At 47.3% G+C, this 104,362-nt stretch carries 102 protein-coding genes, 1 pseudogene and 2 other annotated features; of the genes and pseudogenes, 26 read left to right on the forward strand and 77 right to left on the reverse strand.

Annotation, left to right across the window (positions count from 1 at the left end; translation table 11 throughout):
- Positions 1 to 717 (forward strand): IS256 family transposase (locus H583_RS0110755; RefSeq protein WP_028560475.1); only part of this gene is annotated, 717 nt, incomplete at its 5' end.
- Between the two features lie 111 nt (positions 718 to 828).
- Here H583_RS0110755 and H583_RS32565 read toward each other — a convergent pair.
- From H583_RS32565 to H583_RS0110770, 3 genes are all read right to left on the reverse strand, one after another.
- On the reverse strand, positions 829 to 1,239 hold the full coding sequence (locus H583_RS32565) for an SDR family NAD(P)-dependent oxidoreductase (RefSeq protein ID WP_036709225.1): 411 nt from the start codon (positions 1,237 to 1,239) through the stop codon (positions 829 to 831).
- A 14-nt stretch (positions 1,240 to 1,253) separates the two neighbouring features.
- Positions 1,254 to 4,628: a discoidin domain-containing protein gene (locus H583_RS0110765; protein ID WP_028560476.1), complete on the reverse strand. Its 3,375-nt coding sequence runs from the start codon at positions 4,626 to 4,628 to the stop codon at positions 1,254 to 1,256.
- A gap of 563 nt (positions 4,629 to 5,191) precedes the next feature.
- Positions 5,192 to 5,539 (reverse strand): ArsR/SmtB family transcription factor, encoded by a 348-nt coding sequence (locus H583_RS0110770; protein WP_028560477.1) that lies wholly within the window; start codon positions 5,537 to 5,539, stop codon positions 5,192 to 5,194.
- A 118-nt stretch (positions 5,540 to 5,657) separates the two neighbouring features.
- Here H583_RS0110770 and H583_RS0110775 point away from each other — a divergent pair, with 118 nt between their 5' ends.
- From H583_RS0110775 to H583_RS0110785, 3 genes are all read left to right on the forward strand, one after another.
- Positions 5,658 to 7,034 carry an MFS transporter gene (locus H583_RS0110775; RefSeq protein WP_051236302.1) on the forward strand — a complete coding sequence of 459 codons (1,377 nt, stop codon included), beginning with the start codon at positions 5,658 to 5,660 and terminating at the stop codon, positions 7,032 to 7,034.
- A gap of 200 nt (positions 7,035 to 7,234) precedes the next feature.
- Complete coding sequence (locus tag H583_RS38125) at positions 7,235 to 7,339, forward strand: cytochrome bd oxidase small subunit CydS (RefSeq protein ID WP_425414512.1); 105 nt, start codon at positions 7,235 to 7,237, stop codon at positions 7,337 to 7,339.
- 139 nt (positions 7,340 to 7,478) lie between these two features.
- On the forward strand, positions 7,479 to 8,576 hold the full coding sequence (locus H583_RS0110785) for an AI-2E family transporter (RefSeq protein WP_028560479.1): 1,098 nt from the start codon (positions 7,479 to 7,481) through the stop codon (positions 8,574 to 8,576).
- On the opposite strand, the gene H583_RS32570 is transcribed toward H583_RS0110785, so the two are convergent.
- Entirely contained in the window at positions 8,573 to 9,061 is a 489-nt protein-coding gene (locus tag H583_RS32570; protein WP_051236304.1) for a hypothetical protein, read from the reverse strand. The two genes, H583_RS0110785 and H583_RS32570, sit on opposite strands and share 4 nt — an antisense overlap.
- Before the next feature lie 197 nt (positions 9,062 to 9,258).
- Between H583_RS32570 and H583_RS0110800 the strand changes: the two genes are divergently transcribed.
- The gene (locus tag H583_RS0110800; protein WP_028560480.1) at positions 9,259 to 10,470 is read left to right on the forward strand and encodes a GNAT family N-acetyltransferase; all 1,212 of its coding nucleotides are present in this window, start codon (positions 9,259 to 9,261) and stop codon (positions 10,468 to 10,470) included.
- 111 nt (positions 10,471 to 10,581) lie between these two features.
- Here the strand turns inward: H583_RS0110800 and H583_RS0110805 are convergent, their stop codons facing one another.
- The 5 genes from H583_RS0110805 to H583_RS0110825 form a co-directional block, all read right to left on the reverse strand.
- Positions 10,582 to 11,781 (reverse strand): MFS transporter, encoded by a 1,200-nt coding sequence (locus H583_RS0110805; protein ID WP_028560481.1) that lies wholly within the window; start codon positions 11,779 to 11,781, stop codon positions 10,582 to 10,584.
- A 65-nt stretch (positions 11,782 to 11,846) separates the two neighbouring features.
- A complete protein-coding gene (locus H583_RS0110810; protein WP_036709229.1) occupies positions 11,847 to 12,446 on the reverse strand; it encodes a TetR/AcrR family transcriptional regulator in 600 nt (199 codons plus the stop codon).
- Between the two features lie 104 nt (positions 12,447 to 12,550).
- Complete coding sequence (locus H583_RS0110815; protein ID WP_028560483.1) at positions 12,551 to 13,315, reverse strand: (S)-benzoin forming benzil reductase; 765 nt, start codon at positions 13,313 to 13,315, stop codon at positions 12,551 to 12,553.
- 70 nt (positions 13,316 to 13,385) lie between these two features.
- A complete protein-coding gene (locus H583_RS0110820) occupies positions 13,386 to 14,003 on the reverse strand; it encodes an NUDIX hydrolase (RefSeq protein ID WP_028560484.1) in 618 nt (205 codons plus the stop codon).
- 262 nt (positions 14,004 to 14,265) lie between these two features.
- The gene (locus H583_RS0110825; protein WP_028560485.1) at positions 14,266 to 16,632 is read right to left on the reverse strand and encodes an outer membrane protein assembly factor BamB family protein; all 2,367 of its coding nucleotides are present in this window, start codon (positions 16,630 to 16,632) and stop codon (positions 14,266 to 14,268) included.
- A gap of 238 nt (positions 16,633 to 16,870) precedes the next feature.
- On the opposite strand from H583_RS0110825, the gene pdxR reads away from it, so the two are divergent.
- A complete protein-coding gene (gene pdxR / locus H583_RS0110830) occupies positions 16,871 to 18,307 on the forward strand; it encodes a MocR-like pyridoxine biosynthesis transcription factor PdxR (RefSeq protein ID WP_028560486.1) in 1,437 nt (478 codons plus the stop codon).
- 105 nt (positions 18,308 to 18,412) lie between these two features.
- On the opposite strand, the gene H583_RS0110835 is transcribed toward pdxR, so the two are convergent.
- From H583_RS0110835 to H583_RS0110845, 3 genes are all read right to left on the reverse strand, one after another.
- The gene (locus H583_RS0110835) at positions 18,413 to 19,315 is read right to left on the reverse strand and encodes a MetQ/NlpA family ABC transporter substrate-binding protein (RefSeq protein WP_028560487.1); all 903 of its coding nucleotides are present in this window, start codon (positions 19,313 to 19,315) and stop codon (positions 18,413 to 18,415) included.
- Positions 19,316 to 19,459: 144 nt separating this feature from the next.
- A complete protein-coding gene (locus H583_RS0110840; RefSeq protein ID WP_028560488.1) occupies positions 19,460 to 20,128 on the reverse strand; it encodes a methionine ABC transporter permease in 669 nt (222 codons plus the stop codon).
- Positions 20,125 to 20,910: a methionine ABC transporter ATP-binding protein gene (locus H583_RS0110845; RefSeq protein ID WP_028560489.1), complete on the reverse strand. Its 786-nt coding sequence runs from the start codon at positions 20,908 to 20,910 to the stop codon at positions 20,125 to 20,127. Before H583_RS0110845 ends, H583_RS0110840 begins: the two co-directional genes overlap by 4 nt.
- A 426-nt stretch (positions 20,911 to 21,336) precedes the next feature.
- Between H583_RS0110845 and H583_RS0110850 the strand changes: the two genes are divergently transcribed.
- The gene (locus H583_RS0110850) at positions 21,337 to 22,701 is read left to right on the forward strand and encodes an LLM class flavin-dependent oxidoreductase (protein ID WP_028560490.1); all 1,365 of its coding nucleotides are present in this window, start codon (positions 21,337 to 21,339) and stop codon (positions 22,699 to 22,701) included.
- Between the two features lie 135 nt (positions 22,702 to 22,836).
- On the opposite strand, the gene H583_RS0110855 is transcribed toward H583_RS0110850, so the two are convergent.
- From H583_RS0110855 to H583_RS0110895, 9 genes are all read right to left on the reverse strand, one after another.
- On the reverse strand, positions 22,837 to 23,820 hold the full coding sequence (locus H583_RS0110855) for an ABC transporter ATP-binding protein (protein WP_028560491.1): 984 nt from the start codon (positions 23,818 to 23,820) through the stop codon (positions 22,837 to 22,839).
- Positions 23,774 to 25,090, reverse strand: a complete 1,317-nt coding sequence (locus H583_RS32575) for an ABC transporter ATP-binding protein (protein ID WP_245585896.1) — start codon at positions 25,088 to 25,090, stop codon at positions 23,774 to 23,776. The genes H583_RS0110855 and H583_RS32575 overlap by 47 nt, the downstream gene beginning before the upstream one ends.
- 16 nt (positions 25,091 to 25,106) lie before the next feature.
- Positions 25,107 to 25,916 (reverse strand): ABC transporter permease, encoded by an 810-nt coding sequence (locus H583_RS0110865; RefSeq protein ID WP_028560492.1) that lies wholly within the window; start codon positions 25,914 to 25,916, stop codon positions 25,107 to 25,109.
- Positions 25,917 to 25,988: 72 nt separating this feature from the next.
- Positions 25,989 to 26,921: an ABC transporter permease gene (locus tag H583_RS0110870; protein ID WP_028560493.1), complete on the reverse strand. Its 933-nt coding sequence runs from the start codon at positions 26,919 to 26,921 to the stop codon at positions 25,989 to 25,991.
- Between the two features lie 40 nt (positions 26,922 to 26,961).
- Positions 26,962 to 28,572 (reverse strand): ABC transporter substrate-binding protein, encoded by a 1,611-nt coding sequence (locus H583_RS0110875; RefSeq protein ID WP_028560494.1) that lies wholly within the window; start codon positions 28,570 to 28,572, stop codon positions 26,962 to 26,964.
- Positions 28,569 to 29,282, reverse strand: a complete 714-nt coding sequence (locus H583_RS0110880; RefSeq protein WP_036709233.1) for an HAD family hydrolase — start codon at positions 29,280 to 29,282, stop codon at positions 28,569 to 28,571. The genes H583_RS0110875 and H583_RS0110880 overlap by 4 nt, the downstream gene beginning before the upstream one ends.
- Positions 29,279 to 31,036 (reverse strand): CocE/NonD family hydrolase, encoded by a 1,758-nt coding sequence (locus H583_RS32580; RefSeq protein WP_051236305.1) that lies wholly within the window; start codon positions 31,034 to 31,036, stop codon positions 29,279 to 29,281. The genes H583_RS0110880 and H583_RS32580 overlap by 4 nt, the downstream gene beginning before the upstream one ends.
- A gap of 528 nt (positions 31,037 to 31,564) precedes the next feature.
- Positions 31,565 to 32,707 (reverse strand): collagen-like domain-containing protein, encoded by a 1,143-nt coding sequence (locus tag H583_RS0110890; protein ID WP_342663521.1) that lies wholly within the window; start codon positions 32,705 to 32,707, stop codon positions 31,565 to 31,567.
- 430 nt (positions 32,708 to 33,137) lie between these two features.
- Complete coding sequence (locus tag H583_RS0110895) at positions 33,138 to 35,333, reverse strand: discoidin domain-containing protein (RefSeq protein WP_028560497.1); 2,196 nt, start codon at positions 35,331 to 35,333, stop codon at positions 33,138 to 33,140.
- Positions 35,334 to 35,911: 578 nt separating this feature from the next.
- Here H583_RS0110895 and H583_RS0110905 point away from each other — a divergent pair.
- The 3 genes from H583_RS0110905 (at position 35,912) to H583_RS0110915 (ending at position 38,147) form a co-directional block, all read left to right on the forward strand.
- Positions 35,912 to 36,295, forward strand: coding sequence for a PadR family transcriptional regulator (locus tag H583_RS0110905; protein WP_028560499.1), 384 nt, complete (start codon positions 35,912 to 35,914; stop codon positions 36,293 to 36,295).
- Positions 36,296 to 36,445: 150 nt separating this feature from the next.
- Positions 36,446 to 36,868: a DUF4259 domain-containing protein gene (locus tag H583_RS0110910; protein ID WP_028560500.1), complete on the forward strand. Its 423-nt coding sequence runs from the start codon at positions 36,446 to 36,448 to the stop codon at positions 36,866 to 36,868.
- Between the two features lie 307 nt (positions 36,869 to 37,175).
- Positions 37,176 to 38,147, forward strand: coding sequence for an aldo/keto reductase (locus H583_RS0110915; protein WP_028560501.1), 972 nt, complete (start codon positions 37,176 to 37,178; stop codon positions 38,145 to 38,147).
- Positions 38,148 to 38,263: 116 nt separating this feature from the next.
- Here the strand turns inward: H583_RS0110915 and H583_RS0110920 are convergent, their stop codons facing one another.
- Positions 38,264 to 39,373, reverse strand: a complete 1,110-nt coding sequence (locus H583_RS0110920; RefSeq protein WP_028560502.1) for an NADH:flavin oxidoreductase — start codon at positions 39,371 to 39,373, stop codon at positions 38,264 to 38,266.
- A gap of 380 nt (positions 39,374 to 39,753) precedes the next feature.
- On the opposite strand from H583_RS0110920, the gene H583_RS0110925 reads away from it, so the two are divergent.
- Entirely contained in the window at positions 39,754 to 40,338 is a 585-nt protein-coding gene (locus H583_RS0110925) for a TetR/AcrR family transcriptional regulator (protein WP_028560503.1), read from the forward strand.
- A 99-nt stretch (positions 40,339 to 40,437) separates the two neighbouring features.
- Here the strand turns inward: H583_RS0110925 and H583_RS0110930 are convergent, their stop codons facing one another.
- The 11 genes from H583_RS0110930 to H583_RS0110980 form a co-directional block, all read right to left on the reverse strand.
- The gene (locus tag H583_RS0110930; protein WP_028560504.1) at positions 40,438 to 42,156 is read right to left on the reverse strand and encodes an ABC transporter ATP-binding protein; all 1,719 of its coding nucleotides are present in this window, start codon (positions 42,154 to 42,156) and stop codon (positions 40,438 to 40,440) included.
- Positions 42,157 to 42,404: 248 nt separating this feature from the next.
- On the reverse strand, positions 42,405 to 42,740 hold the full coding sequence (locus tag H583_RS0110935) for an antibiotic biosynthesis monooxygenase (RefSeq protein ID WP_028560505.1): 336 nt from the start codon (positions 42,738 to 42,740) through the stop codon (positions 42,405 to 42,407).
- Positions 42,741 to 42,881: 141 nt separating this feature from the next.
- Positions 42,882 to 44,456, reverse strand: a complete 1,575-nt coding sequence (locus H583_RS0110940; protein ID WP_028560506.1) for an AraC family transcriptional regulator — start codon at positions 44,454 to 44,456, stop codon at positions 42,882 to 42,884.
- A 278-nt stretch (positions 44,457 to 44,734) separates the two neighbouring features.
- Positions 44,735 to 45,943, reverse strand: a complete 1,209-nt coding sequence (locus H583_RS32585; protein WP_036709240.1) for an MFS transporter — start codon at positions 45,941 to 45,943, stop codon at positions 44,735 to 44,737.
- Positions 45,944 to 45,986: 43 nt separating this feature from the next.
- On the reverse strand, positions 45,987 to 47,546 hold the full coding sequence (locus H583_RS0110950) for a response regulator transcription factor (protein WP_028560507.1): 1,560 nt from the start codon (positions 47,544 to 47,546) through the stop codon (positions 45,987 to 45,989).
- A complete protein-coding gene (locus H583_RS32590) occupies positions 47,543 to 49,336 on the reverse strand; it encodes a sensor histidine kinase (protein ID WP_051236307.1) in 1,794 nt (597 codons plus the stop codon). Before H583_RS32590 ends, H583_RS0110950 begins: the two co-directional genes overlap by 4 nt.
- A 115-nt stretch (positions 49,337 to 49,451) precedes the next feature.
- Positions 49,452 to 50,279 (reverse strand): carbohydrate ABC transporter permease, encoded by an 828-nt coding sequence (locus tag H583_RS0110960; RefSeq protein WP_028560508.1) that lies wholly within the window; start codon positions 50,277 to 50,279, stop codon positions 49,452 to 49,454.
- 17 nt (positions 50,280 to 50,296) lie between these two features.
- Positions 50,297 to 51,169: a carbohydrate ABC transporter permease gene (locus H583_RS0110965; RefSeq protein ID WP_036709243.1), complete on the reverse strand. Its 873-nt coding sequence runs from the start codon at positions 51,167 to 51,169 to the stop codon at positions 50,297 to 50,299.
- Positions 51,170 to 51,253: 84 nt separating this feature from the next.
- A complete protein-coding gene (locus tag H583_RS0110970; protein WP_028560510.1) occupies positions 51,254 to 52,381 on the reverse strand; it encodes a Gfo/Idh/MocA family protein in 1,128 nt (375 codons plus the stop codon).
- Positions 52,368 to 53,204, reverse strand: a complete 837-nt coding sequence (locus H583_RS0110975) for a sugar phosphate isomerase/epimerase family protein (protein WP_028560511.1) — start codon at positions 53,202 to 53,204, stop codon at positions 52,368 to 52,370. Before H583_RS0110975 ends, H583_RS0110970 begins: the two co-directional genes overlap by 14 nt.
- A gap of 74 nt (positions 53,205 to 53,278) precedes the next feature.
- Positions 53,279 to 54,592 (reverse strand): extracellular solute-binding protein, encoded by a 1,314-nt coding sequence (locus H583_RS0110980; RefSeq protein WP_028560512.1) that lies wholly within the window; start codon positions 54,590 to 54,592, stop codon positions 53,279 to 53,281.
- Between the two features lie 519 nt (positions 54,593 to 55,111).
- Here H583_RS0110980 and H583_RS0110985 point away from each other — a divergent pair.
- Positions 55,112 to 55,480, forward strand: coding sequence for a DUF423 domain-containing protein (locus tag H583_RS0110985; RefSeq protein ID WP_028560513.1), 369 nt, complete (start codon positions 55,112 to 55,114; stop codon positions 55,478 to 55,480).
- Between the two features lie 75 nt (positions 55,481 to 55,555).
- On the opposite strand, the gene H583_RS0110990 is transcribed toward H583_RS0110985, so the two are convergent.
- From H583_RS0110990 to H583_RS0111025, 7 genes are all read right to left on the reverse strand, one after another.
- Positions 55,556 to 56,083 (reverse strand): hypothetical protein, encoded by a 528-nt coding sequence (locus H583_RS0110990; protein ID WP_036709245.1) that lies wholly within the window; start codon positions 56,081 to 56,083, stop codon positions 55,556 to 55,558.
- 420 nt (positions 56,084 to 56,503) lie between these two features.
- The gene (locus H583_RS0111000; RefSeq protein ID WP_028560515.1) at positions 56,504 to 56,923 is read right to left on the reverse strand and encodes a GNAT family N-acetyltransferase; all 420 of its coding nucleotides are present in this window, start codon (positions 56,921 to 56,923) and stop codon (positions 56,504 to 56,506) included.
- Between the two features lie 27 nt (positions 56,924 to 56,950).
- On the reverse strand, positions 56,951 to 57,400 hold the full coding sequence (locus tag H583_RS0111005; RefSeq protein WP_028560516.1) for a GNAT family N-acetyltransferase: 450 nt from the start codon (positions 57,398 to 57,400) through the stop codon (positions 56,951 to 56,953).
- A gap of 216 nt (positions 57,401 to 57,616) precedes the next feature.
- Positions 57,617 to 58,015 (reverse strand): DUF3024 domain-containing protein, encoded by a 399-nt coding sequence (locus H583_RS0111010; RefSeq protein ID WP_036709248.1) that lies wholly within the window; start codon positions 58,013 to 58,015, stop codon positions 57,617 to 57,619.
- A 39-nt stretch (positions 58,016 to 58,054) separates the two neighbouring features.
- Complete coding sequence (rpsN, locus tag H583_RS0111015) at positions 58,055 to 58,324, reverse strand: 30S ribosomal protein S14 (RefSeq protein WP_028560518.1); 270 nt, start codon at positions 58,322 to 58,324, stop codon at positions 58,055 to 58,057.
- A gap of 104 nt (positions 58,325 to 58,428) precedes the next feature.
- Positions 58,429 to 59,628 (reverse strand): GTP-binding protein, encoded by a 1,200-nt coding sequence (locus tag H583_RS0111020; protein ID WP_028560519.1) that lies wholly within the window; start codon positions 59,626 to 59,628, stop codon positions 58,429 to 58,431.
- A gap of 156 nt (positions 59,629 to 59,784) precedes the next feature.
- The gene (locus H583_RS0111025; RefSeq protein WP_028560520.1) at positions 59,785 to 60,036 is read right to left on the reverse strand and encodes a hypothetical protein; all 252 of its coding nucleotides are present in this window, start codon (positions 60,034 to 60,036) and stop codon (positions 59,785 to 59,787) included.
- Positions 60,037 to 60,237: 201 nt separating this feature from the next.
- Here H583_RS0111025 and H583_RS0111030 point away from each other — a divergent pair, with 201 nt between their 5' ends.
- A complete protein-coding gene (locus tag H583_RS0111030; RefSeq protein WP_028560521.1) occupies positions 60,238 to 60,465 on the forward strand; it encodes a helix-turn-helix domain-containing protein in 228 nt (75 codons plus the stop codon).
- Between the two features lie 300 nt (positions 60,466 to 60,765).
- Here H583_RS0111030 and H583_RS0111035 read toward each other — a convergent pair whose 3' ends face one another.
- Together H583_RS0111035 and H583_RS0111040 are read right to left on the reverse strand one after the other, a co-directional pair.
- Entirely contained in the window at positions 60,766 to 61,587 is an 822-nt protein-coding gene (locus H583_RS0111035; RefSeq protein WP_028560522.1) for a hypothetical protein, read from the reverse strand.
- A gap of 424 nt (positions 61,588 to 62,011) precedes the next feature.
- Positions 62,012 to 63,598 (reverse strand): RNA-directed DNA polymerase, encoded by a 1,587-nt coding sequence (locus H583_RS0111040; RefSeq protein ID WP_028560523.1) that lies wholly within the window; start codon positions 63,596 to 63,598, stop codon positions 62,012 to 62,014.
- A 298-nt stretch (positions 63,599 to 63,896) separates the two neighbouring features.
- On the opposite strand from H583_RS0111040, the pseudogene H583_RS37570 reads away from it, so the two are divergent.
- Positions 63,897 to 64,298, forward strand: a pseudogene (locus H583_RS37570) (MarR family winged helix-turn-helix transcriptional regulator).
- Between the two features lie 140 nt (positions 64,299 to 64,438).
- On the opposite strand, the gene H583_RS0111050 reads toward H583_RS37570, so the two are convergent.
- From H583_RS0111050 to H583_RS0111095, 9 genes are all read right to left on the reverse strand, one after another.
- Complete coding sequence (locus H583_RS0111050) at positions 64,439 to 64,627, reverse strand: DUF4177 domain-containing protein (protein ID WP_028560524.1); 189 nt, start codon at positions 64,625 to 64,627, stop codon at positions 64,439 to 64,441.
- Positions 64,628 to 64,643: 16 nt separating this feature from the next.
- Positions 64,644 to 65,294 carry an ATP-binding cassette domain-containing protein gene (locus H583_RS0111055; RefSeq protein ID WP_028560525.1) on the reverse strand — a complete coding sequence of 217 codons (651 nt, stop codon included), beginning with the start codon at positions 65,292 to 65,294 and terminating at the stop codon, positions 64,644 to 64,646.
- Complete coding sequence (locus tag H583_RS0111060; protein ID WP_028560526.1) at positions 65,291 to 66,052, reverse strand: hypothetical protein; 762 nt, start codon at positions 66,050 to 66,052, stop codon at positions 65,291 to 65,293. The genes H583_RS0111055 and H583_RS0111060 overlap by 4 nt, the downstream gene beginning before the upstream one ends.
- A 543-nt stretch (positions 66,053 to 66,595) precedes the next feature.
- Entirely contained in the window at positions 66,596 to 67,114 is a 519-nt protein-coding gene (locus tag H583_RS0111070) for a stage II sporulation protein M (protein ID WP_028560528.1), read from the reverse strand.
- 1 nt (position 67,115) lies between these two features.
- A complete protein-coding gene (locus H583_RS0111075) occupies positions 67,116 to 67,793 on the reverse strand; it encodes an ATP-binding cassette domain-containing protein (RefSeq protein WP_028560529.1) in 678 nt (225 codons plus the stop codon).
- A 9-nt stretch (positions 67,794 to 67,802) separates the two neighbouring features.
- Complete coding sequence (locus tag H583_RS36600; RefSeq protein WP_154665861.1) at positions 67,803 to 68,648, reverse strand: hypothetical protein; 846 nt, start codon at positions 68,646 to 68,648, stop codon at positions 67,803 to 67,805.
- Positions 68,649 to 69,232: 584 nt separating this feature from the next.
- Entirely contained in the window at positions 69,233 to 69,508 is a 276-nt protein-coding gene (locus H583_RS0111085; RefSeq protein WP_028560531.1) for a hypothetical protein, read from the reverse strand.
- 25 nt (positions 69,509 to 69,533) lie between these two features.
- Positions 69,534 to 69,812 carry a hypothetical protein gene (locus H583_RS0111090; protein ID WP_028560532.1) on the reverse strand — a complete coding sequence of 93 codons (279 nt, stop codon included), beginning with the start codon at positions 69,810 to 69,812 and terminating at the stop codon, positions 69,534 to 69,536.
- Positions 69,813 to 70,102: 290 nt separating this feature from the next.
- Positions 70,103 to 70,327 carry an SDR family NAD(P)-dependent oxidoreductase gene (locus H583_RS0111095; RefSeq protein ID WP_028560533.1) on the reverse strand — a complete coding sequence of 75 codons (225 nt, stop codon included), beginning with the start codon at positions 70,325 to 70,327 and terminating at the stop codon, positions 70,103 to 70,105.
- Positions 70,328 to 70,363: 36 nt separating this feature from the next.
- Here H583_RS0111095 and H583_RS0111100 point away from each other — a divergent pair, with 36 nt between their 5' ends.
- Positions 70,364 to 70,825 carry a MarR family winged helix-turn-helix transcriptional regulator gene (locus tag H583_RS0111100; protein ID WP_028560534.1) on the forward strand — a complete coding sequence of 154 codons (462 nt, stop codon included), beginning with the start codon at positions 70,364 to 70,366 and terminating at the stop codon, positions 70,823 to 70,825.
- A 286-nt stretch (positions 70,826 to 71,111) separates the two neighbouring features.
- Positions 71,112 to 71,579 (forward strand): DinB family protein, encoded by a 468-nt coding sequence (locus H583_RS0111105; RefSeq protein ID WP_028560535.1) that lies wholly within the window; start codon positions 71,112 to 71,114, stop codon positions 71,577 to 71,579.
- Between the two features lie 411 nt (positions 71,580 to 71,990).
- Here H583_RS0111105 and H583_RS0111110 read toward each other — a convergent pair whose 3' ends face one another.
- Positions 71,991 to 72,281 (reverse strand): hypothetical protein, encoded by a 291-nt coding sequence (locus H583_RS0111110; protein ID WP_028560536.1) that lies wholly within the window; start codon positions 72,279 to 72,281, stop codon positions 71,991 to 71,993.
- Between the two features lie 201 nt (positions 72,282 to 72,482).
- Between H583_RS0111110 and H583_RS0111115 the strand changes: the two genes are divergently transcribed.
- The 4 genes from H583_RS0111115 to H583_RS37175 all read left to right on the forward strand — a co-directional run bounded on the left by H583_RS0111115 (position 72,483) and on the right by H583_RS37175 (position 74,540).
- Positions 72,483 to 72,773, forward strand: coding sequence for a hypothetical protein (locus H583_RS0111115; protein ID WP_245585897.1), 291 nt, complete (start codon positions 72,483 to 72,485; stop codon positions 72,771 to 72,773).
- The gene (locus H583_RS0111120; RefSeq protein WP_028560538.1) at positions 72,770 to 73,159 is read left to right on the forward strand and encodes a pepsin/retropepsin-like aspartic protease family protein; all 390 of its coding nucleotides are present in this window, start codon (positions 72,770 to 72,772) and stop codon (positions 73,157 to 73,159) included. Before H583_RS0111115 ends, H583_RS0111120 begins: the two co-directional genes overlap by 4 nt.
- Positions 73,160 to 73,479: 320 nt before the next feature.
- Complete coding sequence (locus H583_RS32595) at positions 73,480 to 73,689, forward strand: hypothetical protein (protein WP_211228331.1); 210 nt, start codon at positions 73,480 to 73,482, stop codon at positions 73,687 to 73,689.
- A gap of 683 nt (positions 73,690 to 74,372) precedes the next feature.
- Positions 74,373 to 74,540 (forward strand): hypothetical protein, encoded by a 168-nt coding sequence (locus H583_RS37175; protein ID WP_169456483.1) that lies wholly within the window; start codon positions 74,373 to 74,375, stop codon positions 74,538 to 74,540.
- A gap of 78 nt (positions 74,541 to 74,618) precedes the next feature.
- On the opposite strand, the gene H583_RS36605 is transcribed toward H583_RS37175, so the two are convergent.
- A complete protein-coding gene (locus H583_RS36605; protein WP_054709648.1) occupies positions 74,619 to 74,798 on the reverse strand; it encodes a hypothetical protein in 180 nt (59 codons plus the stop codon).
- A gap of 486 nt (positions 74,799 to 75,284) precedes the next feature.
- Here H583_RS36605 and H583_RS0111140 point away from each other — a divergent pair, with 486 nt between their 5' ends.
- Positions 75,285 to 76,304 carry a matrixin family metalloprotease gene (locus H583_RS0111140; RefSeq protein ID WP_028560539.1) on the forward strand — a complete coding sequence of 340 codons (1,020 nt, stop codon included), beginning with the start codon at positions 75,285 to 75,287 and terminating at the stop codon, positions 76,302 to 76,304.
- Positions 76,305 to 76,413: 109 nt separating this feature from the next.
- Positions 76,414 to 76,794 carry a hypothetical protein gene (locus tag H583_RS32600; RefSeq protein ID WP_036709252.1) on the forward strand — a complete coding sequence of 127 codons (381 nt, stop codon included), beginning with the start codon at positions 76,414 to 76,416 and terminating at the stop codon, positions 76,792 to 76,794.
- Between the two features lie 48 nt (positions 76,795 to 76,842).
- Here the strand turns inward: H583_RS32600 and H583_RS32605 are convergent, their stop codons facing one another.
- The 12 genes from H583_RS32605 to H583_RS0111210 form a co-directional block, all read right to left on the reverse strand.
- On the reverse strand, positions 76,843 to 78,132 hold the full coding sequence (locus H583_RS32605) for an MFS transporter (protein ID WP_425414514.1): 1,290 nt from the start codon (positions 78,130 to 78,132) through the stop codon (positions 76,843 to 76,845).
- Positions 78,133 to 78,142: 10 nt separating this feature from the next.
- Positions 78,143 to 78,778, reverse strand: coding sequence for a ThuA domain-containing protein (locus H583_RS0111155; protein ID WP_028560540.1), 636 nt, complete (start codon positions 78,776 to 78,778; stop codon positions 78,143 to 78,145).
- 54 nt (positions 78,779 to 78,832) lie between these two features.
- Positions 78,833 to 79,555, reverse strand: coding sequence for an SDR family NAD(P)-dependent oxidoreductase (locus tag H583_RS0111160; protein ID WP_028560541.1), 723 nt, complete (start codon positions 79,553 to 79,555; stop codon positions 78,833 to 78,835).
- Between the two features lie 31 nt (positions 79,556 to 79,586).
- On the reverse strand, positions 79,587 to 80,474 hold the full coding sequence (locus H583_RS0111165) for a carbohydrate ABC transporter permease (RefSeq protein WP_028560542.1): 888 nt from the start codon (positions 80,472 to 80,474) through the stop codon (positions 79,587 to 79,589).
- A 14-nt stretch (positions 80,475 to 80,488) separates the two neighbouring features.
- Positions 80,489 to 81,379, reverse strand: coding sequence for an ABC transporter permease (locus tag H583_RS0111170; RefSeq protein ID WP_028560543.1), 891 nt, complete (start codon positions 81,377 to 81,379; stop codon positions 80,489 to 80,491).
- A 37-nt stretch (positions 81,380 to 81,416) separates the two neighbouring features.
- Positions 81,417 to 83,075, reverse strand: coding sequence for an extracellular solute-binding protein (locus tag H583_RS0111175; RefSeq protein WP_028560544.1), 1,659 nt, complete (start codon positions 83,073 to 83,075; stop codon positions 81,417 to 81,419).
- A 210-nt stretch (positions 83,076 to 83,285) separates the two neighbouring features.
- Complete coding sequence (locus H583_RS0111180; RefSeq protein WP_028560545.1) at positions 83,286 to 84,059, reverse strand: response regulator transcription factor; 774 nt, start codon at positions 84,057 to 84,059, stop codon at positions 83,286 to 83,288.
- Positions 84,056 to 85,810, reverse strand: a complete 1,755-nt coding sequence (locus tag H583_RS0111185; RefSeq protein WP_051236309.1) for a sensor histidine kinase — start codon at positions 85,808 to 85,810, stop codon at positions 84,056 to 84,058. Before H583_RS0111185 ends, H583_RS0111180 begins: the two co-directional genes overlap by 4 nt.
- A gap of 282 nt (positions 85,811 to 86,092) precedes the next feature.
- A complete protein-coding gene (asd, locus tag H583_RS0111195) occupies positions 86,093 to 87,181 on the reverse strand; it encodes an aspartate-semialdehyde dehydrogenase (protein WP_028560547.1) in 1,089 nt (362 codons plus the stop codon).
- A gap of 101 nt (positions 87,182 to 87,282) precedes the next feature.
- Positions 87,283 to 87,548: a binding site (T-box leader), on the reverse strand.
- A gap of 137 nt (positions 87,549 to 87,685) precedes the next feature.
- On the reverse strand, positions 87,686 to 88,519 hold the full coding sequence (locus H583_RS0111200; RefSeq protein WP_028560548.1) for a polysaccharide deacetylase family protein: 834 nt from the start codon (positions 88,517 to 88,519) through the stop codon (positions 87,686 to 87,688).
- 254 nt (positions 88,520 to 88,773) lie between these two features.
- The gene (locus H583_RS0111205) at positions 88,774 to 89,370 is read right to left on the reverse strand and encodes a YdeI/OmpD-associated family protein (protein ID WP_028560549.1); all 597 of its coding nucleotides are present in this window, start codon (positions 89,368 to 89,370) and stop codon (positions 88,774 to 88,776) included.
- 407 nt (positions 89,371 to 89,777) lie between these two features.
- Positions 89,778 to 90,566: a methyltransferase domain-containing protein gene (locus H583_RS0111210; RefSeq protein WP_028560550.1), complete on the reverse strand. Its 789-nt coding sequence runs from the start codon at positions 90,564 to 90,566 to the stop codon at positions 89,778 to 89,780.
- Here H583_RS0111210 and H583_RS32610 point away from each other — a divergent pair.
- On the forward strand, positions 90,494 to 91,078 hold the full coding sequence (locus tag H583_RS32610; protein ID WP_245585899.1) for a class I SAM-dependent methyltransferase: 585 nt from the start codon (positions 90,494 to 90,496) through the stop codon (positions 91,076 to 91,078). The genes H583_RS0111210 and H583_RS32610 overlap by 73 nt on opposite strands.
- Before the next feature lie 81 nt (positions 91,079 to 91,159).
- Here the strand turns inward: H583_RS32610 and H583_RS0111220 are convergent, their stop codons facing one another.
- The 7 genes from H583_RS0111220 to H583_RS0111250 form a co-directional block, all read right to left on the reverse strand.
- A complete protein-coding gene (locus H583_RS0111220; RefSeq protein WP_028560551.1) occupies positions 91,160 to 91,966 on the reverse strand; it encodes a class I SAM-dependent methyltransferase in 807 nt (268 codons plus the stop codon).
- A gap of 59 nt (positions 91,967 to 92,025) precedes the next feature.
- Positions 92,026 to 92,259: a binding site (T-box leader), on the reverse strand.
- A gap of 135 nt (positions 92,260 to 92,394) precedes the next feature.
- The gene (locus H583_RS0111225; RefSeq protein ID WP_028560552.1) at positions 92,395 to 93,213 is read right to left on the reverse strand and encodes a TIM barrel protein; all 819 of its coding nucleotides are present in this window, start codon (positions 93,211 to 93,213) and stop codon (positions 92,395 to 92,397) included.
- Between the two features lie 193 nt (positions 93,214 to 93,406).
- On the reverse strand, positions 93,407 to 94,510 hold the full coding sequence (locus H583_RS35280; protein ID WP_051236314.1) for a copper amine oxidase N-terminal domain-containing protein: 1,104 nt from the start codon (positions 94,508 to 94,510) through the stop codon (positions 93,407 to 93,409).
- Positions 94,511 to 94,757: 247 nt separating this feature from the next.
- Positions 94,758 to 95,717 carry a phosphotriesterase family protein gene (locus H583_RS0111235; protein ID WP_028560553.1) on the reverse strand — a complete coding sequence of 320 codons (960 nt, stop codon included), beginning with the start codon at positions 95,715 to 95,717 and terminating at the stop codon, positions 94,758 to 94,760.
- A 140-nt stretch (positions 95,718 to 95,857) separates the two neighbouring features.
- A complete protein-coding gene (locus H583_RS0111240) occupies positions 95,858 to 96,394 on the reverse strand; it encodes a GNAT family N-acetyltransferase (protein ID WP_028560554.1) in 537 nt (178 codons plus the stop codon).
- 99 nt (positions 96,395 to 96,493) lie between these two features.
- Positions 96,494 to 97,327: an AAA family ATPase gene (locus H583_RS0111245; protein ID WP_028560555.1), complete on the reverse strand. Its 834-nt coding sequence runs from the start codon at positions 97,325 to 97,327 to the stop codon at positions 96,494 to 96,496.
- A gap of 141 nt (positions 97,328 to 97,468) precedes the next feature.
- On the reverse strand, positions 97,469 to 98,365 hold the full coding sequence (locus H583_RS0111250; RefSeq protein ID WP_028560556.1) for a TIM barrel protein: 897 nt from the start codon (positions 98,363 to 98,365) through the stop codon (positions 97,469 to 97,471).
- A 288-nt stretch (positions 98,366 to 98,653) separates the two neighbouring features.
- On the opposite strand from H583_RS0111250, the gene H583_RS0111255 reads away from it, so the two are divergent.
- Together H583_RS0111255 and H583_RS0111260 are read left to right on the forward strand one after the other, a co-directional pair.
- On the forward strand, positions 98,654 to 99,607 hold the full coding sequence (locus tag H583_RS0111255; protein WP_028560557.1) for a LysR family transcriptional regulator: 954 nt from the start codon (positions 98,654 to 98,656) through the stop codon (positions 99,605 to 99,607).
- Between the two features lie 289 nt (positions 99,608 to 99,896).
- Positions 99,897 to 100,481 carry a GNAT family N-acetyltransferase gene (locus H583_RS0111260; RefSeq protein WP_028560558.1) on the forward strand — a complete coding sequence of 195 codons (585 nt, stop codon included), beginning with the start codon at positions 99,897 to 99,899 and terminating at the stop codon, positions 100,479 to 100,481.
- A gap of 100 nt (positions 100,482 to 100,581) precedes the next feature.
- Here the strand turns inward: H583_RS0111260 and H583_RS0111265 are convergent, their stop codons facing one another.
- The 5 genes from H583_RS0111265 to H583_RS0111285 all read right to left on the reverse strand — a co-directional run bounded on the left by H583_RS0111265 (position 100,582) and on the right by H583_RS0111285 (position 103,929).
- Positions 100,582 to 101,220 carry a GNAT family N-acetyltransferase gene (locus H583_RS0111265; RefSeq protein WP_245585900.1) on the reverse strand — a complete coding sequence of 213 codons (639 nt, stop codon included), beginning with the start codon at positions 101,218 to 101,220 and terminating at the stop codon, positions 100,582 to 100,584.
- 152 nt (positions 101,221 to 101,372) lie between these two features.
- Positions 101,373 to 101,978: a YkoP family protein gene (locus tag H583_RS0111270; protein WP_028560560.1), complete on the reverse strand. Its 606-nt coding sequence runs from the start codon at positions 101,976 to 101,978 to the stop codon at positions 101,373 to 101,375.
- Between the two features lie 67 nt (positions 101,979 to 102,045).
- Positions 102,046 to 102,729 (reverse strand): hypothetical protein, encoded by a 684-nt coding sequence (locus tag H583_RS0111275; RefSeq protein WP_028560561.1) that lies wholly within the window; start codon positions 102,727 to 102,729, stop codon positions 102,046 to 102,048.
- Positions 102,726 to 103,580 (reverse strand): ATP-binding cassette domain-containing protein, encoded by an 855-nt coding sequence (locus tag H583_RS0111280; RefSeq protein ID WP_028560562.1) that lies wholly within the window; start codon positions 103,578 to 103,580, stop codon positions 102,726 to 102,728. Before H583_RS0111280 ends, H583_RS0111275 begins: the two co-directional genes overlap by 4 nt.
- Positions 103,573 to 103,929 (reverse strand): GntR family transcriptional regulator, encoded by a 357-nt coding sequence (locus H583_RS0111285; RefSeq protein ID WP_028560563.1) that lies wholly within the window; start codon positions 103,927 to 103,929, stop codon positions 103,573 to 103,575. Before H583_RS0111285 ends, H583_RS0111280 begins: the two co-directional genes overlap by 8 nt.
- Before the next feature lie 177 nt (positions 103,930 to 104,106).
- Between H583_RS0111285 and H583_RS0111290 the strand changes: the two genes are divergently transcribed.
- Positions 104,107 to 104,362: helix-turn-helix domain-containing protein (locus H583_RS0111290; protein WP_028560564.1), on the forward strand; the 256-nt coding region annotated here is incomplete at its 3' end.

Below are 104,362 nucleotides of genomic sequence, written 5' to 3' on the forward strand. Positions count from 1 at the left end.
GACGCGATTCACTTCAAGGTGAAGCAGGATGGCGCCATCGTGAACAAGGCCGCTTACATGGTCATTGGTATCGACCTGGATGGTAACAAAGATGTCTTGGGGATGTGGATCGGTGAAAATGAATCGGCGAAGTTTTGGCTGAGTGTTCTGAATGACCTCAAAAACCGTGGCGTCCAAGACATTCTGATTACGTGTGTGGACAACCTGACGGGCTTCTCCCAGGCCATCACCGCTTGCTATCCGAAGACGGAGATTCAAAAGTGCATCATCCACCAAATCCGCAATTCGACGCGTTATGTATCCTACAAAGACCTGAAGAAAGTGACCGCAGACCTCAAGCCCATCTACAAAGCCGCTACGGAAGACATGGCGCGGGTGGAGTTAGATCGATTCGAAGAAACATGGGGAGCAAAGTACCCGCTTATTATCCGGTCATGGCGCACCAACTGGGATGAACTGGCGACCTTTTTCAAGTATCCGCCGGAAATCCGCAAGCTGATTTACACGACAAACATGATCGAGAGCTACCATCGCCAGCTCCGCAAAGTCACCAAAGGAAAAAGCATCTTCCCCACAGATGAAGCGCTGCTGAAGATGCTGTACTTAGTCACCATGGACGTCACCCGCAAATGGACAGGCCGTGTTCAAAACTGGGGACAGATGCTGTTGCAACTCTCAGTCTTCTTTCCTGAGCGCATCGGACAACACCTACCGTGAGAGCCGTTCTCCCCCTTCGGGGAGATTCTCTTTTCATGAGTTTACACATAATTCTTGACAGACCCGGACAGGATCAGTCAGCATTCAACTCATTGTCAAAAAACATTAATATTAGCTCTCAAATTTTACTCCTGTCATTCGTTCACTCAACGCCCAGAGACGCTCAGCTAGCTCAGGATCAATTGCCCAGTTGACCACGCCGTTCATGACCTGGCTCGTTTCCCCGTCTATACTTTCCGGCGGAATCGCTCTGGCGATATCCGCATCCATGCAGAAAACACCGCCTTTGCCTTCAAGCTGGGGACTTGTTGCGCACCATACACTTGTTGCCGCCCCCTGCTCGACCGTTTTGAGATCCTTGTTTGCGGCCTGCTTCTCCTCATCTGTCATAAATCTCACCAGATCCGTCATAATTCTGCCGGGATGCACGGAGAAGGCACGAATGCCATGGGCATAGCCGCGCTTGTCCAATCCGACGGCAAACAGTGCATTGGAAAAAACAGGAGATGCTCCGAAGAACATCTCCTGCCAGGTCCCTAGTTAATCGTTAAATTAAATCCGGATTGAATATAATTCCCGTTCGGATGCGCAATATTGCTGGTCGTCAAGTTGTTGAACGTCGCAGATCCGTTGCCTGTGTACGTGTAGATGGCTGCACCAGGATGTGGTGACGAGAATCTGGAGGTCGTAATGCCGTCCAGTCCGGTACCGTTAATGTTAATATTGTTGAATACGATATTCTGGAATCCGCCGCCGTAGCCGAACTGGATCGCACTGCGTTGGGTGTTCAGAATATCAATGTTTGTAAAGGTAACATTGCGGATCGAATCCCCGGATGCTTCCAGGTCGATTGCGCCGCGCTCACCGTTGTAGAGGTCTTTACTTGTACCACTGTTGATTATCGTTGTGTCGGAGAACAGGATTCCGGTATTGTTTTGGAAATGGTATCCCGGGAATACGGTATTCATGCGGAAGCCGGAGCCGCCTACCGTATCTATAATCAGGTTGTGTGTCGCTTTATGGCCGCTGCCACCGAAGAAAGCGATAGCCGCTGCACGCCAGTTGTTCTCGATTGTATTGTAGGAGAACGTGTTATTCACACCGGCACGCGCACCATTAACGTTACTCGTCCATACCGCAAGGCCGTCATCACCATTGTTGCGGATGCTGCTGTTACGGACGGTAGAATTGCTGGTTCCTTGAGCAAAGTTCACGCCATCAGCGAGGTTATTGCGAATCCGGCTGTTCTCGATGATCAGCCCGTCAGCATAGATTGCTGGCGTATGGGCATAATCTCCAACCCAGAATCCGCACTCAAAATGTTCGACCCATACATTATGAACTCTCGAATCCTTGCCGAAGTTATCCATGAAGGCTTTGTATACAGCCTGCTCGCCATAGCGTGAGCGCAGCATCGAGTTCATATAAATGTTGCTGAAGTCCAGCTTGCCGGTAATGCGGAAGGATATACCGCCGGACTCACGGTTCGGATTCGTGAACTGGATGTTTGTATGCCAGATTCCCGCGCCAAGCACGGTCAGGTTGTTGATTTTATTTTGGACGGTGCCTACCTTCCACATATTGCCAAGATGGAACGTCCCCGCCGGGATATACAGGGTTTTGTTCTGTGCAACTGCAGCATTGACAGCAGCCTCAAATGCGGCAAGATCATCCTGGCCGTCATTGGCCACAGCGCCGAAGTCGGTTACAGACACCGAATTGGCCGGACGGGCAATCGGATCTGGAACCGGCTCAATTTCAATAAAGTCAACGCCATACTCCAGATTGTCTCCATTCGTTTTCTGGATACGGATCGTGTCGCCAGGCTTCAGCGGCGTATCCAGCTTCCAGTGTACTTCATCAAAGCGGAACAGCGGACGGCCGGAGCCTGGTGTGTCCTGCGGATGGTCACTGGAGAAATACTGCCAGTTGTAATAAGAAGTCAAAGGCACGGTTTTGGCCTTCGTGCCGTTCACATAGACGTCCAGTGAACCGTTCAATCCCATGCCATCAGCAGAATCCGGCATTGTGAATCTCATGGTCACCCCTGCTCCGCCTTCACCCTGTCTGACTGTCCACTGGAGATAGGAGCCATTGCTCGGAAGCGCAATATACTGCTGTCCGGAAGCTTCCGATGCGGTCAGAGCCTGATCGAATGTCGGAGCTGTTTTCAAGGTTGCGCCACCGCCGCGTGTAGAATCCTCTGTGTCATATCTGGTATACGGCATGCTTGCACCGCGGGCAGAATAAACAGGAAGATTTGTCGTGGTGATATTATTGTCGCGTTTGGCAGGTATTTCATTGGCATCAGGCGCCACAGTAGTTGTCACTGTAAAGCTGCCGTTTAGTGCCGTCCATGATCCAAGGCTTACATTTGCTGAAGCTCCCGGAGCGAGTGTGCCGTTGTAAGCTCCATTCAACGTCTGAAGCGTCGTACCCGCAGCATTTTTAATCGCGAGCGTAATTCCATGAGCACCGCCTGCTGTAGCAATAGTGCCCTGGTTTTTCAAATTAACTGTAAAGTTGACGGTATTGCCTGCTACCGGAGTGCTCGGTGTCCAAGAGACAGTGCCTACCAGATCAGAGCTCGCTACTGGAGCAACCACGAGCGGTGCAGAATGGGTATAGCTGTTGTTCGCCTTGTTCTGTTCAATAATTGTACCGTTCTCATCTACCTTGGCGCTAACCGTATAGGACGCTGCGCTCTTGGAGCCGGCATTTACCGATACAGTCGCCGAAGCCCCTGCTGCCAGCGCACCTACAGGTGCTGTGCCTGCCAGCGAGTTGTCCAGGTAGAAGTTCACGGATGTTGCCGGAGAAGCGGCACTGCCAATGTTTTGTACGGTGGCATTCAGTGTAATGCTGCTGCTCTCAATTGGTGAAGCCGGGGACCAGGACATATTGGTAATTGTCAGGTCCGGATTTGGCGCTGCCGTGCCAAATACCTGGAACTCGGCAATTTGCCCCGATGGAGCCCCTGTGTTGGATGTAATGTTCAATTGAAGGCGTTTAACCGTTGCTGTTACCGGAATCGTAACCGAATTACCGGTAGCCGGATTAAACGTATAAGGCTGTGCGGATATCAGATTGCTGAAGGTTGTCGTGTTCTGGTTATGGCCGAGCACTTGAATCGTTTGTGTGCGCGTGCTCCAGACGGAGGCCGGGTTAAGTTTCAGTACGATTGATGTGATGTTATGATCAGCACCCAAGTCCAGTGTCAGATTACTTGGAAAACCGTTGCCTTCCCAATAAGTATTGGTGTTGTTGTCATTCGCATTAGCAGCAACAAAGTTTTGTGTGCTGGAGGAAGCTGTAATCGCCTTGCCGATTGCAATATTATCTCCAGTCGGCTGATTTGGCTGGTTCGGTTGATTTGGATGTCCAGGGTTCGTGCCGTCTGTGCCGTAAATTTCGACTTCAGACAGCTGTGCGGCTGGCCAACCTGTGTTCGCAGTTACATTCAAGCGTACATAGCGGGTTTCTGTAGCGGGAAAGTTGATCGTAACCGAATTGTCTGCTACAGAAGGATTGAATGCATACTCCGTAGAACCGACAATATCTGTAAATGTTGAGTCGTTGATGCTTCCTTGAACAGACAAAGTTTGTGTGCGGCTCCCCCAGCCGGCAGGCAGCTTAAGCACGATCTGGTCAATGCTTGCTGTTGCACCCAGATCGACCTGAATCCATTGCGGAAATGCATTATTGCTGCTTTCCCAATAGGTGCCCTGATTGCCGTCATTAATGTTGACCGCACCATAATTTGACGATTGGCTGCTTGCAGTTACCGTTTTGCCAAGTGCCAGATTCGCTCCCCCGGCTGCAAGAATTGTAGTGGGCGGTCCAAATGACATGAAGAAGCTGGATAAGACCATGGTTACAATTAGCGACCATGCGACAGATTTTTTACGCATTATATTCCTCCTCTGGTATACTGTAAGCCCATTCAAACTGTCAGTTTCCAAACATGCTTTCTAATCCATGATAACGATTACATTAAATATCGTCTGAAAATCAATTTGTTAATATTTCTTCTAATCACCCTTCCTTTTGCAAATGAAATGAACGAACTGTCCTCCTTTTATTTGACATACCCTTATTATAGAGAATGTGCTGCCCAGGCTATAAGTTGTGATTCTACGAAGAATGTATGCGTTTCCAAGTAATTGGGGCAAATGACCATCCGGTTCATTATATTCTGCAAACGTTGAATTTTATCGTTTGCCATGAAAAATCCCCGTTTCGCCGCTGCCGTTCCAAGTCAGGAAACGATAAACAAGGGCGAAACAGGGTTTCCAAAAATGTTTATGCCATATATAAAATCCTTGAGGCACAAGGAAATTAAATTCATGAATGAATTATAGAAATAAAGTTGTACATCCAGACTGCATTTCTCTTCCACCCGTGGGGTGAAAACAACGGCATGCGGAAATAATAAAACCGTTCTGAATATTTGATACAACAAAATGGACGCGAATTAGGATTGTTGGCCATTGCTCAAAAGATTTTGTTTCTCTTCTGAAACATTATAAGCCTTCAAAATTGCAGCAAGCAAGCCTGGGAAACGGTCATTCAGATCATCTGCTCTTAATGATACAAATCGTTGTGTGCCCTGAACACGAACTCTTACAACGCCGGACTCCCTCAAAGTGCGAACATGATGGGATACCGTGGATTTCACAACAGGAAGCCCAAAATCTCCGCATGTCCGTTCTTCTCCGGTGCTTAGTTTTGATACAATAAGCAGTCTGACAGGGTCGCTCAAAGCATACAGCACAGTTGACAAATTAAGCTCTGCGCGATCGGGATGATATAGGAATTTCACAGTTAACCTCCTCCTTTGTTCTGTTCAAAAAGCTTATGATTGCATGATAACATAATCGGTGCTATAATTCTATCGTTCGATTATAATCGAATTATAGAACTTGAATGGAGTGAGAATAGTGGCAAATCAGACAAAACCTATTTCAATCCCGGATGGGAAGCAAGGCGGCATTAATGAAGGGATTGTCATTTTGCTGCTCGGCATTACAATTGTGCTCGTCATTATGAATACGACGATGTTTAACCTGGCTTTGCCTGCTATCGCAGAGGAATTTGTTTTAACTGCCTCTTTAACTTCGTGGATCGTAACCGGGTATTCCATTGTATTCGCGATTTCATCCATTACGTATAGCCGGTTGGCGGATTTCGTTCCTATCCGCAGACTTTTCGTTATCGGGTTATTATTTCTTAGCCTGGCTGCCATCCTTGGTATATTCAGCAATAGCTTTGTTATGCTGCTGATTGTTCGTATTTTACAGGCAATTGGTGCCGGATCGGTCCTGTCACTGTCGCTTGTACTGTTGTCACGCTATGTACCGCTTGAGCGCCGGGGTAAAGCAATGGCGACGATAATGTCTTCCGTTTCTCTGGGACTTGGACTAGGACCTGTCATTGGCGGAGCGGTTGTCGAATATCTGGGATGGAAAATTCTGTTTGTTGTCACCGCGGTCACCTTGATATTAGTGCCCATGTATATTTTATTGCTTCCGAAAGAAAAGCCGCAGAAAGGCTCCTTTGATGTATTGGGTGCCTTGCTCATCAGTGCTGGCACCACGGGGCTTCTGTTGTTCCTGACAAATCGTTCATGGATCGTGCTCATCGCCGGGCTGATTGCACTTGCCCTGTTTGTTGTAAGAATTCGTACAGCCAAGGATCCGTTCGTACTTCCCGCTTTATTCGCGAACCGTTCTTATCTAATTTTGGGCGCTATCGGTGTTGCAGCTTATTTATGCAGCTTCTCTACGCTGTTTCTGATGCCACAGATTCTTCTGAAACAATATGGTCTGAGCGCTATTCAGGCCGGACTCGTTATTTTTCCAGGCTCACTGCTGGCAATTATCGTATCGCGCAAAGTCGGAAGCTTCATTGATGCCCGCGGCAACAGTGCTATTATTCGCTTTATTCCGTTGCTGCTGCTGTCTTCTGTTATCCTGTTCGCCTTATTTGAAGGAACATCCTATTTCTCAATCATGTTCATCTACATGCTGATGAGTATTAGCTTCACAACGTTGTCAAGCAGCATTTCCAATGAAATGTCCAGAATATTGCCTTCATCACAGGTTGGATCGGGGATGGGGTTGTACCAGCTGCTGCAATTTTTCAGCGGTGCTTTCGGCGTAGCCATTACGGCCACTGCCATGGTCATGCAGAAGGATCTCCCGCTTCACAGTGCATACAGTAATATATATTGGGGATTGACACTAATCGGCCTGATAGCAATCCTGTGCTCTGTGGCCTATCTTCGAAATGCATTACGCAAACCTCAAGTTTCATAATTTGATGTTCGACAAAAAGCTCAAGAAGTCCTTTTTAGAGGCTTCTTGAGCTTTTTGCGTTATTTGCCCGACAGAAAAAGAAAGTGACGCTCAGGGCAAAAAATCGCCAGGCGGCATATATGAAGCCATAATGGACAAAATAAGGGGATAGCAGATGGCTTATCTGCATAGAAATGTCTGATGACAGGAAGGAGAAACATATGGCTTTGTTTATCTTTCTGGCCGCCCCGATTACAGTTGTCGTTGTCTCCATTCTTCTGCTGTATTTATGGGGAACGATTGGCCATACCAATCCAGAAGATTAAATCGGCCTCCCTGCTCCAGACGGCTTGAAATGGACTGAACCTCCTGCGAAGCGCATACAATGGGATGCGTTTAAGAAACGGGCGCAGCGGGTATAAATCCTCCATATGCGTCCCGTTATTCGCAATTGGAGGGGTTCAAATGAAAATCGGACGATTTTATCAGCTATGCATCAGTATAATTCTGGTGCTGTTGATTGTCTATTTACTGTCTAAGGTTCAATTTTTATTTCAGCCCTTCGTGCTGGGCTTTCAAATTATGGCCCTGCCCTTTCTCGTTTCAGTCTTTTTCTACTATACATTGCGGCCCGCTGCTCATTGGTTGCAAAAATTGAAAATCAGCAAGCCTTTCGCCATTCTGATTTTGTACGGGATAATTGCCGGATTGTTCACTCTGTTCTTCCTCCTTGTCTGGCCCACACTTCGGGGTCAGCTCAACGGATTCATCAACAGTCTGCCGCAATTGGCTGCTGACTTTCAAAAGCAATTCTCCAGGCTGCAGCAGCATGAGCTGCTTCAGGGTCTGAACTTGAATGATCCCAACTTGACAACCAAGCTTTCGGAATATATTGCCCAGGGCATTGATGCGGCTTCAACCTATGTATCCGGCGCGGTATCCTTTGTAACTACAATTGTGATCGTTATCGGAACGGTTCCCATTATGCTGTATTATATGCTCAAGCAGGATAAGGACATTTACCGGAAAACACTGCAGATCACTCCGGGGCCTTACAGGCGCGACCTGCGGGGAACGCTGCTCGAAATCGACCGGATTTTGAGCGAATTTATTTTAGGACGCTTCATTTTGTGTCTTCTGTTGGGTGGAATGATTTATCTCGGCTTCGTAATTATCAATCTGCCGTATTCCCTGCTGTTGGCGCTATTTGCGGCTTCAATGAATTTGATTCCGTACATTGGCCAGGTTCTCGGACTTATTCCGGCACTGATTGTTGCCTTTATTGATGCCCCTTCGATGGTCATCTGGGTCATTGTGATTCATTTTGCAGCGCAGCAGATTGAAGGAAATTTGCTATCCCCCCATATTTATGGGAGAAAGCTGAATATTCATCCTGTAACGACGATTTCACTTATATTGGTTGGAGGGTCAATCGGAGGCATAATCGGGATTATGACGGCCATCCCCTTTTATCTGATTGCGAAGGTAATAGCCGTTAAGCTGTACCGCTTCTACAGGAAGCGTAAAAAAGGAGAATCAGCGGATTCGAATTTTTCACTCTAGATTAGTCTTCTTTCAAGACAATAGCACGCATAACGTTCCCGATTGAATTCTCCGAAAACTTCGCGGGTCAGTTCTCCAAATGAAAGCCGCCGGACTTTTGGTTTGTGCAAGCCTTCTCCGAACAGAATCATCCATAGTTCCACTTCTGCGTTGCCCGGAATATGGCGATCCAGATACTCGAGAAGGTTGTCCTGCCATTTCTCCTGAATGTTTCCCTCCAGCCTGTACACAAATGGCTTAGTAATGTAATACTCTAGATTATATGGAGGATTCGTGCAAGCAGATATATAAAGGCCGCCCATATCCGCTTCCCCTTCAGCGTATAACACGGTGGACTCCTGGTCCCATTCCTCCCAAGGCTTGAGCGGGTGCGGCACAGGTACCGGATTCATTTGCAAAATATCCTTTACTTTTAATGTGGTAACTCCGGTATAGTTTGCCTCCGGCAATTCGTAATCCGCTGCAAGAAATGTGTAATAGCTCATAGGCAGCTCCCTTCCTGGTCTATGGAATCATCCTACAGGAGTTCCAAAATGAAATCAATATCCGAATTTCAAATTTATGGATCAGGTTTGACCCTTTGCTTGAATATCACGTATACTGGAGCTAAGGCTGAAAAGGAAGGATTTTCAATGAACGGCCTAAACATAAAATATTTTTTATAAATTTAGGAGAGATAGTTATGAGTCGCGAGAAAAGACTCAAAATGAAGAAGCTCGAACCCAAACATTTGATCGAATTTAACCAACTGCTGCGTTACGTATTTCAGGTCACCAATCATGATTTGCAGGAAGTCGGCTGGGAAGCACGGGAGATTGCCCTTGCGAAGCTGCCGGTTTTGGAGCAGGCGGATGTTATAGGCTGGTTTGACCGCGACAAGCTGGTCTCCCAGCTGGCGGTTTATCCGTTTCAGGTCCGGATTTTTAACCAGACGTATGATATGGGCGGACTGACCGGGGTCGGAACATACCCGGAATATGCCAATATGGGACTAATGGACAAGCTGATGCGTCAGGCTCTGGCGGATATGAGACAGCGCAAGCAGTCTATTTCCTATCTGTTCCCCTACTCTGTCCCATACTACCGGCGCAAAGGATGGGAGATCATCTCAGATAAAATGACCTTCGAGGTCGATGATTTCCAGCTGCCGAAAATTAAAACGGTGCTTGGCGAAGTCGAGCGAGTAGATATTAATCACAAAGATATCCGCGTTGTCTACGAGCGGTTTGCCTATGCAAGCCATGGAGCCATGATCCGCAATGAATTGGCTTGGGGCGAATATTGGCGCTGGGATGTCGAAGACCTGACAGCAGCGATTTATTACAACAGCGACAGAGAGCCGAAGGGTTACTTGCTGTACTGGATATCAAACGAGGTCTTTCATATCAAGGAAATGGTATTTGTCGATGAGGAAGCGCGAAGCGGTCTGTGGAATTTTATCAGCGCGCATTTCTCCATGGTATCGAAGGTAATCGGCAATACCTATACACATGAACCGCTCGCCTTTTTGCTGGAGGATGCCGATATTAAGGAGACAATCTCGCCTTACTTTATGGCGCGGATCGTAGATGTCGAGCAGTTTATTTCCCAGTATCCGTTCAAGCCGCATACAGAGCCGCGTGTATGGACGTTTACACTGGATGACCCGTTATTGGAGTGGAATCAGGGCATCTTTACTGTTCATATTTCCCCGGAAGGCAAAGCGGAGCTTACCCGCGGCGGGGACCGGGATTCAACCCGGCTCGATATCCGGACCTTGACCACAATGCTGTTCAGCTACAAGCGGCCGGACTATCTCCACCGGATCGGGCGTCTTGTATGCAGCCTGGAAACCTTAGAGCAGCTTGAAGACATGATTGATCAGCAGACGCCTTATTTCTCGGATTATTTCTGATTAAAGTTTGAGAACTGAACCTTTATATAATTAAAGCCCCTGGCTTCTCAATTGCTATTGAGAAGCCAGGGGCTTTCTTAAGTATGGCTATACATTATCAGATTTTGCAATTCAGACAGAAATGCGCGGAGCTTTACGAAATTTAATACGCATCCCCGGCAGCACACTGGCAAGCATAACTAGCGCAGAGCAACTATATACGACAAGCAGTGAAGTACCTGCCATAAGGACACCGGATAATGACGACCCGATAAGAATCATTGCCATGAACATGGGCATGATGGTTCCATTCACTCGTCCGATCAGATGCTCATCAATTCGTGTCACGAGATAGGTAGAGATGATGATGTTCACGAAAGCCATGCTGATGGAACCGAGGAAGCTAAAGATTAACGTCAGCCAAAGCCATCCGGACAGCACTTCTCCCAATGTCATTGCTGCAAGCACGCCAATCCCCATGATCAGGCCAAGGTTAGGTTTTATTTTGCTGCTGAATGCGGCAGCCAGCAAACCGCCAATTAGCAAGCCGAGTCCGGATACCCCGGAGAGGAACTGCAGAGATGCAGCTTCGAGGCCGAGACGTTCCGTGATGATGAAGATTTGAAGCGGATTAATAAGCCCTGTAGATAATCCCAGGCATATAAATAAAGCTGCTACCATTTTCAGTGATTTGGAGTTAAATATATAAGTCCAGCCTTCCTTAATATCTGCCAGCAGAGAGGTGCCGGTTTCCCGGGATACTTTATCCTTAGGCAGGAAAGCAAGCAGCACTGCAGAACTGGTGAAAAGAACAAGCAATGAATAGAGGGAAGCCTGTATTCCCAGGAAGGTATAAATAAATGTCCCGGCAATTGGACCGAGAATGAAAAACAGCGACTGGGAGCTTTGCGTAATCGCAACTGCTGATTGCACATGCTCTTCATCCACATTTCGCTTGACAATTTTGATTGATGAAGGCTGCGAAAATTGGCTTACAATCGAGGATACGAACGTCGCGGCATATAAGACCTCCCAATACCCTGAAGCGAGGACAGCAATAATACCTACAATCGACAAGGTACTCAAGATATCTCCGGTAATCATGGTCCGTTTCGGGTTCCAGCGGTCAGCCAGCGCCCCGCCGATGAAGGAGAAGACAAAGATCGGTACATACTCCAGAACCGTAATCAGAGATATTGCTACTGGGTTGCCGCCGGTCTTTTCCATAATAAAATAAAGAATCGCCATATTGCGAATCCATATCGCCAGGTTTTGAAGCAGATCAGACCCTGTAACAATAAGAAATGCCCGATTGGTTAATAAACTTCTCATGTATACCCCCTATTAAACCGACTGTACGGTCTACTAATGATCAAAAGAAAAACTGATATGATTAATCAGTTCTTTTCGTATGTATTTTGGATGCCGCTTAAAATCGTTGCAATTCCTGCCCTGTAGAGCCTCCGGATTTCGGTGAATTCCAGTTCATAGTAAAGTGTGCTCAACCCATTCAACAAACTGTTAATGATATACATCAAATCATCAGGATTCTGCTTCTTCAGCTCCCGCTGCTCCATGCCCTGAATAATAATATTTTTGCAGGTGGTATACGGAATTCGTATAATCGCCAGCATCTCTTCCATCATCTCAGCGCTGATAGACTGCCCGGAGACGAATTCATTAATGGCGTTATGCAGCGGGTTCTCCATGTCATCCACATAATGATCTGCCAGTCCGTACAGCTTTTCAATTGAGGTTGTATACTGTTCTTCTTTGGCATGCCAAGATGCGATCCACTCTTCATAACTAAGCTTGATTAAATACATGAAGAGTTCCTCTTTGCTCTTGAAATGGTAGTAAATACTGCCCTTGCTTCGGTTATTAACGGTGCAAATTTCCTCCATCGAGGTAGCCGCGTAACCCTTCTGGGCAAATAATTCCTTCGTGTTCCAGGCAATATCTTTCTTAATCTGTGCGACATCCTTCCTGCGCTTCACCTCGATTGAAAATCCCTCCCGCTAAAAAACTGACCGTTCAGTCTAATGGTATCATGAACCATGAACAACGTCAACGGCTCAAATCCTCAAGCAACTTACGATATTCAAAACTTTCCCTGTTGTACCTTCGAGTAGTCATAAAGATCGACGACAGCGCCATGTTCGAAGTCACTTTTGAATAAGCAGGCTATGATTTGTTGTGCTGTTTCCTCTGGTGTTGTCAGCATGCCAGCATCTTTTACCTGCTCAAATAATCCGGCTGACGGAAATAGGGATGGATCTTGGCTTCTCGCTTCCTGTTGCAAATTAGTATCAATCATCCCGGGCCAAATAGAGACAATACCTGTGGGAGCATCGGAGTGATTTTGTTCCAGAGCCGCGCATTTCGAGAAAACATCCAACCCTGCTTTTGCAGTTGAATACAAGCTCATACCGGGATGAAGATTTTTGGCAGAACCTGACGATATATTCAGAATTCTCTTATCGAGCCGGTAATGGTTCGTCTTCTTGATAAAGAACGACGTCAGCAGAATTGGCGCAAGTAAATTTACATTCATATTTCGGGTTATTTCACTAACCATTGCTGTATCAATGAATGCAACAGGAGCTATCACAGAAGCATTATTAATGAGGTAAATTCCCTCGGCATTCGATACATCAATTGCACTGAAAATTCTCTCCATTAAATGCTCGATCTCATCTATTTGATTTAAATCAAATTCATAGTAGTTGATGTTATGGCTTTTATTGATCAGCTTTTCATTTCTTTCTCGTGAGATGCAGAACAAATAATGATCCGGAGCAATCAGTTGCTCGGCAATAGATTCTCCAATCCCTCTTGAAGTACCCGTAATAATAAAATATTTCATTGCTGCACCCCCTTCAGCTTTATTAACAACAACCCGTTAACTGAAATGTTATACATTCAAACGTTCACTCTTAATCCAAAATGACGCTCTTCTGCGGATCCCTTAAAAACTCAAACATCGTCTTTATTTGCTCCGGAGTATTTCGTTCCAGGGACAGACTGGGCAGGCGTTCCTCATCGAAAAATCCGACGGCGCTCGTCTCCAGGCCGCTTGTGGCCTCACCACCAATAATTTCACAAGCAATAAACAGCTTATAGACATGGTACGGCTCAGGCGGGTGTTGATGAAACTTCTTGTCCATAACGGCCAGCAGCCTGATCGCAGCGGTATCAAATCCGGACTCTTCCCTGATTTCCTTGACCGCAATTTCTGAGGGCGACAGGCCGATATCCGCCCATCCTCCAGGAAGCGCCCAAGCGCCATCTATCTTCTCCTGAACGAGCAGAATTTTATTGTCCCGGAACACAACGCCCCGAATATCCACCTTTGGCGTAGCATAACCCGTTTCATTGGCAAAAGCCAATTCAATTGGACTTCTCTCTTGCCTTGTATGATGGGCCAAAATATCAACACTGATCCGCCTAAGCTCCTCATAGCGTTCAACATCATAAGGGTCCTTCGTATACGTCAGCCCGATTTGTGCAATTGCCTGAATTTGCTTTGCCCACTCCAGCCATTGATAGGTCATGTACCTTCCCCCATTCTGATTTCTTCCAACAACGAAACACGCTATTATCAAGATGTGAGCCTTCTTCTCTCTCTGCTGCTTTATTATCCACTATATACCATATTATAGGGGATCGGATATATTTTGTATAACGAATTATATTCATTGTTATAATCGAATTGTTAGATGATAGAGGAGAGATTTTGCATGATCTAAAGAAAAGGGACAAGAGAGCAGATGCCCTCTCCTGTCCCTTTTAATAACCTTATTAAGCTAAACGCACCTAAAGCCTTAGCTTGCTTTTCTCCATTTTAATGTACGAGCCGTTGGCAGAACCCATATATAAATAGCGGTCATCTTCATGTATCAGGGCATTACGGGTATAGGGGTCCATCATCTCGGGGTAACTAAACAGGATGTCGCTGAGACGATACCTGATTTCCCCCTGTTTCTTGTCGATGTTGAGCACATCCAGCCCACAGGTGAGCAGCAGGATGCCGTCCTTTATAAAAAATTGCCCCGGCCAATTGAGGCCATCCTCGGAGTAACGCTTGCCGTCAGGCAAGATGCGACTATCCCCGCTCTTGATTTTCCACTTGATCTGTCCATCCGATTTGCGCAGTGCCACAGGCAGGTTATTATTCAAGACAGCATATACAGTGTCCTTGTCAATCGCCCCTCCCCGGGCAGAGCCTTTAATTTCCCATAACGTTTTGCCTGCTATCGCATCATATAAGGCTGTTACGATTTGCTTGGCATCCCAGTAGTTCTTGGCATCCTGAGGTTTCCCGATTAACCAATACCGTTCATTAATTGCCTCCACATAATTGCCTTCCTGCATCGCATAGCGGCTAATAATTTTCCCGCTCCTAAGATCGATGTAGAGCTGCTCTTGGCCTACGGACAGCCACTTTTTCTGTGAAGGTTGGGAAAATGGATTGTCAGGCGGGGGAACAAATGTAGAAGAACCCTGATCGGCGGAAAACTCTTTCCCGCTCAGCTTCCAAGCCAACTTGCCTGTTCCCGGTTCAAGTGCTTGGAGGGCAGCCCCCTGATGAATGAGAATATAGCTGTCATTTGCACCTTTATACAGTATCCGGATAGGCATATCAAAAGTCTTGCTCCATTTGAGTTTGCCGCTTACAGCATCCCACGCCGTCAGCTTCCCGCCCTTCTGCTCGTGAAACTCCGAATAAATCACGATTGCACCGGCCGCACCGGAGAGCCAGTTGAAACCCTCATACTCTTTCTGCTTCAAGTGCTTTTGCCAGACTGTTTTCCCGTCGGATACCCGCACCCGCCGCAAATGCGATTCCCATTCCTTCGTCTCTTGGTTGGCTTTTTGGTAAAGTACCGTTATATGCCGGCCATTGCGATCCAGCACCGTGCTGGCGCCTGAATAGCCCAAATCAATCTGCCACAGCTTCCGGCCTGAAGTTCGGTTCACCGCATACAGGCTGGAATCATAATGCATCCCGCTAAATCCCCCGTCATCCCCCATTAAAATCAGGGCCTGATCTGTAACCGCATGCAAATAGTTATAGGCGAGCGTGCTATTAACACGCCATGCAGGCTTTATGGTTTTTGAACTGACTAGCGGAATCGCCCTGAACGCAAAACCTGGCTTGGAAAGTGTCCAATTAAAATGCTCTACTACCTTGGACAACGTGATTACGAGTTGTCCATCCTCCCGTTCATACCGCCAGTTCTCTCCAAGTTTCATTGGAAGGCCGGTCATATTCAAGTTGCCTGACGTTTCAATCAGGTCCGCTTCTCCCAATAGGAGTCGAATTTGCTCTCTTTTAATACCTGGCCGCAATATGACCTCTGTTATATCTTTTAGGGTCCCGGTTGGGATGGCAGTAGCCTGGCGGAAGATTCCGCCTTGGACTGCGGATTTGGATAGGATATCAGATTTATGGATCCATAGCAGTGATGGCCGGTTCGGAGCAACAAAATCCAAATTTTCGTAAGGAATATAGTCATCAGGCGGAGGAATGATTATGCCGTACCAGTCCTTCCATTCCAATACGCTAAGGATATCGTCTGCTGCTGTATGCGGAACTTTCAGCCACTCCTTTGCTTTCCACTTGAGCAAGCTGCCCGGGTACAAATGAAGCTGTGCCTCATCTGCCAGTCTCAAGCGGAGTGCGCTGCGTAGCTTGACCTCAGCTTGAGACTGCTCATCCGCATACCAGGAAGGCACCCAGACCTCACCATAACTGCTTTCAAGCTTCAACCATTCTCCTTGCTTCTCTTTCGTCGGATATGAAAGCTGATCATCCCAATAACTCCATATTTGCGTGCTCTTTGCTGTCTGCTCCTTCAAAGGTTCTGCGAACATAGGAGCGATTGCCCCTAGGGTAACCGTCTCCTCCATCGTTTCATTATTGGAAGCGTCTTGCCTGTTGCTTGCTCCTTCAATCGAATGAGCTACCCCCGTATAAATGACCTTTGGGGGCGAGGCCGTTGTGCCTGCGATCTGCATGACGTCCAGCGGTTGGGCATTCGGCAGGTTATCTGTTGAAGATTGATTCGCCCCGGACTCTCCCGTACATCCGGCAATAGCAAGCGCAGCAGACAACAACAGCAGGATTGCCTTGGAGCCCATGCGAGGCTTCACACGGGACTGAATACGAAAATGATTCATCGGACTCTCCTTTTTTATCCCTTGATTTGGAAATTCAATTACTTAGAAGACGTATGAAACAAAAGAAATGTTGTATGTTTTTGTAAAAAAATCTTTTTTTGCTTCAAGCTTTCAATTTCCCATTGACTTTCTTCTTCCATGTTCAATATTTTGATAGACTTTTTGAACGATTCACGTATTCTGTAGCCTTCAGGCAGTGTATGATGAAGAAAGTATCGTCTTTGAGGAGGTGAGATTAATCTGGAAGCCGGATCGTACAAGTGAAATTCCGATATACAAGCAAATTGCCGACGAGATCGAGCGGAGAATCTCATATGGAGAGTACCCTCCAGGCAGCCAGCTCCCTTCGGAGCGCAAATTTGCCGAGCAGCTCGGTGTGAACCGCAGCACGATTATTCTCGCCTATTCGGAACTTCGTTCGCTTGGCATCATTGAGAGCCATACCGGAAGCGGAACACGCGTAAGCAAAGATAAATGGGAAGCAACACCAAGGCATACGCCAAACTGGAAGCGCTATGCCGAGGGCGGCAGTTTTCTTCCCAACCTGCCTTTCCTGCGCCGAATCAGGGAGGCCTTGCAGCAGCAGCCATCACTAATCGATTTTGCCAGCGGTGAGCTCGGACCTGATCTGGCACCCGTAGCCGAAATCAATGCCCTGATACGCAAGCTGCCCGACTTGTCTTACTTGGGGTACAATGATCCTCAGGGATACTTTCCGCTCAGGCAGGCGCTGCTCTCCTATTTGGAGCACTATCGGCACATTCATTCTACAGAGTCATCTGTTCTGATTACTTCCGGCTCGCAGCAGTCGCTGTATCTGATTACACAATGTCTGCTGTCCCCCGGTGATGCGGTTGCAATTGAAGATCCTTCCTATTGCTACTCGCTGCCCATGTTCCAGTCTGCCGGGCTGCGCCTGTTCCGCCTGCCTTCCGATGAGAGAGGCGTGCGTCCTGAGGATATTCGCGCACTCTACAAGAAGCATCGGATTAAAATGCTGTTTCTTAATCCCACTTACCAGAATCCGACAGGAGCCGTGCTCGATCAGGAACGCAGAGTGCAGTTGCTGGATGTCGCAAGCGAGCTTGGGCTGCCTATCGTCGAGGATGATCCGTTCAGCCTGACCGCCTATGATGTCCGTCCTCCATTGCCGCTCAAGGCCATGGATACGGTAGGCTCTGTCCTGTATATCGGCTCCTTGTCCAAGATCGCAGCCTCGGGACTGCGCGTCGGCTGGATGGTTGCGCCGCGCGCCATTGCCGAGCGGCTGGCCGATGCCAGGGCACAGATGGACTTTGGCCTCAGCATTGTCCCGCAGCAAGTGGCGCTGCAGTTTCTGGGATCGGATGATTTTGCGCCTCACCTGGAGCGGCTGCGCATGAAACTGCTTTACAAGCGTGACCTTCTGGTCGAGACACTCCAACGGGAACTTGCTGACGAAGTGACATTCACTGTTCCGGAGGGCGGACTTCACCTGTGGTGCAAAATCAGGCCCAAGGTCAGTGATGCCCGGCTGTTTGAGGAAGCGATCCGCCGTGGTGTTGCCTTCTCTCCAGGAAGTGTTTACGGCTCGGATTCAGGGTACATGCGCTTGACTTACGCCAGACCGAGAACGGAAGAGATTGTACCGGGTATTAAACTGTTCGCAGAGGCATTGCGGAGTGTAATGGAGTGAATGGGCAGCAAAGTGTAAAAAGAACCGGCTGATCTGTCTGCAAACAGATTCAGCCGGTTCTTTAGCTATCCAATATGGATGCTTCCTGTCGATGTAAAATTAAAATTAGAATGCTGCTGCAACCGCCACACCATATTTTTCCTCAATAAACTTTTTCACTTCAGGCGATGTCAGTGCTTCATCCAGCTTCTTGATTTCCTCGCGGTTCTCATCGCCGGTGCGCACGACAATCACGTTTGCATACGGGGAGTTGGCATTTTCACGGAATACTGCCGATTTCGGGTCTATACCAGCCTCCAGAATCAGGTTCGTATTAATAACGGCCCCCTCCAGATCCTGCAGCGCCCGCGGAAGTGTGGCAGAGTCGGCCTCTACAAACTTCAGATTTTTCGGATTTTCTACAATATCCTTTGGCGTAGCTTCATAGGTCGTCAGACCATCCTTGAGCTTGATCAGTCCTTGCTCCTGAAGCAGCACCAGCGCACGATATTCGTTGGAAGGGTTGTTCGGAATACCGATTTGCGCCCCATCCTTCAATTCATCCACCGATTTGATCTTGTCAGAATAAAAGCCGATCGGCTCAACATGGACCTTCGTCGTCACGGTAAAATCATAACCCTGTTCGGTCTTCACGGAATCCAAGTACGGAACATGCTGAAAGTAGTTCGCATCAATCTGCTTTTCCTTGAGCGCCGGATTCAGCTGGCCTTCATCATCAAAGACGACGACATCGAGATTGACGCCCTGCTCCAGCAGTTTCGGCTTGATAAAGTTCAAAATTTCCGCATGCGGTACGGCAGCAGCTCCAATTTTGAGCGTCGTCTCCTTGACCGGCTCTTCCGTTTTGGCGGATGAATCATTTTTTGCACCGGAATTTGCTTCGCCTTGCGCCGGTTTGCTGTTGGTCGCGCTGCCTGTATTGGAACCCGAACCGGAACCGCAAGCAGTCAAAGCAAGCGTGAACACCAGAATAATTGCAGCCAACATATATGTTTTTTTGATTTTCATTGTAAATCCCTGCTTTCCTAAAATGAATTTTGTTTTGCCATAAAGAAAATAGCACCCACATGGTAAGTCCGCTCGAACGGGCTAGTTTAACCATGCACATCTTATTAGAGCGCTGCACTGCTTGGAATATTCGTTTTAACTAAGCTAATCCAGCTTGTATCGCTTGCGTTCAATTCGCTTGGCCGTATAATCCCCGGTCCACTGAATCGTCTGCACAAGCAGAATAATAATGATGACAGTAGCGAATAAAATATCCTCCCGGAAGCGCTGATAACCGAAGCGGATAGCCAGACTTCCCAGTCCTCCTGCACCGATTGCCCCGGCGACAGCTGTAAACTCCGTAATCGCGATGACGGCAATCGTCAGACCGCGAACGAGCGCTGGCAGTGCTTCAGGAATGAGCACCCGGAAAATGATGGTGAAAGGCGAAGCGCCAATCGCTTTGGCCGCCTCAATTTTGCCTGTATCAACTTCCTTGAGCGAGTTCTCAATAATTCGCGCCAGGAAAGGAGCCGCCCCGATGGATAGCGAGACGATCGCAGCCGTCGGTCCCAGTGAAGTGCCTACAATTAGCCTGGATAACGGAAGCAGCAGCACAATCAGAATGATAAACGGCAGTGAACGTACAGTATTAATGAAAGTTCCGGTGATTTTGTTCACGATGGGAGCCGGCAAAATGCCGCCCTTTTCCGTCACGACGACAATAATGCCAAAGGCAAGACCCAGCAATATCGCAAAGATTGAGGACCAGACCACCATATAGAGCGTCTGCCCCAGCCCCTCCAGCAGCAAATCGTACAGATCATCCTTCATATGCCCGCACCCAGCCCTTCCACAGCGTACCTCCTGCTCTGGTACCGGTTCACAATGTTGACAAAGCGCTGAGCCGTCTCGCTCTCCGGATTGAAGAACAGCTTATCGACCGTCCCCGTCTCGACGATACGTCCCTTTTCGATGACCGCCATCTGATTGCAAATATGCTGCAATACATCCAGCTCATGTGTGATCAGCAGGATCGTCAACCCGAGCTGGCGGTTGATGTCCTTGAGCAGCTCCAGAATGGAGAAAGTCGTCTCGGGGTCAAGCGCTGATGTTGCTTCATCGCTCAGCAGCACATCCGGGTCATTGGCAAGCGCCCGGGCGATGCCGACCCGCTGCTTTTGCCCGCCGCTAAGCTGTGACGGGTAGCTGTTCTCCTTGTCGGAGAGCTGAACCAGATTCAGAATTTCCCTCACCCGGTTGCTAATCTGCACCTTGTCATGTCCAGCGACTTCCAGGGGGAATGCGACATTCTGATAAACCGTTTTCGCATCCAGCAGATTGAACTGCTGAAAAATCATTCCGATCTTCTGCCTCGCCTTGCGCAATGCTTTGCCTTTCAGGGCGGTAATGTCTTCCCCTCCAATGAGAATGCGCCCGCCATCAGGCTCCTCAAGGCGGTTCAGACAGCGGATCAGCGTGGACTTGCCGGCGCCACTGAATCCGATAATGCCGAAGATATCCCCCTTGCGAACGTCTAATTGAATGTCATCCAGAACCTTGATCCGGCCCTGGACCGTGTTATAGCTCTTGCTAAGTCCCTCTACGGCAATCAATCCTTCAGCCTCCCTCCCGTTTTGACGTGTGTTTTTTCGGAAATATAAGAATGGACAGCATTCCCTTGACGGGTATTCTTATATTTCTGCGCGAAACGATGCTGCGTTTGTCAAAAGACGGCTTCAGCCGTTTACGCTTGTTTGTGACACCCTTTGCTTCATCATACAAATACAAAAAGGAGATCCCGACTATATAAACAGTCAGCATCTCCGGTTTGCCGGTCGATAGCTACAATTAATTTAACTATTCCTATTGATTTAGTATGACTTATTTTCATAGTATAGGAGCATGAGGCCCAAACGTCAATAGGTTTAAAATAAAATTCCATATCAAGTTTAAATTGACGGACGGTCTATAAAGTGCTAAATTTATATCCAATCATTCTTATTGTATTTATTGGATATTGAAATTGGAGGTTAATTACGATGGCCCACCCACGACAAATCAAGCTGTCTGCTTACCTGGTCGGAACCGGCATGCATACGGCCTCCTGGAGGTTGCCCGGGGCACATGCAAGCTCCAGCATCGATATCGATTACTATAAGAAGCTGGCGCAGACGGCCGAGCGCGGCTGCTTTGACATCGCATTCCTTGCGGACAGCCTGGCCATAAATGAAGTATCCCACTCCATTATATTGAACCGCTTTGAGCCAATTACCCTGATTGCCGCTCTTGCTGGCGCAACCTCCAGAATCGGATTGGTTGCCACCGCGTCTACTTCCTACATTGAGCCTTTTAATCTGGCGCGCCTGCTGATGTCGGTCGATCATATCAGCAAGGGACGTGCAGGCTGGAACATCGTCACAACGAGGGATTTGTCCGGCAATACGGCCCGTAATTTCGGGGCAGAGCAGCATCTGGAGCACAGCTTCCGGTATAAACGGGCGGAGGAATTTTTGCAGGTCGTCCAGGGGTTATGGGACTCCTGGGAGGACGATGCCTTTATTCGAGATAAGGCGGCAGGCAAGTTTTTTGATCCGTCCAAGCTTCACAGGCTCCACCATCAGGGGGAATTTTTCTCCGTCGAGGGGCCGCTTAATATTGCCCGCTCCCCACAAGGCCATCCTGTGCTTGTTCAGGCGGGAACATCGGATGCCGGACAGAGCTTTTCAGTACGGTTTGCCGAGGTCATTTTCTCCATTAAGCACAAGTTTGAGGACGCGCAGCAGTTTTACCGCTCTTATAAGAATCAATTGTCACAGCATGGACGCGATCCGGAGAAGGTATTTATTATGCAAGGCATCTCCCCGATTATCGGGAAAACGGAGGAAGAAGCCGATCATAAGCGCCGGCAGCTTGAAGCGCTAATTACGAACGAAGCCGGACTCCAGTTCTTGTCCGATTATTTCACTCCCCTGGATTTTACCGGCTTTACTTTGAATTCCAGAGCCCATGAGCTTGGTCTGCACACGATTGAGCTGTCCAAATCCGATTTTAGAAAGCACCGCCCCGTCATCGCCCGGGACAATCCGACGCTGTGCGAGGTCTATTCCATGCTGACAGGCGCTTTCAGCCGCAATGAGCTGGTCGGGACTCCGGAGAAAATCGCGGACACACTGGAGCACTGGTTCCGGGAGGAAGCCGCTGACGGATTTATGCTGATGGCGCCTTCACTGCCTGACGGGCTGGAAGACTTCGTCGATCTGGTTGTCCCGATTCTTCAGAAACGAGGGCTTGTCCGTACCGAATATGAGGGGCATACGCTCCGTGACCATTTCGGTCTGTCCGCTCCTGCGAGCCGGTACGCAAATACTGCCTATGAAGACGCCGCAATCAGCAAGCCTAATTAGACAGAACAGCTCTTAACAGCACAGATGCGGACTCAACAGCACTTTAAAAACTGCTTCAGCTCAGCTCCCTGGGTCCATCCGTCCCCGGGAGAGGCGAAGCAGTTTTTTATCTTGATTCATATGGCTTTTCCAGGCCTATTCTTGCAGATGGCAGCTTACCCGCCTTCCGGGACGAATCAGCTTTAATGTTGGTTCCTCCTGGCGGCAGCGCTCCATCACAAACGGGCAGCGCGTATGAAAGGAACAGCCGGAAGGCGTATTCGAAGCACTGGGGATCTCCCCTTGCAGCTTGATTCGCCCGCGGCTCTGTCCCCGCTGCTCCGCAGGAATAGCCGAAATTAGCGCCTTCGTGTACGGATGCAGCGGCGACTCGTACAGATCGAGCACATCTGCAAGCTCTACGATTTTGCCCAGATACATGACCGCTACCCGGTCACTCATGTAATGGACAACATTCAGGTCGTGGGAAATGAACAGATAGGTAAGGGAAAAGCGCTGTTGCAAATCCTTGAGCAAATTCAATATTTGCGATTGTACAGATACATCAAGTGCGGATACGGGCTCATCCAAAACAAGAAATTCCGGCTGCAGCATAAGCGCTCTGGCAATGCCAATCCGCTGGCGCTGCCCCCCGCTCAGTTCGTGGATATACCGGGGTGCATAAGATTCATTAAGCCCGATTTGCTCCAGCATGTCCCGTACGTGCGCCTTTCGCTCGCTGCGGGTTCCGATTCGGTGAATACGCAGCGGCTCCTCCAGAAGGCCAGCTATCGTATGCTTCGGATTCATTGAGGTGTACGGGTCCTGGAAGACATACTGAATTTGCTTGCGAAGCTGCTTGTCGCGATCAGAACGCAGCCGGAGCAGGTCTTCGCCTTTATAAAATATCCGCCCGCCTGTCGGCTCCAGCAGTCTTGCTGCAAGCTGTCCGGCGGTTGATTTGCCGCAGCCGCTTTCACCGACCAGTCCGAGTGTTTCTCCTTGGCGGATATGAAGCGAAATGCCATCAACCGCTTTTAAACTCTGCTTGCTTCCCCATACGCCGCCGAGCGGGTAATGCATCTGCAACTGGTCAATTTCGACCAATGGCCGTACTTGTCGCTGGAGCTGAAACACCATTACTTATCCTCCCTTCCTGTTCGGCGGCAAAGCACCTTACTGCATGCTGTCCGCCAAGTCCGATCAGCGCAGGCTGATGCTTGAGGCAGATATCCGATGCCAGATGGCACCGGGAATAGAAACGGCAGCCTTCACCCCGCTCATGAAGCGCAGGCACCACACCCGGAATCGCATACAGCCGTTCATGCTTTTTAGCCGGTGACGGGATTGACTTGAGCAAGCCTTCCGTGTACGGGTGCTTCGGGGAATCAAACAGCTCATCGACTGTTCCCTGCTCGACGATTTGCCCGGCATACATGACGGCAATCCGGTCGCAGAGTTCTGCAATGACGCCAAGGTCATGGGAGACAAGCAGGATAGAGGTCTGATCCTCATCGCGAATTTGCCGCAGCAGATCCAGAATATCAGCCTGAATCGTCACATCGAGCGCCGTGGTCGGCTCATCGGCAATGAGCAGCTTGGGTCCGCAGCTCAACGCAATGGCAATCATGACACGCTGACGCATGCCACCGGAGAGCTGATGCGGGTAAGCCTTCAGCAGTGCTTCCGGCCTTGGCAGTTCTACCCGTTGCAGCAGCCGGATGGCCTCCCTATTAGCCTGCTGCTTTTCGAATCTAAGGTGCCGGCGCAGCATTTCTGTCAATTGCTGTCCTATCGTAAGAGACGGATTGAGCGAGGTAAGCGGGTCCTGAAAAATCATCGCCAGTTCCTTGCCCCGCAGCCTGCGGACCTGTTCGGCTGTAAATTGATGCATCGGCCTGGACTGATACCAGATTTCTCCGTCCTGAATGTGCATGCCGTCTGCGAGCAGACCCATAATGGACAGGGAAAGCACGCTTTTGCCGCAGCCGGATTCCCCTACGATCCCGATAATTTCTCCTTGCTTGACCGTGAGGTCAATGCTGTCAATAACCGTTAGAGGTTTCTTCGCCTGAAGCTGTACCTCCAGACCACGGATGTCGAGCAGCAGTTCTTCGGCAGCAGATGCAGGCTGTGCAAACTGATCCACGTAATTGAGATCACTGAATGCCTGCTCCTGTTGGATATGTGGCGCGCCCCACAATTCATTCGGCTTAACAATCGTGTCTTGCCGATTCCCGCCCACCGTTTGCTTCAGCAGCCTTTGTACAGTCGAATCATACAGTTCTTGTTCATTTTCCTCCTTGGCAAAAGGCAGCTGTTTATTCCTTTCATACTCCATCCAGGTTTGCTTGTTGGCTTCGGGCTTTTGCATGGTCTGCCGCCTTCTCTTCCTCAAAAATTTCAGCATCCTGGGCATCTCCTCCTTAGGCTCGCCGGTCCCGCAGGTCGCGGATGCCGTCTCCAAGCAAATTAAAGCCGAGCACTGTCAACGTAATGAATATTCCCGGAGCAAGTGCGAACCAGGGTGCTTTGCTGATATAGCTTTGCGATTCATTCAGCATCCGGCCCCAGCTTGGATCAGGCGGCTGCACCCCCAGCCCGAGATAGCTTAATGCCGCTTCGATGAGAATTGCAGTCGAGAAACTGAGGGATGCGGCTACAATGACAGGTGAGATGACATGTGGCACAATGTGGCGGAAAATAAGCGTTCCGTGCCCTGCTCCGAGTCCGCGCGCTGCCCTGACAAACTCAGCCTGCTTGAACTGGAGAAATCCGCTGCGGATGACGCGGGCAAAATTCGGAATTGACAAAATACCGATGGCAATCATCGTCTGGAACAGGCTAGGCTCGAAGACTGTGACCAGGATCAGCGCAAGCAGGATGCCGGGAAAGGCCAGCAGCGCATCCACCATGCGCATAAGCACCTCATCAGCCCAGCGCCCAATGTACCCGGCTGACGCGCCAATGATGAAACCGCCGGTCAGGCCGATCGCTACCGATACGAAGCCGACTGCAAATGCCGTCCGTGATGCCTCCATCACCCTGCTGAAAATATCCCTGCCGAAGTTATCCGTCCCGAACCAATGTCCGCCTCCCGGCGACTGCAACCGGCCTTGAATGTTCATTTCATTCACATCATGGGGAATATAGATAAAGCTGATGATCATCATCGAAAGCAGGATGGCGACAAGCACTATGCCAATCCATAACGTCGTTTTCGCTTTTCTCTTCATCGGGACATGTGCCCCCTATTTGTAAGGTAGATTGAATTGGATAGCAAGCAGCAATTTCACCTGCCAAGCCGTTTAGCGGATCTTCGGATTCAGCCACCGGTATGACAGATCGACGATAAAATTCACCGTGATCACAATAAGGGCAATAAGCAGCACCATGCCCTGAACAAGCGGAAAATCCCGGCTTCCAATTGCCGTTATGAGCAGCCGCCCCATCCCTGGCAGGGTGAACACCTGCTCGATGACGAGACTTCCGGCAAGTATTTCACCGAAGTTAACCCCGACGACTGTTATAACGGGAATCAGCGCATTTTTGAGCACATGACGGTAGTAGACCGAACTGTTCTTCAGTCCTTTGCTGCGGGCTGTGCGCACATAATCCTCGCCGATCTGCTCAAGCATCGTCGTACGCAAGTAACGCACGACGATGGCAATTTGCGGGATAGCCAGCGCGATTGCCGGAAGCGTCAGTGATTTGAGAGACAGCCATATATTTTCTGACCACGGTACATAGGTACTGACTGAGAACCATTTCAGAAGAAGTCCGAAGATCAGAATAAGCATAATTCCCGACCAGAAGGAAGGGATCGCAAGCCCAAGCTGGGTGCCGATGGAAATGATCAGGTCCACAGCCTTCCCTCTCGCTCTTGCTGCGGCAATGCCAAGCGGAACTGCAACAATAATTGTAAGGAGCAGCGACATAATTGCCAGAGAAAAGGTTACGGGCAGCCGGCTGGCAATAAGACCAAGCACCGGTTCAGAAAAGCGCAGTGACTGTCCGAAATCAAATTGAATGACACCTGAAATCCAGCTAAAAAACTGTTGATGCAGCGGACCGCCAATCCCCAGCTTCTGTTCCAGCTCCGCCACCTGCTCCGGCGATGCCTCCATCCCGAGGATCGCATGCGCCGGATTGCCGGGAATAATCCGAAAGGCCAGGAAGGTCAGCACGATGACAAAAAATAATGTAAGAACAAGAGTCAGCATTCGCCGTGTTACAAACAAGCGGCCTTCATCCCCTTCCCGAGCTTACGAATGAATGGACTTACTTCGTCCAATAAACAATCGATAAATCCTGCACATACAGCGGATATTGCTTATAACCTCCGAGCTTCGGCTTGAGGGCTACGTTCAAGTAAGGATCCATAATGTAGACGGCAGCCGCTTCCTTGGCCAGTGTGGTTTGCGCCTGCTTAAACAGCTCCGTACGCTTGGCGGCATCTACCTCCGTTACGGTAGCCTTCAATGCTTTGTCGAATTCGGGGCTGTTGTAATTAAAGAGGTTGTTCGGCGAATCGGACAAATACTTGTTCAAAATATCATAAGGATTCAGCTTGCCATCAAATCCGATAATCGTCGCTTCATAATCCCGGCCTTTATAGATGCGTTCCAGCCATACCGCCCATTCCACGGGCTCAATTGTCACCTTGATGCCAACTTTGGAGAGCTGCTGTGCGATGACCTCGGCAGTGGACACATGAAACGCATAGTTGGACGGAACCGACAGTTTGATGGAAATATCGTCCGCATGTCCCGCCTCAGCAAGCAATGTTTTCGCTTTTTCAACATCATACGCGTGCAAATCCTCCAGCCCTTCCTGGAAATATTGCTGCATAATCGGGCTCAGGTTAGATCCGATCTTAATGCCACGGCCAATCGCAACGCCCTGAATCAGTTCATCCTTGTTTATCGCATGATTAATCGCCTGCCTGACCCGAATGTCATCGAACGGCTTTTTGGCGATATTGTACACCAGCACCTGAACCAGATTTTGCGGTCCGCTGACCGCCTGGAAGCTGTCGCCAAGCTCCTCCAGCTTTTCCGTTCCGATTCTCGGGTAGATATCTGCTTCTCCGGTTTTCAGCGTCAGGAATGCTGCCTCCTGATCCGGGATAATCCGGAACTCCACTTTATCAAGCGCAGGTATTCCGCTGACATAGTAGTTTTCATTTTTTTCGACAACCAGCCGCTGCCCAGGCAAATATTCCTTAAACTTGAATGGCCCCGTACCGATCGGCTTCGTATTGCTGTCGGCGTAATTCTTTGGAATAACAGCAGCCGTCAGTGCGGTCAGGAAAGAGGAATTATTTTCCTTGAGCTTGATCACAACGGTTGATTCGTCTGGCGCCTCAATACCGGCAACACTGGCAAAGGCATTATTGAGCGGTTTGCCTGTGTCCGTACCGGCCAGCTTGTCATAGGAATATTTCACATCCTCTGCTTTGACCGGATTGCCGTTATGGAATTTGACGCCAGAACGAAGTTTGAATGAATAAACAAGGCCATCTGGTGTGATTTCATAGGATTCAGCAATGGCAGGATACAGCTCCCCTTTTTCATTCGGCTTCAACAGCCCTTCAAATACGTTGAACATAATTTCCGTTGTCCCGGCTGCTACAGCCAGATGCGGATCGAGATAATCCGGGTCTTGGGGAACGATAACAACCGCATTGCCGCCTTCAATCCTCCCTCCCTCGGCTGGTGTATCATCCTTCTTGTCGGCTTCACCCGGTGCTGTCGGCGGATTGGCGGATGGCGTCACCCCATTATTGCCTTTATTGTCCCCGGCGCAGGCTGCCAGAACTGCAAGAACAAGCAGAGCGATAGTTAATTGGAGCAAATAACGGGGGGTTTTAGAATGATGGATTGGTTTCACAGACTTTTCCTCCTATAGGTTGTTGTGATAAGCGATGGAATCTCTTCAATGGAATGAACAATTGGCTCATGCTGCAGCTCTTCAATGCCCAGCCGCCCAAAACGGTTGATGAGCACGGAATCGAGACCGGCCTTCGAGCTTCCCGCAACGTCGTCGTAGTAATTGTCCCCGACATAGACACTTTCCGCTGGAGATATGCCTGCCTGACGCAGGGAATAATCGAAAATTTTGCGCGAAGGCTTCTCTGCGCCCACCTCGGATGAGATGACAATATGGTCAAAATAATCCGTCAGCCCGTTATCGTCCAGTACCTGGCGGGCCGTGTTATCCCAATTGCTGATTAGCCCGATGCCGATGGAATGGCGCTTCAGCTCCTGAAGCACCTGAACGGTGAATGGGAAGGCGCACCAGTTCTGCCCCTGCTCACGTCCAATGGCCGTTAGCCGCTGATGCTGCTTATGCAGATCAAATTGAACGCCAAGCTGGTAATTCAGCACTCCTAGATACCAGGGAAAAAAGGTCGCTTGCGCTTTGCCCAGCACACCGGGATACTGGCGCATAAACAGCTTATCTGTCAGATGATAGGCCCGCTCGATTTGTCCGATATCCCGCTGGATGCCCTGCTCTTGCAAATATTGATAGAATCCTTGTTCTCTGGGCAAGTAAACCAGGGTATAGCCCAAGTCAAACCAGGCGTACGATTTATTCATGCTTCCTCCAAATACGATGTAGTTGCAGATGAAATGACGGGCAGCAGAATGTGAGACGGGTAACGTTCATGATGATATATGGTCTGCGTCGCTGTTCTGAAATCTGCCTCGGTCACCTCCCCGGGTGGTTTAATGCAGTTCGGGTTGCGGTCAAATGTCGGGAATAAGGAGCTGGTCACGTCCAGACGGATCGCATGGCCTTTCTTGAAAAGAACAGCCGTTGAGCCAAGCGAAATCTCATATCGAATCACCTTCCAAGGCTCTACCGCCTCCTGCTTCTCCAGCGAGTTCCGGTAGGATGCACGTATAATGCCTTCCGCAAGATTGTAAGCTGCACCATTCGGATGAACATCGACAAGCTTGGCGACAAAATCCGTATCTTCTGCGGATGTAGACGCATAGAGCACAACCTTGATGTCCCCTGCGACAAGCGTATCCTCTGTCAGGGGCTCCGTCGTATACACGAGCACATCGTTGCGGATCTCAATCGGCAGCTGGTTTCGCGGACCCATAGGGGTCAAATCCGGTACGGCGCCTGACCGGCCTCCAAGAGCCGCAACCGGAATAGACGGATGGTAGACATAAACATCGGGATGTTCCTGCAATGGAGGTTGCGGCGATAAACTGCCGTCTCCATTAATGGAGTTGGCACGCTCCTTGCTGTGCAGATAATACGGGACCTGCACCGGGCCGGCAGGCGGCCATTGCTGAGACTGCTCCCAGCGGTTCGCACCCATCAGAAAATACTGCACAGGAGTAACCTCATCCCAGCGGTCCTCCTCGCCTTTTAGCCAGCGGCCGAACCATTGGAGTTGCAGCTGATCAACCCGGTTGGCAGCCTCCGTTCCAAAATCGAGTTCACCTACATACCGCGACCATGGCATATGGAACCAGGGCTCTATGAGCAAATATTGATGCTCCCTCGCCTCACTGCCAGATGCGATGGAACGCAGGCTGTTAAAATTCTCAATCGAGCCGTCGAGAAAAATATCGTACCAGCCTGCCAGGTGCAGGGCAGGAACATCAACCTGGTCATACTGCTCCTTGATAGAGCGCTGACGCCAGTATTCATCCCGTGCCGGATGCTCCAGCCATTCCTTGTAATAGGGAGCAAGCTCCCCGATCACGCCGGGGGTTTCTGCCAGCGGAAGATGCTTATAGAGCGAGGGTGCTGCTGCATACCGGGCGGAAATCTCTGCGGCCCAGTCGCCTCTGCCTTGCCTCAGCGCGCTGTCCTGGCTGACGAACAGTACCCAGGACAGCGTGCATGCGAGCGCAAATGCCCCGCTGCGGTATACCTTGCCCTCATAGGCATCCGATCCGGTCATGCCGGGCACAATGCACTTCAGCGCTGGCGGGCGCGTTGCTGCGGTCAGCAGTTGGGCAGCCCCCACATAAGAGAAGCCGTACATTCCCACGCGCGGAAGCGCATAGGGCAATGCCGCTGCCCATTCGACCGTGTCATAGCCGTCCTCGGCTTCGTGGTCATAGGGCTGGAATTCCCCTTCGGATGACCATCTGCCCCGTGTATCCTGCACGACCACCACATAACCATGGCGTGCATACCAGGATGGATGGGCATAATTCATCGTCTGTGCATCTTCTTTGTTATAAGGTGTGCGCATTAACAGCACGGGATATCGCTCTGTCGTGTCCGGGCGGTAAATATCTGCAGACAGCGTGATGCCGTCCCGCATTGCGACAGGAACATTGCGTTCAATAAGAATTTGATCGATTCTGCTCTGACTTGCCATAGCTGATCTTTTTCCCCCTTAAATGCGGCTTGCAGAAGTGAATACGACTGTCATGTCATGGAAGATTTGACCCTGGCAGCAGCTTCTTCGCTTGAAATATAAGCATTTATTTCATGTGGTACACAGGTTGCATATGCTTATAAATCAAAAAAGGAGACGCACTGTATACACAGCACATCTCCGGTTAGCCGGTCAATATGACTATTCCAATTAAATTAGTTGGTTTTATGGAGAAATATTACCATTTGTTCTCATAAGGCGTCAACTCTTTTTTTACAGGCTAAGAATTTCGTTCACAATGTTCCCTTGAATATAGTTCATGGCAAGGTCCTATACATACAAGAAACAGAATAATTCATTGCTCCGGTCGACCTTATATAGCGGCTATTGTGTTAGATGAAAATAAAGCCTGATTTTAACCTTTCCGTCTGGCGCGTCCGGCGGCCGCGTCGAAAGCGCCTGATCCCTTGCTCATTTCAGGATTCCGGTCCTGTTCGCCTGTCGGCGGTGATTGCTACTTCTTTCCCTCTATGCAATCTTCGTAATAACAAGGTGTGCGGAAACTGGCCTTGTTCCTCCGGCTAATGGAGTGATCGTGAGTGCCGCGGCATTGCCAGCTGGATTTCGAACTGTAAGTACTGAATTAATGACCGTTGTTTGCACAAGAGCCATTCCTACTATTTGAGAAGTACCTGTTGCACGCCCAACCACCGTATAAGCCAGATCAGCGCTATTGAGTGTCAAAATGAGTTGACCCGGTTCGTTTACACTTACCTGAAACAAAACCTGATAAGTGCCAATTGTAGACAAGTTAAATGAGCTCGCATTTACACGGGTAATTACAGTCCCGCTGATTGGACCATCTTGTGGAAAACTTACGTCCGTGTTGGGAGCAACAGTTGCTGCGTTATTAGGAGGCATCAAGGCAAAAAAATCTGCAAAGCCTAATACTCCACCTGCCGGCCCTGCGGGTCCCGCTGAACCCGTTGCTCCTGCTGGCCCTGCCGGCCCTGCGGGTCCCGCTGAACCCGTTGTTCCTGCCGGTCCTGCTGGTCCTGCTGATCCTGCTGGTCCTGCTGGTCCTGCTGGTCCTGCTGGTCCTGCTGGTCCTGCTGGTCCTGCCAGCCCAGCTGCGCCAATTGCTCCTGCAATTCCTGCTAGACCGGCTGGTCCAAGTGCGCCTGCAAGTCCTTGGGGTCCAATCTCTCCAATCGCTCCTGCAAGTCCAGCAAGTCCTTGGGGCCCAAGTGCTCCTGCAAGTCCTTCAGGTCCAAGTGCGCCAATTGCTCCTACAAGCCCTGCAAGTCCCTGAGGCCCAAGTGCTCCTGCAAGTCCTTGGGGTCCAAGTGCGCCAATTGCTCCTACAAGACCTGCAATTCCTTGAGGCCCAAGTGCGCCTACAAGTCCTTGGGGTCCAAGTGCGCCAATTGCTCCTACAAGACCTGCAAGTCCCTGAGGTCCAAGTGCGCCTGCAAGTCCTTGGGGTCCAGCTTCTGCAATTGCTCCCGCAAGTTCTTGAAGTAATTGCTGTCTTTTAGGCGGAGGACACGGTGCCCCAACTATTTTTTTAATAACCCGACGACGTTTCTTTTTTTTTCCTTTTGGAGGGCACACAATTACGATTTTTTTCTTACATCGTTTTTTTCTTTCCACACAACTCAACAACGACACCTCCCTATACAGATGGTTAAGTATACGTGAGTCGCATATTTTAGGCATGGACTAATAGCCGGCTATTAGGTAGACTAAAAACCATTTTCCAAAAATTGGGTTAATGGCAGGGTAGTGTTATATTTCAAACCCCAACACTCTTTCAGTTGTGATTACCTCATTTAAAATCAAGACAACACAACTTTCACTGCGTCAAGCAAAATCATATTTTAGGTCTTTTTTGTACTCCAGTTACCAACATCCGGGAAGTGCTGGACAAGTAAAATTAGCTTTTTCAAACGATTTAAGACATCTTACCTCTACAAATAAAGAATGTTAACCACTCATACAAACAGCCCGGGTCCGGTGAAATACCGGCTCCGGACTGCTGCTCATAAGTTGCAGCTGATGTTCAAGTTCAGTTTGTCAGTGACAACGTCTCAGGCATGCTCTATTGATAGACTTTTAATTCACGGACAGACCACCAGTTGGAGGCAGAGCCTGTTTGCACCACCTTAATATACCTTGCATTTTGCCCGCCAAAACTTGCCGTAATAACAGGTTCGCTGCCAGTGCCTGATGCTATCGATGATCCCCAGTTGGCTCCGTCATTCGATACATAGATTTCATAGCCGCGTGCGTAATCATCATTGCTCCCGGTTGAATCCATCACTAACCTGTTGAAGCTGCGAACCGCCTTCATATCAATTGTCAACGACTGGCCCGGCACCATCGCCGTTCCTGTGCTCCATCGGGTTGCCATATTGCCGTCCAACAGGTTGGCAGGCACATCTCCGCTCGACGGATCGGAGGATGCGCTCCATCCCGTCCGGTCCAGCTCTAATGGAGTCCCTCCATTTCCGGCACCTGTGAATTCTGTGACTGTCTGCCTCATCGCCTCCGCAGGAGAATTGGCATATACCCTTCCCCCCTGGTTATTGATGACATGAGTGATTTCGCTTCCGGCTGTTCCTGCCAACCAAATGCTGGTCGCATGATGAATGTTCACACCCTGTACATTGGGAACCTCAATGCCGCTGTGCAACTTGATGGCCGCATCCCGGAAAAAGGAATATACGCCAAGCCCCCATGCCTCATGGCTGGTAACCGTATCTGCTACCTTATAGGAAGCAAAGCCGTTCACCGTTCCACCGGAGCTCATCCAAGACGATTGATTCGGTACATCGTAAGGAATCTCGGACTGATAAAAGTAAGTGCGTCCCCGCTCTCCGTTCCACAAGGTCTGATACTCGTTATGGTGTTCGTTAAATAAACCATAGATGGTCACATCGTTGCCGTTCACAACCAGACCATTTTTGGAGACGTTCGTATTCCAACCTGCCCCTGCCCCATGATCTGCACGCCACAGCCAGAAATGATCGCCGATGACATGATTGCTGTTAATACGGAGTGCGACATCATTCCGGCCAACTGTAGCGCCCCCTGTCCGGATCGTAATATCGTGCAGGGAGATCGGATTTCCGGCATGATTGGCACTGCTGCCTGACGGCCCTACTTCCAGCAATACTTCCGAATTGACAGGACCTGCATCAATCATGATGCCGGCCACCTTTACACCGTCTACATCTGCAACCGTCATAGCAGCTTGCCCGGTCACAGGTACTAAAGTAGGAAATCCGATGCCCAGAACGACCGTATTCGGGTTGGTGATGCGGATCGTATCATTCAGCGCATAAATTCCCGGCGTGAACAACAGATGCTTGCCCTGAGCCAGTGCCGCATTTATGCTTGCAGCCGTCGAAGTATCTGAACGGGCAATATAGAATTGATCAATTGAAATCGACTGCCCTGGTGTTGCGCCGTTTGCCCAACTGATTCCTTTCGTATTGGCTTGCAGAGACGGCACGAACACTTCATATTGTCCGGAAGCGCTTACAAGCAAATACGGCTTCTCCCGGATGATTGGAGTTTGCTCAACCACTGTATAAGGCGGATCAGGGAATTGTCCCGAAGGCGCATTATGGGTGCCGACAAAGACCATATTCCATACGCCATTTGTCCAGTTCGCCCACTGGCTGTTGCGTGAGAAGAACTGCTGCTGAGAAGCCGGTACAACAGCTTTGTCTACGACAGAGTCAGCCAGGAAACCGCCGCTCGCCCATCCGGCATTCCAGTTGTTATCAAAATCAAACAAATGAAGATCGCCTTTGATGTGCAACCGGCGAAGCGGAGCGGCCTGTGATACAGCAATTTGCGTCGTACCGCTGGCAGGGTTAATCGTAAGATTCTCAATTGACCGCCAGAAATTGCGCGTGGCATTGCCATTATCCCAATCCGCGTTGACATTCAAACCGCCGTTAATGTTCACATCCCCCGGGTTTTGCCCGATGCCTGCTGCATGGGTATAAAATCCAACGTTAAAATTGACATTATAGGTCCCCGGCTTAAACAGAAACGCATACCTGGAACTGCTGAATTCATTGGATTCTTGCTCCGCGAATACGGAGGCGGTAACCGACTGGATCTCCGTTACCGGCGTGGACGGATCGAAGACATAGACATTCGGGCCGAAAATAGTAGCATTGGCGCTGCTTGCAGGGCCTGCCTCTACCTTGGCCGGTTGCAGCGGACCCAGACTTGCGGCAACTGCCAGAACAATCATCGACATGACCATCTTCTTCAACATACAATTATCCCTCCTTAATCAGATCAGCAGGGTCTCCCATTAAATGTTTGTGTCAAGTGAAGCTGTTCCAAATTCCGCTCCCGGCTCCATACAAAACATTCTTTATGAAAGCGCATTCTTTTTTCTTGTATCACCTCCCTTTCTGATTATATGGAGATTGGCCTTTATCGGTTTTTGGGAAATTCATATGTGTATGAATGCATTGCAGGGGATATATGGCGTGTATATAGTGAAGGAATAAATTAGGCGGGTATACACTAACTATAGCGAATATGTTAATCGTTTACAATCAAAATATGTCTCTGGACCGGGATTTATTTCAGGGGCATCAGGTGTGGGATTTGGAAATTTAAGGATCTGCCCTCTCTCCTTTTAAAAGCGAAGTTGATGGTGAACAAAGTACCGGAGAATGTGACTCATTCAGATATAGAATCAAGGGAGCACAACTATTTTACATCATTAAATGCGTGCAAACACGTATGATTATATCACGCAAATTGACCATTTTATGCTATAATGAACTTCAGATGATGTGTTTTACGTGAAATTAGAACATGCGTTGGAAGGAGCTGCGGCAAATGAGAGATACGGAAGCACATATTGAGAAGGAAAACTCGCTTGGCCATGTAGTCAAGGTTCAGCATGTCATTGATTTTATTGTCCTGGCCGAACTGCAAAATGGCCGTCGGTACGGAAAGCAGCTGGACCGTGTTATCACGCTGGCGCTCCAGGGTGTTGGCGTCAACGACTCCTATCTCGCACAGCGGTTGAAGAAGCTCGCAGAGAAAGGCCATGCTACAAGCCAGTGGGACGATGACAACCGTTACAACCGGTATTATGAAATTACGGATTCCGGCCTCGAATACTTCAGGCAGCTTCAGCGTGATCTGCCCGAGCGTGTCGCCCTGGCGCTCAAGGTGTACAAGCTGTTTGAGAATACGATGAAGAAGCATCAGGTGTAGCTCGCAGTCTCTTTGACGACAAGCGCCGGTGCCGCATTTCGCCAGTAAGCCCATCATGACGGAAGATTAAGAACCACTCATAATCCCATCATATCCCTGTTAATCTATGCTAAAATGGTAGAATCACAACAAGGAAGGTGAGAACTTACAATGGGATCATGGGGAAAAACAGCACTCGAAAGTGATGAAGGGCTTGATATTCTTGATGTATTAATTGAATATCCGGCGGACCGGCAAACTGTCCACTTAAAGGATCTGTTCTATCATTACCGGGGGCTCGGATTTCTCTCTGAGGACCCGGAAGAAGAGGATTTCCTTTATGATCAGACGGCCATCGCCCTGGCTGAAATTGTATGTGCCTATATCGAAAACGGCAAGACAAAATATGAGAAATTAAGCGGCCTGAAGGAGATTGTCTGGGACACGGAAAACCTCCTTGAGTTAAGACAGCTGGTTCAGCAGGTTCGGGATAACAAAGGCGGGGACCGGGAGCTCTATGAATTGTGGGATGAAGATCCGGAGTGGCTTGCACATCTGGATCATGTAATTCGCACTTTGTCGCAGCGGCTATAGATAACTTTGAATTATACAAAGAACGCAGCCCTCAGCGGCTGCGTTTTTCCATTTTTTCAGCTTGAATACGACAATGACACCTTGCGGGTCTATACCAGTGTAAATCCAAATAAGGATTGTTCCTGTTCAAGCTGCCGCCTCATTTCATTTAAATAGGCCAGTTGTTGAGCGGTCATATGATTATGATCCGCATACCTGTCCTTATCCTATTTGGCAACCGGCTGTCTGGCCTCATCCGTCCAATGTATAGTACACTTTTGGAAGTGAATGTTTTGCAATATAAAATCAACAAAAGGAGTCGATTAGTATGGAATATCGTCAGCTTGGCACATGTGGGATGAAAGTTTCCGTTTTGGGGCTTGGAACAAACGCCTTCGGGAAAAGAGCAGACGAGGAGATCTCCATCCGAATTATTCATCAGGCGATGGACAGCGGCATTAATTTTATCGATACCGCCAATATTTATGCAGGCTCAGAGTCGGAGCGAATCATCGGCGAAGCGTTAAGTGGCCGTCGGCAGAGCGCTGTCCTGACAACCAAGGCAGGGTTAATCAATGGACAAGGGCCGAATGACCGCGGTTCTTCGCGCTTTCACCTGCAGCAGGAGCTGGAAAACAGCCTGCGCCGCTTGAAAACTGATTACGTCGATCTGTATCAAATTCATACCTTTGACCCGTATACTCCGTTGGAGGAAACCTTGCGTACACTCGATGATATGGTAAGCGCAGGCAAGGTACGGTATATCGGCGCTTCCAACTATGCGGCCTGGGAGCTGATGAAGGCTCTTGGCATTAGCGATCACAAAGGATTTATCCGCTACACCTCGACCCAAAACAGCTACTCTCTGGCTGATCGCACGATTGAACAAGAGCTTGTTCCATTGTGTCTGGATCAGGGGCTTGGCATCATACCATACTTCCCGCTGGCTGGCGGCATCTTGAGCGGAAAGTACAGTCATGGGGACATCCCGGCTGCCTCCAGAGCAAGCACAGATCCAAGCTTCAACCGTTTCCTTGAAGAACCGGCGATTCAGCTTGGACAACAAGTGAGCAGACTGGCTGAGGAATACGGTACAACACCTAGCGCACTTTCGCTTGCCTGGCTGATGGACCGCCCTGCTGTCTCGACGGTTATTGTCGGCGCTACCCGTCCGGATCAGCTGGAGGATAATCTAAAAAGCACAGGACTGGTGCTGAAACAGGAGCAGAAGGATAAATTAGACGCGGTCAGCGAGCCGTTCCGCTATGGCAAGCCGTTCGCGGTATATCGTTTGCCTTAAGCAAACGTTGCACAAAACAAAACCGGCTGCTTCCGTCATACAGGACGAAGTACAGCCGGTTTTGTTTTGCTCACAGAGTATGCCCTACTGTCATACAGCACATCTCTTCATCATTATTAATAAAGCGTTGCTGCGACCTCCCTGGAAAAAGGAACCGCCTCCCCTTCCCGTCCGGTGCGGATTTTCTCCGCCCATTCCGGATCAGCCAGCAATGCACGTCCTACAGCTACAAGGTCAATTTCATTGCTGTCCAGCTTCTCTGCCAAGGTCTCCAGTTTGGAATCCTCGCTATACGCTCCCGTCATATCCACATTAAGACCAACGGACCCTACAGTAATTACCGGCTTGCCTGTCAGCTTTTTCACCCAGCCTGCAAAGCTTAATGGCGATCCTTCAAACTCCGGCTCCCAAAACCGGCGGGATGAGCAGTGGAAAATATCGACACCGGCCTTGACCAGCGGCGCCAGGAATTGCTCCAGCTCCTCTGGTGTTGTGGCAAGCTTGGCTGTGTACGCATCCAGCTTGAACTGGGAAATACGCAGACTAATTGGAAAATCAGGTCCGACAGCCTTGCGAACGGCCTCAATGACTTCAACTGCAAATTGTGTCCGCGCTGCGAGATCACCGCCATAACGGTCCGTCCGCTGGTTGGTCACCTCCCAGAAAAACTGGTCAATCAGATAGCCGTGAGCCCCGTGCAGCTCCACTCCGTCGAATCCGACCCGCTTGGCATCGGCTGCTGCCTCGGCAAAGGCCTGCACAACCGCTGCAATATCCGCTTCCGTCATCGCTTCACCTGTCTTCGTTCCGGTTTCATCCAGCCCGGAAGGCCCGATTGAAGCCACCTCCGGATTCGGCACAGACTCACCCGGCTTCCTCGACGTTCCGAAATGCCAGATTTGAGGGATAATCTTCCCTCCCGCTTCATGGACCTCCTTTACCACTTGCGCCCAGCCATTCAAGGCTGCTTCACCATGAATCGTCGGAATACTTGTCATTCCTGATGCCGCAGGGTGGTTAATGGTGGTGCCTTCCGTAATAATTAATCCGGTGCCGTTTGCAGCGCGGCGGCGGTAATAGGCTGCAACATCCGGCCCCGGTACGCCCTCCGGAGAGAAGCTTCTGGTCATTGGAGCCATGACAATCCGGTTCCCGGTGCTGAGCTTATCGCTTGCAAATGGCTGAAATAGTGATGCTACGGCTTGAACAGTTTGTGTCGTTTTCATAAGTATGCCTCCTTGTATTATGATGCTTTGCACCCCCATATCAAGGGTAAGCAAAATGTAAGATCTAAATCTGGAACCGTTTCGTTTTAGCCTCTGCGATCAATTGTCACAGCATCATGTATCTATTCAAGAATATCCATTCTTAAACTGGAACGACGAGACCGCCTTGAACTTTCTAGCAAGACTATACCCCATTCAAGAACGTTCAGTCAAGTATTTTTTTTCATTTCCGGTGACCTGAAATCCATACCTGTTTTATTCCCTCGTTCCGGGCGGATTATTCCAGCCTAACAGCTTGACAGGCAACAATAACTTTTATAGAATTATTGCTTACTGATCGTTCTTAAACCGAATTGTGAAAAAGGATGTGAAAGACGCATATGGCCAGACCAAGAGAATTTGATCAGGAGGTTGCGCTGCAAAAAGCGGCTGAACTGTTCTGGGAAAAAGGATACGAACGCACCTCAATTGCCAACCTGGTCGAACAAACGAATGTTCACAGGGGCAGCTTATACGATACATTCGGGGATAAAAATCAATTGTTTTTGGCTTGTCTGGACTGGTTCCGTCTGAATAAATATGATTCTGTATTTGGGATATTGGCTGCCCCCGGCAACCCAAAGGAAATATTAAAGCTCTTTTTCGAGCGGACTATTGACTGGGCCATGGAAGACAATAACGGGCAAAGAGGATGCTTTATGGCCAACACAGCGATGGATCTCGGTGCTTCCGATCCCAATGTGGCGAGCCGTATTGAAGCCTTTAATCTGGATGTAGAGAAGAGCTTCTATCATTTGCTGGAGCGGGCACAGAACGAAGGACAAATCAATAGCAGCCTCACGCTGCGCGAGCTGGCGAGATTTCTTGCCGGCACCAGACTTGGACTCTATGCGATAGCCAAAACGACCACTAACCGCAAGGCGCTTGAGGACATTTGCAAAGTAGCCCTGTCATTTCTGGACTAATTCAAGCTATATGCCGAACTGCTGTTTTCAGCTAAAAAAGCTGCCCCGGAACGATTCCGGGACAGCTTTTGCTTTAGCTTGGCATTTTACTGTAAAGGCTCAGCTATATTGATATTGCGCATGATGTAACCGGCTGTATATGCCGCCGGAAGCAATAAGTTCCTGATGACTGCCTTGCTCTGCAATGCCGTTCTCATTAACAACGATAATACGGTCCGCATTTTTAATTGTCGCCAGACGGTGGGCAATAACGAGCGTTGTTCTGCCCTTTGCCAGCTCGGACAACGATTGCTGAATCATCGCTTCTGTCTCCGTATCAAGGGCCGAGGTAGCCTCGTCCAGAATCAGAATCGGCGGGTTCTTCAGGAACATGCGCGCGATCGCCATGCGCTGCTTCTGTCCACCCGAGAGCTTGACGCCGCGCTCACCGATAATCGTATTCATCCCTTCCGGAAGCTGGTTGATCATGTCCACCAGCGAGGCACGCCGTGCAGCCTCCCAGATCTGCTCGTCCGTAGCTTTTAGATCGCCATAAGCGATGTTTTCCCTGATTGTACCAGCGAACAGGAATACATCCTGCTGCACAATTCCGATATTTCTGCGCAAAGAATGCAGTTGCAAGTTGCGAATATCCTTGCCATCTACGGTAATACTGCCTTCATTCACATCATAGAACCGCGGAAGCAGGCTGCAGATCGTTGTTTTCCCCGCTCCTGACGGCCCCACAAAGGCAACTGTCTCACCCGCACGAATGGATAAGTTGATGCCTTTCAATATGTCCCTGCCTGCCTCGTAACCGAATGTTACATTATCAAAGCGGATGTCGCCTTTAAGCGTTTTGGCTTCAACCGCATCCTTGGCATCTGCAATATCCGGCTCGGTATCCAGCAGCTCAATATACCGTTTGAAGCCTGCGATTCCTTTTGGATAGCTCTCAATAACCGCATTTATTTTTTCAATCGGACGGAAGAAGACATTGGACAGCAGCAGGAATGCCAAGAAATCCCCAAGCTCAAGCTTGCCGTTAATAAAGAACCATGCTCCGCAGATCATAACGAATACGGTAATGAACCGCATGAGCATATAGTTGATCGACAAGCTTCTCGCCATCGTCTTGTAGGCCATCAGTTTGGTTTCCCGGAAATTCTGATTATCTTTGGCAAACAGCTTTTTCTCATGCTCTTCGTTAGCAAAAGATTGAACGACGCGGATACCCCCAACATTTTCTTCAATACGGGCATTGAAGCTGCCCACATTGCCGAACAGACGGCGGTAGGTTTCCGTCATTTTGCCTCCGAACACAATGATCAGCCAGGCCATAATTGGAATGATAACGAAGGTCAGCAGCGCCAGCTCCAAATTGATGTAAGCCATTACGGAGAACGAACCGACAAGCGTCATCACCGCAATGAACACGTCCTCCGGCCCGTGGTGCGCCACCTCTCCGATCTCATTAAGGTCATTCGTTACCCGGCCGACGAGATGCCCGGTCTTGTTGTTATCAAAGAACCGGAACGACAGCTTCTGGAGGTGGTCAAACACTTTCCTCCTCATATCCGTCTCAATATTGATCCCCAGCATATGTCCCCAATACGTGACGACATAGTTCAGCAGGGTATTGAGTGCATATACGGCAAGCAGCCCGATGCCTGCAATCACAATCACCCGCCAGTTGCCGCTTGGCAGCAAATCATCAATAAATCCTCTCACAGCAAGCGGAAAAGCGAGCTCGAGCAATCCTGCGATAACTGCACAGGTAAAATCGAGCACAAATAATCCTTTATAAGGACGGTAATACGAAAAAAATCTACGAAGCATGCCTTACTGGTCTCCTCTCTCTCTTGTGCCAGATGATTCGTCATGTTCCCCCGTTTGCTCTCCCGGACGTCCGCAAACTTACTTACACGCAAGAAGGCAGGACAATGTCCTGCCTTCACTCTCCCTCCGGGCAGCAAACGCATACGATTCTGTGTACAAATGTATATGATTAATTGTCCGGTGTCAACGCTCCGGCTAGCAAAACAAGGAAGGAGTTTTCATTTTTTCGAAAGCTCTTTTTATCTTGTTTAAGTCTGCTGCCCCTGGAATTGCCCATTCCTGACAGCCTTCACGTCATACATGTGAACGACCGTGTCCAGAATGTAATCAGGCGGAGTCTGGCCCCTGCTGTCGCGATGGCCTTGAAGATGCTCCGGGCTCTTCTCCCAGTTTTTCCACGCCTCCTCGGATTCCCAGCGAATGATAACCATCACTTCCTCTGTCTCCTTGCTTCGCTTGTTCACCATGACGCTGACATCAATCAGCCCGTCGCGCTTGTCCAGCACTCCCGGCTCACTGAATCTTGCGACCACCTGATCGGCATGGCCCTTGGTCACTGTTATTGTACGGGTTTGTACCAGCATGGCAATCCCTCCTGTATGAATTAACTGCTTGTCCCGATCATGATAATGATTCTTATTCGCAAACACACTTTCCATTTTACAACAAAAAGGAGAAAACGGAATGGATATTTCGTCTTCTCCATGGACTTTTCTATTTCCGGATTACCGGTTCTGTTTGCCTGAGTATAAGTATTTGACGATCTGGTCGATTAGCCTCTCGTGCATGATCGAGTTATACAGGAACGGCTCATCCAGATGAATCAGAATGCTTCTCCGCTTCCCTTCGCCGCCCTCCAGACCGTGCTTCCACTGCTGCTGCAGCTGCCTGCAAAAGGTTTCACCTGCCGGAAATTCGATCAGGAACAGTGCATTCTCACTGCCGAGTGCCATCACCTTCTGAAGCTCCGAAACGTCCATATGAATAAGATCATTAACTTCCCCTGGCACTTTTATATGAAACTCGTCATAGATCAAATCCGTAAACTTTCGAATTTGCCTTCCATAAATGCGATAATTATATTCCCCCGGTCCCATCTCTCTAATCCCGACAATCAGATATGGAATATCCGGCCACAGCTGCTCCACCTGCTGCCGGGCATTGTCTGTTTTGCGCCGGAAATCTGTCAGCCAGCGATCCGCCACGCTTTCCAGATCAAGCAGGCGGGCAAATTCCAGCAGCCGCTGCTGCCAGGAATATTCATACCAGTCATAGACAACGACAGGCGCGATGGCATTCAAATCCTGAATCAGGTCCTCCGGAAGGGGACCAGTCAAAATATAATCCGGCCGTGTGCGGCTGATTTCCTCCAAATAACGTTTCCTGTTATCCAGATCCAGGTCCCAGTCCCGCCCAAATACGACGCGCGGGGTGATGCCAAGCACAGCCAGATCACCGACAAATACGGAACATAGCACAGCCAGCGATACTTGCGCCCGTGAAGCAAATTCCGTTGGGGCCAGCCCCATATGCTTCTTGAACAGCCTGCTAAAATAGTATTCATCATGATAACCGACGGAATGTGCCGCTTCGGCCACGCTTACTCCCGGATCGGCCAGCAGCCCAAGCGAGGCATTCAGCCGGGCATTGATCAGATACTTGAGCGGGCTCAAGCCTGTAATTTTGCGAAAAGCTTTATAAAACCGGCTGGAGCCGGCTCCCGAGCTTTTCGCCAGTTCCTCCATGCCAAGCGCCGATTCATAATTGTCCAGAATGTCCTGCCTTGTCTCCTCCACGAGCCCGGCAATTTCCGCCTCCTCCATGCCCGCTCTTGGTTTTGGCTTCGTACAGGCGGCAGCGATCGCATACAGCCTCGATTGCACCAGATAATAGTCTGTTGCCGGGCTGCCGGGATGACAAGCAACAAACTCGGAAATCCAGTTTTTCATTTGCGGCATGCGGAAGCTGCTCAGGACAGGCTCGCCTTCCTCACACTGTCCTCCGCTTGACTGGAACGATATGAGGACCAGCTCCGCATTCAATGCAGAACCAGAATACACCGCAACAGCGTAACCGGCCGGAATAAAAAACACTTCTCCCGCAGCGATATGAAGTATCCTGCCCCCTCTGCGCTTGCCCTGCTGACAGCTTTTAAGGATAGAAGCATGAAGTCCGCTTTTCATGCAAATTCCGAAGCGCTCATATGGACTCGCTTCAAGTGTCTGTTCTTCACCCCCGCCTATGATCCATTCGCTGGATTCCATATAGTGCAGCTGTGAATGAATGGATACGGCTTGCAATTCAATCTCCCCCGTTACAAAAATTATGGCCTGTATATCGACTCTCATTTATCTGATAATAAAGATTCTCAATATCAATCAAGCGTTAACTGTTGACGCTGCCTTGAGCATGCAGCACCTTTTCGCGCAACAGAATCAGGCAAGTTTCTTTCCTTCAACTTCTATCGTCTTGATCAGAAGTACAAAAAAAGAGCCGGCCCAATCGAGCAGCCAACTCTATTATACTTAATTCTGGCAGGTTTGGTTGAACAATTGTCCAAATCCTAGAATGCCAGCTGTTACCGCATGCTCTCTCCGCTGTCAATACCGATTCCTGCCGCACGGCGCATCAGCACATACAGCAGGAGAAATCCGGCCACGCTGAGCAGGGAAAGGACAGAACCAAGCCTGTACATCGTAACGGCTCCGAGATTCTGAAATACCCAGCCGCCTGCAATCCCTGCAATAATGCCGGCCACCCCGCCCCAGCTTAATGCATACAAGGCCTGCCCTGATGCCCTGAATTGCTGGGGCACCAGCACGGATGTCAATTGGGTTCCGATATAGTAAAAACCGCCGAATGTAACGCTGTTCATGACTTGAATGCCAATGACCTCATAGGGGGAAGTAGCAGCCGACATCAGGAGCCATCGTACCGAATAGAGCAGGCTGACCAGTGCAAGGCCCATAATCATGGCTTTCTTGCCTTTGGGCATGTAACGGTCGAACAGGAGGAACACTGGGATTTCAAAGATTGAGGTTAAAAAAGCCGATAATCCGATCAACCCTTCCGTGCCGCCAAGCTCAGACATGTAGAGTGGCATGAAGGTTGAATTCATCCCGTTCGGAATCGAGATCAGTACGCCAATAAGAAGAAACACAATAAACCATTTATTTTTAAAAATACTGGCATAGCTGCCCTGTTCGGCAGCCGATTTCGGACTGATATTCCTGCGGGGAAGCCATAAGGCCACGACGATGGCCGCCAGCATAATGAGACTGTACACGATCCAGAGACGCTGAATGCCAATCATGCCGATAACCGGACCGGCACTGACTGCCATCAGCGCCCAGCCCAGAGAGCCCCAGAGCCGGAATTCGCCGAAACGCCTTCCTGTGCCCTCAATCGTATCCAGAATGAGGCTGTTGCTTTGGGAAAAAAGCGGGCTTTCAAAAAAGAAATAGGCCAGCATAATCATAACCAGAACCGGATAGGAAAAGCCGATGAATGCCGCCTGCATCAAAATGAGATTGCCGAACAACAGGACTAACAGGACACGCTTGGTGTTATGCCAGCGGTCGCTGATATAGCCCCAGAACGGATTCGCAAGCACCGATATAAACGGCCCTCCGGCAAGCAAAACCCCGATCTGGAAGGAGGAGACGCCAACGGAATGCAAATAGAGCGGAAAAAATGACATGTAAATCGCAATGGCGCCGTAAATAAAGAAATTAAAGCTCTTGATTACAGCAAACGATTGCGGTTGCGCGGACGAAGCCTGCTTCATGTTACCCTCCCTTATAATCGAGGCCTGCAAGCAGATATACCAGCTACCTCCCGGCAAGCTGGCGGTACTGCGTAGGTGTAATGCCTGAATAGGATTTAAAAATGGAGCAGAAATATTTGTAGTCGTTGTACCCTACCTTCTCCGCAATTTCAAATACGCGGTCATGTGTCCTGCTCAGCATTGCTTTGGCATGGTCAATCCGCACTTCGTTCAAATACTCGGCAAAGCCCTTGCCAAAATATTGATTGAACAGGATGCTGAAATAATTCGGTGTAATTTTGAGCCATGCCGCCACCTCAGACGCCTTCAAATCCTCTGTATAATGAGATTCGATATAATTTTTGATCCGGTTAACGGTCCAGTGATGCTTACCGCCAACATGCGGCTGGATGATTGCCAGCAAAGCTTGCAATTCACGGCGGATGGAGGCCAAAAGCGCAGGATAGGAACTACAGCCGTAGATATCAACACTGTGGAACAAGTCCTGTATTTCATCCGGCGCATCGAATCCGCCGGCACTCAGCCTGTGCTGGATGAGAATGTTCAGCTCCTTGAGCGCCTGGACCATATCCGCAGGCAGGTAGCGGCCTTCCCTGAATTGCTGCATAAGCCTGTTCAGCACATCCTCAAGCTCATCTGCGCTTCCCCCAACCAGCAGATTGGCCAGCTGCTTCTCGATCCCCTCAGGAGCCAGTATGCCGCGATTCCTGGACGGCATCACCTTTTCTGTAAAGATCAGTACCGTCCGCTTCTCCAGGAAGATGCTCTGCTGGACAGCCTGAATCGCCTGCTCACTATGGATGTAAGCCTCCGAAATTGATATAAACGCCTGAGATACGCCAAAATGAAGGGGTACCCCTTCCAGTTCCGGTGCATTTTCCAATGTCAGATACAGATCGCTATCCGGGAAATCACAGGACGCGACGCATACGGCAATCAGCAGATTCGGATGGGGAAACTGTGTAAACACCTCCACCCCTTGCCGGGATATCGCATGCTGAACCTTGTGCTCCCATCGAATGCGCAGCCTCTCCAACTCCTCTTGCCCTGCTTCGCCGGCCCACAGTGCATAATCCTCAAGTTGGCTGGCGATAACGCGCATGCTGCGGATGTTTGCCGCGAGCGGCGGCGGTTCCAGCCCTGAGGACAATCCGCCGCTCTGCAACAGCCGATTGAGCCAGCTCTGCCAAAGTTCCCGCTCCTGCTCTTCCCTCTGCCTGGATTCCTGCCGCAGCTCATGGCCAATATCCGATACCATTCCAACCAGTTCGTCTACATTGACCGGCTTGAGCAGATAATCCTTCACCCCGAGCCGGATGGCCTGGCGCGCGTAGTCAAAATCATCGTAGCCGCTCAGAATCATAATCCGGACATGCGGATATTGTTCCCGGACATGCTTCGACAATGACAGCCCATCCATTCCATCCATATGAATATCAGTCAGGATGAGATCGACTGCATGGGTATTCAATAGCTCCAGTGCCTCCATGCCATCATAGGCCTCTCCCGCCACCTCGACCCCGATCTCTTCCCATGGAATGGTCTCCCGCAACCCTCTGCATATAATCGGCTCATCATCTACAATCAGCATCTTGATGGTCATATAGCCTCCTGTCTGTTCCTGGTAACAGGAACTCTTAGCCGCACACAAGCGCCATCCTTATTATATTCAGCGGGAAATTCCACCCCGTAGCCGCTGCCGAAGGAAAGGGTTATCAGTTCATTAATATTAAATATGGCATGGCCGACAAGTGCTTCATCACTGCTCTGCTTGTTGATTACAGCCTGAATAGCCCGAAGCTTTTCCTCTGAGAAGCCGGTTCCGGTATCCCTGACATCGATGATCAGCTCATCGGCGTCACTGCGGTAGCATCTGACCCGGATTTCCCCCTTTTGCCGCGGATGAAGACCGTGCTTGATGCTGTTTTCCACCAGAGGCTGGATCAGCCGCCGCGGCAGCACGGAATCCTTGAGGGATACATCGACAAACAGTGAGAAGGTCAAATTGCTGCCCAACCGCTTCGTTTGCAAGTTCAGATAGGACCGGACAAATTCCAGTTCATCCTCCAGCGTTGTCGTCTGCTTATCCCGGTTCATGCTCATCCGCAGGAAACCGGACAGCGATTCAATGAGCCGGCTCGTCTCCGGCGCTTTCTCCAGACGTGCCGTCCAGCGGATAATATCCAGTGTATTGTACAGGAAATGCGGGTCCATCTGGCTCTGCAAAAACCTCAGCTCCGATTCCTTCTGCCGGATCTCCAGCTTGTATTTCTTGTCGATCAGCTCCTTGATCGTCTGGACCATCCGGTTGAACTGGCGGCCCAACTCGCCGATTTCATCCCGGGACCGCACCGTAACATGGGCCGAGAAATTGCCGGTGCTAAGCCTGCTCGTTTGCTTCTTGAGCTCCAGCATCGGACGGATAATGGCAAGCTCGAAGCCGATCAGCGCAAGCAGGCCGAACAGGCAGACGAGCCAGAACAACACCTGCAAGGATACCTTCAGCGCATTCGTCTTCGCAACAATTGTCTCTTCCTTCACCAAAGAGACGACATTCCATCCCGTAGCCCGCATCCGCTTGCTGAATACGACATACTCGCTGCCGCCAATATCCATCTCCTTGATTTCTCCAGGGTTGCGCTGCACGACCCCAAGCAGCCCGTCATTGGGATAAGGCTTGCCGACCAGCTCATTGTCACTGTGGAGCAGCACAGTCCCATCCGGCCGAAGGATGAAGATCGAGCCCTTCTCCTCCGGTACGGCTGCCGTCAGCAGCGACGAAATTTCCGCTTCATTCAACCGGATAATGACCATCCCCACCGACTTTGTCAAATCGTAATACGAGTTGATGACGCGGAACAGGGAGATGACCCGCTTTGGTCCGGTCCATGCGCTGACAAGCGGATAGGCGTTCGACCATACAATCGCACCCTTGCTTGCTTTGGCATGCTCGATCCACTCCTGCTCCGGCCCCTCCACCGGCTCCCCAAGCTGCAGCGTATTGCCGTTGTTGCCCTGGAGTGTAATGGATTTGATATAGTTCCTGGACATGAGCTGGAACCCGACGAACCCTTCAATCGAGACACGGTCGGCATTCAGCTGATCCAAAGTCTCCGCAGTCTCCGGTGTCTGCATAAAGCTGCGGAAATCCTCCTGATAGATCATATAATCCGTAATATCATCCACAGTCTTGATCTTCTCGTACAGATTCATTTCAATGGTGTTCAGGTTCTTCTCTGTCGAATCGATAAACTGCTGCCGCAATATAATTTCGTACCTGTCCAGAAATGCATAGCCGACAAGCACGGAAGGCAGCGTGACTAACAGTACGAAGATCGCCACCGACTTCTTTCGCAAGCTGATGCCCGTCAGACTAAACCATTTCCGTCTCATCGCTGCCACGCCCTCTCCAAGGACGGTCTTTAAGGAGCCAGGCTCCCGTTTCTAACTTCCGCCCCTGCTTCTCTATAATAAATGAAGGACGATAGGAGAAGCCACTAAATTTTGGTTACCCTTTCACCGCGCCTGCCGTCATCCCCTGAACCAGCTGTTTTTCCAACAGCAGGTAAAAGGCGATTAGCGGCAGCAGCGCCATTGTGAGTGCAGCCATCTGCATCGTCTGGAACTTCGTCTCCGTTCCCGCAAAATTGGCAAGTCCAAGAGGCAATGTCTTCAACCCCGTCTTGCTGATCAGTACGAGCGCGAACAGGAATTCATTCCAGTTGTAAATGAAGTTGATAATAACAACCGTAGCGATGGCCGGCCTTGTCATCGGCAGAATGATCGACCAGAAGATATGGTAGACTCCGGCTCCATCAATAATGGCTGACTCCTCAATATCCTTCGGGAACGACTTCATGAAGCCAACGAGGATAAAGATCGTAATCGACAGGTGAAAAGCCGTATACGGCAGCACCAGCGACAGATGTGTGTTGAGCAGACTAAGGTTTTTCATCAGAATAAAGATGGGAACCAGTGTCGCATGAATGGGAATCGTCATCCCGACAATGAACAGCCCGTATACCCACGTCGACCATCTGTAATTAAACCTCGCGATAAAATAAGAGGCCAGCGCGCCGAGCAGCACAGTCAGAAGGATAGCTCCCGCCGTGACAATCAGGCTGTTCCAGAAGTAGGTCCCGAGATGGGCGACCTCCCACGCTTTGGCGAAGTTGCTGAAATCCCACTGCCAGGGCAGCCCCATCGGATTGACGGAGAATTCCTCCTCTGATTTGAATGCGCTGGTCACCATCCACAGGATAGGCAGAATGTTCGCCACACACAGCACGGCAAGAAACAGATGAATAACAGATAATTTCATACGCGTTTGTTTCATAGCTCCTCCTTCACCCTTTAGCGGTTGCGCTGCGTAATCAGCTTGGCCGCGTAGATCGCAATCAGGCTGAACAACAGAATCAGCATGGAGACCGCGCTTCCGTATCCGAAATTCATATTTTGGAACGCATTATTATACATATAGATCGTCATAACTTCCGTATTGTGGGCCGGGCCTCCGGCGGTCATGACATAAATCAGGTCAAATACACGGAAGCTGTTGCTGATCGCAAAGATGAGCGTGACCCAGATGGTATCCTTGAGCATAGGCAGCGTCACATACCAGAAGTGCTTCCAGCCGCTTGCACCGTCCATGAGAGCCGCCTCTCTCATCTCCTGCGGAATATTTTGCAGGGCGGCCAGGAAAATGACCATGAAAAAGCCGTAGTTCTGCCAAATATACGTAATGCTGACCGACAGCATCCCGAGCTTTGGACTGCCGAGCCAGTCCTGCTGCCAGCTCTCCAGCCCGATAAGGCCAAGCAGCCCGTTCAGCATTCCCGATTCGATCTTGAACACCATGCCCCAAATAATCGAGACAATAACGGCAGAGATGACTACAGGTAAAAACAGCATCGACCTGTACACCTTGATTCCTTTCAAAGAACGGTTGAGCAGCAGAGCGAAAAACAAGCCGATCGGCAGCTGTCCGAATATTCCGGTCGCCAGCATAAACAGATTGTTGCCTACCCCCTTCCAGAACACACCATCGGTCAGGGTTGAAATATAGTTGTGCAGTCCCACATGGCGCATAGGAGACAGTCCGTCCCAGCTAAAAAACGAATAATATAGCGACATGCCGATCGGCACCAGCGCAATTCCCGTATAAATCAGGAGAGCCGGCAGCATTCCGAAAAATACGGTCCATCCTGTTCGCTTCAATCCATGCATGTGCATCCCTCCTTTCCACATTTCATACTGCCTGTTAACAGCTTATAATTGTTTATTGCTATCGCATCCCAGGGCTTGCCGGGGTCAAAGGCTCACAGCAAGCGACCTGGAGCTGGCAGCAATCTCCTCGGCAGTCACCTCACAGCCGCGTTCATCTGATACATACATGCCTTCACTAATGAGCAGCGTAGCCAGCGCGATGTCCGCTGTCGGGAGCAGGGAAACCCTCCCCTGGAGCGCGGCGATCCAATGCTGCTGGGAAGAATCATAGGCGTCTTCATCGGCTCTGAGCCGGTGCCAGCGCGTATCCATCCGGTTCAGGTCCACCCTGCTGTCCACATCCATATCCGCAACTGTCGTATGGAAACTGAATTCCCCCGTCTGCTCGCCTGAATGATAGGAAGGCAGGCGAATCCCGCCCCTGGAGCCAATAATGCTGCTCCCTTCTATGCCGCCGAGATGGACTGCCCACGCTTCGAAGATATCAAGCGTGGCGCCGCTCTTGAACGTAACGAATCCAAGCGCCAGCTCCTCCACATCAAAGCCGCTATCCGCCCGGCGCTGCGGGTCCATGTCCATCTGCTGTACAAGCCTGCCGGTTATCCGGCCGACTTCCGTCTCACTCATCAGATAGAGCATCTGGGCAATATGGTAGACGCCCATATCCAGCAAGGCGCCACCGCCTGCACTGGCCTTGCGGGTAAAATGAACGGTGCCGAAGCCGTCCACATACGGACGTCCCCTTCTTCTAAAGCCATTGGAGCGGCCATGAAAAATATGGCCGAGCTGCCCGTCATCAATTAACGACTTGGCGGCTTTCGTCTCCTTCTTATATAAGCTGTTCAACTGAATATGGAGCATTTTACCGCTCGCCCTCGCGGCCTCCACCATCGACAATCCGTCATAATAGCTGCCCGCAATCGGCTTTTCGCAATAGACATGCTTGCCTGCTTCAAGCGCCGCAATCGTAAGCGGGGCGTGAAAGTTGTTGTGCAGACAAACATCAACGGCATCAATGTCATCTCTTTCCAGCAAGGCTTTGTAATCGGTATACACATGGGGGATTCCATACTGGTCTGCGACCGCCTGCGCTTCCTGTTCATTGAGATCACAGACGGCAACAACGTCCGCGCCCGGAATCTCCGCGTAATTTTTCACATGCGTCTTTCCGATAATGCCAACACCGATAACACCGATTCTAATTTGCTGCATGCTGCTGCCCTCCAATACCGCGCTCCCGCCCGGCTGCATTCGTTCTGACCAACAATCGCTTCACAGATGCCAATGCCCATTCCAGCTCAATAAAGGGATGTTCGGGAGCATTGTATTCTACCGCCCAAGCCCCTGCATAACCGCTGTCCAGAAGATGGTTGATGATTGGAGGCGTTTCTTCTGCGACAATCGACCTGGCATCCAGATGAACATGATTCACCCAGGGGGCGAGGAGCCGTTCTCCCGGCTCCGTCCCCTCCTGCCAGCGGCCAATATGCAGCAGAATGCCATAGCCGGGATGACCGACTGCCTCTGCGAGCTGCTTCATCCACCCGGCATGAAGCGAAATGCCTGTGTGATTCTCCGGCCCGACGGTATAACCGTAATCTGCAGCCCGCTGGGCATATTCCTGATAGCGTTTGACGGTATATTCAAATTGCGCCTCTGTCGGCTGAACCGGCCCCCGGCTCGTATCGATGCGAACTGTACGCGCTCCAAGCAGCTCTGCCGCACGCAAGTAATCCATTGCATTGCGGTGGAGCTTCTCCCGCACGTCAGCATCTTCATCCCATAAGTGGGCCCGATCCACCGCAAAATTGGCAAGCGTAAGCCCCTTCTCCTCCATCGAATTCCGGATTCGCATGAGCAGCGCCGTGTCTGCAACCGGATAGAACGGGTCACTGCGGTCCGTCATGAACCCGTTCCACAAATCCACCGATTGCAGCCTGTAGCGATGTGCCGCCGTTTCCAAATATCCGAAAATATCCATTTTCCCTGCACTTAACAGCTGGTAAAAAGAAAATCCTCCGAGTGAAAGCTTCATGCGCCTGCCTCCATGCATTTGAATTGTAGGGTAGTCCGTTCCGCGATAGCACGCAGGGTATATGTTTTCGCTTCCTATCTTCTGTTCTTATCCATCGTATCCTGCAGTTCCTTTGCAACCTGCTCCGGCGTTTTCTGCTTGGTCAGGATGGCTTGAATGCCATTTTCCATTGCATCTTTGAGTGCGGGTTGCATGACGCTGTCAAATACAACCGCCGATCCGTTCTTGGTCAGCTCAAGCATTTCTTTCAGGTACGGGGTCGTATCCGCAGGTGTCTCAACCAAGGCCGGCACGACGATTCCCTTGCTCATCAGTGTCGTATACAGCTCAGGCGCATAGAAAAATTTCAGAAACTTCATGGCCGCTTCTTTTTTCGCATCACTAAGTCCCTTGCTCAAACCGATTCCATATTGAATGACGCCTGCGCTTTTCGTCGGATCGCCTTTGCCGCCTTCTACAGCCGGGAAGAGCGCAATGCCGATATTTTCTGCTGCGGCCTTGTCCGTATTGCCTGCCCGGAATTTCGTATCAATCGTCGAGCTCGTTATTGTAATCGCAGCTTTCTTCTGCAGGAAGTAATCCTGCTGCTGGACCTCATCCATCGTATTAATATCCGCATTGAAGGCCTCCAGATTGACCAGCTCAGATACGGTGTTCAAGGCGTTCACATAATCAGGATCGGTAAATTTCGCCTCTCCCTGAATGACTTTTTGCAGGAAATCGCTGCCCGCAAAGCGGTCGCCTACTGCTGAAATGAAGGACGACTGCATCGGCCACCGGTTTTTGTTCCCCATGACAATTGGCGTAATTCCGGCCGCTTTCAGCTTCTTGGCCATTTCAAGAAACTCGGAATAGGTGGCAGGGAATTCCTTGTACCCTACGCTCTCAAGCAGGTCTTTATGGTAGTAGATGATATCGACAAAAGTCATTTTGGTCGGAATCGCGTACTGCTTGCCGTTCACATTGAAGCCAGCCAGCGCCTGCGGAGGCAATATCCCCTTCCATTCATCCATAATCTCATCAATCGGCATCAGCACATCGGCTGCAATATAAGGCTCCATCTCTACAGCCGGGAACAGGATAAACATATCCGGCATGCTGTTGCCCGCAGCTTCCGTACGGAGCTTCGTCCGGTATTGGGCGGACGGGATATCCTGCGCTTCAATATTGATGTCAGGATTCTGCTCCTCGAATTGCTTGATCCGTTCCTTATAATACAAATTGTCCGCATTAGGGCTGGACCAGTTGTATTCCATCGTCAGCGTCACAGTCTCTTTCTTTTCATTGCCCTGACGATTGCCCTCCCCGCCCGTTGCCCCTCCACATCCAGACAGCAGCAAGGCAGCAGAAGCTGCAATTAGTACGGTTTTAAAAATAGAGCTTTTCACAAGATCAGACCCCTTTCGAATGTTAGTAATAGTGACGCAATATTTCATGAATTTATTATAACTCCCGTTGTATACGCTTAACTATCCCATAGAAATACAATAAGGTTTAAATTTTTAATCTCAGTCTTATTTTTTTGATACTTTTAAGATTTTGTGTAAGTTTATATAACATATAAGAAAGCGCATTCAATTTATTTTGTTATTTTGGGCTCTGATGTCAGTTTTAATTTCAAGTCCCTGGGGTGCGTCCATGAAGAACAATAGAATTTTCCGTTAAAGCTGTCCGGGATGGCAGATTAGATACCGCAGTATACTGTCCGAAGCGTATTTTTAGCGGCAAAATGCATAAAAGAATCTATTAGAAGGCCATAACTCCGGGAGCGGTGACTTCGGACAAATGGCGTAAGTTCAACACACTGTCATGATTCGGTCATGAATGGGGTTGGATTGGAGTCTTCAGAGGGTTTACAATACATTCAGGCAACCTGAAACCATATATATCAAGGGGAGGTTATTCCGATGAAAACTTTGCTGCTGCTTGGCAGCCTGAATCTGGCTGTTGTCATCATGCTGGGAGCATTCGGCGCCCATGCGCTCAAGAAAAAACTGACAGCTGACATGCTGGATATCTATCAGACAGGGGTTCTCTATCATCTCATCCATGGCCTGGGACTGCTGCTGCTGGGAGTGCTGGCTGGAGGCGTATTGCAAAGCGGGCTTGTTCTGACAGCAGGCTGGCTGCTGTTTGCGGGAATTTTGCTGTTCAGCGGCAGCCTGTATGTGCTTGCGCTTACCGGGGTCAAACGGCTGGGAGCCATTACGCCGCTAGGCGGCTTATGCTTTATCGCCGGCTGGATCATCGTGGCCGTTGCTGTCATTCAGGGGTAATACATCATTATCAGGTCTAAAATGAAAGGAAAAGGGGGAAGTAAGGCTGCCCCTTTTCCTTTTTATCTTGCAGCATTATTCAGCTTGCAGAAGCTTCAACAGCCGACTTACAGACTCTGCATGCTCCGGCTGATTGTCCCGGATTGCCGCCAATAAGGGCCTGGCCTGCCGGAGCCAGAGATAGCTGTAATAGTAGTAACTGAAGAAAGAAGCCTGATCATAGCCTTGCGGCTCCTCTTCCTCCCATGCCGCCTCATCCTCTTCATCACTCTCCGGCCATAAATAGGACTCGCTCAGCAGCTGTGCAGGATCATCAACCTGGTCTCCCGCATCCAGCGGCTTTCCCTCCAACGCACTGGCAACTGCCAGATACAGCCCGATTTCATCCGGCTCCACATTTTTGGCGCCGCGCTGCCTGAGCTGCTCCAGCAGCACATGGATGACCCAAGGGGTTGCTTGCCATAATGTGCTTTGATGCTCAATCAAATTTGCAAGTTCGCGGTAGTTGCGCCTCTCCAGCAGCCCGGGTATTTCGCCTCCTCTGGCATATGAAGCAGTCAGACGCTGCCATGGAATATGTTCAACGGAAATGTTCACTGCCATTCACTCGCTTTCCATGCTTGTTGTTATCTCCTCATTCTAGCGAATGGGAACGGTCAGCAACAATGGTCCTATCGTCCCGGACAGAAAATGTACACCATAAAAACACCGACAAGCAGCGCTTATCGGTGTTTAGGAAGAAAGTTTCAAGAAGCCTTATTTTGCCTGTACTTGGGCTCTCAGCGTGTCATTAAGAATGACAATCTTCCCGAAGCCGCTTCCTTTTTTTATATCTTTTTTACCGAATCCGATTGGTGGAATCATAGGTACACCCCCTTTTAATGTGACTCTTTGTAGCTACTGTATAAATTATAAAGAATAGAGATGTCAAAAAATAGTGCTTAAATCACAAAAACACACCCAAAACATAAATTTTTTTCAATATGGCTTTGAAAAGTAGTGCTTCCTGTCTACCTGGCCTGTTTACTCATATTCCATGACCCAATACTTTTCACCGTTCTTCTCTTCTTCAATAACCTTCTTCCATCCGTTACGCTCGTAGAAAGCCAACGCTCTGATGTTCTCAGAGACACATTTCAGTCTTAACGGCGTATTCATCTCCAGGGCAGCAGCGGCGAGCAGCCTCGTTCCGGCTCCTTTGCCAAAGTGATCCGGGTGGACAAATAACAGATGAATAAAATTTTCCGGCACATATAAAGAAACAAATCCAAGGATATGCCCTGCCTGCTCGGCTACAAGAATATGTTCTTCCTCTGTGTCCCGGTCAAAATCCTGCAAGGCCATTTCGTCCGGATTCGCCCAGTGGAACTGCTGCCTGCGCGATTCCAGATAAATTTGCCGCAATACGGAATAATCCTGATTGGTTGCTGTTCGAATATTCAATGTCCTGCACTCACCTTTGACCCGAGTTTATAAGTTCAGCTTCATGCCCTCATGGCTCGATACAAATCCGAGACGATGATAAAACCGGTGGGCATCGACGCGCTGTTTATCCGTTGTCAGCTGCACCAGGCTGCATCGCTCAGCCCTGGAAACCGCAATTGCTTCTTGAATTAGAGCCTCGCCTATTTTTTTGCCCCGGTGCTGCTGATCGACACGGACGCCCTCAATTTGCGACCGCTTCATGCCAAGTCTCGATAATCCGGGAATAATCGTTAACTGGAGGCAGCCGATCACCGCTTCGTCTTCAACCGCCACAATAATCTGGTTTCCGCCTTGGGCTTCCATATCAGCGAATGCCTCATAATACTCCACCGGCAATGGATCTTCATAACGTTCACGCTTTGCCCCCAGCTCATCATCAGCAAGCATCCGGACGATAGCCGGCAAATCTTCTAGGGTCGCTTTTCTGAAAATCATGGCAAATGCACTCCTTATGTAAATGAATGATGACAGCAGCTCGACATGTCTTTGGGAAATTTGATTCTGTTTGATTATACCATTTTTTCGGTCAGGGATGGCCTCTGCTTGGGTACCCTGTCGTATAGAGCAAAGTACAAAGCAAAGTACAAACATTAAAAAACCGATCCCCAAAATGAAGGAACCGGCCCTTTTGTTACTCTGATGCAGAAATATTTATTTCCAGAACAGACCTGTGTTGTCCTGTTCCACCAGCTCAAGCTGACGTTCAAAATCTTCTGCAGGATCGATACAATCAACCCGCTTCCATTTATCCTCTTCATCCCGCGCATAGACGCTCCATTTATACCGGGCAAGCTCAAAGCGGACAATTCCGGTTCTCTCCCATGTATACCTGTGGCCGGAAGGCCGCTCTTCGTAAAGAGTCAGAAGGTTCTCCTTCCATTCATACACCAACCGCACCAGGTCTCTTACATGACGAGGCACTTTGGTCGCAATGTAGCCGTCCATGACCGCTTCAATTCTGCACTTCGTGAACAGGTCCAGCCCGGCAGTCCCATCAGGCGGCTTCACCTCCGGTTCTCTCTTTCCATCTAATAAAAGATTTTGATCCATCGTCTGACATCCCCCAACCAAGCCCTTCATGTAAGCCGCTTACCAACTGGATTTGGTCACACCCGGAATTTGTCCTTTGTAAGCCAGCTCTCTAAATACAATACGGGAAACCCGGAATTTGCGCAAATAGCCATGCGGCCTGCCTGTCAACTCACAGCGGTTATGAAGCCGGGTCGCCGAAGAATCACGGGGCAGCTTGCTTAATGCTTCGTAGTTCCCCTGCTCCTTAAGCTGCTTTCTTAGCTCTGCATACTTCGCGACGAGAGCTTGTCTTTTTCGTTCCTTGATGACCTTCGATTTCTTTGCCATAATAACCGTCCTTTTATTGTAATTTTTACTATTTATAACAGATGCAAATTGTTTTGTCTTGTCCGGCTCCAAATGATTGGCATGCCTGCTGCATTCATAGTTGATTAAAATTTGGGCAGCGGATCGGCCAATTCCCGCCAATTGCCTGCCACCATTTCAGTGTCAGTCAGCAGCGTCTCATCCAATGTACGGATGATTTCCTCACGGTCCATCTGAACACCGATGAATACAAGCTTGTTTACCCGGTCGCCCCACTGTTCATCCCAATCCGCAGGTTTTGGAACATCATTTCCGAAATAAGCGAACCGCTCCTCTTCCGACAATGCGGATACCCAAAGTCCCGCAGGGGACAGTTGCAAGGATATCCCGGCCTGGCTGAAAGACAATGCCATATTGTTGCGGGTTGCCAGCCACACAATGCCCTTGGAGCGGACAACAGACTCCGGCCACTTGCCCATCCATTTCCGCAGGCGTTCCGGGTGGAACGGCCTTTTCCTCAAATATACAAATGAAGATATGCCGTATTCTTCGGTTTCCGGTGTATGATGCTCCTTCTCCAGCTCCCGAATCCAGCCCGCCGAGCGGCTGGCGGCTTCAAAATCGAACAGGCAGGTGTTCAAAATTTCCTGCGGATTTACAACCCCATTTGAAGTACGGATCAGTTTCGCTCTCGGCTGAAGCCCTCTTAAAGCCGTTTCCAGCTTCTCAAGCTCGCTGTCGCTCACCATATCGCATTTGTTCATAATGAGCACATCGCAGAACTCCACCTGATCAATCAGCAAGTCGACAACGCCGCGATTATCCCCTTCCCCTGCTTCCTGGCCACGATCCATGAGACTTTCCCGTGTGTGATAATCTTTCCAGAAGGACCCCGCATCCACAACCGTTACCATGCAATCCAGCCGGGTCAGCTTCGACAGGTCGATATTCTGTTCTTCATCCACGTAAGTGAAGGTCTGGGCCACGGGAAGCGGCTCGCCTACACCTGTGGATTCAATCAATATGTAGTCAAATCGCTTCTCCAGCGCCAGCCGCTCGACCTCCTTCAGCAGATCATCCCGTAATGTGCAGCAGATGCAGCCGTTGGACATTTCCACCAGCTTTTCCTCTGTGCGGCTTAGCCCGCCTCCGCCCTTCACCAGCTCTGCGTCAATGTTGACCTCGCTGAGGTCGTTGACAATGACCGCCACCCGGAGACCTTCACGATTGTTCAGCACATGGTTGAGAATTGTCGTTTTCCCCGCTCCCAGATAGCCGCTCAACACGGTGACCGGAATTTTATTTTCCATTGTCTGTGTGCTCATGTTTTCAACACCTCATTTAATTGTAATTATTACTATTAATAAAATATACAGAGGTTTTGCCGGACTGTCAACAGGGGGTGGTGTGAGGCATGTCAGGTAGCATTGCTTTTATGTATGAATTGTTGAATTGATATGGTTACCTTTTATTATGGTCAGTTAAGTGGGCTTCTTCATTACATAAGCTAAATAGGCTTTTTCCAGCTTCAAATGAAGCAGCTGTACACGAATGGAATCTTCTAAATGATGGACACTGAGCAGAATATCTTGTACAGTTAATTTGTCACATCGGCTGCCGCTACGATAAATGTAATCAAATATGGCGCTCTGGCATTGTTCTATCGTTTCCAACTGCTTGTAGTAGTTGTCTTCCTGTTCAATATAAAGGTTGTACGTGTCCATTTGTTTCATGATTCACCGCCTGATTGAATAATGGGAGCATAACAATTACATTTTATTTCCTTGAGTTGTTCACAATATTACTCTTAAGAGTATATAAACATTATATTACTTTTAAGAGTAATTATCAATGATAATATTTTTAGCTTATGCTATAGTAATTTCAGATGCATAGAGCCCTAACGTAAGTATTTATTTATGGAGGAATTAATTTTGAAAATCAAAATCCGTTTGAAAGAAATTCTGGAGGAAAAGGGAATAAGCCAGCGCCAGCTTTCCCTTAAAATGAATATGCGCCCTGCAACAATAAACCATCTCTGTTCGGATTCTGTAGATAGAGTATATATTCGTACATTGGAGCAGATTTGCGATGCTTTAGATATTACAGTGGATCAGCTGTTGGTATCTGTAGAGTCTGAAGAAGCTGCAACGGAAAAGTAGGATTAGGATAATGGGGTATTTCACTTTTAAATAAGAACTTTTTTATCAGAAATTCATAAAAGCATGAAAAAAGCTTATTCCCATGACTATCAATTTGGAATAAGCTTTAATATTTTCAATATAGATCAAGCAGCCGCGGGTACTGACAGTCACTGGAAATATTTATAATTTCCCGTCGATTACAATGCAATATCTTTTCTGAGAACTCTCGTTCCTCCTGCAACGCAAAATGGTTGATGGTTCTTGGGAAATTGATAGAATGAAGTAATTTGGTAATATGCAGCGATTTCCAACTTGCTATCATTGAGAAAAATACTCTATTAATGTTTTAATCATTTGTCCAACACTTCCATTGTTCATATATGAATCGACTATTGTTACTGTAGCAGATGATGTTGAAATTACACCATTGAATACATTAGCGAGTTTTGATTTAAGACTATTAGGTATACAACTATCCTGTTTTGTATTTAAATGATTTATTAACTCATTCATAACTTCAACAATAGCTTCAGATTGTGAATCCAATATATTAGGGATGATATCCCTTACATCTTTTTTTGTTACAGTTTCAAACCTTCCTGCATTCAAAGCTATTGTTAAATCAAATGCATCATAGTAACTAGTTTTTCGATGTGCACTAAAATCACCATCATATCTTTCAAAATCAACAGCCATACTAAATAATGACCTTTCAGTTGTATGAACCAAGATTGATGCCTCTTTGGTAGCTGTGTTAACGTAAAAGTCAAAAATCCCAGGATTTTTATGAGAGAACCCGTCCATATAAACGTTAGGCTTTGGCCCAAACTTTATCAACTTAGGCATATAACCCACAGGACCTGTCACGCATATAAGAAAGCCTTCTGGCACTCCATAATCATCAATAAATCTAATTTTATTTTCTGAAATTCTATAACAACTTGTCTCGCGTCCTTTTGGCTTTTCTTGAATTGTTACATTCTCGTCAGAAATGATTATGGGAAACATTGGATTATTCAACTTTGTCGATGGATTTTTCATTGTTTCGTATGTCCAATTGATATATTGTCCATTTGCAAAATAAACTTTAAAATCTGCGCGTTCATTTACTTTTTGCACCAACACAAAATTATGATACATTCGGCACCCCATGTATGTTTTTTTAATTCTATCGTATAGCACCAGATTTATGTACTTTGTTTACTCTTCCTAAATTGAAATCTCTCTATTTCGCTTATTATAGATTGGATACAATTCCTGAATTCAATGTTTTCCCTTGCTTATCAGCATATATTTAACTGTCCAATTGAGCCAATTTATACTGTAATCAAAAGCTTCGTATATCACGTAAAAATCAGGTTCATATTTCTTTTTCTACGTATAACCCTCGGTCATCTGATTCGTGTATCTAAGCTGATAATCAAATTTATGGAAAAAAAGCAACAAAAGAGAATTGTAGAAACAAGGAAAACTCTTGCTACAAAATAGTTACGTGCATTTCTCAAGAACCAAAATTGGTTCGTGTAATATGGTTTTAGGTGAAGTACAATGCTTCGCAGGCATTTTAGAAAGAGTTTTTCTGCGCCCATTTCTCAACTACTTGATCTAATATATCTCTTTGAGTTAGACTTCTTGAATTATAGTATGGATTTCGTTCATCCCTTGGTAAGCAACTAATTGCTACTAAAAATGCTCTCTTAACCCAAGGATCAGAAATAATACTAAATTTGTTTTCTCTAAAATATCTATAATTTTTTGATCTGCCTAAATTCAAAATCAGCTCTCTCACTGTGAAATTATCATCATACTTCTTTATTAACTCTGAAAAATATTGTTTATTGTTCCATTCATCATTATTAGAAAATAGATGCAATAGCCATGATCTATTAAATTCTAACTCACTCATAAAACTACTCTGAAGTAAGCTTATCACTTTACTTCCTATTTCGTGCTTTTGTTCTTCACTATAAGATCTAACTAGTTCAAGATGATTAATAATAGTTTTAATAATAGGGAATAACTTCCTCATATTTTCTTCTGTCAATACTAATTCTGCTACTTCAGTATTATCAAAGCGCGCTAAATTGCCGATTAAAAATTTAGCAAAGCCTATATCAAACTCATCTTTACTGAGTTCCTCTTCTAATAATTCGAATATATTTAACTCATGGAGTTTTTCTAATTCTTCTTCTTCTAAAGAGGTAAGATCGATCTCTTCGTAGAAATCTCTACTAAATCCCAGCTTATCTAATAATTCATAAAACTCTTCAATTATTCTATCTTTTTCTCTATCCTTATATAAATAGAGGTGCTTAGAAATAAAGCTTTCTTTCGTCAAAATTTTAGTTTTTTGTTCATTTAATTTTAAGTTTAAGATATCATACAGTTTTTGTGCCAAAAATGCTAAAGATTTATAGGCCTCATTTTCAGATTTACAGAAAAGTCGATAATCATCCACATATCTAATAAACACAATATCATTATCAATAAGTATCTGATCAATCTCATTCAGTATAAGCTCAGCTATCGGGCGGCTAAACTGAGGACCAATTGGAAGCCCTTTATGAGTTTGGCTGATATGCATAGCCTTAATTATATTAATTAAAGTTTCAGCATGAGCGTTCTTTCCACTTGATCTTACACATTCGCGTAAATGAGTCTCAATATTATGTAGATATATACTTGGATAAAAGTCCGTAATATCTGTCATCACCACATAAGAATATTCTTCTGATTCCAACAAATCTCTTGTCTTATCCTCAAATTTCTTCCAATTATATTCCGAATCAAACAGGGCTCCCTCACTTTCAGGATTTAACCTGAATGAAAAAACAACATCATTCGCAGCCGGTATTCTTTTGTTCTCGATTTCTTTGTATATTTCATAAATCAATGCACTATACACAATTGAATCTAATGGGTCTAATTGAGTACATATTCTAAAGCCGACACTGCTCTTCGGCGTAATAGTAGTTCTATATGGCCTAACTCCATTAGAGTAAACATCAATTGTTAATAGATAGCTTCTCACATCATCCCAATTTTCATTAATTGCTTCAAATTCAAAAGGTTTTGGAAAAACATAGGAATCGCTATATTTATTAATATGATTCAAAGACCAATTGAGGGACTCTTCTTTTAGTTTCAGCATTTTGAAATTTGACCTCCTAATTATTTATGGTAATTCACCTAACGTAATATTCACAAAACTCGTAAATCTAAGAAATACTATTGATTAATGAACCATTACGTATAAATACCCTTTTTCAAGCATGCTTTTATTATACTATTAAATGGAAGAATATGACGATCACTAATCTTATACTTTTAAACAAAAAACTCCCGCCAAAACATCAGCAGAAGCTCTTTTGAAAAATTGATTTTCGCGAACATTCCATCAATGACAGTTAAGTGTCGGTCAACAACTAGCTCTACCCAATACAAGGAAGGTGCAGCTTAATGCTCTTATCAGCGCTGTACATGCATTTAACGTCAAGGCCGCGGCGGGGTTTGATTCATCCTTGCAGCCCGCCTCCTTCCATACTTTCCGCCGGCTCTACTCTTACGGTCCGACAAGCGCTGCGGCTCTAGTCGAATCAACTGCTATGGATCGCAGCGCCGAAGCAGCCTTGTCAAACAATTGGAGTCCCTTGAATATGTCAAAAGAGATGCATCTCCTGATGATAGCCGCTCCATTCTCCTCTCGCTTACCGAGTTTAAGCAGCAAAAGGTCATTTACGCTCTCCAAGAAAAAGAGCACATTTTTTGAACGGATCTCAAGTTTTAGTGATACTCAGCTTCGTGATTTTACTCTGACTCTCAGACAATTAAACGGGTTTCCAATTCTTTAGGAGCTGTGTAGCATAAAAAAACGGGGTATCCAGTGGTCAGTTTTCACTGACTTTCTGGACAACCCCGTTATGAAACCCTTCATACATTGTAAATAGGCTTGTCTATCTTCCGCGGCGCGACCCCGGAAAAACCGCAGACATCATTTTTTGGGCCGCTCAAAGATTAAATCGTAATAGGAGCCTACGCCGTTAATTGCCATTCCTGGTGCCAGCAACTGTACAAACCTCCATCCCTCTCTTGCATGTTCCTCAATGACATCCTGATAATTTACTTTTGGTTTACTCGAAATTCTGGTGAATTCAATTTTCACAAATTTATACTCATACAATTTAATCTCATCCTCTTCATGTATTAAGTTCTGTAACTTTGCGTTCAGATAATTCCACTTTCTCTAACGAACCATTTCTAATATAAAATAATTGATCAAAAGTTTCTATTAGTTCATCCTTATCATGAGTGGCAATTAAAATGATTAGTCCGTGTTTACTTGATAAGCTTAATAACAATGACTTGAATACATGTATGCTATCGTCATCCAGTCCATTGGTCGGTTCATCTAATAATAGAAACTTGCCGGCCATCATTATTGCAATAATTAATGATATTTTTTGTTTCGTACCTAAAGAATAAGTTTTTACTTTCTTATCAATGAAATTTTGAAGTTGAAACTCTTCTATTAAAAAATCCAGGTCGTAATTTGATTTTGGCAAATCAGATGTGAACAACCGAATATTTTTTTTCCCGGAAAGAAAGGGATACAACTTGGGGCTTTCGATATGTATTCCAATTGGGGAATAATCATCAGGAAATAATTTCATAGTCTGATTATTTTCATCGGGTTCTAACCCGCTTAATAATTTTAACAGAGTTGTCTTTCCTGTTCCATTCTTCCCAAGAACGCCATAGATTTTCCCCGGATTCAAATCGAAATTCAAGTTATCGAAAAGTACATGATTATTCATTTTTTTACTTAAGCTTCTTATTTCGATAGTCAAATTAGTTTCCCCCTTTTCCTATCGAAAATAAAATAAGACAACATCAAAATTATAGCCATATATATAACGTACATGGATAAAGTGAACAGCAATGAATAGCCGCGGTCAACGCCAGTGGACGGCAGGTTGAAAAAATAAGAGATATCAAGATGATTAAGAATAATAAATCGCGATATAAAGAGATCTTTCAGCAGGCTATATAAGCCCACTTTTGCGATTTCAACAATGAATAGAATGGAAAGAACAAACACATAGTTATTAACCAATATAGCAAAAAGGACTGCCAGGTTAACATAAAAAACGGCAGTATAGGTCTTCATTATTAGTAAAGAGAAAGCATTAGCAATCATTTCTGAATCTCCACCGTAAATAAATAGAGAGACAACACTTATAGACAAAACTAAAAATAAATTACTCGTCAATACGAACGCATATGCTGCAATCAGTTTGTTTAACAGAACTTTCACTGTAGAAATATTTTTCACAAAAGAATAGATCAAAACCCCATTTTTTTTATCATTTATAATTGAAGATGACGAACAATAAATATAATATATCAGTGATAAAAAAGAGATCGTATCCATGGCGAAGTTCTGAAAGATCAAGACTTCAGAGTTTACTGACAAAGCATCTTTGACAGCATTAATGTTGTCTCCTGACAATATAAGATATTGCAAGGAACATCCCAAAATCAAAAGACAAGTCAAAATAATAACCGGTTTGTGACGATAAAAATAAAGAAAAAATTCTTTGCTCATTTATTTCTCCTATAAAGTTTTTTTGAAATTTTCGTTATTTAAAATTGATTAGTAATACCAACAAATTAATAAGCGTTAGAAATACCCATAGAAGTAGAGACTTTTTCAATTCAATGTATCCGTTTCTCACAACAATAATAATGTAAATCAAATTAACTATGATTGCGGATATCACCTTAAAATATATATTAGTCGCCATGCTATAGAGAACCAAACTATCCATATAATTTACAGCAATAATCGTTAATGAGACAGGCAGGTACCCAATAATTAAATAGTAAAAACTTGTGAAGACAGAAGGATATTTTTCGCTTTTAAATAACAAGAGAAGAAACCGGTAGATGAATCCTTGAAATAACAGAAAAAACACTGAAAAAAACATAATGACAACATTTAAAAAAACAAGCATGATCTCTTCTGATTTGAATATGTTATTCTCACTAATGAAATTCCCTTCGAGCTTTACCAGTTCCCGACTTACAAACTGAACAGACAACAAATACCACAGCGTAAATAAAATCAAGAAAATTTTTTGTTGACCTTTTAATTTAACCACTTTGATCCTCCTAATAAGTGAAACGCGTTATATTCAATAATTGCCGCTACCAAATAGATTACGATTAGCCCCCCCGTGAATTTAAATACATAGCGTAAGGCCTCCAGGTTAAATTGTTTTTTTAATAAGTCTTTATAAAAGATAAACATCCTTTTGGAAGCTATAATGCAAATTACCCATGCAAACATTTCTAATGGAGTATGAAAAATAAGTGTTAAAAATGTTTTATATGAACCAAATAATTGAACTGCAAAAAAAATATTAAGCCCAAGAAAAAATCCATTAAATAAGATTATGGGATACGAAACGAAACTGGTAAGAAAAACTAATGCGAGACCTATCATTAAATTATTCAGGAATATATCTATTGTTGTAATATTCCCCTTGTCGATGGTCAGTTCAATATCTAAAAGGGAGCCGAATAAAATCCCCATAATGAGAGATATAAGCAGAAAAATAGAAATCCTGTAGATCTCTGCTCTTTTTATATTATATGTCAAATTCATCTCAATACTCCTGTTCCAACTCCAAATATTTGAATAAATCTTGCTTATACAAATCAACAGCTTTATTTGGTATCTCGATTAAATTAGCCTTATTCTGCATTACTATGCATTTAGCCGTATAAGTCTCCAGATCTATGAAGTTATGCGTAGTAATAATGATCGTAAACCCGTATTCATTATCTGCCAGTATTTTTTTAAAATATTTTTCTGACTTATAATCCAAACCATTAAAGGGCTCATCAAAGATGAGAACATCGGCTCTGGAAAGAAAGCCTGTCAGAATGATCAATTTTTGTTTTTGTCCCAATGATAAACCTTTCAGCTTAGTACTCAAAAAACTTTTAACCATCAGTGGTTCAAAGTATTCAAGAAGTGCTTGAATTTCCTGTTTCGTTTTTTTGTTATAATCAGCAATCAATTGAATAAATTCCTCTGCTGTCAATTCATCGAATACTAAGTATTCAAGGTCAAGGTAAATGACCTTTTTCTCTTTCAATAGTTTCTCAACAGATTCATTTTTGCTCTGCAACATGCTGGCCAAAAGTTGTACAGTGGTGGTCTTACCAACCCCGTTTGGTCCTACAATTGCGGTTACTTTTCCTTCAGGAATTGAAAATGAAAGATGCTCCAAAATAGCAGTTTCCTCAATGTTATAACTCAAATCCTTTATTTTAAGCATGATCATACCTCACTTAAATAAATCTTTGAAGAAGCTTTGTTTCCAGATACGAGCTATTAAAAATACACAAGCAAGCAACAAAAGCAAAGAAACAAATATAGATATCCCTATTGAAGCTGAAACCGGTTGATTGCTTTTGATCGTAAAACTAATCAGTGCAACTGGAATAAACGCGATTAATAAAACAGTAGACAGACCTTTTTTCGTATGAATGAATAAATTCGGCAGTTCATTTTTTTTGACTACCTTTCTTGTTATATAAACCACTAGTTCATCTACTTTAATATCCAATATGTATAGAGCTAATAAAATTCCTGTAAAAACAGGATCTCCGGCAATTAAAAAGTAAGTAAGATGAATCAGTAATACTGGCAATAGAATTAAATAATTATTCATTTGTATATTTTTAATGATATTTTCTTGCAGAGGTGTCTCGGCAGATTTAAGATAAAAAAGAAAATAACCATAAGTCTCCAAGGTCAATAAATTTATAAATGCCATTTTGGTCAGCAAAGTTATTAATAAAAATGACATTAAAACTAACGGATACTGAATGGAACCCACTAATTCGAACATTTCACTTAACAACAAAATCAATGTAAGTAAAACTACTGCAAATATATAAATTTTCGCGTAACGGCGGGAATGAGTTTTTTTGAGAATGTAATTCGTTTGATTTACATTTTTAAATAAGTATGTTAAACATAACAACGTTAAAACGGTTAAGACTGCCATACTACAAAAAGTAATGATATGTCTGAGTGTAAGTTCGAGATCAATGTTGATGATTTTCAATATTTCTTGTAAAACAAAAATAAATAAAATGATTGAAACGGAGTATAGAATTACGCTCATCAAACCTTCTGTAAATTTGAATAACTGCATTTTTGCATACAAAAAAATGAAAATCATGCTGCAGCTTATAACAAATAAAATCAAAAAAGTGACGGGCTTAAGCAACTGCAGACAAATGAGCTGAATGAGGATTAAAGTAAAAAAATGTTTGAAGGTACTGCACAGTATAAAAAATATTGAGGGAAGGAAACCATATATCATTTGAATTTTCTTCGGAAATGAGAACTTTCCTATATTGCGTAATAGTATTAGTTCCAAAAACACCTTCAACATAATAATCTCTAAGCTGTACTTAGAAGTCATATTATTAACTATATCTACCTGTTTAAAATTTACACTTAAAAGAAGGATAATTATTCCTGCTTGAAGAAGGACATACATATAGATCACATATTTGCTAATGTTCTTGAACTCAGGGAATATTTTTTCTGTTTTTTCATGGATTCGGGTTTGATAAACTCTAAATGCGTTTAATAGTATTAGCCCGTAAATGTTTACTTTCATTTTTCACCTCAGTTTATGAAAGAAGGGGAGCTTGGGAGTGCTGGAACACTGCCCAAGCTCCATTAATAGCTAAGTAAAGATTACCATTGAATGAATTGCTTAAGCGTATGTTTTTTCACTGCTTGCCAAATGACTTGGGCAACAACCGCTCCCAGACCAAAACTGGCTATAATTGCCGCTGCTGTTGCTCCCCAACTAACCCACTGAAGGGCAAAATAGATATTCGTTGCCAATCCTTCACTAATGCCGATTGTAACAGCAGCATATTGAAAATTCATAAGAAAAATTGCAGACAGTAAAACGCTGAATGAAACTAGCAGAACTGCTTTTGAATCTTTTCTTAGAATTCCTTTCACGTTATAGCGCTCCCCTTCCACTGGCTTAGTATTGGATAAATTCCTTCAATGCATGTTTCTTAACATAGGACCAAATTGACTGTGCTACGATAGCTCCAAGTCCAAAACTGGCTACAATTGCCGCTGCTGTTGCTCCCCAAGCTACTACATTTAATGCATTATAAAGAAGAGTAGCTGTACTAGCTGACAGACCCAAATTTATAGCAGCAAAATTAAATGCAAATAACAACATGGAACCAAGGACAACAGCAAGGGTCATTCCAACAAAAAGCTTTGAATCTTTTTTCAGGGCTGCATTTACCATTCATATCCCCCCTTTCCTCTAAGATTGATTAGATTTTGTCACATGCTTATATATAAGTCAACCAATTTTTGTTATTTATAAAATTTTAAGACATTTATATAATCTTTAGGGTGGGATTAAAGTCCCGATTTCTTTTTTCACGTTCAAGTATCTAATACGTCATCCCTTTGATCATGTTGTCAAAATTTTGACTAGTGTCCTGGGTGGAGAAGCAATCTATGGAATCCCCCGTCCCGACATTGAAGTATCCTCCCGTCACCTCTTGATACTTGGGGTCCACGACCAAGCGGTCATGATCTCAGCGCCTCTGCGAGGATTACCGATACGAAAAAGCTCCAAAAGACGTTCCAGAACCGATGCGAATCTGAGTTACAACGCTTTGTTGCTTCTGCACGCTCTTTGCTTCTCGCTGTCAGAACAAGGTGAAAATCGCGTTTCGCCAATTCTACGGCTGCAAGCTGTCCAAGACCGCTCGTGGCACCCGTTATGACGACAACCGGTTTTGTCGGCATCATGGCCATTCTCCTTTATATGGTACAATGTTTTTTGGAATGGAAGATAAACAACACCATGCTGACTCAAGAGAACAGTTGGAGCTTGCTCTGGGTAAGCAGCTTAATGCTCTTATCAGCGCTGTACATGCATTAAACGTCAAGGCCGCGGTGCGGTTTGATTCATCCTTGCAGCCCGCCTCCTTCCATATTATTCGCTGGCTTTACTCTTATGGACCAACAAGCGCTGCTTCACTGGCGGATTCAACCGCCATGGACCGCAGCTCCATAAGCCGCCTTGTCAAACAATTGGAAACCCTTGGATACGTAAAAAGAGAGACATCTCCCGATGATGGCCGAGCCATTCTGCTTTCGCTCACAGAGCTCGGGCAGCAACAGAACATTCAGGCTCTCAAAGAAAAAGAGCACATGTTTTTTGAACGGATCTCAGCCTTGAATGATAATCAGCTTCATGAATTCACCCTGATTCTCAGACAACTAAATGGATTTTCGAGTCTTTAGAAGTATGCTATAGGCCTCCCTGCCGACTTGGCCTAAACACACTGTCATGCACAAAAAACGCCACTCCGGTGGCGTTCTCTCGGAATTTATATCCCCCCTTTCTTTTCCAGCAGCTAATAGAATCCAATTGACATTATTAATAGTTGTTAGTTTCGAACGAACGTTCTACACTAAAAGTATTTTCATAGCTAGGAATAATTGGCCCATGGATTGAAAGGAATCGAGAAGCTTGCTGATCATTTTCTTCGTGAAGCAACGCCTATATGACGGATAAGGAGAGAATACGTTGATAAAGCTATTTCATTATAACTGGATGGTAAGAAATGAATGGTTTGAACTGTGCAGACAAGTCCCGGCTGAAGAATTGACCCGTAATCGCATTGGCGGGGCAGGCAGCATGCTGTATACACTTTTACATATTTCAGATGTAGAATACAGCTGGATCCGCGGAATACAAGGCAAGCCAGATATCCAAGTTCAATATGAGAGCTATAAAACATTGGAGCAAGTAAAAAAACTATCCGATTTTTGGATCGAAGAGACGAAGGCGTTCCTTGATACCTGGTCAAATGATTTGGAAAGCGAAATTGTGACCGTCCCATGGACTGAAGGACGTTATGCCAAAGGTGAAATATTACGCCATTTAATCGCTCACGAAATTCATCATATGGGCCAGTTATCCATATGGGCAAGAGAGATTGGAATACAATCCATATCCGCAAATGTAATTGGCAGAGGGTTGTTTACAAAGTGAGGCCACACAAACAATATATTCAATTGACCGTTTTTTTTGAACTGCACCCCAATTGTTAGATACCATCTATCATTGGAGATGTGGTTTGAAGTACGCCCGAACACCCAATCGGGAAAAGAAATTAGAATAGGTCAAACAGCAGACAAATCTTAACATACTGTCAGCCATGTTTTAGGTTTAATTATTTTGCGTTCTTTATTGGAACATCGTTATATTCACACGACTACCAAAAAAAACGTGATACCGAAAAAACACAGGCAATAATTGCGAAAATTAGAGCCAGATTAGATATTATTTTGTTCTTTTTATTTTTCATAAAACTCTTTAAAATGCTGATTTCTTCCTCAAGAATATTTATTTTCTCGTCCTGAGCATTTATTTATCTTACTATGTCATTAGTATTCTCGGTTATTAAGATAAGTTGCTCTTTATGCGAAAGTACCCTGTCTTTGTAAACTGAGTTAATATTGAAAAAAACAAACCAATTGGAGTTGGATGATGAGCTAAATCGTCTAGGTGATGGCTTTTAGCTGAGATGCCCACATTTTTCCCCTTCCATATATTATCACCAGGAATGTGAAATTTACCTTCTAAAAACTTAATAGCTCCATCAAGTCTATTACCCTCATAGCCTTGTGCCTTAACTACTTTCATAACAAAATCATTTGTTATTTGATTACTCCAAGCCTTTCCACGGTCCATGTTGAATTCTCCAACCCAAAACGAATCCACTAATCCCGCAAGAATACCACTACCAACTGCAATCAATTTAATCAATTCCATCTGACTGATTTGTTAGTCTTAGATACACTTCTGAAATCAGGTATTGTGCACTAATTATACCATATAATTACATTCACTGCACTCACTTCCTTTATCCGAAGTTAACTATGTTATAATAGGATGACTACAATTTCAAGCGAGGTGAAGCCGATGAAATGGGGAGAGATTACAGAGTTGCATCCAAGTCGTTTTGTGCTGGTTGAGGCAATCAAGGTAAGCTCCAGCAACCGTGTACGTCAACTAGAGGATATGGCAGTTATTCAAGACTACGATAATCCGCAAGAAGCATGGGGTGGCTATAAAGAACTACACAAGCTCCATCCGACACGAGAGTTGTATGTATTCCATACGAGCAGAAGTGATGTTGAAGTGGTCGAGGAGTTTTTCTCAGGAGTGCGGCAGCGGACATGAAATTAAAATTAAGGCATAGCTTACCCATTGTTTCTCTGACCTTAAATAGAAATGACCACTCTATCATTTTGCATAATGTTCTATTCGATACAGGCTGTGCAGCAACGGTTTTTGACACCGATGCATTAGCTGCAATAGGTATCCACATTGATTTTATAAATGGACGAGCTAAGCGGATGTATGGGGTTGGAGGGACAAGCGAAATATGCTATGAGCAGAAGATTACTGACCTTTGTATTGAAAATATTGCACTAACTGATTTCCCGATTCAGCTCGGCTCGATTCAGGAGCCTTATGGCTTTGACGGAATTGTTGGTATTGATTTTATGATAAGAGCCAAATGCAAAGTGAATTTCGAAACCTTGAATATCGAACTTGAAAAATAGACCAAGCGATGCCATCCATCACTGGACAGCTATCGCCTGGTCTGTTTTGCGCTAGGCGCAGTGAACCTAAATAATGTACTTCCCAAAGAAATCCAAATTTGACCTAAGATTTTTAGTTTGCAATATCCTTTGTTCACTTTTAGCATTTCCAGTAGTCATTAATACGACACAAAAAGCACTTCTATGACTACATCAAGCCATAGAAGTGCCTTCATTAATGTTAGCTATCCATCCCAAAACCTGGAGTGCTACGATAAAAGTGCAGTCGAAAAACACCCTCGTATGAAATAAAATGAAAGCTAACGAGGGGATGAGAAACAATGAATCGGTACGACAAAGCATTTAAAGAAGAAGCAGTAAGATTGAGCGATGAGATTGGACCAAAGAAAGCCGCTGAGCAGTTAGGCGTAGCCTATACCACACCTTGCAGGATTGAAGAAAGCGAAGAACCCTGCACGGCGATGGAGCGCATATCGGGAGCGGGCGCGCTTATGCATCTGCCGATAAGACTGCGCGTGAAATCGAATTAGAAAGAGAAATAGGCGAGTTGCGCAGCGCGAATGAAATTCTCAAGGACGCACTCGGTTTTTCGCAAAAGACCGGAAGCGCTAAAGGCATGCCAGCTCTATGCTTACATCCGTGAACGACGGGATCGATGGACCGTCAAAGAGATGTGCGAAGTACTTGCTGTAGCTTAATGCCTTCCTCCATATACATGATACTGACGATTTTTCCGTAGGGCTCATTTCCATCCGTAAATGCCTGCAGCATACTCATCCCTTTCGAGACAGTTAATCCAGTTAACGGCCCCATGTCATCTACTCTTGTGCATTTAGCCGGCAATCCCAAAAGGGTTCCAAACCCATAGCTTCGCTCGTGATGCGAGGTCTGTTATTATGAACCCATAAGCTGAGACACAAGGAGGCGATAAATAAGTTATACTAAAGCTATGAAGAAACGGTAGAGAACAAATTTTTAACGGGATCTACATCTACAGCCTCTAATAGCACCACGTTCTCTCGGCTGCCCCCATCGTAAGACGTTTATAAAAATAGGCCAACCAGATTAAATCTGGCTGACCTACTACTACGAAAGTGTAAATATCACATTCTATAAAATAAGACTTTCTTTTGAAACTGATTCTTTTCCCTGATACTGGATTAAAATTGGATGTTATGTATATAATCATTAATGAAAAGGAGGCGCTGAATCAATGGAATCGATAGCAACAGGACTAAAGCTATTTGTGCTTATAATAGCTATTTCACTACTCTTTGCTTTGGTAGGTTTTCTAGTCAATAAATATCTAAGTGACTTCTTCAATAAAATAAGAGTAAAAATATTTTCTTCAGTAAAAAAAATTTTCAGAAAAACGGACTGACCATATTGTAGGAGTTTCCGACGTTATTCGTCTCGGCAACATAACTAGGCATTCCTACAGAAAAGATGGAAACGAATGTTACCCATCCAAAAGAGAATCAAACCTAAAGGGACTATTGTTTGCATTGTTCCAAATCATACTTGATTTTTCTTTGACATTTATAGATAATTGGCTACTTAAAAACTTTTCTGGCATGTATCTTAAGCCCTCTTTCGTCAACCCCCATTGTTCTAAGCACAACATTGCTAAATTCCACAATTACCGGGGTTTCTCCTTCTTTCGACATTTACTTTACGCTTTACATATAGAAAATAGAAAAAACTATTCGGTATTTCCGAATAGTTCTTTCTAAATTAACATTATCAAGGCAACCTATAAGCCAAATTTACAGATTCAACAACTACTTATCCAGTTGTCAAGTACACCTTGACTACTCACATCCGCCATCAAAGCCCCACATTTGCCACACAGAGTCTTTCAACGCTTCATCCTGGTTCAATCTCAAAATTCGAACCCCCAATGAATTCAAGGGTTTCAGCCTTTTTAAAATGGGTGCGTTTCAAACCACATCTCCTTGAAAATGCAATTCATTTGCTAAGCATTTCTTTGTCGACAGAATTTCAATCTAAAAAAAGAAGGACCATTTAATCATAGATTTATAGTGTCATCTCTTATATCATTTACAGTAGTAACCATTACGAGATTTTGTTGGAAAACAAAATCAGAGAAATGAGGAGGAAAACGATGCGGAAAAAGAAGCTTTTGGTCAGTGTTACTGCAATCTTGGCAAGCCTTTCATTGCTGCTAAGCAGTACACCTGCTTCTGCAACTGTAACTACTTTTGGCAAATGGGCAAACCGGACACAAACGATGTACGTCCCTTCTTCCAGTGCAAACTTTACGGCCTGGAGCAGCGGCGCTGCAAAATGGAGAACCAATACCAGCTTCAATCTGTCAACTTCCCAGGGCAGCAGCTCGATTTACTATGCTTATGATGTTAAAAACTCAAGCGTAACCTGGGACGGGCTGTGTACCTATACGGTTGCCAATGGCATTATTACGAAAGCCACTATAAATCTGAATACGTATTACACGCAAGACAACAAGTATACAAGCAGCATCAAGGCCGGTCTAACAGGTCATGAAATCGGGCATTCACTGGGATTGAACCATACTTCATTATTGGAGACCAGCTCTATTATGCACCCGTACACTTTTAATAGTAATGGCACTCCTGCAAGGGCACTTAATCCTTCGTCCAGTGATATTGCGGTTGTTAATCAGTTGTATCCAATTCTGCCTGCGGCAGCACCAGATTCAAAAGGCATTGCTTCACAGGAAGACGGAATCTACCTCCACCCCTCCTGGTCCGTTTATTATGAGGACGAAGAAGCACTATCCCAAGCAGCCGAGCTCGTTGTCAAGGGGACCGTTTCTAAAGAAAAGGGAAGCACGCTTAAAACGGGAGATTATCCGGGGTATTCAACCGAGGTTAGTATAACGGTATCAGAAGTAATCAAAGGTGATCCTGCCTGCGTGAATCAACAGATTACAGTTTCCCAAATGGGAGGTACAGACGGAGTAGTCACCGTATACTCGGATTCCTCCACTCATTTAAAGAAAGAACAGGAAGTCGTATTGTTTCTGAAAAAAATTGGTGCAAATACCTTTATTCCTATAAATGAGGATGATGGCATTTTCCTGAATGAAGGCGGCACCTTCTTCAATATTGCCAACAACATCGAGCTGAATTCGATTGAATAATCCTATTATAAAAAGAAATAAATCCCTCTCCGCTTGCAGAGAGGGATTTAAACACCACACCGTAACAATTCTTACATTCATCACGTCCAAATAATAGGAGGCGATGATCATGATTAGAATCATGGCAGTCCTGTTCATTGTTCTGGTGACGAGCGCATGCTCCGGAATCAACGACAAGACAGGAAGTCCGGCAAATAACCAGCCGAAAACTTCACAAGACAAAACCCAATCCCAATCCTCTTTCCCCTACCCTCTGATCGTATGGAATAATCAGCAGTATAAAGCCACAATCGAACTTATTCATGAAGTAGACAGAGAAATAGGTAAAATTCTGAACTATTCAACCGATGAGCCCGCGGACACCCCGGATAACTTTTCGAACTATTTTAAAAAAGGAACCAAGCTTTGGTCAATCAAGAATGTGGATACGAAGCAAGCGATTGCTGTTGAAGTGCGTGAGGGTAAATACCTCAAAGCTGTTTTGCCATAACTTCGCTTTTCTTTGCACATCCACACCATACAAGCTCTGCCCGTTCCCTTATACACTCAACCCCTTCCCTGTTGCCGCTTTATCCTTTCTCTTATCACCCGGCAGCAGGAAACCCATCAAGCCAAGCAGCGGCATAAAGGAGCAGGCCACAATAACGGTCTGAAGACTGGTCAAATCAATCAGCATACCGAGCACCACTGTGCCCAGCGCCCCCATGCCGAAGGCAAGCCCTGTAATAAGTCCGGACACCATTCCTACCTTGCCCGGAAGCATTTCCTGTACGTAAACGACCGTAACCGAAAAGCTGCTATGATTGATCAATCCAATCAGGAACAGCAGCGGATAAGCGGCAATCGCCCCGGCAAAGGGCAATATAATCGCAAACGGGGCGGCACCCAGCAGCGAAAACAAAATGAGATTGCGGCGTCCGAAGCGGTCCGACAACGGTCCGCCGAGCAGTGTCCCGATAATCCCCGCACCCATGTACAAGAAAATATAAATTTGCGACTGGGGAATGGACAATTGGAATTTCTCAATTAAGTAAAAGACAAAATACGTACCGATGCTGGCGGCAAACCAGGAGCGGGCAAAGACAAGAAGCACAACGAGCAGCACCGACTTTTTCACCTGTCCGCTCTGCCTGGCGTCCGCCGCTCTCTTCGCTGGGCGCACGCCAGATTGCAAAAGCAGCTGGGCGCGGTACCATCTGGCCACAAACAATTGGATGATGACGCCAGTTCCGGCAATAATCATGAACCACAAGGCGCCCCGTTGCCCGAACGGAAAAAAGATAAAGGCTGTCATAATCGGCGCCATCGCGCTTCCGATATTGCCCCCGACCTGAAAGATCGACTGGGCCAGCCCTCTGCGCGGCCCTGCCGCCAAATAAGCGATGCGCGCTCCTTCCGGGTGGAACATGGCCGAAGCCACACCAACGAAAACTACAGCACCAAGCGTTGCAAGATAACCCGGTGCGATCCCGATCCCGAGCATTCCGATAAGCGCCATCAGCATTCCGAGAGGCAGGATCAGCGGTGTGGGCCGTTTATCCGCAATCGCTCCGACAAAGGGCTGAATAACGGAAGACGTCACATAGAGAACAAACGTAATCATGCCAAGCTGCGTAAACGTCAGGCCGAGCGATTGCTGGAGTACCGGATACGAGGCCGGAATGACCGCTTGCAGCGAATCATTAATAAGATGGGCCCCGCCGACCAGCCCGAGAATGGGATAAACCGTCTTCAGCTCAGATGCGGGCCGGACCTCATCTTGGGATGATTCCGGCTGAACCGCCGCGCCGGGCTTTGCTATCGTCTTTGATTGTTCGATCGTCGTCAAGGCTTCCCGTTCACCACACTTTGGCTGCCCATAATCCGCCCTGCCGGATCAGCTGGCGAAACGGCTGGGAGGAAAAGGACGATAGCTGGTGTCCGGGCATCAAATAAACAATTCTCCCCAGCCCGTATTCATGCGCCCAGGCCGCAGGCCATTGTTGTCCCTCATGCTCGTATTCAAGCAAAATGGTCGTCTTGTAATGAGGGTACATATCAAAGCGGTAAGGCTCTTCATCGATTTCAAAAGGCTCAATCCCTCTCACAACCGGATGGTCCGGCTCGCAAACGGTAATCGGCAGTGTCGTAAATTCAGGATGTCCTGTGAACCTGGCACCGATCATCGCGCCCAGCTCCTGGCTGCGCTGAAGCGAAATCCCGTTATGAATGACAAGCAGCCCGCCCCCATTCGCCACGTAGGACAACAAGGCGGCTATCTGTTCGGAGGGAAGCGCCACCTGGGAAAACTCCGTATAGGAAATGAACAGTTGATACTCCTGGAGCGCTTCGTGATTCAGCACATTATAATCGTCTGTGCTGTGCACGTCCGCCACATCCTGAAGGCTTGCTTCGATTTGGCGGTCAACCTCTGTAAACGGATGATATTTGGCATCTGAGTAATTGCCTAGTGCGATTGCTTTTATTTTGGACATATTCTTGCTCCCTTCGAGTGGAAATTCGGAATAGAACCCGCCTTTAAGTCTATACTACCACGGCCACGACTGTCCGTCTGTATCCAGATAAGCCGGCTGCTCGGCGAGATAGGCCTTATGCTGCTCCACCAGCGCCATAATCTTCTGTGCGGAATCATCCGGATTAATAGGCGCATTCGTATTCAGCTTGCCGCTCATATAAGACTGCATCCAGCCGGGGTGGAACACCATCACCTGTCCGCCAAGCGGCGTCAGATACCGGTGCAAAATCGATGACTGCATATTGAGGGCTGACTTGGACATACAGTAGCCATAGCCTGCCGTCCGCTCGTTGCGTGATACACTGCCCGCCTCAGAGGAAATATTGACGACCAGCTTATCTGTTCCCTGAAGCAGCAGGCCGAGCAAGCTGTTCGTCACACGCAGCGGACCAAGCGTATTCACATTATAAATCTGCTGCATCGCTTCAAAATCCAGATCCACCGTAACCGGTGCATGGTCCCCGCGGCTGCCGATGCCCGCATTATTGATAATCAGGTCCAGCGTCCTCGTCTTGGATGCAATCATTCTGGCCGCCTTCTTGACACTGGTCTCATCGCCCACATCAATAGGGATCAGCTCCAGCGTATCCGGGTACTTCTCCTTCAGCTCATCCAGGAACGGCCAATCCTCGATATAACGTCCGGCAAATACCTGATATGAATGCTCCAGCAGCCAGTTCGTTAATGAGAAGCCGAGCCCCCTGTCGGCTCCGGTTACAAATACAGTTTTGGTCATCGCTTCTTCGCTCTCCTTATTTGCCTGAATTTTATTCCTTCACAGAACCGAGCGTGATGCCGGTTACAAAATATTTCTGCAAAAACGGGTAGACCAGCAGCACCGGAATCATCGTAATTACGATTTTCGCTGCATTGAAGGTACGCTCGGACAGCTCCAGCAGCGCGCCGAGATCTTCCGATGACATTTCGGACAGCATCGGCGTAATGACCAGCGAGCGGATATAGGTCTGAAGCGGCTGGCGGGTCTGGTCATTAATCAAAATCATTCCGTCGAAGAATGCATTCCAATGGTTGACTATACTGAACAAGGTAACGGTTGCAATTGCCGCAGTCGCCATAGGAATATATACTCTCCACAAGGTTACAAAAGACCCCGCCCCGTCCATCTTCGCCGCCTCCCCGATTTCCTTCGGAATGGCACGGAAGAAGTTCATCAGCAATACCACGTTGAAGACCGGCACCGCCGTCGGCAGCACGAGCGCCCACATCGTATCCATAATGCCGGTCAGCTTGACCGTCATATACCACGGAATCAGTCCGCCGTTGAACATCATCGTGAAGATGAAAATCCACATCAGCTTGTTGCGAGCCGGAAACTCGGACGTTTCCTTGGACAGCGGGTAGGCAGCCAGCACGGTCATGACAAAATTGATTGCGCCCCCAAGCAGCACCCGCTGAATGGATACCCAGAACGATTGAAAAAACCGGTGGTCCTGCAAAATGTACTCATATGGCGTAAGCGTAAACCCGACAGGAATGAAGCTGACCAGTCCTGCAGCCGCGGCGGATTTGTCGCTGAAGGAGAGCGCCACCATATGCCAGATCGGAGCCAGACAGACGATTGTAATGATAATTAGAAACGCGACCAGCAGCATATAAGCCGCTTTTTCCCCGAAGCGTTGTTGCTTGTTAAACATGCCTGCTCCCCTCCTTAGAAAATCCGGTAATTGGCCCATTTATCCGCCAGCTTCCATGAGACGACGACGAGAATGAAGCCGACGACTGATTTTAATGTGCCGACTGCGGTAGCCAGGCCGTACTGATGCTGGGTCAGACCGATCCGGTACACATAGGTGTCAATAATGTCCCCTGAGGCATAGACGGACGGGTTATACAGGTTGAAAATTTGCTCAAATCCGGCATTCATGATTTTTCCGATGCCAAGACAGGCAAGCAGTATAATGGTCGGCGCAATGCCCGGAAGCGTCACGTAACGGAGCTGCTGCAGCTTCGATGCCCCGTCAATCCGCGCCGCTTCGTACAGGCTCGGGTTAATGGCGGTCAGCGCTGCCAGATAGATGACGGCGTTGAAGCCAAACTCCTTCCATACATCACTGCCGATAATGACGACCGGGAACCATGTATTGCTCCCGAGGAAGAAGATCGGGTCCAGGCCAATGCCTGCAAGCAGTGAATTGACAATTCCGTCTGTCGAGAGCAGATTTACCATAACACCGGCCAAAATAACCCACGACATAAAATGCGGCAAATACACAATCGTCTGAATCCACCGCTTCAATGTCACCTGCACAACCTCGTTCAGCATCAAGGCGAAGCCAAGCGGGACAATGAGATTCATAATAATTTTGGATATCGCAATAAAGATCGTATTAAAGAAAATTTGCGAGCTTTCCGGAAGCTGGAACATATAGGTGAAATTGTCCCACCCGATAAACGCCGAGCCGCTCACCCCCTTCCCGGGTATGAAATCCTGAAAGGCGATGACAAGCCCGAGCAGCGGCAGCACCTCATACATCAGCACCAGCAGGATCGGGGGCGCCAGCATGATATAATAGCTCCAAACATGACGGTTTGTTTTCATAGAAGCAGCTCCAATCTTGTCTTTATTCCCCGGACCTTTACTTAACCGCCTCGCGGACCTCACCGGTTACTTCATCCCCGCCAAGCCGCTTCCAGTCCGCCACAAACTGATCGAAGGCATCGAGCGGCTTGCTGCCCATAATGATCTGGACAAAGGTTTCATCCTCGAGCTTTTTCAGATTAACCCATTTGCGGGCCATCGTTGGTGTCTTGCCGTAGAACACTCCGGATACGAGCACCGTATTGTTCTTCGTAATCTCTCTGAAGACAGAAGCGCTGATCATGCTTGACCAGGCAATGACGTCCTTCTTCGGATTTTCGCGGTCATACATCACACGGTCATACATCAGTTTTTCGTGCACCAGCAGCGAATCGTAATCCTTCGTTCCGGCAATGACCTCATCCACACGCCCAATCGCCACTTCCTTCTCATCAAACGGCGCCATCATATGGCCAAGCGGCAGATTAACACGGTTGTACGGCACATTTTGATCCTTATAAAAGCCTTCCCCCCGCGTCTGATCCAAAATGTACTCATGATTCAGAACCCGGATAATCGCCTCCGGCTTGTGAAACTTCTTGCTGATAACCAGATAGCTTGAAGTCGGAGACATCGTGTGTGTCTTGTACTTGCCATTATCATCGAGCGGTACAGCAAGCGGCAGCCATTCCGCCTTCGGATTCAGTCTCACACTATCAGACAGCATCCACCCCGACATCCAGAACGGTCCGAAGAACATGCCGGCTTTGCCGTTAATCACCTTCTCCCTGCCGCTGGACGCTGTCTCGGCTACGAATTCCTTGAAAATAAGACCCTTGCTGTACATCTCCTTCAGCCGTGCCAGCGCTGTCTTCACCTCCGGCTGGATGGAGCCGTATTCCACTTCTCCCGATGCAGTCTGAATCCACATCTCCGGATAAGCATCAAAGTAGCTGAAAATCGTATCAAAACCAAAAATGCTGTTCCCCACATTGACAATATCCTGCTGGCCCATCAGGCCGATCGTATTGTTCTTGCCGTTGCCGCCGGGATCACGATCCATGAACGCCTTGGCGACCTCCTCAATGTCACTGAGCGTCTTTGGCTCCGGCAGATTCAGCTCATCAAGCCAGTCCTTGCGGATGAACAGCACATTTTTGGCATCTGCTCCCGGTGCTGAATTTGGAACCGCCATCAACTTGCCGTCGAAGGTTGCCGAGGCCAGACTGAGGTTCTTGGTCGATTCAAAAACGTCGCGAAGCTCCGGCGATATGTTTTTGTCATAGACATCTGTCAAGTCGGCAATCAGATCCGAATCGACAAGCAGCTTGAGCTGCGCTTCATTAACCACCATGACATCGGGAATATCGCCGCTTGCGATAACCAGATCGATCTTCTGCTTATAAGGATCGCCATCAGCAGTCTGCCAGATATGTTCGAACTTCACATTCAGCTCGTTTTCGATAAAACGGCTGTATTCATTATTCTCCTGACTTTCTCCGGATGGCAGCCTGACATCCACCGACGAGGCTTTGCCGTAGCGGATCGTTACGGTCTCCCCGAACTTCCCGAACGGCGAGGCCGCTTCTTCCTTGACTGCGGGCTTCTCTTCCCCTGCTCCGGACGGCTTCCCGCCGCCTCCACCGGAGCAGGCCGCCAGACTGATACAAAGCCCTGCGAGCAAAATCGCCTTCAAACTCCCCCGTTTGTAAACCATTGCCCATCCCCTTCCTGCCATTCATAATGTTAGCGTTTACAATCTCAGTATACAGCCAATCTTCGTATTCCCGGGTTAGACTTCTGCTTGCGAAAAGGTACAATCCTGTCGGGATTAGGCGGGATTAAGCAACATTTTTCCACCCTGCCCTGGCAACAAAATTCACCGTTGGCAAGCATAACGTGTCATGCCATATACAAGCCTGCATGGTTATCCCCTGTTATTGCGGTAATCCGAGGGCAGCATCCCGACCTCTGTCTGGAACATGCGGCTAAAATATTTTTCGTCCTTAAACCCTGCCCGCTCGGCGATCAGGTAGATCGGCAGGCTTGTCGTCTCCAGCAGCGTACGCGCCCGGACGAGACGAATCTCCTTCACATATTCATGGAAGCCGACTCCGGCAATATCCTTGAAACACTGGCTGAAATAGCCGCGGCTCATATTGGCCCTCCGGGCAAGCTGCTCCTGGGTAAATTGCAGCTCTGCCTGCTGCTCGATGTACGCCATAATATCCTGAATGCTGCGGACAATATCATCCGCATAGCGGACAGGCCTGGAGGCGGGTGGGCCCCCGGGATTCGCATGGTGATTCCCGCCCTTTTTCCGTTCATGGAACCGCTCTACAATATTCGAGAGCACATCCTCCATGCGGGCATTTTCCAATTGCGTCTTCAAAATATAGTCGATCGCCCCCAGCCTCAGCGCCTCCTGTACGTACTCAAACTCCGGGTAACAGGTCAGCACGACGAACTGTACATGCGGATACTTGACCCGAACCTCCCGGATCAGCTCCATCCCGCTCATCTCCGGCATCATCAGGTCTGTGAACAGCAAGTCTACAGGCTGATGTGCCATCAGCTCCAGCGCCCGCCTGCCATTTGACGCTTCTCCCACAATATCGATGGCGAATTTGGCCCACGGCATAATCGTAATAATCCCCTTGCGGACGAGTGTCTCATCATCCGCGACCAAAGCTCTGATCATCCCCGCTCCTCCTCCTTTTTGCATATGGGCAGCAGCAACTCGATCGTTGTCCCTGCGCCCTTCACGCTCTCGATACGAAGCGATCCCCTGGGGCCATAGTGGCTCTTGATCGTTTTATCCACGTAGTTCAGTCCGATGCCCAGCCCGGAGCTCTTCACCGATCCGGTGAGCAATTGCTGAATTTTCGACTCGTCCATCCCGCTGCCGTTATCCCTTACGACAATCATCAGCTTATCATCCGCATGCCTGACGATCACCTCAATCGAGCCGCCTGAATCGCCGACCCCATGGTATAAGGAATTCTCGACAAGCGGCTGGAGCAAAAAGCGCGGCACAGCATCGTCCAGTGTGCGCTCGTCAATGTCCAGGCGGACATCGTATTGATAATCATAGCGAACCTGCTGGAGCATAATGTACTCCTTCAGCACTTCGATTTCCTCCCGTACCGTCACGATAATGCCGTCTTTGGCCAGATTATAGCTTAATACCTTCGTAAAGCTGGCGATAAAATGGTCAATGTCCGTTTGCCCCTTCATCCGGGCAAGCCATTGCACCGTATTTAACGTATTGTACAGAAAATGCGGATTAATCTGGGCCATCAGCTTGGCAACCTCCGTCTCCCGCTTGACTTGCCCTTCATGTTCCAGCTCTGCGATCAGCTCCCTGATTTTCGTATTCATCCCGTTAAACTGCTCGATAATATAATCGAATTCTGCCAGCCCGCTGCGCGGCAGCTTCTTGTGCAGCTTGTTCGCGGCGACGAGATTGATCCCGTTCTTCATATTCAGCAGCGGCTTGTATACATAATTACGGATCGTAACCGCGATGAGAAAGCTGACAAGCAAGGAAATGCAGATCACAAGAATAAAGGAATACCGCCATTTCACATATTCCTGCTCATAATCCTTCTGGTCGACATAGACAATCAGCCGCCATCCGTGATGGTCTGTCTCCTCAAAGATCCGGTACTGATTGGCGCTTCTGTCCGCGTACACACTGCCATCCGGGAACAAGGCCGGATTTTGCGAGTAGACGATCTTGCCTTCGGGGTCCGTGAGCAGGTGGAAGGCCGCCATGCCGTACTGGGTAGGGCTCATAATGCCCTCGAACAGCTTGAAATTCGTTTCCACGTAAATAATAATGCCTGAGGTTAGCGGCGAGGTGGCTGCGATATCAAATTTACGGCTGATCGAGAACACCATATTTTCATCATTGTAGCGGTAATTCGTCTTGTGGGGCCCATAGTAGTTGGCCCCGTTCGTGCGCGTCAGGACAGGCAGATCAGCAAAATCAAAGTCATCCGCCAGCAGATTGGAGAACAGCACCTCCTCTTTTTTGGTATCGTAGAACATCGTCAAGCCTACAGTCGGGTTGGTAAAATTGAGCAGGTTGATATTGTTCTGCATGTCGGTACGCAGCGCCAGGGAATCCGTCAGGTCGTTCATCTCCAGCAATGCTGCCAAATCCTTGCCGATCAGACCGTTAATCGTAAACTGCTGCGAGGAATAGTCCAGGTAGCTCAAGGTGTTCGACAGGCTATTCGTTACCTGCTGGAGATGGCTCTGCATCCCCTTGTCGATTTTGTTGTCCAGAATGGAGGAAATCGACCAGACGGACAGTCCGCCGATCAGGACCAGCGGAATAATCGAGCAAATCGTCACAAGCAGATAGAGCCTGGCTTTAAGCGAGGAGGTCAGTTTGCCGGAGGTTAAAGGGCGAAATAATGATTTCATAAATGTTAGCGTTTTCATTTTATTGTGCCTCCCTGCTCAAAATGGGCGTCTTCATCAGTCTGCTGCGATCGGTGTAGTACGGGATAACGGATATGCAAGGATTGGTACAGGGAAATTACAGTAAATTCTATGCTGATTCTGAAAATTTATCAAGTGCTGGAGAGAATCCGCTTGGTGTGCTGCCGCAAGAGGGAGTTTTAATTGCATAAGCAAGTGAACAAAAAACAGGCCACCCAGAATGGTGTTCCGGGTGGCCTGTTCATGCAATGCCGTCATAATGACAGCTTCAACATATAAGGTTTATGATTTTGGCTGAATGTAGCCTTCCGCTTTCAGCAGCTCTGCAATCAGGACAGCTCCGCCGGCAGCTCCGCGCAGCGTATTGTGGGACAGACCTACAAATTTATAGTCATAAAGAGAATCCTCGCGCAGACGGCCTGCGGAGATGCCCATGCCCCCCTCAATATCACGGTCCAGCTTCGTCTGAGGACGGTTCTCTTCCTCAAAGTACGTGATGAACTGCTTTGGCGCGCTTGGCAGATTCAACTCCTGTGCGCGGCCCTTGTACTGCTGCCAACGCTCCAAAATTTCTTCCTTGGACGGCTTGTTCTCGAAAGATACGAATACCGTAGCCAGATGGCCATCCGTTACCGGAACGCGGATACATTGCGTTGTAATCAGCGGCGCGCTCGCTTTTACGATCTCGCCGTTCTCCACGCTGCCCCAGATGCGCAGCGGCTCCTGTTCGCTCTTCTCTTCCTCGCCGCCGATATAAGGAATCACGTTGTCAAGCATCTCAGGCCAGTCCGTAAAGTTCTTGCCTGCGCCCGAGATGGCCTGATAAGTAGAAGCGACCACGGTGGTCGGTTTGAATTCCTGCAGGGCACTCAGCATCGGCACATAGCTTTGAATAGAGCAGTTCGGCTTCACCGCGATAAAACCGGTGGAGGTACCGAGACGTTTGCGCTGGGCTTCAATAACTTCCAGATGGCCCGGGTTGATCTCCGGAATGACCATCGGCACATCCGCTGTCCAGCGGTGAGCGGAGTTATTGGATACGACAGGTGTTCCTGTCTTCGCGTATGCTTCCTCCAGCGCCTTGATTTCATCTTTCTTCATATCTACTGCACAGAAGATAAAGTCTACTTCCGCAGCAAATGCTTCAACATTGGATGCGTCCTGTACAACGATGGATTTGATCTCCTCAGGAATCGCTGTACTCAGCTTCCATCTGCCCTGGACGGCTTGCTCGTACGATTTGCCTGCTGATCCGGCACTCGCTGCAATCGCGGTCACTTGGAACCAGGGATGCTGATTCAGCAGCTCAATGAAACGTTGGCCTACCATTCCGGTTCCGCCGACGATGCCTGCTTTTAATTTTTGTGTCATATTGGGATTCCATCCTTTCAAGGTCTAATTATTGTAGTCTTCTCCAACTGCTCATGTGCGTTGGTAGGGTATAAAAAAAATCCCACCCCCAAGACGAATGTCTCAGGGACGAGATTTGTATCCTCGTGGTACCACCCTAAATTTGCTCATATGTCGCCATATCAGCCTCTTCAAGTACGGCACTGCCGCGGCAATGCATATACTCTAGCTCTATAACAGGAGCCCCTGGCACATCACCCTCCCTTAGACGGAATTCCGATGTGCTGCTCAGAGTCTTTCTTCAATAAACAATTCTTTACCCCTTCTCAGCTGCCGGAGCTCTCTGCAAAAGAATTCATTTATCTACTCGTCTCGTCATCGCATTTGCTTATGACAGTTATATTATCAAAAATCACAGAACAGGTAAACAGTAATTTTGAAATTTGGGCAAAATATTGCCTTCTGACAAGGGTAATGCCGCTTAGCGGTTATGTTTTGGATTGATAATTAATGAATAAGTACGGTTTACTCTTTAACATGCCGGCACCGGTCATAACAGGTAAAACTGTATGGCTTGGTATCCTGCCTGATTTTTTTCGGCGTATAGCCGTTTGCTTTCAAGTAGTCCAGCAGTTCATGCAAATATTGGGCCGTCACAGCCTGATCATGCAGAAGCACAATCGGTGTTGTGCCGCTTTGTTCTATATGCTTAATTTGCTTAATTGTCACGTTAATATACTTATGGCTGGATAATGCCCAGTCACTGCTGTCAACGTTCCAGTCCCATAATTTAAAGCCTTGTTCATTCAATACTTTGCGATAGGAGTCCAGCAAATATGGGATGCTGCCGTATGGAGTGCGGATCAGCTCCGTTTTTACCCCTGTGATGCTCTCCAGCGCACTCTGTCCTTTGATCATCTCGTCAAGCGCGGTCTGTTCGGAATGATAAAATTTATTCTTATCATGCGTAACCCCATGCATGCCAACCCCATGTCCTTCCTTGACCATCCGCTTCAGCATCTCCGGGTATTTCTTCATATGGGGCTCCAACATGAAAAACGTCGCTTTTACCTTATACTCCTTTAATATATCCAAAATTTCACCGCTTACGGAGGATGGCCCGTCATCAAAGGTCAAGTAAATGGCTTTCCCGTCATCAACAGCTTCATCATCATCGGCATCCGGATCAATGAGCGGCAGGTTCGGATGTCCGGAATTTGTACCATTGTCAGAACCTGCTGAAGCCGTCTCATCAGGCGGAGTCACCTGTGACCTCGTTCCGGTAATGTGATGATTGCCCCATAAAAGCAGTGAAATAATAATGACAAGTAAAATAATGGCCAAGATGAGTTTCTTCATGATTGTATTCCCCATTTGTCTTCAAAATTCAATAATATTCTGTTGTTGCAGTGCGGATCAGGCATGATTCTCTCCGCCGTCATGTGTTCTGATTTTCCACCCCTTTCCTTTCAGTATATAGACGGTTTATATCATAAGTTAGTTCGAATTGTATTGAACTTGTAAAGAATAAATTTAATAAATGCAAAAAACGCACACCTGTGAGGTGCACGTTATAAATCATTATTGGACATCCGACTGGCATTTATTAAAATCTAGTCATCATTTAATCCTTTTCCACCCAGAATATGCGGCAAATATTTTTCAATCCTCGATTCTCGTGTTTTTGCTTGTTTGGGCTGGGAAAAATGAAGGAGGTATGCTCTTTGCCGTCCTGGCGTCAAGGCTTCAAAAGCCGTTTTCAAGCCGGGGACCTGGTCAAATTTGACTTGCAACTGTTCAGGAATGACGAATTCTGTATTTTTTTTGAACTCAACGTCCAAACCGGATTTTTCCACTTCAATCGCTTGATAAATATAGGATTTCAAAATAGGTTCCATTTCAATGATTTGCTGTACATTGGTGAACCTGATCTGGCGTGCCGCCTGTACATTCTCTGTTTGTTGGATCAGAATTCCATCGGTATCCTTCAACAAGGCACCCTTGTGAAACAAAAGTGCACAGTATTCTTTGAATCCATGGATTAAAACGATGTTTTTATTCCCTAATGTATAACAAGGATGCATCCATTTGAAATCTTCGGTCAGTTCACATTCAAGTACGATTGACCTCAATTTCTCAAATTCTTCTTTCCATTTTTTAGATTTGCTTAAAAATTCATCAACCTTAGGATTCAAGCTGCTACTTGCCATGAAGGTGCTCTCCTTTTAAATCATAAAAAATAAGGTACCGACTATTTTCGGCTCAAAATCAGCGGTTGACACCAACATGGGGAGCGCTGCGAGCAAGAGGGGGCTTCCGATCGCTGTTGTCCTCAGATTTCTTGAATGTAACCGCCACAGCGGTTGAAATCCGGGGTCAAAGGCGAACGTTTCACTTCTCCAGCCTCCCTCTTGCTCTCCGCTAGTCCGACGTTACGCTGTCAAGCACTGATTCTTAGATTGAGCCCTATTTTTTAAAGATGTTTATTTGCCAAATCTGCTTGAATGGCTAGATTATATTATCATGCATCTGCCGTGTGCGAATCATACCATCTAAAAAGAAGGTGTGACAATATTTTGCGATCTGCTGTGAATGAATTCCGCTCAGCATACTGAAGCTAAAATATTGCACGAACCAGATAGCGATTATGGGTAATCGGCAAGCCCTGATTTGTTCCATACTGTTCAAAGACGCTTGCTATTTCGTCCAGCCATTCAGTGGCAGCCCATTTTATAACGGCAGGCTGCTGTCCGAAACAGCACATATGAATCACGTCTACAGGCTTATGAAGATATTCTATTGCCCTAATGCTTTCAATTTCCAGTTCATGGCAACCGCTGTGTTCCAGACGTTTCTTGAAATGATCCAGAATTGGGGTTCCTTCGGAATTCCGCCCGTATAATCCGGGCAACCACTCCGACAATTCCTCCCCTGAACGGTCACCGGGATGCAAGGCAAGCAGACGCCCTCCTTTTCGGAGTACCCGTTTGAGATCCAGATAGGACGAGGTTGGCCCTCTGCGATTATAGGCGCAATCGAATTCTCCGTCATCAAATGGTAATCTGTCCTTTGTGTTCGCAAGTACAAAGGCTGTATTCGGCAGGCAGTTTTGATTTGCTTTTCTGATATACCCCTCGGTCACATCCACCCCGACCATACGCGAGGCAACGGGGCTCCACTGTTTGGCATAATCTCCGTGTCCGCATCCGATATCCAGCACTGTCTGTTCCGGAACCATCATGGCGGCCTCTTGAGTGAATGCGGATTCGCCATTCGGCTCCGAAATTGTTGAATCCCACGAATAATGATAACGCTCCGTAAGCTCTGCAAGTTGTGCATACCATTCAAATGAGTGTGGATTTACCCAATCCTTATGTAGCGCAGGTTCCATTCTTTTATTTGTCATTCCTACCTCCAGAGAATTCGATATGGCTATTTACAGCATCTTCCTTCCCTACCATTGTGCGCTTCCAGCAGATGGATGCGGAGAGACTGGCATTCCCGGATGATCATTTCAATATCATCTCCTGCAGGCACAGCCCATTCCATGCGGCAGAAGTTGCAAGAGTTCTTGCGCCCGGTGGCGTATTTCTGACCCAACAGGTCAGCGAGAGCGACAAGTATAGTGTAAAAGCGGCATTCGGAAGAGGGCAGTCATGGGGAGCTCCTCATGATTCGCTGCAACAACAGTATCTTTCTGAATTAACAGCAGCCGGATTTACGAATATTCAATCCCTGAATTTCAGCGCCCGTGAATATTATGAGACACCGGAGGATCTCATCTTTCTTCTAAAGCATACTCCGATCATTCCGGACTTTTCGCCAAAAAAGCTTAGCTGCCTTGTGTGTATGCAAACCGTCAGGACCTTTCACATGGCGGCCTTGCTCAAAAGTCTTTCACTAAACCTAAATAAATAAAAGCACGGGGAGTACTGCAAACTTGTTGCAGGCTTCCCGTTTTGTGTTTTCCAGCGGCCTGTTGCCGTTCAGAATTGTCTTCTACTTCTTCCGGCCGATGTACAGCAAATGACTGGCAATGCCCAAAATCGACGGATCTTCCGCCATCCCGATCAGCAGATCGGTCATTTGATTTCCCTCGCCCTGCTCCTCCCAATACTGCCTCTGCTCGCTGCTGAGCAAGCCTCCCAGACTGGAGGAGGCGATCACGGTGACGGTGTCAAAACCATGCTGTTCCATAAAAGGCGTGATCTCATTCACATCATAAAAATAGGCGCCAGTGAAGCGGCCCTCATCCTGATGGTTAAATACTCCGTTCTCCCGGAACTGGCGAATCGACGCGATTGTATCATGAGGCTTCCAGTGCCGGGGGTGCTGTAAAGAGGTCAGCGTCATCTTCATCCGCGTCTGTACGGCGACGAAAACAATTCCCCCACGCTTTGTCACGCGATAGAGCTCTTGAACAGCTTTGCTGCGCTCCTCTTCCTTCTGCAAATGATACAGCGGTCCCATCATCAGGGCACCATCGTAGCTGTCATCCGCTATCCCTGTCAAATTCATCGCATTGAGGACATGGAATCCGTTAAATTGCTCCTGCAGGCCAAGCTCGCCAGCTTTCTCCTGTGCAAGCCCGACCAGTCTCGGCGTCAAATCCGTGAGAGTCACCTGGTATCCGCACTTCGCCAGCTCCAGGGCGTACTTTCCGGGTCCGGCTCCATTATCGAGTATTTTGCCGCCAGCGGGTGCATGCTTCCGGATATAGTGCCAATTAATAAGAAATTCGAGCGGCTCCCGCTCCAGCCTTCCCCATTCATCAAATCCTGAATAATACCGGATCACATCGTTCATCTGAATCGTGCCTTTCTGCTGAATTTTGGGATCAACAAGCACAAAAAACCTGTCGCCTGTAAAGAGGCGATAGGTTCTCCTACGCGGTACCACTCTTCTTCATTCACGAATGCTGCATCCCGGGCAGCAGCGAATGATCTCCATGCCTGATTACGGAGGCAGCCGTCAGAGCCTGATGAATTCAGCCCTGCCGCTCATGGGCGAGTTCCGAATCGCTGCAGTCTGTCTCCCACCAACACGACAGCTCTCTGGACAGCAGCCTGAGACGTAATACTCCCAATCATTGCGTTTCATCTATGCATGTAAAATAAAACCAATTATAGTACTCCATAATATACCTGTCAAACATTAATTTGTAATGCTGTCATATAGAATTTTTTTGCCCAACTGCCTGTAAGCGAACAGATCGCAGATGGCAAATTGGTGCATCACAGTTTGGCGTACGTATTTTTGAGTAAAAGCGCATCCTGCTCAACCAGCGGACCCTCTGCAATGATGCATCCCTTAACCTGAAAATCCTTGATGGCCTGCAGGCAGGACTTATAGTTAAAATCACTGTCCAGCACAGGAAGATGGGCGATCTCGCCTTTTGCATTATAACGGATGCCGCCCATATGAATATGCAGGTCATCCAGCGCCGCTCTGCCCAGATGGTCCAGTACGTATTGCAGAATCCCCGCAAAATCCTCATAACTCCTCAGGCTCCCGTTTTCCCTGGCATGAATATGGGCGAAGTCAATGCACAGCTTGCAGGTATCCACTTCCCGGCAGAGCGCGACCAGTTCCTGCAAGGTGCCGAACTGCGTCCCTTTTCCAGTCGTCTCCAGCCTGTAATCGATGCTTCCAGCAGGCAATTTCAACAGGTTGTCTCTGATTGTATGATAAGTCTCGTCTGCGGAATCCTGCAAATAATACCCCGGGTGAAAAATAAGGCTTCGGCCCCCGGCTTTGGACAAGCCCTCAGCCGCGGCTATAATTCTCGCCATGGACTGGTCCTGCTTGGTCTTGTCGTCTGCATTCAGATTTGTGTAATGTGATCCGTGGGCGGACAAATAAATATCATGCTCCTGTGATGCTTGCACAATTGCGTCCTTATTGTTATCCGTGACATTGACGTTTCTCACAAACAGCAGCTCCATGGCATCAAGCCCAATAGATTTGAGATAAGCAATGCCGGCTGCGTAGTTCAATTTTCGCTGGTTGCTAAAGACAGGCAACCCGGAAATACCGAAGATAAGATCATTCATAGGTTATTCTCCATAGCTCTTCTTAATGGAACTTATTGATCCTTTTCGTATGAGCGTATCACGTTGTCCTGGACCATCTCAATGGAAAACTCTGCTGTAAGCTTTTACACTCCATAAAAAGCCAAAGCCGTCCTGCCCCGCTTCTTATAATTCGGGGTTGGACGGCTGTAAACCGTGTTTTACCATCAATTATTTATTGCCGCTTGGCGGTCACATTCACATCATCAAAATATAGCGTCGTCAATCCCTCAAAACCGGAGTCGACACCGATCAGAAGGAACAACTCGCCTTTTGCATTTGCTTTGACTTTTGCATTGTACTCCATATTAACCCGCTGGTAACCATCTTGGCTGGAGTCAGGCTTGGCAATGTTGCCGAGCTTTTTCACATCTGAACCGCCCGCCGACTGATTGCCTTTATCTATATTCATTCTGTAGTATCTGCTTCCACCATCTGAAACGACAATTGGTACTGGCTCCTTATTCAGAATGCCTGCCTTGACGATCACAGCGCTGGCCGGGGAGCCGCCGATCCCCAGGGAACCCTCTTTCTCCTTTGTATACATGGCGAAGCTCATCTTTACCTGATAGATCGTGTTCGGCACAAAGCCATCAACCTTTCGGGAGAGGAACATGAATAAATCGTCGCTGCGGTTATGCCCTTTTAACTTCAAGCCATAATTGGTCTTGTTGTCTTTGCCGACAGGCAGGATCTCCCTGCCATATCCCAGCTCATAGATGTCCGGATTGTAGTCGACCGGGAGATCCGCGAAGCCGGCTTTCCAGCCCTCTTCACTTTTATTGAAATTATAGCCGATCTGAATCGTATTGCGATCACTGGTAATTGTAATGGTCCGGGTTGAGGCGGTCCAGTTCACCTGTGCACCCATCAGCTCTGAGACGCTGCGGACGGGCACGAACAGTGTTCCTCTAACAACTTTAACGGTTGCCGGCAGCTTGATTTTCTCTCCCTTGGCATTAAATGCAATGCTGGAGTTAACGATCAACCTGATTTTACCAAAAGATTGACCACTTAAAGTAGCGGATTGGGTTGCCTCATCCCACTTAATCGATGCCCCAAGCGAATCAGCCACAGCCCGGAGGGGAACCATCGTATTCCCTTGCTGTTCAAACGGTGCTGCGGATAACGTATGCTGCCCGGTATGATTTGTATAAGTAGTCTTATTGATTACGAATTGTACCATGCCCGGCGCTGAAGCCGCATGAGTTTGCGGAAGATGGGCAATTGAAGTTGTTGCAGCCAGCAATACGGCGCAAAGTGCGAGTTTTTTGTTCATGTATATACGTACACCATCCTTTGTTGTCATGCTCTCCAGACGAATAATCAACGGTTAAAGTTGCAAACCTGAGGGCTCGGAGTGAAAAATAGACCAACCGATGCATAACCGGTTAGTCTATTTGTACTATTTATAGGATTACACTCCTGTAAGATTATGATTTTCTTGATGGGTCGGGCTTGAACGTAAGCTATCCGAGCAGCAGACTTTCCACCTGATTGACCCAATGGTGCTCCTGATGCTGCTTTTATACGATTCGCCTGGAAAAGGCCTGAGCCGGATTATGGATCATCATTCTGTCAATTGCTTCTTGGGAGACACCCCGTTCCTTCAGCAGCGGCAAAAAACTGTTGATCATATGATCCAGACCGATCGAGCCGCCATAGGATTTCAATCTGGCTCTCGTTGTATCCAGACCGAGAAGAATCAACTCCTCAAATCCCCATTCCAACATTTGCAAAACGAGCTTCGCTTCCTGCTCGTCATCATGGTATTTAAACCTGCCGATAGTGTCATATTCCAGAAATACTCCACATTGTCCAAGATGCTCATGAACGCTATAGTCATGCAGGCTCCGATCCAGATGGCAGACCACGATCTTCTCCGGCTGAAGCCCGGACTTTAAAAAATGCTCCGCCACAACTACCCCCTGCCGGTGTGTCTCCGTATGGCACATGACGGGAATACCGGTCCGCATGGAAGCATCCGCAGCGGCATTTAACAATTTGACAGCTGTTGGCCCGGGAATATCCTCGTCGATTGCTGTTTTGATCAGCCCCGCCCTGGCGTGGATTCTCTGCTGTGGCATTGCCTGATCAGCTCCGACAAACATGCCTTCTTCAAGCTCAGATACAAACAGGTCGGCAAGCTGCTGTTCATCTTTATGAAATAGCCAATGTGACGGCTCATAAAATATCGACTTATGAAATCCGGTAGAGGCAATAACGTGAATGCCTGTCTCACGCGATACCTTTTCCAGCAAATCTCCCATTCTGCCGCTGCCTACGGGCTGGGCATCTATAATAGCGCTTCCTCCAAGGCTTTTAAAATGCAGTAATTCTTCCTTTGTCTTGTCAAAATCATCAATTAGCAGATCAGGATTGAGCCGGGACGGCGTCCCTTCCGCAAGAAACAGATGCTCGTGACTGTGGCAAAATCCAAGCTCCTCTGTCCTGATTTCTCCTAACACGGTTTGAATGGTCTGCATGTTGTCAGCTCCCTGGTTGAGTTGTTAAACATAATATTATCATATTGTCCTGTTGTCTTTACCAGTTAAGCATGAAACACAAATAACTGTCAATATGCGATATGGATGCTGTGCAGCGTGCAAAACTATACTTTTCTCTCCTACTCTTTCACACCATTTTTGTCATGCGCCAACAGTTTATAATATAACGTCGTTCCGTCCAGCTCTCCGTTAGCTGAACGTGCGTAATGGGGGATATGTCCAGCTTCTATATATCCGATTGAACGATAGAGCAGATTGGAAGGATCACCGCTCCGGGTATCCAATACAAGCAGTGAACGGCCTTCACAGAATGCTGCTTGTTCGGCGGTATGCATCAGCTTGCGGCCAATCCCGCCCCGGCGGGAAGACGGATCTACCATCAACTTCGCAATTTCAGCCCGGTGGAGCGCGTTGGCTTTCATAGCAAGATGCAGTTGAACGGTACCGATAATGCATTCTCCTTGTATGGCTGCCCATAATTGCACATCATCCGCGATAACCTGCTGCCAGTAGCCCTCAGCTTCCTCCCGGCTCAAAGGAGGCAAAAAACCGACAGAAGCACCGTCTTCAACAACATGGATCAGAAGTCTGGACAGTTGTTCAGCTGCTCCCCCATCAAGTGTTGTAATTCTTTGCAGTGTAATATTATCGCTCATTCTTTCACTCTCCTTTTTTAAGGGTATTGATTTCACAAGTCAATTTCAATATTTTTACATCCCTCTTTACTCATAGTATACATAAAACAGTTCGTTTTCTTAATGCAAATTGTTGAATTTAGTAACCTTCGGCTTATATTCCTCCATCGAATAACGGATCATATTCAGCGTCAGCAAACGGTCTTCCAAAATGGCCTTACGTTTGGCCTTAAGTACGATTTGCTCAATATCAGCGAAACTGCAACCCTTAAGCAGCGCAGAGGTATGTCCCGTCAACTGCGTTTCGTGTTCGAATTCGCCAATTAATTGTCCAATGTATTCGGTGCGATACTCATCGTCCGGGAGGCCAAATGTCATCTTCGTATCAAATCTGCGCCAAATTGCATGGTCGAGCTGCTCCTCCAGATTGGTAGCAGCCATGAAAATACTGTCACCATCGAACTCATCCAGACATTGCAGCAGTGTATTCACAACCCTCGCCATTTCCTTGACTTCATCATTGTTGTCCCTCGTGCGCGCGATGGCATCAAACTCATCCAAAAACAGCACGCATGGCGACGACCTCGCGAAGTCGAATATTTTCCGTACATTGCTGCCTGTTTCTCCGAGATGGCTATGAATAATCGCATCCAGACGGACAAGAATAAGCGGAATATCCAGCCGCTGCGCCATATAAAAAGCCGTCAACGTCTTCCCTGTTCCCGGCGGCCCGAACATAACCACCTTGTTTGGAACCGGCACATCGTAATGCTCAAACTTCTCTTTCATGCCAAGGGCTAAAATAAATTCCTCCACAATCCGCTTATTAGCCGGATGCAGCACGATCCGTTTAACCTTCCTCGCGCACTCCTTCGGAAGATATACCGTCGCCATATCGATTCCCTTTGCCCGCGGCAGACGGTTATTGTTGTTGTTCTTTGCCATGTTTCTCATTCTCCTTTTGGATGCGAACTAAATGTCTGGCTGAAATTAAACGTAATTATTACATTTAATTAATGTAACAGTTCCACCCTGACCAGTCAACTTGGAAGCAAAATGCTGAATGGACGATAAAAAGGCCAATTCTGATATGAATTAGCCTCCCAAAAGTTTCCCCACCCAATCGTAGCACGCAGCCAACTCTTCATCCGTGACCAAGTCGGACCGGTGCTCGAAAATGATTTTGATATCCGGCTTGGCCTCTTTGATTAGGGTTAGATAAGCTTCGATCGGCGCCCAGCCATCATCCGGATGCTGGTTGGGCAGCACGGGATTGCGCTTGTTGGCAATTTGGTTGTTGCTGCCGATTTGTACATTTGACAAATGTACGGTCCCGGCAAATCTTGCGAACTTTCGAATAGCACCCAGAGCGTCAAAACAAGGGTCAAGCCGATCCTGCAAATACAACCGCGCGGTATCCAGACAGAGCTTGATGCTGCTGTACTTCTCCAACAGACGTGTGACATGATCCGTCGCATACACATAATGATTGATAGCATCCAACTCCAGAACCGGGGTGAACTTATATTTTCGTCCCTGCTCGGATAGCCATGCAAACAGCGCTTCACTTTGCTCCAGGAACAATTCCAGCGGATAGCTGCTCTCATAGGCATATTCACTTGAATCGGTAAAATGCCATGCTCCCCAGTTTACTCTGTCATCGAGAATAACCGGCTTGGGGTAATGGAACAACACGTAGTCTGGTGCGATTTCTGTTAACTCATCCAAAGCCTGCTGCACTCTGGCATACTCTCTGGCCCTGACTGTCTCATCCTGTGCCATAAATAATGCATCCCGCAGTGCATCTGTGTCTCTTAGGGGAAAATGAATACCGACCCGAAATCCCGCATCACGCGATTCTTTCAGCAGATTGCTAATATCTTCATCACCGCGGAACAGGCAAGCCTCAATACCATAAAAGCCCTGTCGAAAATCCCTGGCATACTTGGCGTAATCGAAGCCCCCATATTGACCAATGATGAATCGTTTCATTCGTCAGCCTCCTCAACTTTGCAATACCTTTCCGTCCGCCTCCTTCATCTCAGTTCCAAGCAAGAGGGCAATCGTGGGCGCTGCATCAATATTGTTTTTGTACTTCCTCCTGGAATGGTATAGGCTCTTATTGGAGCCAATACTTAAATTACAGGTCTGGCTCATTAAGTGAAGGTTAAGGTTATAGGAATGTAAATTCAACCGTTAACCGTATTGCTTTTTTTCATATCGTGCATTAACGTTATTAATAGATTTGCACATATAAGCGAATATAAGGAGCGGATGTGCTTGGACTTCAAACAATTGGAAGCCTTTCAGGCTGTATTGGATAAAGGAAGCTACTCAGAGGCTGCGAAGCTGCTCTATGTGAGCCAGCCGACCATCTCCGTCCGCCTCAAGACGCTGCAGGAGGAATTGGGCGTTGTCCTCTTCAAGCAGAATGCTCGCCAGACCCAGGCTACGCTGGCTGGAAGAATCCTTGCCCATTACGTCTCCGACATTCTCAAATTGCACCAAAATGCTGTCCAGGCCATCCACGATACCAAAGATATCAAGCGCAAGCACATCCGCATCAGCACTACTTCTACAGGAACCTATATTCTTCCATTGATTACAAAGAAATTCCAGCAATCCTTCCCCGGAACGCGCCTGTTCCTGTCGATCGGCAATTTTGATTCCGTCGTGAATCAGCTTCATGACGGGAAGACCGATATCGGCATCATTGCCTCGCCGATGGAGTATGCGGGTTTGCGGTCCGAGGTGGTTGGCAACGACTCCATCGTGCTCGTTGCCGGGCGCGGGCACCCACTGGCGAATCGGACCAGGATTACAGTACAGGACCTGCAGGACCAGTGCTTTATTATCCGCGAGCAAGGGTCAGATACACGCAAGCGCTTTGAGGTATGGTGCAGGCAGCATCACTTCTATCCGGCCAATTACATCGAGATTGACCAGCAGGAAGCCATTCGGCTTGCTGTCCTGAATCATGTAGGCATCGCCGTCATGTCCAGTTTTATCCTGCAAAGCGATTCCGGCTACTCGGATCTGATCATCCTGAACACGGAGGGCTTCCCGATTCATCGCCCCTTCCAGGTGCTGCTGCATCCGGACAATGAGGACAATGTGTTCAACCAGGCGTTTGTCCAATATTTGAAAGAACAACTTAGCGAGAGACAGTTTGGCGTGATTAACAACATAGACTCCAAGGCTGCACCGGCCACTACAGATCCAACTTCATCTTAGCGATGTATCCGATCATTCCTTGCATACACCCTCCGTCAAATCAGATGAAGCCCCGGCTCCATGTTTCTTTTTCGGAGGGTGTGCCCCTGCCCCAAATATTCATGTGCGCATCCGTCGATGACAATAAACTGTAAACCATATACCGTTTCCAAATAAGTCGTATTTATTTTTTTAATAGATGATTAAATATAAACTTCAATCCTCCGGCATGATTTTCAAATTTCTCTTGCCAAGCGGGACTTCAAATGTTATCGTGGATGGAAATATTTTCTTAAGGGAGGCTGAGCAGATGGCAGCTGGAACAGATCACATTTTGTTAACGTTACCTGAAAGCTTTGAGAGTGAGAGGCTGCTTATTCGTGCTCCACTATGGGGAGACGGTAAGGCGGTGAATGAAGCGGTCTGTGACAGTATAGAGGAGCTTCGTCCCTGGATGCCGTGGGCACAAAGCGTCCCGTCCGTTGACGAAAGTGAGGCGAATATCCGGCATGCCCGGCTGGAGTTTTTGTCACGAAGAGACTTGCGATTGCTGATTTTTCTCAAGGAATCCGGAGAGTTCGTCGGCAGCAGCGGCCTCCACCGGATTGACTGGCAGGTACGAAAGTTTGAAATCGGGTATTGGGCACGAACGCCATTTGCAGGAAAAGGATATGTGACGGAAGCAGTCGAAGCCATTACGAATTATGCGATAACTGAATTGCGGGCCAATCGGATCTTTATCCGCTGTGACTCGCGCAACACCCGCAGCCGGAACGTAGCCGAGCGCTCAGGCTATACCTTTGAAGGGAAGTTTCGTAATGACGCTTGTGATGTAAATGGAGAACTTCGGGATACACTGGTATTTTCCAAGGTTCGCGGGGTTGAGTTTGAATAAGATGCAGAATCAGAGCTATAACATAGCACAAGAAAAGAGGGGCTGGCCCCTCTCCTTTTTCCGGTCTATACGATTGTTTTTTCTATGATGCAGTACACCATTAGTGAGATGAAACGGCAGGCAGCTCCGCAAATTCACGAAAAATCGTTCTCTTCAGTTCCGGCCATTCCGTATGAATGATGCTGTAATACACATCATCCCTGCTCTCTCCCCTGGCATTGAGATAATTGTTGCGGAAAACACCTTCCTGCTTCGCACCCAGCTTGAGAACCGCCCGCTGTGAACGGATGTTCTCCACATCCACACTGAATTGCACACGGTGGAATCCCATGACCTCAAATGCAAATTTCAGCAGTTCAAACTTGGCGGCTTTATTAATATCGGTGCCTCTGTATGGTGCCCCGTACCAAGTCCATCCGATTTCCAGTCTTTTGCTAAAAAAGGCCAGATTCCCGTACCGGGTTGAACCGGCTACTTCTCCAGTTGCCTTGTCAATGACAATGAACGGATAGGAAATTTTCTCCACCTGATCGGCAAGAGTTCTGGCTATATAATGCTCCAGCGCATAATCATCCAGGATATGATCCTCGGTAAATTTGGTAATTTCCTTGTCAAAGATAATCTTTCGCAGACCTTCTTTGTATTTTCCATGAAACGGCACAAGCTTCACAATATGATTTTCTAACACGATATCCCGCTGAAAAAAATGCATACCGGATACACCATCCTTCGTTCGCAAATGCTAGTCTTCCTTTAGCATAATACTTTACTGGCGTTTAAAGGATGGAGGAAATGAATGAAAATTTGGAATTATTGTATACTGGAGCGGCGTCCGGCCTGATTTGGCGCGCAAATTCGATGCTTTATCAAAAATCCGTTCAGCTCTCCCGGCTACTCCCCGGCCGCCTGGGCACGTTCCATTCTGCCGCCGGAAAAACGCGTGTTCAAGGACATACGGGTATGAACCAGTCTCATCGGAATCAATACTTCTGTTCTGCGCCCAATTCGGCCCCTCCCTTCCGGATGCAGCGCCGACAAGAGGAGCCTTAAATATGAAGTTGTTATTTTCTGAAAAAGATCCGGTTTCATCGTTTGTGTCTCAAAGCCAAGACCATGTATAAGTCCCCGGTGCAGCAGCGATATGCCGACCAATGCGCTTACTCTTCTGAACTCCGGCTGGCTGTCAAATGCACGGCTAATCTGCTGCATCGATTTCCTGAGCAGCCTGGCAGACTGAATGGCTGCCAGATCCGGACCGCTGGTCCGGATGAGCTGCAAGACAGTGTGATTGTTCAAGTGAATTTCCCCGATCCAATCCCCTTCCCGAATAATCGTGGAATCCTCACATACGATACGCGCTCCCCTATGTTTCCTGATCATCACGGTGCAAATGCCGAATTGGAAGGTATTCCAGCAGCGAAATCGCGACGTCCATTTAAAGCCCCGTTCCCAGAGCATCCAACTGTTCTGTATACATGTTTTTAAAAATCGTTGCATCCAGTAACACCACCTGACTGACAGGAACGGATAGCCCGCCCCTGTAATACGAATTTGGAAGAATTGGCTAAATGCGTTTTTGCCGAACGGGAATAATGCTCAGCAAATAAATGATGGCCGAGAGCGCCAGACAGGCCACAATTTGTACGGCCGCATTTTGGTGAAAAATAATCAGGTTGAAAGCATCCTTGAGAACAGCACGCAAAGGAGCAATCGGAATAAATATGACGATGATTCCGATAATCACAACATCAACCACTATTCCATACCAGAAGGTTTGGATCGTGATCAGGCTGTGAAGTACAACCGCCAAAAGCAGCAGAAAAGCAAACTGTTGAAAAAATGCCAGCAATAACCCATGATCGGCCCATCCAAATATATCAAGCAGATTAATAATGCCGCTTGAGGGGATCTTGGCAATGGAAGCATCAATAGTCATGTAACAGACCAAATTTATAGCTGAGAGCAGCCATGCCAACAATATATAGCCGATTGCGCAGCCCTTCATATATTCATTTTTCTTCAAGTTAATATTCATAAATTTCCGAAAGTTACGTGCAGGCGTTAAAATCGCAAGCAAAATCAAGAATATCCACGGGTAAAGCCCGATGCTGAGAAACGGATTTTTGAAGCCGTCTGATCCGGAAATCAGATAGTTGGATAGCCCCCCTAATATACAAACGGCAGTTATAATCCAAGCAACCGTTTGATTTTTAAGATTTACTTTTGTAACAGCGAGTGCCGTTTTCATCTAATGTTTTCCTCCTTCCCGTCTCCTACAAGTCCAATAAAGAAATCCTGCAGCCCAAGTGCTGATACTGCATATTTGTCACTGCCGGTAATACGGTTGTCATATACATATTGTGACAGAAATCCGCCGGCTTTCGTCTCTCCGATGATTCGCAGCCCTTCTGTAGCCTTTCGGACTGAATCGGCAGGGCCTGTGACGCAATAAGCCTTTTCATCAATATCATTCATATCTGTGTAAAGTACGAGTTCCCCTTTGTTGATAATAATCAGCTTCTCGGCCACTTGAGCCATCTCATCAATGAGATGGGTGGACACGATAACGATTTTTGGTCTCTCTGTGCAGCTCTCCTGCAGAAGTTCATAAAACGTTCTGCGCATGACCGGATCAAAGCCCATCACAGGCTCATCCAGCACCAGGATCTCCTTGCCTGATGATAAACCAAGCAGAGTATTCACCATCGTTTTCATTCCAAATGAGAGCTGATTGTACCGCTTCTTGAGGTCCAGCTTGAACCTCTCGGCATTCCGCAATGCGAACCCATAATCAAACAGCGGGTTTAAATCATCAGCAGCCCTGAATAAATCGGCAAGCTTCATATTAAATTGTGAGGCATTGCTTTCAATAAAATGTACATCCTCCGGCATGGCGAGTGTACTGACTGCCCTGCCGTTGACATAGATGTCGCCACTGGTTGTGTTGATATGCCCGGACAGCGTTTTGAGAAATGTGGTCTTGCCTGCACCATTGCGTCCCAGCAGGCAGTAGATGCCAGGCTGCTCGATGGAGAGTGAAAAATAATTCAGCGCAATCGATTTGCCGTAGTCTTTTATGACATTTTTAAATTCAATCATGGCCATGCTCCTTTATAATTTTCAGTAAATCCTCCACGGATATGCCGATCTTATTCGCACTTTCAATAAACTCCGGCACAAATTGCTCAAAAAATGTTTCGCGACGCTCTCTTAAAATAATCTCCTTGGCTTCTTGTGTTACAGCCATGCCCACACCTCTTTTTTTATACAAGATGCCCCGATCGTTCAGTATGCTAACGGCCTTAACCGAGGTTGTCGGATTTACGGACAGCAGCTTTGAGATTTGTGTCGTTGAGATAATCATGTCGTCCACACCATATCTGCCCGAAAGAATATCATCCTCAATCATTTCCACGATTTGTACAAAAACCGGTTTTTCAAATTTCATTCCCGCCCCTCTTTCAACTCCATGGGATAAATGGTTAATGATTTAACTCATTAACCTGAATTTATGCGATAATCGGAATTTTGTCAAGGATTTTTGTGAATGATGTTATTCGTCTGTGATAATGTCATCCCATAACTGTTCTGAGATAATGTCACTATGGGACAGGAGACAATTACGTTGACAAAAGCCGAACTGAAGAAGGTACACGTAGTGGAGAAGATTCTTGAGGGACATATGACGAATGCGGAAGGAGCGGCAGCCTTGGGGATGACGCAGCGCCAGGTCATCCGGTTGAAGAAAAACTACCAAACAGGAGGCGCACAAAAACTTGCCCATGGAAACCGGGGTCGGAAACCGAGCCATGCGCTGGCGGATGAAATCAAGGAACGGGTGGTGACCTTGTACAAGGAGAAATACCATGGAAGCAACAACT

It is taken from the genome of Paenibacillus pinihumi DSM 23905 = JCM 16419 (assembly GCF_000422505.1).
Classification (GTDB): Bacteria; Bacillota; Bacilli; order Paenibacillales; family Paenibacillaceae; genus Paenibacillus_D; species Paenibacillus_D pinihumi.

Coding starts and splice junctions, on each gene's coding strand:
- asd (WP_028560547.1), bottom strand. CDS start 87,181: ATGACACAAAAATTAAAAGCAGGCATCGTCGGCGGAACCGGAATGGTA.
- H583_RS32575 (WP_245585896.1), bottom strand. CDS start 25,090: ATGCTGAAATTTTTGAGGAAGAGAAGGCGGCAGACCATGCAAAAGCCC.
- H583_RS0111095 (WP_028560533.1), bottom strand. CDS start 70,327: ATGATGCCGACAAAACCGGTTGTCGTCATAACGGGTGCCACGAGCGGT.
- H583_RS32590 (WP_051236307.1), bottom strand. CDS start 49,336: ATGAGACGGAAATGGTTTAGTCTGACGGGCATCAGCTTGCGAAAGAAG.
- H583_RS0111275 (WP_028560561.1), bottom strand. CDS start 102,729: ATGAAAACGGCACTCGCTGTTACAAAAGTAAATCTTAAAAATCAAACG.
- H583_RS0110975 (WP_028560511.1), bottom strand. CDS start 53,204: ATGAAGCTTTCACTCGGAGGATTTTCTTTTTACCAGCTGTTAAGTGCA.
- H583_RS0111155 (WP_028560540.1), bottom strand. CDS start 78,778: ATGTCCAAAATAAAAGCAATCGCACTAGGCAATTACTCAGATGCCAAA.
- H583_RS0111245 (WP_028560555.1), bottom strand. CDS start 97,327: ATGAGAAACATGGCAAAGAACAACAACAATAACCGTCTGCCGCGGGCA.
- H583_RS0110785 (WP_028560479.1), top strand. CDS start 7,479: ATGAAAATCGGACGATTTTATCAGCTATGCATCAGTATAATTCTGGTG.
- H583_RS0110920 (WP_028560502.1), bottom strand. CDS start 39,373: ATGAAAACGACACAAACTGTTCAAGCCGTAGCATCACTATTTCAGCCA.
- H583_RS0111175 (WP_028560544.1), bottom strand. CDS start 83,075: ATGGTTTACAAACGGGGGAGTTTGAAGGCGATTTTGCTCGCAGGGCTT.
- H583_RS0110880 (WP_036709233.1), bottom strand. CDS start 29,282: ATGAATAAATCGTACGCCTGGTTTGACTTGGGCTATACCCTGGTTTAC.
- H583_RS0111280 (WP_028560562.1), bottom strand. CDS start 103,580: ATGATTGAATTTAAAAATGTCATAAAAGACTACGGCAAATCGATTGCG.
- H583_RS0111185 (WP_051236309.1), bottom strand. CDS start 85,810: ATGAAAACGCTAACATTTATGAAATCATTATTTCGCCCTTTAACCTCC.
- H583_RS0111090 (WP_028560532.1), bottom strand. CDS start 69,812: ATGGTAAATGCAGCCCTGAAAAAAGATTCAAAGCTTTTTGTTGGAATG.
- H583_RS0110935 (WP_028560505.1), bottom strand. CDS start 42,740: ATGCTGGTACAAACCCGTACAATAACAGTGACCAAGGGCCATGCCGAT.
- H583_RS0110820 (WP_028560484.1), bottom strand. CDS start 14,003: ATGACCTATCAATGGCTGGAGTGGGCAAAGCAAATTCAGGCAATTGCA.
- H583_RS37175 (WP_169456483.1), top strand. CDS start 74,373: ATGGAATCGATAGCAACAGGACTAAAGCTATTTGTGCTTATAATAGCT.
- H583_RS0111035 (WP_028560522.1), bottom strand. CDS start 61,587: ATGTATCATAATTTTGTGTTGGTGCAAAAAGTAAATGAACGCGCAGAT.
- H583_RS0111205 (WP_028560549.1), bottom strand. CDS start 89,370: ATGGCAAGTAGCAGCTTGAATCCTAAGGTTGATGAATTTTTAAGCAAA.
- H583_RS0110800 (WP_028560480.1), top strand. CDS start 9,259: ATGAGTCGCGAGAAAAGACTCAAAATGAAGAAGCTCGAACCCAAACAT.
- H583_RS0110910 (WP_028560500.1), top strand. CDS start 36,446: ATGGGATCATGGGGAAAAACAGCACTCGAAAGTGATGAAGGGCTTGAT.
- H583_RS0110895 (WP_028560497.1), bottom strand. CDS start 35,333: ATGTTGAAGAAGATGGTCATGTCGATGATTGTTCTGGCAGTTGCCGCA.
- H583_RS0111170 (WP_028560543.1), bottom strand. CDS start 81,379: ATGAAAACAAACCGTCATGTTTGGAGCTATTATATCATGCTGGCGCCC.
- H583_RS32570 (WP_051236304.1), bottom strand. CDS start 9,061: ATGAGCTATTACACATTTCTTGCAGCGGATTACGAATTGCCGGAGGCA.
- H583_RS0110850 (WP_028560490.1), top strand. CDS start 21,337: ATGGCCCACCCACGACAAATCAAGCTGTCTGCTTACCTGGTCGGAACC.
- H583_RS0111285 (WP_028560563.1), bottom strand. CDS start 103,929: ATGAAATTTGAAAAACCGGTTTTTGTACAAATCGTGGAAATGATTGAG.
- H583_RS0111240 (WP_028560554.1), bottom strand. CDS start 96,394: ATGAGCGATAATATTACACTGCAAAGAATTACAACACTTGATGGGGGA.
- H583_RS0111070 (WP_028560528.1), bottom strand. CDS start 67,114: ATGAATTTGACATATAATATAAAAAGAGCAGAGATCTACAGGATTTCT.
- rpsN (WP_028560518.1), bottom strand. CDS start 58,324: ATGGCAAAGAAATCGAAGGTCATCAAGGAACGAAAAAGACAAGCTCTC.
- H583_RS32595 (WP_211228331.1), top strand. CDS start 73,480: ATGAATCGGTACGACAAAGCATTTAAAGAAGAAGCAGTAAGATTGAGC.
- H583_RS0110950 (WP_028560507.1), bottom strand. CDS start 47,546: ATGACCATCAAGATGCTGATTGTAGATGATGAGCCGATTATATGCAGA.
- H583_RS0111160 (WP_028560541.1), bottom strand. CDS start 79,555: ATGACCAAAACTGTATTTGTAACCGGAGCCGACAGGGGGCTCGGCTTC.
- H583_RS0110960 (WP_028560508.1), bottom strand. CDS start 50,279: ATGAAACAAACGCGTATGAAATTATCTGTTATTCATCTGTTTCTTGCC.
- H583_RS0110825 (WP_028560485.1), bottom strand. CDS start 16,632: ATGAATCATTTTCGTATTCAGTCCCGTGTGAAGCCTCGCATGGGCTCC.
- H583_RS0111120 (WP_028560538.1), top strand. CDS start 72,770: ATGAAATTAAAATTAAGGCATAGCTTACCCATTGTTTCTCTGACCTTA.
- H583_RS36600 (WP_154665861.1), bottom strand. CDS start 68,648: ATGAGCGTAATTCTATACTCCGTTTCAATCATTTTATTTATTTTTGTT.
- H583_RS0111210 (WP_028560550.1), bottom strand. CDS start 90,566: ATGACAAATAAAAGAATGGAACCTGCGCTACATAAGGATTGGGTAAAT.
- H583_RS0110990 (WP_036709245.1), bottom strand. CDS start 56,083: ATGGCAGTGAACATTTCCGTTGAACATATTCCATGGCAGCGTCTGACT.
- H583_RS32600 (WP_036709252.1), top strand. CDS start 76,414: ATGATTAGAATCATGGCAGTCCTGTTCATTGTTCTGGTGACGAGCGCA.
- H583_RS0110985 (WP_028560513.1), top strand. CDS start 55,112: ATGAAAACTTTGCTGCTGCTTGGCAGCCTGAATCTGGCTGTTGTCATC.
- H583_RS35280 (WP_051236314.1), bottom strand. CDS start 94,510: ATGAACAAAAAACTCGCACTTTGCGCCGTATTGCTGGCTGCAACAACT.
- H583_RS0111110 (WP_028560536.1), bottom strand. CDS start 72,281: ATGGACCGTGGAAAGGCTTGGAGTAATCAAATAACAAATGATTTTGTT.
- H583_RS0111260 (WP_028560558.1), top strand. CDS start 99,897: ATGGCAGCTGGAACAGATCACATTTTGTTAACGTTACCTGAAAGCTTT.
- H583_RS0110905 (WP_028560499.1), top strand. CDS start 35,912: ATGAGAGATACGGAAGCACATATTGAGAAGGAAAACTCGCTTGGCCAT.
- H583_RS0111010 (WP_036709248.1), bottom strand. CDS start 58,015: ATGGATCAAAATCTTTTATTAGATGGAAAGAGAGAACCGGAGGTGAAG.
- H583_RS0111165 (WP_028560542.1), bottom strand. CDS start 80,474: ATGTTTAACAAGCAACAACGCTTCGGGGAAAAAGCGGCTTATATGCTG.
- H583_RS0111270 (WP_028560560.1), bottom strand. CDS start 101,978: ATGCAACGATTTTTAAAAACATGTATACAGAACAGTTGGATGCTCTGG.
- H583_RS38125 (WP_425414512.1), top strand. CDS start 7,235: ATGGCTTTGTTTATCTTTCTGGCCGCCCCGATTACAGTTGTCGTTGTC.
- H583_RS0111200 (WP_028560548.1), bottom strand. CDS start 88,519: ATGAAGAAACTCATCTTGGCCATTATTTTACTTGTCATTATTATTTCA.
- H583_RS0111250 (WP_028560556.1), bottom strand. CDS start 98,365: ATGAAACGATTCATCATTGGTCAATATGGGGGCTTCGATTACGCCAAG.
- H583_RS0110970 (WP_028560510.1), bottom strand. CDS start 52,381: ATGCAGCAAATTAGAATCGGTGTTATCGGTGTTGGCATTATCGGAAAG.
- H583_RS0110805 (WP_028560481.1), bottom strand. CDS start 11,781: ATGAGAAGTTTATTAACCAATCGGGCATTTCTTATTGTTACAGGGTCT.
- H583_RS0111180 (WP_028560545.1), bottom strand. CDS start 84,059: ATGATCAGAGCTTTGGTCGCGGATGATGAGACACTCGTCCGCAAGGGG.
- H583_RS0111140 (WP_028560539.1), top strand. CDS start 75,285: ATGCGGAAAAAGAAGCTTTTGGTCAGTGTTACTGCAATCTTGGCAAGC.
- H583_RS32585 (WP_036709240.1), bottom strand. CDS start 45,943: ATGAAGCAGGCTTCGTCCGCGCAACCGCAATCGTTTGCTGTAATCAAG.
- H583_RS0110865 (WP_028560492.1), bottom strand. CDS start 25,916: ATGAAGAGAAAAGCGAAAACGACGTTATGGATTGGCATAGTGCTTGTC.
- H583_RS0110930 (WP_028560504.1), bottom strand. CDS start 42,156: ATGCTTCGTAGATTTTTTTCGTATTACCGTCCTTATAAAGGATTATTT.
- H583_RS0110925 (WP_028560503.1), top strand. CDS start 39,754: ATGGCCAGACCAAGAGAATTTGATCAGGAGGTTGCGCTGCAAAAAGCG.
- H583_RS0111115 (WP_245585897.1), top strand. CDS start 72,483: ATGACTACAATTTCAAGCGAGGTGAAGCCGATGAAATGGGGAGAGATT.
- H583_RS0110965 (WP_036709243.1), bottom strand. CDS start 51,169: ATGCATGGATTGAAGCGAACAGGATGGACCGTATTTTTCGGAATGCTG.
- H583_RS0110855 (WP_028560491.1), bottom strand. CDS start 23,820: ATGGTGTTTCAGCTCCAGCGACAAGTACGGCCATTGGTCGAAATTGAC.
- H583_RS0111225 (WP_028560552.1), bottom strand. CDS start 93,213: ATGAATGATCTTATCTTCGGTATTTCCGGGTTGCCTGTCTTTAGCAAC.
- H583_RS0110915 (WP_028560501.1), top strand. CDS start 37,176: ATGGAATATCGTCAGCTTGGCACATGTGGGATGAAAGTTTCCGTTTTG.
- H583_RS0111040 (WP_028560523.1), bottom strand. CDS start 63,598: ATGCTGAAACTAAAAGAAGAGTCCCTCAATTGGTCTTTGAATCATATT.
- H583_RS0111020 (WP_028560519.1), bottom strand. CDS start 59,628: ATGAGCACACAGACAATGGAAAATAAAATTCCGGTCACCGTGTTGAGC.
- H583_RS32580 (WP_051236305.1), bottom strand. CDS start 31,036: ATGGCAAGTCAGAGCAGAATCGATCAAATTCTTATTGAACGCAATGTT.
- H583_RS0110815 (WP_028560483.1), bottom strand. CDS start 13,315: ATGAAATATTTTATTATTACGGGTACTTCAAGAGGGATTGGAGAATCT.
- H583_RS0111025 (WP_028560520.1), bottom strand. CDS start 60,036: ATGAAACAAATGGACACGTACAACCTTTATATTGAACAGGAAGACAAC.
- H583_RS0110840 (WP_028560488.1), bottom strand. CDS start 20,128: ATGAAGGATGATCTGTACGATTTGCTGCTGGAGGGGCTGGGGCAGACG.
- H583_RS0111060 (WP_028560526.1), bottom strand. CDS start 66,052: ATGAGCAAAGAATTTTTTCTTTATTTTTATCGTCACAAACCGGTTATT.
- H583_RS0111100 (WP_028560534.1), top strand. CDS start 70,364: ATGGAAGATAAACAACACCATGCTGACTCAAGAGAACAGTTGGAGCTT.
- H583_RS0111220 (WP_028560551.1), bottom strand. CDS start 91,966: ATGAACGATGTGATCCGGTATTATTCAGGATTTGATGAATGGGGAAGG.
- H583_RS0111005 (WP_028560516.1), bottom strand. CDS start 57,400: ATGATTTTCAGAAAAGCGACCCTAGAAGATTTGCCGGCTATCGTCCGG.
- H583_RS0111075 (WP_028560529.1), bottom strand. CDS start 67,793: ATGCTTAAAATAAAGGATTTGAGTTATAACATTGAGGAAACTGCTATT.
- H583_RS0111235 (WP_028560553.1), bottom strand. CDS start 95,717: ATGCAGACCATTCAAACCGTGTTAGGAGAAATCAGGACAGAGGAGCTT.
- H583_RS0110765 (WP_028560476.1), bottom strand. CDS start 4,628: ATGCGTAAAAAATCTGTCGCATGGTCGCTAATTGTAACCATGGTCTTA.
- H583_RS32565 (WP_036709225.1), bottom strand. CDS start 1,239: ATGTTCTTCGGAGCATCTCCTGTTTTTTCCAATGCACTGTTTGCCGTC.
- H583_RS0110835 (WP_028560487.1), bottom strand. CDS start 19,315: ATGAAAATCAAAAAAACATATATGTTGGCTGCAATTATTCTGGTGTTC.